This is a genomic window from Gordonia alkaliphila, from assembly GCF_039542465.1.
GTDB classification, from domain to species: Bacteria; Actinomycetota; Actinomycetes; order Mycobacteriales; family Mycobacteriaceae; genus Gordonia; species Gordonia alkaliphila.
This window is the reverse complement of record NZ_BAABIE010000008.1, coordinates 1-113,801: the sequence shown is the minus strand read 5'-3', so window position 1 is coordinate 113,801 and position 113,801 is coordinate 1. Positions and strand designations below refer to the sequence as shown.

Here is a 113,801-nt window from a genome sequence, read left to right as displayed (position 1 = left end):
GGTCCTGGAACGGGCGACGACCCCCGAAGCGTGCGAACGCTTCGGGGGTCGTCGTCGTTGTTCCGCCGGTGCGTGGCACCCTGGCAGACATGAGTAACCGTGAGAACGAACGCGATCTGGCCGCCGACCTGGCCGGCATGGTGCAGGGCCTGGACCGGGTCCTGGGCACTCGGCTGATCGAAGCCTCCGGCGAGGGCGTGCGCGCCACCCTGGAGATCACCGCCGATCACCATCAGCCGTTCGGCATCGTGCACGGCGGCGTTTACTGCGCGATCGCCGAGAGCGCCGCCAGCATCAGCGCCTTCTGCTGGCTGCAGGAGTCCGAGATCGGCGGCACCGCGGTCGGCGTGAACAACAACACCGACTTCCTGCGCTCGGTCTCCTCGGGGACCATCACCGTCACTACGGTGCCGGTGCATCGCGGTCGTCGTCAGCAGCTGTGGCAGATCGACATGGTCGACGCCGACGGCCGCATGCTCGCGCAGTCGCGCGTGCGTCTGCAGAACGTGGAACTGCCCGCCGGCTGACGCCGACGGGCAGTGCGCGGAGGCCGGGTCCGCGGGCTAGGCCGAATCGGCCGGCTTGGCCGGGGCGTCGGTGCCGGTGACGCGCTCGGTCTCCTTCGCGGCGGCGACGGCGGCGGGATCACCGTCGGCCTCCGCCTGCGCGAGCCGATGCTGTTCCAGCTTGGACAGCTCATGCAGGGCCGAACGCGCGTAGACCTGCTGCTCGGTGACCGCGAGCTGCGTGCGACCGCGCGTGCTGAAGGCGAAGAACCAGTTCACCAACGTGTTGAGGCGGCTGCGGTAGCCCACCAGGTAGACCAGGTGCAGCGCCAGCCAGCCCAGCCAGGCGAAGTAGCCCTCGGTCTCGAACTTGCGCTTGGTGCCCGGGATCGGTACCTGCATCACCGCGCTGAAGCGCGACACCGTCGCCATCGACCCCTTGTCGAAGTAGCTGAACGGCTTGCGGTCCTCGGGACGCTGCTGGTGCTTGAGCTCGGCGAGGATCGCGTCCGCGGCGTAGCGACCGCCCTGAATGGCACCCTGCGCCACACCGGGCACACCGTCGACGGCCATCATGTCGCCGACCACGAAGATGTTCGGGTGGCCGGGGACGGTCAGGTCCGGGCCCACCTTGACGCGGCCGGCGCGGTCGAGTTCCACCCCGGTCTTCTCGCGCAGGACCGCGCCGAGGCTGCTGGCCTGGACGCCGGCCGACCACACCTTGCACTGGCTCTCGATACGGCGCTCGGTGCCGTCCTTCTCGCGGACCACCAGGCCGTCGTAGTCGAGGTCGGTGACCATGGCGTTGAGCTGGATCTCCACACCGAGCTTCTCCAACCGCTTGGTGGCCTTCGCGCCCAGCTTGGGGCCGAACGGGGCCAGGACGGCGGGTGCGGCGTCGAGCAGGATCACCCGGGCCTGCGTGGGGTCGATGTTGCGGAAGGCGCCCTTGAGGGTCTTGTCGCTCATCTCGGCGATCTGCCCCGCCATCTCCACGCCGGTCGGACCGGCGCCGATCACCACGAAGGTCAGCAGCTTGTCCTGCTCGGCCTTGTCGTGCGACAGCTCGGCCTGCTCGAAGGCGCCGAGGATGCGTCCGCGCAGCTCTAGGGCGTGGTCGATGGTCTTCATACCGGGCGCGTACTCGGCGAAGTGGTCGTTGCCGAAGTACGACTGATCGGCGCCCGCCGCAATGATCAGGTCGTCGTAGTCGGTGGTGGTGATCCGCTCCAGCAGCTGCGAGCTGACCGTCTTGTTCTCGACGTCGATGTCGAAGACCTCGCCGAGCAGGACGCGGGTGTTGCGCTGCTTCTGCAGCACGACGCGGGTGGCCGGCGCGATCTCGCCCTCGGCGACGATGCCGGTCGCCAACTGATACAGCATCGGCTGGAACAGGTGCGAGGTGGTCTTGGCGATCAACGTGACGTCGACGTCGGCCTTCTTCAGACGCTGCGCCGCGAACAATCCACCGAATCCCGAACCGACGATGACGACCTGGCGTCGTCGACTCTGCGCGGGCGTGGAGGCGTTGGTCATCGGGGAGCTCCTGTCGGATACGGGATCGCGGGCGGTGGTCGACGGCGGTGCGCCGCAGTGCAGTATCCCACGGTAGCCTGCTCGACTCAGGCTGACTGCGGCCGCGCCGAACCCGGGTCGGAGTGTCGGCGCGCCGGGCGGACCCGCACCGTTCCGCGCCCGCGCGCGGCCGCCCACTGGTCGCGCAGAATCTCGTACTCGACCATCGCATCCGGATGTCCCAGCGCAGTGACATCGCTGTCGGCGGCCAGGCGCATCCCGAGGCGTTCCATCACGCGGCGCGAGGCGCCGTGCACCACGTGCGTGCCCGCGAAGATGCGCTGGGTGTCGGTGGTGGTGAACATCACCGACACCAGGGCGGCGGCGCCCTCGGACGCATAGCCGTGACCCCACATGGTGCGGGGCAGCCGGTAGCTCAGTTCGAGTTCGGCGGCGCTGCTGTGGCGCGGCGTGCGCAGCTGCACCCAGCCGGCGAATGCGCCGGTACCGGTGAACTGCAACCACATGCCGGTGCCGTGCGCGCGTTGCTGTTCCTGCGTGCGGGGAATGATCCACTCGGCGACGGTCTCCGGGCTGGTGGCCGGGCCGCCGCTGACGAACCGCATCACCTCCGGATCGGCGTCCAGGGCGACCAGCAGATCCCGGTCGGTCGGCTGCACGGGTCGGAGCCGGAGTCGGTCGGTGTTGAGCAGCACCCGATCGATGGTACCGCCCGCACCGCGACCCGGGCGCGTGCGTGGGCTAGCGTCGCTGAGGTGACGCAGACACAGCAGGACCCCGGGCCGTTCGTCGTCGAACTCGGCCTGCGATGGGGCGACATGGATTCCCTCGGGCACCTGAACAATGTGCAGTTCGCCCGACTCTTCGAGGAAGCGCGCGTGCGGGCGATGGACGCCTGGTCGGCCGACGTGCCGCCGTCGCCCGAGCGTACGGCCACCGGCATGGTGGTGGCGCACCAGGAGATCGAGTTCGCGGCGCCGCTCTACTACAGCGTCGAACCCGCGCGCTGCGAGGTGTGGGTGTCCCGGATCGGCGGGAAGTCGTTCGACTTCGCCTGTCGGCTCCTGGCCGCCGACGGGACGCTGGGTGCGATCAGCGAGACGACGCTCGCGGTGGTGGACCCCACCGCCGGTACGGCCCGGCCGATCCCCGAGCAGTTCCGGGCCGTGCTCGACGCGCACCTCGGCGAGCCCGCACCGTTCCGACGGCGTCGGGTGACGGCCGACGGTCCTGTCGGCGGCAGAGGCTAGTCTCACGACGAACGGCGCGAGCAGGCGAAGGAGAACGGGGGTGGGGCGATGCTGACGGTGCACCGCGCCGAGCGCGCCGACGTGCTGGCCGACGTCCTGGCCGACCGGCTGAGCACGCCGCTGACCGATCCGATGCGGGCCGAAGTGATCACCGTGCCCGCCCGCGGCGTGGAACGGTGGCTGCAGCAGCGGCTGGCGAGGCGGCTGGGCAGCGGCGGCCACGGCGACGGCATCGCCGCCAACATCGACTTCCCCTCGCCCGACGAGTTGCTGCGCCAGGTGGTGGCGGCGACCGCCGACGACGCGGACGCCGCCGAGGCCTGGTACACCCACCGGCTCACCTGGCCGGTCCTGCAGGTGCTCGACGAGAACCTGGCCGATCCGCGACTCTTCGTGCTGCGCAACCACCTCGGACAGGCGCCGGGCGAGGGTCGACGCCTCGCCGCGGCGGCCACCATCGCCCGGCTGTTCGCCGGGTACGGCTGGCAGCGTCCGGGCATGCTCGCGGCGTGGGCGGCCGGCGGCCCCTCGGACGGCACCGGGGGCGAGCTGCCCGAGCCGCTGCGGTGGCAGCCGTGGTTCTGGCGCGAGGTGCGCGCCCGGATCGGGCAGCCGCATCTGGCCGAACAGCTCGACGACGTGGTGCAGCGCCTGCGCGTCGACCCGGATCTGGTGGAGTTGCCGTCCCGGCTGGCGTTCTTCGGACCCACGCGCATTCCGGAGGCGTTGCGCGCGGTGTTAGCAGCGCTGGCCACCGAACGGGAGGTGTCCCTGTTCCTCCCGCATCCGTCGCCCGCGCTGTGGGATCGGATCGCCGCCGCTCCGGCGCCGGTACCCCGACCCCGCGGCGCCGGAACTCCGGTGACGCCCGCGCATCCGCTGCTCGCGGCGCTGTCCCGGGATGTCCGGGAACTGCAGGAGGTGGTCACCACGCTCGCCGCAGCGTCGAGCTACCACGCCGACCCCCGCCGGCCCGAGCTCGCCGACGCGCCGGCGACGCTGCTGGCCGCGGTCCAAGACGGGCTGCGGCGGGACGCGTTGGCGCCGCGACCGGGTCTGTCGGCCGACGACTCCCTCGAAGTGCACGCCTGCCACGGGCCCGAGCGCCAGGTGGAGGTGCTGCGCGATCGTCTGTTGGCGTTGCTGGACGCGCACCCCGGACTGCAGCCGCGGGACGTCCTCATCATGTGCCCCGACGTGGAGGCCTTCGCCCCGCTGATCCAGGGCGCCTTCGGGCAGTCCGGGCGCGAGCACCCGGGCTTCTCGCTGCGGGTGCGACTGGCCGACCGCGGTCTGGCCGAGACCAACGAGGTGCTGGAGGTGCTCAGCGCGATCCTCGACCTGGCCGCCGGACGGGTGCGCTCGGGCGACCTGCTCGATCTGCTCGGACAGCCGGCCCTGGCCCGTCGTTTCGCGTTCACCGACGACGACCTCGAACTGCTCGCCGGATGGGTGGAACGGGCAGGCATCCGCTGGGGCATCGACAATACGCAGCGGAGCCGCTTCGACATGCGGGGCTTTCCGCAGGGCACCGCGTCGACGGGTCGGGACCGCGTGCTGCTCGGCGTGCTGGCCGAGGAGTCGGAGAACGAATGGCTCGGCGTCGGGCTGCCGCTGGAGGGCATCGAGTCCACCAAGGTGGATCTGGCCGGCCGGTTCGCCGAGTTCCTCGACCGACTCAGCCGACTGCTCACCGAGATGGATGCGCGGCATCCCGCTGAGGTCTGGGCGCATCTGCTGATCGGGGCGATCGACGACCTCGCCGAAGCCGACCGCGAGGCCCAGTGGCAGCGGGCCCAGGCGATCGGCATCCTCACCGAGTCGCTCGGCGCCGCGCAGGCGCAGCAGATCGACCTGAGCTTGGCCGACCTGCGCGACCTGATGGGCGACCTGCTGTCGGCGCGGCCCACTCGGTCCAACTTCTGCACCGGCGAGCTGACGGTGTGCACGCTCACGCCGATGCGGTCGGTGCCGCACCGCGCGGTGATCCTGCTGGGCATGGACACCGGATCGTTCCCGCGGAACACCGCGGTGGACGGCGACGACATCCTGGGGCTGGTCCCGCTGGTGGGCGAGCGCAGCGCGCGCGACGAGGACCGCCAGGTCTTCCTCGACGCGGTGACCGCGGCACAGGAGCACCTGCTGGTCTTCTACACCGGGTGCGATCCGGTCACCGGTGCGTCGGTGCCGCCGCCGGTGGTGGTCAGCGAACTGATCGAGACCGCCGAGGCGGTCCTGGATCGCGACAGCGGTGGGTCGGGCATCGAACGACGTCACACCCTGCACGCCTTCGACGCGCGCAATTTCGTGTCCGCGCCGCAGCGGGCACCGTTCAGCTACGACCGCAAACTGCTGGCCGGGGCGCGGGCGCTCAGCGCACTCACCGCGTCGGGGGAGCCCGGCCACCCCCCGGTGCGCCTGCGCGAGGCGGTGCTGGCGCCGGTGGACGCCGCCGCCGACATCGACCTGGCCGACCTGCTGGCCTTCTTCAAGGCGCCCACCACGCGGTTTGTCCGTGAACGCATGGGCGCCTTCCTGCCCGAGCACGACGAGAGCCATCCGGACCAACTCGACGTGGCGCTCGACGGCCTTGCGGCCTGGAAGATCGGCGACCGCTTCCTCCGCGGCGTGCTGGCCGGCGACTCGCTGCCCGCGCTCAGCGGCGCCGAACTGCGCCGCGGCTCCCTGCCGCCGTTCGAACTGGGGCGGCTGGCATTGAACCCGATCGAGGCGAAGGCCCAGGCCATCGGGCAGCTCGCGCTCAGTCACCGCGTCGACGAGCACGGCGACACCGTCGACGTGCTGTACCCGCTGCCCGACGGTCGTCGTCTCTACGGCACGGTCGGCGACGTCTTCGGCGACCAGCTGGTCGAAGTGAACTACTCGAGCCTCAAGGCCGATCACCGGCTGGCGGCGTGGATCCGACTGCTGGCGATCGCGGTCGGCAGCGGCCGCCGCGTCCGCGAAGCAGTGGTGGTCGGCGCCGGGCGCGGCACGCACGCCGAGATGCGCCGGCTGTCGTTGCCGGAGGATCCGGCGGCGCTGCTGACGGCGCTCATCGCGATCCGCGACGCCGGACTGCGCGCCCCGCTCTGGCTGCCGCCGACGGCGGCCGAAGCGGCCGCCCGCGGGTACGGGTCGGGCCGCCCGACCAATGCGCTCCGTAGCCTCCACGGTCTGCGGCCCTGGGAGTTCGAGAACGACTACAACGGCTACGTCCTGTACGACGATCCGACCCGGACCCCGACGGCCGACGAGCTGATCGCGTTGGCGGCGGCGGCGCCGTTCCGGGACCTGGCGACGGTGCTGCCCGAGGTGGCCCCCGCCGACGACGACGAGTCCGGTGCCAAGACCAATCTGGTGCGGATGGCCGTCGCGGTCTTCGGCCCGGTGCTGGGCAAGGAGGCGCGGCGATGACCCCCGACTGCGACACCCCCGACTGCGACACCCCCGACTGCGACACCCCCGACTGCGACACCACCGACTTCGACGCGTGCGCTCCGTTGCCAGCCGGCACCATGATCCTGGAGGCCAGCGCCGGAACAGGGAAGACGCACGCCATCGTCTCGCTCGCGGTGCGGTACCTGGCCGAGGGCGTGGCCGTCGACCAGCTGCTGATGGCGACGTTCTCCAACGCCGCCTCCAACGAGCTGCGCGACCGCACCCGCACCCGCATCGGGCAGGCGTTGGCGGCGCTGGCCGACCCGGTCGCGTACCTCGCCGCCGACCGGCCCGACGAAGTGCTGGCGCTGCTGTGCACCGGGCCCGACGAGCAGGTCCGGCTGCGGCGGCAGCGGCTGCGCGCGGCGATGAGCGACTTCGACGCGGCCACCGTGGCCACCACCCACACCTTCTGCAACCGCATGCTGGCCACCCTCGGCTTCCTCGGCGAACGGGCGCAGCAGTTCCCGATCGTGGAGAACGTGCAGGACCTCGTCGACGAGCTGGCCCGCGACCTGTATCTGGCGCAGTTCGCCGGGAAGCCGAGCGCGGCGCCGGCCTGGGCGGCGGTCGCCGACATCGCCCGGAGCGCCGTGGAACAGTCGGCCACCGCGCTGTCCCCGGACCCGGACAGCGACGAGACCACCGCGCTGCGCGTGGACCTGGCGCGCACCACCCGCACCGAGATCGAAGCCCGCAAACGCCTCGCCCGGATCCGGACCTACGACGACCTGCAGGACGTTCTGTTCCGGATCCTGCAGCACCCCGAGGTCGGGGCGCTGGCCGTCGCCCGCATCCGGCAGCAGTTCTCCGTGGTGCTCATCGACGAGTTCCAGGACACCGACCCGCAGCAGTGGGCGATCGTGCGGCAGTGCTTCCACGACGCCCCGGACATCCCGCTGATCCTGGTCGGCGACCCCAAGCAGTCGATCTACGCGTTCCGGGGCGCGGAGGTGCGCAGCTACCTGGACGCCGTCGGTCAGGCCGGGCTACGGCGCCGCCTGAGCGTCAACTGGCGCTCGGATCAGCCGCTGGTGCAGGCGCTGGAACGTGTCTTCGAGGGGACGGCGTTCGGGCACCCGCAGATCACCTTCGCGCCGGTGCGGGCGCGCCGCGAACGGTCCCGGCTCGGGCGCGCGGCCGACCCCACGGCCGGAGGCACGGTCGACCCGGTCGCCGAGTTCGAAGGGCGGGACTACACCGCGCCGTTGCGCATGCGGATGCTGCTCACCCAGCAGTTCGGCGGTGAGGGACTGCCCACCGTCGGCAAGGTCCGCGACGCGGTCACCGAGGACGTCGCCGACGACATCGTGGCCCTGCTCGAGTCCGGGACCACCATCGCGGTGGGCGACCCCGCGGTGCCGCGGCCGGTGGAGCCCGGCGACATCGCGATCCTGGTGAACTTCAACAAGCGCGTGGAGCCGCTGCAGGAGGCGCTGCACAAACGCGGCATCTCGTCGGTGGTGCGGTCGGGGACGTCGATCTTCAAGACGCCCGCGGCGCGGCACTGGTGGTATGTGCTCGCCGCGATCGAGCAACCCTCGCGGACGGCGCGCGTGCGGCTGGCGGCGCTGACCCCGTTGATCGGGCAGACCGCCGCCGACGTGGACACCGGCGGCGACGACGGTATCGGCGCACTGGCGTCGAGCCTGGCCGAGCTGGGGCGGATCTTCGCCGAGAGCGGCTTCGCGTCGATGTCGGCACGCCTGTTCGACACCTTCGGCACCGAGGGACGGCTGCTGGCCGGGGAGGGCGGCGAGCGGACGCTGACCGATCTGCGGCAGCTCGCGGACCTCTGCAATCGGCAGGTGGCCGGCAGCAGCGGCGGCCTGGCGTCCCTGGTCGCCTGGTTGGCTGAGCAGATCGCCGACCCGTCGAACCTGCGGCACGGCGGCGCGCAGACGCGCCGGTTGGACCGAGACACCCGGGCGGTGCAGATCATGACGGTGCACGCCAGCAAGGGGCTCGAGTTCCCGATCGTCTACGTGCCGTTCGGCTGGGACGGGGCCCGCGTGCCCGACCTGGAGACCTTCATTTACCACGACGCGCAGGGCCGGCGGCGGCTCGACGTCGGCGGGACCGCCGCGGCGGGCTATCGCGAGCGCGAGCACGGCGCGATCGTCGAGGCGGCCGGGGAGGCGCTGCGCCTGCTGTACGTCGCCATGACCCGGGCGTCCTCGCAGGTGGTGGCCTGGTGGGGGCCGTCGATGCCGACCAAGCAGGGGGCGCTGCACCGGCTGCTGTTCACCGCCCAGGCGCGCCGCAGCGCATTGCAGTCGGGCCAGGCGAGCACGTTGATCCCGGTGTCGGTGGAGATTCCGCCGACCGACCGCGAGATGTACACCGATCTGTTGGCGGTGCGGGAAGGCACCCCGGAACTGATCGCCGTGGAACCGGCCGGGCGCCTGCCGCGCGGCAGACGCTGGCATCCGGCGATCGACGGCGGCGCCCGCCCCGAACTGACCGTCGCGTCGTTCACCGCCCCCGTCGATCTGCGGTGGCGGCGGACGTCGTATTCGGGCATCGTCCGAGACGCCCACGCCGCCGCCCACGCGGCGCTGCCACCGGCGCCGGTGAACGAACCCGAACAGGCGCTGCTCGACGACGAACCCGACCTCGGCGAGCAGCAGCCCGCCGCCGCGGCGACCGCGGGGATGCCGTCGCTGATGAACGGCCTGCCGTTCGGCGCGGGCTTCGGCACGCTGGTGCACGAAGTGCTCGAGCACGTCGACACCTCGGCCGCCGACCTGGCGGCACACGTGCGGCTGCGCACCGCCGAGGGCGCGCTGCTGCGCGGCGTGGACCTGGACGTCGACCAGTTGGCGCGGGCCCTCTACGCCGTGCTGACCACGCCGCTGGGTTTCGGCGCCGGGGGTTTCGGCGACGGGGGCGCGGGGGACCTGGCGAGCATCGCACCGCGCGACCGGCTGGCCGAGCTCGACTTCGAATTGCCCTTGGCCGCACCGGGTTTCACCCTCGCCCAGATCGGGGAGCTGTTGGCGCAGCACCTGCCCGACGACGATCCGCTGCGCCCCTACGCCGAGATCGTCCCGACGGTGTCCGGCGAGCGCTTCCGCGGTTTCCTCACCGGCAGCATCGACTCGGTGCTGCGTCTGCGTGACGGGCGCTTCGTGGTGGTCGACTACAAGACCAACCGACTGCGGCGGGGTGAGTTGATGGTGGAGGACTTCGACACCGCGGCGATGGCCGCGGAGATGATGGCCGCCCACTATCCGCTGCAGGCGCTCCTGTATTCGGTGGCGCTGCACCGCTATCTGCGATGGCGGCTCCCGGACTATGCGCCGGGCACGCACCTCGGTCCGATCCAGTACCAGTTCGTGCGCGGCATGGCCGGTCCGGATACGCCGCGCGGCTGCGGCGTCTTCGAGTGGCGGCTGCCGCCGGCCCTGGTGGCGGACCTGTCGGACCTGCTGGCCGGCGTCGCCGGAAGGAACGAGGGGGAGCGGCGATGAACGCGCAGCTGGTCAGCGGCGAGCACGGCGTGCTCGCGGTGTTCAACGAGACCGGGGTGTTCGCCGCGGCCGATGTGCACGTGGCGCGCCGGGTGGCCGCGCTCAGCGGCGCCGACATCGGCGATCACGAACTGCTGGCGGTGGCGCTGGCGGTGCGCGCCGTCCGGACCGGGTCGACGTGCGTGAAGCTCGACGAGATCGGCCAGATCGCGCCGGAGACGCCCGAGTCCGACGACGACGCCACTCCGGTGGAGCTGCCGTGGCCCGACCCGGCCGAGCTGGTCGCGGCCCTCACGACGTCGCCGCTGGTGACCGGCTGCCCGTCCGGGCCGCTGCGGCCGCTGGCGCTGGTGACCTCCGATGACGGACCGCTGCTGTACCTGCGCAAATACTTCCGCCAGGAGCAGACCATCCGCGAGATCCTGGCGCAGCGCCGCGCGCAGCGACCGACGGTCGATGCCGCGGCGCTCGCCGCCGCCCTGGCCGCCGTCTTCGGGGACGAGCAGCCCGGTGGCTACGACCGGCAGCGCGCGGCGGCCGCGCTGGCGGCCACGTCGTGGACCACGGTCCTGGCCGGCGGCCCCGGCACCGGCAAGACGTACACGGTGGCCCGCATTCTGGCGGTGATGGAGGAACTGCTCGGGCAGGACGTGCGGATCGGTCTGTGCGCGCCCACCGGTCGGGCCGCGGCGCAGATGCAGGCGTCGATCAACGACCACCGCACCAGCCTGCGGGCGCTGCACACCGAACCGGCGGCCACCACCGTGCACAAGTTGCTGGGTTGGCGCCCGGACGGTTCGTATCGGCGCGGCGCCGACGATCGCCTGCCCTACGACGTGGTGGTCGTCGACGAGACGTCGATGCTGCCGGTGTCGATGATGAGCAGCCTGCTGGAGTCGTTGCGTCCGCACGCCCGGCTGATCCTGGTGGGGGATCCGCACCAGTTGTCGTCGGTCGACGCCGGGGCGGTGCTCGCCGACCTCGTCGAGCGCCGCGACCGCGCGGACACGCCGCTGCCGGAGGCCTTCGCGGCCGTCGCCGCGCCGCCGCCGGGGGAGTTCGACGAGGCCGAGCGGCTGGCGCTCGCCGACGGCGTGATCACGCTGACCCGCGGTCACCGCTACGGCGGGCAGATCTCCGAGGTGGCCGCGGCGATCAAGGCGGCCGCCGGTACCGAGGTGGACGCCGTGGTGGACCTCATCTGCGGGGAGGGTGCGGACCGGTTCGCCGACGATGACCAGGGGCGCGTGATCCTCGTCGACCCCGACGACCTCGAACCGGTGCGACGCACGGTGATCGACTGGGCACGACGACTACGGGACACCGCGACCGCAGGCGATGCGCGCGGCGCCTTGGCCGCGCTGATGGCGCACCGGGTGCTGTGCGCCCACCGCGACGGGCGGCACGGCGTCAGCGGGTGGTCGCGCACCATCCTCGGCTGGATCAACGATGACGCCGACGCGCGCACGGGCGCGGCGCAGTGGTATCCGGGCGAGCCGATCCTGGTGAACCGCAACGATCCGACGCACCGCATCTTCAACGGCGACTCCGGGGTGGTGATCGCCGACGGCGACGAAACCAGTGTGGTCTTCGCGCGGGGCAAGGACATTCAGCCGCTGCGTCCCAGCCAGATCGCCGACTCGTCACCGGTCTACGCGATGACCATCCACCGCAGCCAGGGCAGTCAGTTCGAGGCGGTCACCGTGGTGCTGCCGGACGCCGACGCGCACTTGCTCACCAAGGAACTGCTCTACACCGCGGTCACCCGAGCGCAACAGCACGTGTTCATCGTCGGCACCGAAGCGGAACTGCGGGCCGCGTTGAGTCGGTCGGTGCAACGCGCCAGCGGACTCGGTTCGGCGGTCCGCGAGATCAGCTGATGTCGCACCCGCCGGGGACCAGGTCCCGCCGGCGGTACGACTCGCAGGTCAGGAACAGGCGCTGCGGTTCTCGGGGCAGCGCCGCGAACTCCTTCATGGAGGCGCTGCGCGACATCTCGCTGACGTGCGAGTAGATCGCCCGGAGTTTGGCGCCGAGCCGGTCGCAGACGTCGAGATCCAGGTCGACGCGATCGTCGGGGGTGCCGGTCATCGGAATGTGCGACGAGGTGGTCAGATGGCCGCGCATGATCGTCACCTTCGACTGCGGGATGGTGGCGAAGTACAGCGACGACGTCTGCCACGGCAGCCCCAGCTCGGGCTCGTACAGCGGCAGCGCGGCGGCATCGGCGGCCAGCACCGCGAGGCGATGCGCGTGGATGTGATCGGGGTGCCCGTAGATGCCGTACGCGTTGTACGTGATGATCACCTCCGGCCGGAGCCGACGGATGTGGCCCACCATCAGTCGGACCTGTTCCTCGAGGTTGACGTCGATCAACCGCGGAGCGCCTGGTGCCGACTCGGGCACGAAGCTGTCCGCGTAACCGAGCATGATCGGCGGCCGCGCCATGCCGAGCGCGGCGGTGGCGTCGAGCAGTTCGCGGTGGCGGTGGGTGCCCTCGGCCCAGGTGCACACGATGAGGTCCACCTCGGCGCCGCGAGCGGTCAGTTCGGCGATGGTGCCGCCGGTCCACAGCGACTCGTCGTCGGGATGCGCGTGGACGAACAGGGCGTTCGGAGAGGCAGACACAGCCTCGACACTACGTGCACGGCCGCCGGTAAGCTGTTCTCGCGCGAGATGCGTGTGCTCGCCCACCACCTTCTTCCCCGATTGGAGACATTTGCCCATGAGTTCGCAGGTTCATGAGTTTCAGGCCGAGGCGCGACAGCTGCTGGACCTCGTCGTCCATTCGATCTACTCGAACAAAGACAGCTTCCTGCGTGAGCTGATCTCGAACTCCTCCGATGCGCTCGACAAGCTGCGACTGGAGAGTCTGCGCGACTCCGAGCTCGAGGCCGACGTCGCCGATCTGCACATCCGGCTGACCGCGGACGCGGACGCGCGCACGCTCACCGTCGCCGACAACGGCATCGGGATGAGCCGCGAGGACGTGATCGACCTGATCGGCACCGTCGCCAAGTCGGGCACCGCCAAGATGCGGCAGGCCCTGGCCGAGGCCGGCGAGGGCGGCGCGTCGGAGGAACTGATCGGCCAGTTCGGCATCGGCTTCTACTCGGCGTTCATGGTGGCCGACCGCGTCACCATGGTGACCCGCAAGGCGGGCGAGACCGTCGGCACCCGCTGGGAGTCGACCGGCGACGGCACCTACACCGTCGACGACGTCGCCGACGCGCCGCAGGGCACGGCGATCACGCTGTCACTCAAGCCCACCGACACCGACAACGCCGTGCACGACTACACCGACCCGCAGGTGCTGCGCGGCCTGGTGAAGCGCTACTCGGACTTCATCGCGTGGCCGATCCGGATGGCCGAGACGGTGACGGTGCCGGCCGATGAGGAGGGCGGCGAGCCCACCGTCGAGCAGACCGACGCGACCCTGAACTCGCAGAAGGCCCTGTGGGCCAAGTCCAAGGATGAGGTCTCGGCCGCCGAGTACGCCGACTTCTACCGGCACCTCAGCCACAACTGGGACGAGCCGCTGGAGACCATCTCGCTGCACGCCGAGGGCACCTTCGAATACCAGGCCCTCATGTTCCTGCCGTCGCAGGCGCCGCTGGACATGTTCGCCCGCGAACGCAGCGGTGGCCTGCACCTGTACGTGCGCCGCGTCTTCATCACCGACGACGGCGCCGACCTGCTGCCCGAGTACCTGCGGTTCGTGCAGGGCGTGGTGGACGCGAACGACCTGTCGCTCAACGTCTCTCGCGAACTGCTGCAGCAGGACCGGCAGATCCGGGCGATCCGTCGCCGACTGGTCAAGAAGGTGATCAGCACCGTCCAGGAACTGCAGGATCGTCGGCCCGAGGACTACGCGACGTTCTGGACCCATTTCGGCCCGGTCTTCAAGGAAGGTCTGGTGAACGACCCGGACAACTTCCAAGCGGTGCTCAAGGCGTCGGTCTTCGGCACCACGCACGGCGAGGAGCCCACCTCGCTCGCCGACTACGTCGAACGCTGCCCGGCCGATCAGCAGGTCATCTACTACATGACCGGCGAATCGCGGCAGCAGATCGAACGTTCGCCGCACCTGGAGGGCTTCCGCGCCAAGGGAATCGAGGTGCTGCTGCTGTCGGACCCGGTCGACGAGCTGTGGACCTCGGCGATGCCCGAGTTCGACGGCCGACGGTTCGTCTCGGTGGCCAAGGGCGAGGCGGCGTTGGACGACGACGCCGCCGAGACCGACACCGCCGAGCGCGACGCCGAGTTCACCGAGCTGTTGGCGTGGCTCACCGAGGTGCTCGCCGCCGACGTCATGCAAACGCGTCTCACCAAGCGGCTCACCGATTCGGCGGCCTGCCTGGTGGGCGACACCTTCTCGATGTCGCCGCAGCTGGAGAAGCTGTACCGGGCGTCCGGACAGCAGGTGCCGCACATGAAGCGTGTGTTGGAATTGAACCCGGAGCACCCGCTGGTGACCGGCCTCGCGAAAGCCTACGCCGACGCCGGCGAGGAGCGGTCCGGGTTGGTGCCGACCGCGCAGCTGGTCTACGCGATGGCGGTGCTCGCCGAGGGCGGTGAGCTCGCCGACCCGGCCGAGTTCGCCAAGCTGCTGTCGGACACGCTCGTCGCGGGTCTGCAGTAGAGCCGACAGGGAGAAGGGGAGAGCACCATGGGACTGCTCACACCGATCGCCGTGCGGATCGGCGCCATCGAATGGTTGCCGGAGTACCTGCCGTACATCGTCAAGATCGACGACGGGCTGCAGAAGGTCACCGGGGGTCGGATCGATCTGCTGACCGTCGCCGGACTGCCGAGTGTCACCATGGTGATCCGCGGTCGCAAGTCGGGGCTGGACCGCACCACCACGGTGCTGGCCGCCCCGGTCGGCGACGGCGAATGGCTGGTCGCCGGGTCGTACTTCGGGTCGCCGAAGTCGCCCGCCTGGGTGTACAACCTGCGGTCCGCCCCCGTGCTGCAGGTGGAGGAGCACGGCGAGCTGGCGCCGATGACCCATCGTGAACTCGAGGGCGACGAACGCGCCGAGGCCTGGCAGTCGCTGTTGAAGGTGTGGCCGAACTTCACCATCTACGAGCGGCGCACCACCCGCACCATTCCGATATTCCGGCTGACCCCGGCCCTCTGACACCAGCGGGCCGGGCCCGGCCGGGGCCGACTACTCGCCGGTGAACACCGGCGGGCGCTTGGCGAACATCGCGGTCACGGCCTCGGTGAGGTCCAGGCTCGGCAGGAACGCGGCGTTCCAGGCGGCCACGTAGCGGAGGCTGTCGTTCACCTGCGCCGAGCGGCTGTGGTCGAGGACGTCCTTGATGCCCTGCACCACGAGCGGGGGATTGGCGGCGATCTCGGCGGCGGTGGCGCGCGCAGCGGCCAGTGCGGCGTCGCGATCGTCGTAGACGTCGTTCACCAGACCGATCTTCTCGGCGCGTGCGGCGTCGACGTCCTTACCGGTCAGAGCGAGTTCGCGGGTGTGGCCGTCGCCGATGATCTGGGGGAGTCGGGCCAGGGTGCCCACGTCGGCCACCATCGCCACGCGCACCTCGCGCACGCTGAACTTGGCGTCCGTGGAGGCGACGCGGATGTCCGCGGCGGTGATCAGGTCGACGCCGCCGCCGATGCACCACCCGGAGATGGCGGCGACGACCGGCTTGCGGCAGTCGGCGACGGTGGTGATGGCGCTCTGCATGCGGCGCACCATGCCGTGGAAGTCGGTGCGCGCCTTGGCCTTCGCGCCGTCGGCGAGGACCGCGGAGAGGTCGCCGGCCATGGCGGCCAGATCGAGTCCGTAGGAGAAGTGCTTGCCTGCGCCGGTCAGCACCACCGCGCGCACGTCCGGGTCGGCGTCGAGCTCGGTGAAGATCACGGCGAGCTCACTCCAGAAGTCCGGTCCCATGGCGTTGCCCGGGCCGGGGCCGATCAGCGTCACTTCGGCGACGTGGTCGGCGACGGCGAGCTCGAAAGCCTGGTAGTCGGTGCTGCGGTACGTCATGGTTACTCCCGGGTAGTAATTGGGTTCTCACCGGAGAGAGTAGGGCATCAGCACTGCTGATCGGGTGTCGACCCGGCAGCCCGGTGGGCCACGACACGTGCCAGGATGGCCGCATGGCACCAGACTCCCTGCAACTCGGTGACGTCGCCGTCACAGTTCCCGTCGACGATCGCGCGGCGGCCGCGGCCGCCTACGACGTTCTGGTGGGGACGGCGGATCCGGTCACCGGCGCATGGGCGGCGAGCAACGGCTCGGTCCGCGCGGCAGCGGGCGAGTCGGCTCCGTGGGCGGCCTTCGCCGCGGCCGACGTGGCCGGTGCGACGACGCTCCTGGGCCGCCGCGGTCTGCTGCTCGACGCGGACGGGCGCGCGGACGCGGTGGCAGCGGTGGGCATCGCCGCCGACGCGGGAGCGCGGGCCGGCGCGCCCACGCTCGACCACGTGGTCTACACGGCGCCCTCGGTGGATGCGGCGATCGCCCTGTTCGCCGGACGGCTCGGTCTGGACCTGCGGCTGGTGCGCCAGTTCGGGGACGTCGCCCAGGTCTTCTTCCGCAGTTCCTCCGTGGTGGTCGAGGTGCTGGCCGGCGGGGACCAGGCGGCGGACTTCGGGGTGTGGGGCCTGGCCTGGCGGGTCGCGGACCTGGACGTCGAACATGCACGGCTGACGCGAGAAGGGTTGGCGCTCAGCGAGATCCGGGTCGGCCGCAAGCCCGGGACGCGGGTGGCGACGGTGCGTGAGCGGGCGCTGGGCACGCCCACGATCCTGCTGGAGCAGGCCGCTCGCTAATCCTTCGCGAGCCGGCGGGCTTGCTCCTGGGCCAGCATCTGTTCGCGCAGCGTGTCGTAGACGGGTGCCGAGCGGAGGGCGGCCGCGACGATCACGGCGCCGAGCGCGGTGGTCAGCATGGAGATCGACACCGACGTCAGGGCGCACATCTCCATCACCAACACGATGCCGGTGAACGGGGCCCGGACCACGGCGGCGAACAGTCCGGCCATCCCGGCCATCATCAGGGCGATCCGGGTGTCGGTGTCCACCGAGACACCGGCGAACTCGACGACGCGGGTGAAGAACACGCCGCTGAGGGTGCCGAGGGCGAGCATCGGCGCGAACAGGCCGCCCGGGGTGCCTGCGGCGTAGGAGAGCGGGCCGGAGCAGAATCGCAGCGCCAGGTAGAGGGTGAGCGTCCAGAAGGCGATCTGCTGCCCGTCGAGCATGCGCTGGGTCACCGCGTCGCCGCCGCCGACCGCGTCGGGCAGGTAGACCAGGCACACGCCGATCAGGGCGCCGATCAGGGCGCCCTTCGCCACCGCGGGTAGGCGATGGAATCCCCGGACGGTGCCCATCAGCCGCACCACCAGGGCGTTGTATCCGACCCCGATGAGGCCGATCACGATGCCGAAGAGCACGAAGAGCGGGAGGGTGGCGATGGACGGTTCGGCGACCTTCTGCACGATGAAGTCGGGGTGGTTGCCGAGGATCACGCGGCTGCAGCTGATCGCCGCCGCGACCGCGGCGATGGTCCAGATCAGATAGCGGAGCCGAACCTTGTGGGCGATCTCCTCGAAGACGAAGACGGCGCCCCCGATGGGTGCGTTGAACGCCACCGCGAGGCCGGCGCCGGCCAGGCAACTCTGCAGCACGCGGATCTCGTCGAGGGTGGCCCGGCCGATCCGGCCGACCAGCGTGCCGAACGCGGTACCGATATGGACCGTCGGGCCTTCGCGACCCAGGACCAGGCCGCCCGCGCCGATGGCGAGGACGCCGCCGACGAAGCGCGCCGGGATCGTGGTGCCCGGGGCGGCGCGGTCCTCGGCGCGTTCGGCCGCTTCCACCTGCTGGATGCCGCTGCCCGCCGACATCGGCCAGCGCGATGCGATCCCGGTGGCCAGCGCGGCCGCGCCGGCACTGACGACGACCGGGACGAGCCATGCCCACGGGCCGTGGGCATGGGCCCAGTCGGCCAGATCGGTGCGCAGCGCGTCGGCCTTGATCAGGACCCAGCGGAAGGCGCCGCCGGTGAAACCGGCAAAGATACCGGCGACGATGGCGAGGAAGGTCAGATAGTAGAGCGCGCGACCGCCGGGCAGGCCCGCGTCCTCGGCGGGTTCGGCGGCGGGGCTGGTCGGCGAGGGCTGGTGCTCCTCACCGTGCCCTCCGTCGTGGGGCCCTCCGTCTTGGGGCCCTCCGTCTTGGGCCCCACCTTGCGCCCCAGTGCTCATCTGCCGCCCCACGAGTGTCGATGTAGATCTTGACCGTAGCAACCCGGTGGTCGTCGGCGGACCCCCTGGATCGGCGGTTCACGGACGGCGTCGTATTCGCCGACGACGAAGGCCCCGGTACGTGATGTACCGGGGCCTTCGGGTGGTGTCCGAGGGGGGACTTGAACCCCCACGTCCGTTAATAGGACACTAGCACCTCAAGCTAGCGCGTCTGCCATTCCGCCACTCGGACTTGCTCGCTCACCGCGTTTCCGTGGTGCGCCGTGTAACTCTAACCATGTCGGCCCGACTATCCCAAATCCGTCGGAAATGGGCTTGAATATGGGGTGTGACTACTCCCCGCGCGACCGACGAAGTGGTGGACCTGGTGAGCCGGTTGATCCGGTTCGACACCTCGAACACCGGAGACCCGACGACGACCCGCGGGGAGGAGGGGTGCGCCAAATGGGTCGCCAAACTTCTCGAGGAAGTGGGCTACACCACCGAGTACGTCGAGTCCGGTCAGCCGGGCCGCGGCAACGTGTTCGCGCGACTCGCGGGCCCGCCGGACAGCGACCGCGGCGCGCTGCTCATGCACGCCCACCTGGACGTGGTGCCGGCCGCCGCCGAGGACTGGAGCGTCGACCCGTTCTCCGGGGCGGTGCGCGACGGCTACATCTGGGGCCGCGGCGCCGTCGACATGAAGGACATGGCGGGCATGATGCTGGCGCTGGCGCGGCAGCTCAAGCGCGACGGCGTGGTGCCGCCACGGGAGATCGTGTTCGCGTTCCTCGCCGACGAGGAGGCCGGCGGCACGTGGGGTTCGCAGTGGCTCGTCGAGCATCGGCCGGATCTGTTCGACGGGATCACCGAAGCGGTCGGCGAGGTGGGCGGCTTCTCGCTGACCGTCGACCGCCCCGACGGCGAGGTGCGGCGCCTGTACCTGGTGGAGACCGCCGAGAAGAGCCTGTCGTGGATGCGGCTGACCGCCGAGGGGCGGGCCGGCCACGGCTCCTTCCTGCACGAGAACAACGCCGTCACCGAAGTCGCCGCGGCCGTCGCCCGCATCGGTGCGCACACCTTCCCGCTGGTGATGACGGATACGGTCGCCGAGTTCCTGGCCGCGCTGTCGGAGGAGACCGGACTGGAGTTCTCCCCGGACACCCCGGATCTGGAGTCGGCGCTGTTCAAAATCGGCAACCTGGCCAGCATCATCGGTGCCACGCTGCGCGACACGGCCAACCCGACCATGCTCTCGGCCGGCTACAAGGCCAACGTGATCCCGCAGCGTGCCGAAGCGGTGATCGACTGCCGCGTCCTGCCCGGCCGTCGCGCCGAATTCGAGGCCACCATCGACGAGCTGATCGGGCCCAACGTCCGTCGCGAATGGATCACCGACCTCGGCGCGGTGGAGACCACGTTCGACGGCGACCTGGTCGACGCGATGAACGACGCGATCCTCGCGCACGACCCGCAGGGCCGCACCGTGCCGTACATGCTGTCCGGCGGCACCGACGCGAAGGCCTTCGTGAAGCTCGGCATCCGCTGCTTCGGTTTCGCGCCGCTGCAACTGCCGCCGGAACTGGACTTCGCCGCGCTGTTCCACGGCATCGACGAGCGCGTCCCGGTCGAATCGGTGCTGTTCGGCACCCGCGTCATGGAGCACTTCCTGCACAACTGCTGACCGGTAGGTTGGAGGGCGGGAATCAGACGAACTGAGCAAAAGGGGTTGTGCACCACGATGTCGAGACTCAATGCACCGATCGTGACGGCGGTCGACGGATCCGCGCTGGCGCTGGACGGCGTCCGGTGGGCCGCCCTGGCCGCGCAGCGGGAGAATCGCCCGCTGCGCGTGGTCAGCGTCGTCGAACCGCCGATCCTGCAGTACGGCTCGGCGATCGCGATGGCGCAGGCGTATGCCGACGCCTCCCGCGCCTTTGCCGAGGGCGCGCTCGACATCGCCCGCGACGTGATCGGGGAAGCGGCGCCCGGCGTGGACGCCACCGTCGAGATCCTCGACGGCCGACCCGCACTGGTGCTGCGGGAGCTGTCCTCGCGCGCCCACCTGATGGTGCTCGGCCGCCGCGGCCTGGGCGGGGTCACCGGGCTCCTGTTGGGCTCGGTCAGCACCGACGTCGTGGCGCACGCCGATTGCCCCGTGGTGGTGGTGCCGGAGTCGCCGCGCACCAGCGGACCGGTCGTCGTCGCGGTCGACGGTTCACCGGTGTCGAGTGCGGCGATCGGCGCCGCCTTCGAGCAGGCCTCGTTCCTGCAGGCACCGCTGATCGCGGTGCACACCTACGGCGGGAATGCGGGCGCGGCCTACTTCGATCGCCTGCACGACGAGCGGCAGCAGCTCACCGACGAAGCGCACGAGGCGCTCGGATCCCAGCTCGCGGGAGCCCTCGGCGACTACCCGGACGTGTCGGTCACGACGGCCGTCACCACCGAGGCGCCGGCCACGCAGATCCTCGAATCGGCCGCCGACGCGCAGCTGATCGTGATGGGCAGCCGCGGCCGCGGCGGCTTCCGCGGTCTGCTGCTCGGTTCGACGAGCCAGTCGGTCCTGCAGGTGGCCACCTGTCCGGTGATGGTGGTACCCGCCTGACCCCGTCCCGCCGCGTGTTCTCTCCGCACGCGGCGGCGCGGTAAGGAAGGATGAGAGACATGCCTGCGTTCAATCCTTCTGCGTTCAATCCTTCTGCGTTCAATCCCTATGAGGCGCTTCCGCCCCTGCCCGAGATCACCGTCACGTCCGAGACCTTCGCCGACGGCCAGAGCCTGCCGCTGCCGCAGGCCTCGGCCATCTTCGGCGCAGGCGGTGAGGACGTCTCGCCGCAGTTGAGCTGGTCCGGTTTTCCGGCCGACACCAAGAGTTTCGTGGTCACCTGCTTCGACCCGGACGCACCAACGGCGTCCGGATTCTGGCACTGGGCCGTCGCCGACATCCCGGCGTCGGTCACCTCGCTGCCGGTCGGTGCGGGCGCGCCGGGGGCCGACAGCCTGCCCGATCAGGCCGTGACCCTGCGCAACGACGCCGGTCTGGCCCAGTTCGTCGGTGCCGGCCCGCCCCCCGGTCACGGCCCCCATCGCTACTTCTTCGTGGTGCACGCGGTGGGCGTCGAGTCGCTGGAGCTGCCCGATGGCGCCTCGCCGGCGTTCCTCGGCTTCAACCTGTTCTCGCAGGCGATCGCCCGCGGCGGCCTGGTCGGCATCTTCGAGCAGGCCGGCGACGAGTAACGCCTCCCGGCGGCGGCCGCCCGCAGACTCAGCGGGCGGCTGCGCCGATCGCGTCCTGTAGGCCCGCGTAGCCCGCGGCCTGCAGGCGCGCGGCGATCCCGTCGTTGAGCTCCTGCAGCCACACCGGACCGCCGTAGATGAAACCGGTGTACACCTGCAGCAGGCTCGCACCGGCCAGAATGCGTTCCCAGGCGTCGTCGACCGTCTCGATACCGCCGACACTCACCAGCGTCACCTGGTCGCCGACCCGGGCGTGCAGGCGACGCAGCACCTCCAGGGACCGCTGCTTCACCGGCGGACCGGACAGACCGCCGGCACCGATGGCCTCGACGGCCGACGCGGGGGTGTCCAGCCCGGCCCGACTGATCGTGGTGTTGGTGGCGACGATGCCGGCCAGACCCAACTCCACGGCCAGGTCGGCGACGGCGTCGACGTCCTCGTCGGAGAGGTCGGGGGCGATCTTCACCAGCACCGGCACCGCGGCCACCTCGAGCACGGCGGCCAGGATGGGGCGCAGCGAGGCGACGGCCTGCAGGTCGCGCAGCCCCGGCGTGTTCGGCGACGACACGTTCACCACGACGAAGTCGGCCAGCGGACCGAGGAGCCGGGCGCTGAACCGGTAGTCGTCGATGGCGTCCTCGACGGGGACCACCTTGGTCTTGCCGATGTTCGCGCCGATCGGCACGCGACGCGGACCCGGACGCGGCTCGGCGAGCTTCAGGGCGGCCGCCTCCGCGCCCGGATTGTTGAAGCCCATCCGGTTGATCAGCGCCTTGTCTGCGGGCAGGCGGAACAGGCGCGGCTGTTCGTTGCCGGGCTGGGGGCGCCCGGTGATGGTGCCGATCTCGGCGTAGCCGAAACCGATCTGTCCCCACGCGTTGACGGCCTCGGCCGACTTGTCGAAGCCGGCGGCCAGCCCGATGGGCGACGGGAAGTCGACGCCGAAAGCGGTTGACGCCAACACCTCGTGCCGGGGGGCCAGCGACGCCGAGACCAGCGAACGGACCACCGGCGTGCGCCCGGCCCAGCGCAGCAGCCGGGAGATCAGGTGGTGGATCCGTTCCGGCGGCACCCGGAACATCACCGCCAGGAGGGGCGGATACAGCACCCGGTTGACCAGGCTCAGGACCTTCGAACGCAGGGGAACGGGGGAGTCGGACACGACTGTCACTTCCTATCGGGCGGCGTCGACGGCGGTACGCGGGACGGCCTGCAGACCGTCGCCGCGGGCCGACAGCAGGTACAGCATGCCGTTGGACGGATCGACGCTGATCGCCGAGACCTGGCCGACGGTGGCGATGCGGGCGCGCTCGCGCGGTTCGCCGGTCGACAGATCGAACGCGATCGCCGCGTTGTTGCCGGTGGTGGAGACCCACAGCAGCTGCTGCTGCTCGTCCCAGGCCAGCGCGTACGGGCCGTCGGCGACCGGGGCGCGGAAGCGCATCACGATCGGCTGACCGAAGAAGCCGATGATCTCGCTGTCGCGGGTGTTGCTCACCAGGACGCGACCGTACGAGTCGACGATGCCCTCGGTGGCGCCGTTGCCCGACCGCAGGGCGGCCTTGCGCGATCCGGTGGCGATGTCGACCGGGGCGACCATCGACTGGGCGCGGTCGAGTACCACCACCAGATCACCCCAATCGGCGGAGGCGGGGGCGACGAGGATCTCGTCGACCCGCACGAAGTCGTGGATGTCGCGCTTGAGCTCGCCGGAGCGGGTGAGCACCCGCAGGTGGCCGTCGGCGGTGCCCACCAGGATCCGGTCGTCGGTCCGGCCGAGGCTCAGCACCTCGCCCTGCGCGTCGGCGACCTTGGTCACGGTGCCGTCGGCCGCCACCCGGGACAACTGTTCCGGGGTGGCGATCAGGAAGCCGTCGCCGTCCGCGATCAGGGCGCTGACCTGCTGGGCCGCGACCTCGCGCGGGGCCGGGGTGTCGGCGGCACCGGGCGCGGTGTGCAGTCGGATCACGCCGTCGTCGCCGAGGACGGCCACCGTGGATCCGGACTGGGCCAGGGCGGTGCCCGCGGTCGCCGGGACCACCAGGCCGGTCGGCTGTCCGGTCTCCGGCGGGGAGGCGACCGCCGTCGCCGGCTCCACCTTGGCCACATCGCCGGCACCGTCGCCGACGTTCACCTCGTCGGAGCCGCAGGCGGCCAGCGTGCCGGCCAGGACGAGAACGGTCGCCGCCGCGGCGAATCGGGTCGAAAGACGCATGGCCTCTATCTTGCGCGAGAAGCCGGGCCGGTGGCGAGCTGGGGCGGTGTGATCCGCGGTCCAATCCTCCTCGGGGGCGCGTCGGTGTGAGCACACGGTGCACACGAGAACGGCGGGTACAGTGTGCCCTCGTGACCGACATGAGCTGGGCGCAGTCCATCGTTCTGGGGACCGTGCAGGGACTCACCGAGTTCCTCCCGATCTCCTCCTCCGCCCACCTGCGGATCGTCTCCGAGCTGTGGGCCGGGGAAGACGCCGGAGCGTCCTTCACCGCGGTGACCCAGCTGGGCACCGAACTGGCCGTCCTGGTCTTCTTCGCCAAAGACATCGCCCGCATCCTGGCGGCGTGGTTCGCCGGGCTGCGGAACCCGGATCGGCGCGGCATCGACTACCGCGTCGGCTGGTATGTGATCTTGGCGACGATCCCCATCGTCGTCCTCGGCTTCCTGTTCACCGACCAGATCCGCACCGTGGGCCGCAACCTGTGGCTGATCGCGATCATGCTGATCCTGTTCTCCTTCGTCTTCGTGGCGGCCGAGCGGTACGCGACGCAGCGACGCGATCTGGAGCAGTTGACCCGCACCGACGCGATCGTGATGGGTCTGGCGCAGTGTCTGGCGCTGATCCCGGGCGTCTCCCGGTCGGGCGCCACCGCCAGCGCCGGACTGTTCCTCGGGCTCAACCGCGAAGCCGCGTTCCGGTTTTCCTTCCTGATCGCCATCCCCGCGGTGCTCGGCTCGGGTCTGTACAGCCTCAAGGACGCGTTCGAACCGTCGAACGACGGACTGCAGGCGGGCGCCGGGCAGATCGTGGTGGCCACCGTCATCGCGTTCGTCGTCGGCTACGCGGCGATCGCCTGGCTGCTCAAGTTCGTCAGCAACCACTCGATGAACTGGTTCGCCGCCTACCGGGTGATCCTGGGCAGCGTCATTCTGATCCTGCTGGCCACCGGCGTCGTCTCCGCCTACTGATCGCCCCCTACTCATCGGCCCCCGCGCGGGCTTTAGGCTGGCAGTCATGACGGTGATCCTGGTCCGCCACGGACGTTCGACGGCCAACACCTCCGGGCTGCTCGCCGGCCGCACGCCCGGCGTCGCGCTCGACGAGAAGGGGCTGGCCCAAGCGGCCGACCTGACCGCACGCCTCGGCGGAGTCTTCGACCAGATCGGTGCGGTGGTGCGATCGCCGCTGCAGCGGTGCGCCGAGACCGTCGCGCCCCTGGTGGCCGCGCTCGGGCAGCGTTCGGTCGGGCCCGCGCCGGAGGTGGTCGACGACCGCCTCGTGGAAGTGGACTACGGCGACTGGAGCAACCGGCCGCTCAAGGACCTGGTCGACGAGCCGCTGTGGAAGGTGGTGCAGCGCAATCCGTCCGCCGCGGTCTTCCCCGGCGGGGAGGGGCTGGCCGACGTCTTCGGCCGGGCCAGCGGCGCGGTGCGCGCGCTCGACCGCGTCTACGGCGGCGACGATGGACACGGCCTGTGGGTGGTGTGCTCGCACGGCGACGTCCTCAAGTCGATCCTCGCCGACGCGCTGGGCATGCACCTGGACTCCTTTCAGCGCATCATCGTCGACCCGGCGTCGATCAGCGTGGTGCACTACGCGGCGTCGCGGCCGTACGTGCACACCGTCAACAACAACGGGGTGCTTTCCCTGCCCGCGCGGCCGTCCGCGGCCGCTGCCGTCGGCGGTTCCACCGGAACCGACTCGAGTCCCTCCGCGCGTGGCTAGCGCAGGTACGGTTGAGTTCTGCCGAACAAGTTTCGTCGCGAACGAGGTGAGTTGACCGATGCCCCGCACCATCCACGAATTCCGTGAACCCGAGCGCTTCGTCGCAGGCACCGTCGGACAGCCGGGGGACCGGACCTTCTTCCTGCAGGTCTCGGCCGGCGCCCAGATCGTGAGCGTGCAGATCGAGAAGCAGCAGGTACTGATCCTGGCCGACCGCTTGGGCTACCTGCTCGACGAGGTGAACCGCCGGTTCGGCACCGCCGTGCCGCCGGAGACCAGCGTGGTGGCCGACAATTCGCCGCTGACGATGCCGATCGACGCCGAATTCCACGTGGGGTCGATGGGGCTGGGCTGGGACGCCGAGGCCGCCGCCGTCGTGGTGGAACTGCTCGCGGTGACCGAAGAACCGATCGACGAGGCGATGATCCTCGACGACAGCGCCGAGGGCCCGGACACCGTCCGCGTCTTCCTGACCGCACCGGCCGCCCGCGAGTTCTCCGCGCGGTCGATGCGCGTGGTCGCGGCCGGCCGCCCGCAGTGCCCGCTGTGCCAGCAGCCGCTGGACCCGGCCGGACACATCTGTGCCCGCAGTAACGGCTACAAACGCGACGGCGAGTTCAGCCGCTCCCTGGAGTTCGTGGACCCGGAAGTCCTGGCCATCCTGGGCCGGCTGGTGCCGGGCTTCGACGCCTCCTTCGAGGTCGACAACGCCGACCCGGACGAGCCGCGCTCGGACGACCCAGCCCGGGATGATGAGGACGAGCCGGGCCCCGAACCCGGCGACCGGCGGTGACCGCGCAGCTGCGCCGCCTGCTGTCCGAGGGCGAATTGTCGTTGTACGGCCAGATCCGGGGGGCCAGCAATCTCGCCCTCGTCTGCCTGGTGAGCAGCGGTGACGACACGGTCCAGTGCGTGTACAAGCCGGTGCGCGGCGAGACCCCGCTGTGGGACTTCCCGGACGGCACCCTCGCCGGGCGCGAGGTGGCCGCCCGCGTGATCGATGCGGCCCTGGGCTGGGACCTCATCCCGGAGACCGTGCTGCGCACCGAGGGGCCGCCGGAGGCCGAACTCGGCCCCGGGATGCTGCAGGTGTGGATCGACCAGCCGGAGGAGCCGGTGGGCCCCGAGCCGGTGGAGATCGTCCCCGCCGACGCCATCCCGGACGGCTACGTCCCGATCCTGCGCGCCCACGACGACGACGGTTCGGTGGTCGCCGTGGCGCACGCCACCGACGACCGGTTGCGGCGGCTGGCGGTGCTCGACGCGATCCTGAACAACGCCGACCGCAAGGGCGGACACATCCTGGTCGACGTCGACGGCCGCCTGTACGGCATCGACCACGGACTGACCCTGCACCGCGAACCGAAACTGCGCACCGTCCTGTGGGGCTGGGCCGGGCGCGCGGTGGACGAACCGACCCGCACCGACCTGCAGGCGTTCGCCGAGCGGCTGCGCACCGACGACGACCTGGCCGCCCAGCTGCGGGACCTGATCTCCGACGGGGAAGTCGACGCCCTGCGTGCGCGTGTGGAGGCGCTCGCCACGGGCGATCCGCTGCCGCGGCCGCCGCACGAGCGCGCCATCCCCTGGCCACCCTTCTGAAGGGCCGCGCCGCGCCCCGTTAGAGTGGACAGTCATGCACTCCTGGCCGTCGCCCTCCGTCCCCGAGCTGCCCGGCACCGGGCCCGCGCTGCGTCTCTACGACACCGCTGATCAGCAGGTCAAGCCGGTGGCGCCGGGCCGCGTCGCCTCCATGTACGTGTGCGGTATCACCCCGTACGACGCCACCCACCTCGGCCACGCCGCCACCTATCTGGCGTTCGACCTCGTCAACCGCGTCCTGCGGGACCAGGGGCACGACGTCCACTACGTGCAGAACATCACCGACGTCGACGACCCGCTGTTCGAGCGCGCCGCCCGCGACGGCGTCGACTGGCGGGCGCTCGGCGACAGCCAGATCGACCTGTTCCGGTCGGACATGACGGCGCTGCGCGTGCTGCCGCCGCGCGACTACATCGGCGCGATCGAATCGGTCGACGAGGTGATCACCGCCGTGGGCGCGCTGCTCGAGTCCGGCGCCGCGTACGTCGTCGACGAGGACGAATACCCCGACGTGTACTTCCGGGCCGACGCCACCGGCGTCTTCGGCTACGAGTCCAACTACGACCGGGCCACCATGGAGCGACTGTTCGCCGAACGCGGCGGCGATCCGGACCGCCCGGGCAAGCGGGACCCGATCGACGCGCTGCTGTGGCGCGCCGCCCGCCCGGGCGAACCGTCCTGGGCGGCGCCGTTCGGCGCGGGTCGCCCCGGCTGGCACATCGAGTGCTCGGTGATCGCGCTGAACCGGCTCGGCGAGACCTTCGACATCCAGGGCGGCGGCAGCGACCTGATCTTCCCGCACCACGAGTACTCGGCCGCGCACGGTGAGGCGCTGGCCGGGCAGCGACGCTTCGCCCGCCACTACGCGCACACCGGCATGATCGGCCTCGACGGCGAGAAGATGTCCAAGAGCCTGGGCAATCTGGTGCTCGTCTCCAAACTGCTGGCGGCGGGCGTCGACGCCGGCGCGATCCGCCTGGGTCTGCTCGACGGCCACTACCGGCAGGACCGGATGTGGACCGACGCCCAGCTGGCGACCGCGCAGGAGCGGTTCACCCGCTGGCGCGCGGCAGTCGCGGCGCCGGCCGGACCGGCCGCCGACGGCATCGTCGAACGGGTGCGCACCCACCTGGCCAACGACCTCGACACCCCGAAGGCGCTCGCCGCGATCGACGGTTGGGCCGCCGACACCGCATCGGGTCTCGGATCCACCGCGGAGGCGCCCGGTCAGGTCGCCGACCTGGTAGACGCGCTGCTCGGCGTGGATCTGCGGTCGGCATGAGCCTCACCGAGATTCCCGACAACGCGCGGGACGGCGTGTTCACCGTGGTGACGCACACGTCCACCTACGTGATCGACCTGACCGAGAACACGCTGCTGCGCGCGCCCGGCGTGGGCCGGCAGGACGACATCGAGTGGGAGGTGGCCGAGCTCCGCCGCGACTCGCAGGACATTCCGCTGCTGCGCGTGCGCAGCTGCCGGGTGGGCGAACCGGCACAGTTCTGGGTGAGCGCGGCCGACGATCCGGACGTGCGCACCTGGCGCATCACCACCCCGGTGCTGGCCATCGAGCGGATCGGTTAGCCGCGACTCCCGCTGCCCGGTGGCGCGGGCTTCAGTCGTTGCTTCCGCGCTGCCGCAGGTACCGCTCGAACTCGGCCGCCAGCAGGTCGCCGTCCACCTCGGTCAGCGTGCCGTCGGCGAGATCGTCGTCGTGCCGTTGCTCCAGCTCGTGCACGTAGGCGGCCATGTCGTCGTCGGCGAAGACCATCTCGCTGACCGTCTCCTCCCACTCCCGGGCCTGCTCGGGCAGCATCCCGACGGGCAGGGGTAGGCCGACCAGCAGTTCCAGCCGGTGCAGCAGCGCCAGGGTGGCCTTGGGGCTCGGCGGATTCCCGACGTAGTGGGGCACCGACGCCCACAGCGCCATCGCCGGGATGCCGATCTGGATGAAGGCGTCCTGCAGCACGCCGGTGATCCCGGTGGGACCGTCGTACGACGAGGCGGCGAGGCCGTACCGCGCGGCGATCTCGGCGGTGTGCGCGCTGCCGCTGACCGGGATCGGCCGCGTGTGCGGGCTGTCGGCGAACGCGGCGCCGAGCACCACCGCGGTCTCGACGTCGAGGTCGACGGCCAGGTCGACGATCTCCTGGCAGAACGCGCGCCAGCGCAGATTGGGCTCCATGCCGAGCACCAGGACCAGGTCGCGGTCGGCGGTGGGCACCCGGCAGTAGGAGATCGACGTCGACGGCCAGCTCAGCCGTCGGGTCACGCCGTCGGACAGGTGAATGGTGGGCCGCGTCGCCTGGTAGTCGTAGTAGTCGTCGGGGTCGATCTCGCGCAGGTCGACGGCGGTCCAGGTCAGCGAGAGATGCTCGACCACCGCCGATGCGGCGTCGCCGGCATCGGTCCAGCCGCCGAAGGCCGCCAACAGGACGGGTCGGCGCAATTGCGGCAGGGCGTCCCCGCCGGACGCACTCGGATCTGGGGTCACCGCACCAGCCTACGGTCGAAGGCGAATCGCGGGCGAACTACTGTGGGGTTCATGTCTATCTCTCCTCCGGACTCCAGCCAGTACGACACGACCTTCCTGCAGGCCATGTCGCGGCGAGTTCTGATCGGTGACGGCGCGATGGGGACCATGCTCCAGGCGGCCGACCTGGACGTCGATCGGGACTTCCTCGGCCTCGAGGGCTGCAACGAGATCCTCAACGAGACGCGGCCCGACGTGCTCGCCGACATCCACCGCGCCTACTTCGCGGCCGGCGCCGACGCCGTCGAGACCAACACGTTCGGCTGCAACCTGTCGAACCTGGGCGACTACGACATCGCCGACCGCATCCGCGACCTCGCCTACCGCGGCACCGCCATCGCGCGCGGCGTCGCCGACGAGTTCGGCCCGTCCGCCGACGGCACGCCGCGGTTCGTTCTCGGTTCGATCGGGCCGGGCACCAAGCTGCCCAGCCTCGGCCACACCACGTTCGCACTGATCCGCGACGCCTACATCGAGTGCGTCCTCGGCATGCTCGACGGCGGGGCCGACGCCATCCTGATCGAGACCTGCCAGGATCTGCTGCAGCTCAAGGCCGCCGTGGTCGGGGCCCGACGGGCGATGGCCCAGGTCGGCCGCCACCTTCCGATCATCACGCACGTGACCGTCGAGACCACCGGCACCATGCTGGTGGGCTCGGAGATCGGTGCCGCGCTCGCCGCGATCGAGCCGCTCGGCGTCGACGTCGTCGGCCTCAACTGCGCCACCGGCCCGGAGGAGATGAGCGAGCACCTGCGGTACCTGTCCAAGCACGCCCGCATCCCGGTGTCGGTGATGCCCAACGCGGGTCTGCCGGTGCTGGGACGCAACGGTGCCGAGTACCCGCTGACGGCGGAGCAGATGGCGACCGCGCTGGCCGCCTTCGTCGCCGACTACGGCCTGCAGTTCGTCGGCGGCTGTTGCGGCAGCACCCCCGAGCACATCCGTCAGGTGGCCGAGGCGGTCGCCGCGGTCACCCCGGCCCAGCGCACCCCCGAGCACGAGTCGGAGACCTCGTCGCTGTACACGGCCGTCCCGTTCCACCAGGACGCCAGCTTCCTGGTGGTGGCCGAGCGCACCAACTCCAACGGTTCCAAGGCCTTCCGCGAGGCGATGATCTCCGGCGACTACCAGCAGTGCATGGAGATCGCCAAGAGCCAGACCCGCGACGGCGCGCACATGCTCGACCTCAACGTCGACTACGTGGGCCGCGACGGCGCCGCCGACATGACCGAGCTGGCCAGCCGCCTCGCGACCGCGTCGACGCTGCCGATCATGATCGACTCCACCGAGCCGGACGTGATCGCCGCGGGCCTCGAGCACCTCGGCGGCCGGTGCGCGGTGAACTCGGTGAACTACGAGGACGGGGACGGCCCGACCTCCCGGTTCACCCGCATCATGGAGCACGTCGTCGAACACGGCGCGGCCGTCGTCGCCCTCACCATCGACGAGGAGGGGCAGGCCCGCACCGCCGATCACAAGGTCGCCATCGCCGAGCGGCTGATCACCGACCTGATCGACAACTGGGGCCTGGAGCAGGAGGACATCATCATCGATGCCCTCACCTTCCCGATCTCCACCGGCCAGGAGGAGGTGCGCCGGGACGGCATCGAGACCATCGAAGCCATCCGCCGCCTCCACGAGGCCTACCCCGAGGTGCACTTCACGCTCGGCATCTCGAACATCTCCTTCGGCCTCAACCCGGCCGCCCGCCAGGTGCTGAACTCGGTCTTCCTGCACGAATGCGTGCAGGCAGGCCTGGACACCGCCATCGTGCACGCCTCCAAGATCCTGCCGATGGCGCGGATCCCGGACGAGCAGCGCGAGGTGGCGCTGGACCTGGTCTACGACCGCCGCCGCGAGGGCTACGACCCGCTGCAGCGACTGATGGAACTGTTCGAAGGCGTGTCGGCGGCCTCGGCCCGCGAGACGCGTGCCGCCGAGCTGGCCGCCATGCCGCTGCTGGAACGACTGCAGGCCCGCATCGTCGAAGGCGAACGCAATGGCCTCATCGACGATCTCGACGAAGCCCGCGCGCAGATCCCGCCGCTGGAGATCATCAACGAGCACCTGCTGGCCGGCATGAAGACGGTGGGCGAATTGTTCGGCTCCGGGCAGATGCAGCTGCCGTTCGTGCTGCAGTCGGCTGAGGTGATGAAGACCTCGGTGGCCCACCTCGAGCAGTTCATGGAGTCCACCGGCGAAGACGGCAAGGGCAAGATCGTGCTGGCCACGGTCAAGGGTGACGTCCACGACATCGGCAAGAACCTCGTCGACATCATCCTGTCCAACAACGGCTACGACGTGGTCAACATCGGCATCAAGCAGCCGATCGCCACCATCCTGTCGGCCGCGGAGGAGTCCGGCGCCGACGTGATCGGCATGTCCGGTCTGCTCGTGAAGTCGACTGTGGTGATGAAGGAGAACCTCGAGGAGATGAACTCGCGCGGCAAGAGCGACATCCCGGTCCTCCTCGGCGGCGCCGCCCTCACCCGCAGCTACGTGGAGAGCGATCTGGCCGACGTGTACGACGGCGAGGTGCGCTACGCGCGCGACGCCTTCGAGGGTCTGAGCCTGATGGACCAGGTGATGGCGATCAAGCGCGGGGAGGGTCCGGATCCGGACAGCCCCGAGGCCAAGGCCGCCGCGGCCAAGGTGGCCGAGCGCACCGCCCGGCGTGAGCGTTCGCAGCGCATCGCCGCGCAGCGCAAGGCGGCCGAGGCGCCCGTGGAGGTGCCGGACCGCTCGGACGTCGCCACCGACAACGAGACGCCGACGCCGCCGTTCTGGGGCAGCCGGATCGTCAAGGGCATCCCGGTGGCCGACTACGCCTCGATGGTCGACGAGCGCGCCCTGTTCCTGGGGCAGTGGGGCCTGCGCGGCACCCGCGGTACCGAGGGCCCGGACTACGACGAGCTCGTCGAGACCGAGGGCCGTCCGCGCCTGCGGTACTGGCTGGATCGGCTGTCCACCGAGGGGATCCTGGCGCACGCCGCCGTGGTCTACGGGTACTTCCCGGCCGTCAGCGAGGGCGACACCGTGCACGTGCTCACCGAGCCGCGCCCGGACGCCCCGGTCCGGCACAGCTTCACCTTCCCGCGCCAGCAGCGGTCGCGCTTCCTGTGCATCGCCGACTTCCTCAAGTCGCGCGAGCAGGCCCTGGCCGACGGCACCGTCGACGTGCTGCCCTTCCAACTCGTCACCATGGGCAACCCGATCGCCGACTTCGCCAACGAACTGTTCGCGGCCAACAGCTACCGCGACTACCTCGAGGTGCACGGCATCGGCGTGCAGCTCACCGAGGCCCTGGCCGAGTACTGGCACCAGCGGGTGCGCAGCGAACTCAAGTTCGCCGCGGGCAGCGCCGCCGACGACGATCCGGAGGCCACCCAGGGCTTCTTCGACCTCGACTACCGGGGCGCGCGGTACTCGTTCGGCTACGGTGCCTGCCCGGATCTGGAAGATCGTGCCAAGATGATCGATCTGCTGGAGCCGGGCCGCATCGGCGTGGAATTGTCGGAGGAGCTGCAGCTGCATCCGGAGCAGTCCACGGACGCTTTCGTGCTGCATCACCCGGAAGCCAAGTACTTCAACACGTAGCTTGTACTCGAATACGGAAGGGGACCAGTGACTGCACTGGCCATCGTGCTGACGCTGATCGCGTCGGCGTTGTTCGCCGTCGCCGCGGTGCTCCAGCAGAAGGGCACCGAGGGACTCGACGACGCCAACACCGTCGGCATCGGCTTCTTCGGGACACTGATGAAGCGCAAGGTGTGGCTGCTGGGCATCGCCGCGGACATCGGCGGCTTCGCCTTTCAAGCGGGTGCGCTGGCCATCGGCAGCCTGCTGCTGGTGCAGCCGCTGCTGGTCACCACGCTGCTGTTCGCGCTGCCGCTGGCGGCGTGGGGTCAGAAGCGTCGCCTCAAGGCGGCCGAATGGGCGTGGGCGGCGGTGTTGATCATCGCCCTGGTCGTGTTCCTGACCCTCGGCGAACCCAGTGCGGGCGAAGAGTTCCCGTCGTTCGTCGCGTGGATCGGCCCGCTGGTCCTGCTGGTCTTCGTGGTGGCGATCTGCGTGTGGGGCGGCTCGCGGATGCCGCACGGCACCGGCCGTTCGCTGGTGCTGGCCGTCGCCGCGGGCATGCTGCTGGGGTACTCGGCGCCGTTCACCAAGAGCGGCATGGATGCCTTCGGCGAGAGCATTCTGCGCGGTCTGACGAGCTGGGAGTTCTGGGCCATGGCCGTCACGGCCACGCTCGGCACCCTGTGGCAGCAGTCCAGCTATCAGGCCGGCGACGTCCAGACCAGCCTCCCGACGGTGACCGTCCTGAAGCCGGTCGTCGCCATGGCGCTGGGCCTGACGATTTACCACGAACATCTCCGCGTCGACCGGGCCGGCGACGCCGCCGTGCTCATCGCCCTCGCCATGATGTGGGTCGCCACGTTCGCCCTCGGCCGTCTCGGAGCACCGTCGGACTCGATGGACTCCATGGACTCCACGGACTCCACGGGCGACGGGGGCGCGCCCAGCACGTCGACGGCGCCCCGCGCCGCACCGGCGGGGGAGGCGCAGGCCTGATATGACCGCGCAGGATGTACTCCTCCCGAAGGCCGTGCTGTGGGACATGGACGGCACCCTCCTGGACACCGAACCGATCTGGGACGAGGCGATGGAGGCCCTCGCCGTCCGCCACGGCGTGGTGATGACCCGGGAGCTGCGGATGGCGACGCTGGGCAACAACAGCGTCGACGCGCTCACCAAGGTGTACGACGCCGCCCTCCTGCCCGAATCCGGGCGCGACTTCGACGGCGATGAGGCCTGGATGATCGCGCTGGTGGTGGAGCTGTTCGCCCGCGAACTGCCGTGGCGTCCGGGGGCGGTGGCGGTCTTGGACATGGTGGCCGCCGCCGATATCCCGATGCTGCTGGTGACCAACACCATGCGGGAGGTCGCCGACATCGCGATCGGCACCATCGGCGCCGACCGCTTCGTGGCCACCGTTTGCGGCGATGAAGTGGAGTTCGGCAAGCCCGCACCGGACATCTACCTGCGCGCGGCCGAGCTGGTCGGCGCGCATCCGGGCGACTGCCTGGCGATCGAGGACTCGCCGACGGGCGCGGCCGCCGCACACGCGGCCGGGGTGCCGCACCTGGTGGTGCCCTCGCAGATCCCGGTGGTCCCGGCGGGCCGACGGGTCTTCCGCGACACCCTCGCGGGTTTGTCGCTCGTCGAGTTCGCGGACCTGTTTGCGCAGGCCCGCACCCGTCCACCGGCCTGACCGCGCAGCGAGCGCGGCGACATGCGAAAATGGGTAACCGTGAAAACCTTCGACGATCTCTTCGCCGAGCTGACCGAGAAGGCAGCGACCCGCCCGGAAGGCAGCGGCACCGTCGCCGCCCTCGACAAGGGCGTCCATACGCTCGGTAAGAAGATCATCGAGGAAGCCGGTGAGGTGTGGCTCGCGGCCGAGCACGAGTCCGACGACTCCCTCGCCGAGGAGATGAGCCAGCTCATCTACTGGCTGCAGGTGATGATGATCAAGCGCGGCCTGAGCCCCGACGACATCTATCGTTTCCTCTGACCGACCTCGCTTCCTCTGCCCGATCCCGTATCCGCCCCACCACCCCGAACACGACACGAAGAGAGCCTCGCCATGTTGCGCGTCGCCGTCCCCAATAAGGGCGCACTGTCCGAAGCCGCCGTCGGCATCCTGACCGAGGCCGGCTACCGCAAGCGCGCCGATCCCAAGGATCTGACCGTGATCGACGTCGCCAACGACGTCGAGTTCTACTTCCTGCGCCCCCGCGACGTGGCCATCTACGTGGCCGCCGGGCAGCTGGACCTGGGCATCACCGGCCGCGACCTGGCCGCCGACTCGGGCGCCGAGGTGATCGAGGAAGTGGCGCTGGGCTTCGGCGGGTCCACGTTCCGCTACGCCGGTCCGGCCGGACAGGACTGGACCGTCGAGAAGCTGGCGGGCAAGCGGATCGCCACGTCGTACCCGAACCTGGTGCGTGCCGACTTGGCCGCCCGCGGCATCGACGCCGAGATCATCCGCCTCGACGGCGCCGTGGAGATCTCCATCCAACTCGGTGTGGCCGATGCGATCGCCGACGTCGTCGGCTCGGGTCGGACCCTGCGGCTGCACGACCTGACCGCCTTCGGCGAGTCGCTGTGCGACTCCGAGGCCGTCTTGGTGCGCACCGCGGTGACCCCGGAGCCGTCCAAGGCCGCCCAGCGCTTCGTGGCCCGCGTGCAGGGCGTGGTCTTCGGCCAGCAGTACGTGATGATCGACTACGACTGCCCCAAGAGCCTGCTCGACCAGGCGGTGCAGGTCACGCCGGGCCTGGAGTCGCCGACCATCTCGCCGATGGCCGACGACACCTGGCTGGCCGTGCGCGCGATGGTGCCGCGCAAGCAGCACCAGCAGGTGATGGACGACCTGTCGGAGCTGGGCGCCCGCGCCATCCTGGCCTCGGACATCCGCTCCTGCCGCTTCTGACCGGACCCCGCTGACGTGGCGCGCTGAACGGGTCCCTACTGGGGCGCGATCAGCACGGTCTGCGCCGAGCGGCCGATGAACCCGGTGGTGTCGTACAGGTCGGCGAGGCTGGCCCCGTAGCCGCTGCCGCCGGCGGCGAGCGCGGAATCGATGCCGATCCACGGCCCCCGCGGGGCGTTGGTCAGGTGCACGGTGGTGTCGGTGTTCATCCACGACCACTGCGTCGGATCGAGCGGTGAACCCACCCCGTTGGCGATGTCGATCACCGTCATCGCCGAGGCCAGATCGCTCAGTTCCTCGCCGTCCACCAGGGGCAGCAGGGGACGGGTCCACACCGTCGGGGTGGTGCCGGTGCGGCCTGCGCTGATGGCGATCTCCAGGGTGCCGATGAAGCCGATCCGGCCCCAGGCCACCGCGATGCCGTCGGCGCCGGTGAAGCCGACGGTCCGCGGCAGGTCGTCGGGCGTCTGCATCGGGACCGGGTGCGGCGCCGTCTCGACGGCGCGGGTGTCGCGCGTGCTCAGCCGCCACGCGGTGGCGCGGGCCACGGTGCGGAACGAGCCGTCGCCCTGCTGCTCCTGCATCTCGGCGGTCACCTGGCTGATCTGACGACCGGGCCGGGAGACGTGTGCGCGCACGCGGCACACGCCGAGTCCGATGGCGCCGAGGATCTCCATCGTCACCCGGCTGAAGTCCTGGGCCGATGCCTGGTCGGCGACGACGTGCTCCATGGTCCGCACCAGCAGACCGGTGGGCGGGCCGCCGTGCTGCAGGGCCGACGACCACACGCTGACCGTGGCCGCCGTCGGCTGGAAGTACTCGAACTCGCCCTCGGCGATATCCCCGTCTGCAGTGTCCCCGTCGGCGTCGGCGGGACGCTCCAGCGGCTCGTAGTACGCGCGGTACGCGGTGACGTCGATCTCTTCGGCGTGGAGGGTGGTGGCCATAGTCGCACCCTACGACACTGATCGAGCGTTCGCTTAGCGGGCCCGGGTCGATGACGCCCCGCACGCGCTCCGTGGGATATGACAAGCTGAGACGTCTTGTCGAACGAAAAAGGAAACACACCCTGATGGCGACCACTGGGCCCTTCGTAGAAGGCGATCGCGTGCAACTCTCCGACGGCAAGGGGCGCAAGTTCACCGTCGTCTTGGAGACCGGCAAGCAGTTCCACACGCACCGCGGAGCGATCGAGCACGACGACCTGATCGGGGCCGACGAGGGCTCGATCGTGTCGGCCACCAGCGGCACCGAGTATCTGGCGCTGCGCCCGCTGCTCACCGACTACGTGGTGTCCATGCCGCGCGGCGCGCAGGTGATCTACCCCAAGGACTCGGCGCAGATCGTCACCGAGGGCGATATCTTCCCGGGCGCCAAGGTGCTCGAGGCCGGTGCCGGATCCGGTGCGCTGACGCTGTCACTGCTGCGTGCGGTGGGCGCCGAGGGTTCGGTGCTGTCGTACGAGGTGCGCGAAGATCACGCCGAGCACGCGATCCGCAACGTCGAGACCTTCCTCGGCGGCCGCCCGCCGAACTGGGAACTGCGGGTCGGTGACCTCGCCGACCACGACCCGGCCGAGCAGGTGGACCGGCTGATCCTGGACATGCTCGCCCCGTGGGAGTGCTTGGACACGGTGTCCAAGACGCTGCGGCCGGGCGGCGTGGTGATCATCTACGTCCCGACGGTCACCCAGCTGTCGCGGGTGATCGAGGCTTTGCGCGAGCAGCAGTGCTGGACCGAGCCCCACGCGTGGGAGTCGATGATCCGCGACTGGAGCGCGGTGGGTCTGGCGGTGCGGCCCGAGCATCGCATGCAGGGGCACACCGCGTTTCTGATCACGGCGCGTCGACTCGCCGACGGCACGCAAACCCTTCGCGTGCAGCGCCGCCCGACACGCGGATAAGCTGGAGAGCGCAAGGTCCGTCCGCACAGGAATCCGAACGCAGAGGAGCAGTTGCCCATGACTTCGTCTGATCGCCCGAGCAGTCGTCCCGGTGCCGGCAGGGGCAGCGACCCGGCCGAATTGGCCGAGCGCAACGAGAAGCTCACGGCGCGCAACGAGAAGCTGCTCGAGACCCTCAAGGAAGCGCGCCAGCAACTGTTGGCGCTGCGGGAGGAAGTCGATCGCCTGGGTCAGCCGCCCAGCGGTTTCGGCGTCCTGATCGAGGTGTGCGACGCCGAGACCGTCGACGTCTTCACCTCCGGCCGCAAGATGCGTCTGACGCTGTCGCCGAACATCGAGGCGGACACGCTGCAGCGCGGCCAGGGACTGCGACTCAACGAAGCGCTCACGGTGGTCGAGGCCGTCGGTTTCGACGGCGTCGGCGAGATCAGCACGCTGCGCGAGATCTTCGGGGGCGGCGATCGCGCGCTGGTCGTCGGCCACGCCGACGAGGAACGGGTGGTGCGCCTGGCGGCCCCGCTGATCCACGAGGAGGACGGCGGCGCGGCCACTCGCAAGCTCCGTCCGGGCGACTCGTTGCTGGTCGATTCCAAGGCCGGATTCGCTCTCGAACGCATCCCCAAGGCGGAGGTGGAAGACCTCGTCCTGGAGGAGGTGCCGGACGTCGACTACACCGACATCGGCGGTCTGCGCCGACAGATCGAGCAGATCCGGGATGCGGTGGAACTGCCGTTCCTGCACGCCGACCTGTTCCGCGACTACGAGTTGCGTCCGCCCAAGGGTGTGCTGCTGTACGGCCCGCCCGGCTGCGGCAAGACGTTGATCGCCAAGGCCGTCGCCAACTCGCTGGCCCGCAAGATCGCCGAGGCGCGCGGCGAGGACGCACGCGAGGCCAAGAGCTACTTCCTGAACATCAAGGGCCCGGAACTGCTGAACAAGTTCGTCGGCGAGACCGAGCGGCACATCCGCCTGATCTTCCAGCGGGCGCGCGAGAAGGCGTCCGAGGGGACCCCGGTCATCGTGTTCTTCGACGAGATGGACTCGATCTTCCGCACGCGCGGTTCGGGCGTGTCCTCGGACGTGGAGACCACGGTGGTCCCGCAGCTGCTCAGCGAGATCGATGGCGTCGAAGGCCTGGAGAACGTCATCGTGATCGGCGCCTCCAACCGCGAGGACATGATCGACCCCGCCATCCTGCGTCCCGGTCGCCTCGACGTGAAGATCAAGATCGAGCGGCCCGACGCCGAGTCGGCCATCGACATCTTCTCCAAGTACCTGACCACCGCCCTGCCGATCCACGCCGACGACCTCGCCGAGTTCGGCGGCGACGCGCAGGCCTGTATCGACGCGATGATCGAGCGCGTGGTGGAGCGGATGTACGCCGAGAGCGAGGACAACCGGTTCCTGGAGGTGACCTACGCCAACGGCGACAAGGAGGTCATGTACTTCAAGGACTTCAACTCCGGCGCGATGATCCAGAACGTGGTGGACCGGGCCAAGAAGTACGCGATCAAGGAGCAGCTCGACACCGGCCGCGGCGGCCTGCGGATCGGCCACCTGTTGGATTCGATTCTCGACGAGTTCGCCGAGAACGAGGACCTGCCCAACACCACCAACCCGGACGACTGGGCGCGGATCTCCGGCAAGAAGGGTGAGCGGATCGTCTACATCCGTACCCTCGTGACCGGCAAGAGCAGCGGGGCGGCCCGGGCGATCGACACCGAATCGAACACCGGTCAATACCTCTGACCCGATCGTGTGTGGCCGGGTTACAGTGACCGGTGATGAATGCCTCTGAGCCGACGCCGCTGAACCTGCGAATCGACGCGGGGCCCACCCAGGTGCTCACCGCGTCCCCGGCGACGCTCGGGCGCACGCCGGAGAACACGGTGGTCCTCAACCATCCGCTGATCTCGCGGACGCATCTCGCGTTCGAATGGACGCCGGGCGGATGGGTGGTGACCGACCGGGGGAGCACCAACGGCTTCTACGTCGGCGGCGCCAAGACCGACCGCGCGCGGGTGAACGGTCGCACCGAGATCCGGTTGGGCGACGCTCAGCGCGGACCGATCATGGTGCTCACACCGGCGGCCGCCCCGGCGCGCCCGAACCGACCGGCCCCGAACCGACCGGCCCCGAACCGACCGGCCCCGAACCGACCGGAACCGCCGCGGCAGCCCGGGCCGCCGCCGTCCCGGCCGACTCCCTCGCAGGCACCGCCGTCGCGTCCGATGTCGGCGCAGACCCCGCCCTCGCGCCCGGTCCCGGCCCAGCAGCCGCACCGCGCGGGTCCGCCGGCCGCCTTCGGCAAGCTGCCCGATGCGCCGCACCTGGCGGCGCTGCATAACAACGCCTCCGCCGTCTTCCAGGTGCCCGGCAATCTGCGGTCCGGCCGGGAATCCATCGCGGTCAGCGGCGTGCAGACCATCGGCCGCACGCCGGAGAACGACATCGTCGTCAGTGACGTGCTGGCGTCGCGGCGGCACGCCCGGCTGACCGCGGGTGCCCGCGGACTGCTGCTCGAGGACCTCGGCAGCGTCAACGGCACCTTCGTCAACGGTCTGCGGATCCGCAGCCGGCAGCTCACCGAGAACGACGTCGTCACCATCGGTAACAGCGACTTCGTGGTCACCGGCGGCAACCTGGTCCGCGGCCGGGCCAAGTCGGCGGTCAGCGGCGGTCTGCAGGTCGAGGGCATCGGTCTCACCGTGGAGGGCGGCAAGACGCTGCTCAACGACATCTCGTTCCAAGCCGGACCGGGCACCCTCACCGCCATCATCGGTCCGTCCGGCGCCGGTAAGTCGACGGTCTCGAAGATCGCGGCCGGGCTGAACAGTCCCACCGTGGGGCGGGTCTCGTTCGAGGGACGCGACGTCCACGTCGAGTACGAAGCGCTCCGCAACCGTATCGGGATGGTGCCGCAGGACGACGTCCTGCACAGCAAGCTGACCGTCCAGCAGGCGCTGCGGTACGCCGCGGAGCTGCGGCTGCCCGCCGACCTGTCGACCGCCGACCGCGACAAGGTCATCGAGGGCGTCCTCGCCGAGCTGGCGCTCACCGACCACATGCAGACGCGCATCGACAAGCTGTCCGGTGGTCAGCGCAAACGCGCCTCGGTCGCCATGGAACTGCTCACCGGTCCGTCGCTGCTGATCCTGGACGAGCCCACGTCCGGCCTGGACCCGGCGTTGGACCGCCAGGTGATGAAGACGCTGCGCACGCTCGCCGACGCCGGCCGCGTGGTCCTGGTGGTGACCCACTCGGTGGCCCACCTGGAGATCTGCGACCAGGTGCTGCTGCTGGCGCCCGGCGGAAAGACCGCCTACTGCGGCGACCCGAAGACCAAGAAGAGCGAACTCGGCACCGACGACTGGGCGGAGATCTTCGAGAACGTCACCGTCGGCCCCGATCAGGCGTGGGACAACTACCGTCGCCGCCATCCGCATCAGCCGGCCCCCGCGGCGCTGACGCCGGCCGGGCCGCCGCTGACGGTGCCGCAGGCCTCCGGGGTGCGGCAGATGAACACCGTCGCCCGCCGACAATGGCGGCTCATCATCTCCGACCGCGGCTACCTGGCCTTCCTGGCGCTGCTGCCGGTGGTCCTCGGTCTGCTGACCCTGGTGATCCCCGGCTCCACCGGATTCGGCATCACGGCGACCAAACCCGGGCACGCCCCGGGGTCGACGATCCCCACCGATCCGGTGGAGGCCGTCCAGCTGCTGGTGGTGCTGGTGATCGGCGCGGCCTTCATGGGTGCCGCGCTGACCGTGCGCGACCTGGTGTCCGAGCGGCCCATCTTCGAACGCGAACGCGCCGTCGGACTGCGCCCGGGCGCCTACCTCGGGGCCAAGACGCTGGTGTTCTTCCTGCTGGCCGCCGTCCAGAGCGCCATCATGCTCGGCATCACGTTCGGCCTGCGCGACATCCCCGAGTACGGCGGGGTGCTGTTGCCGCCGCCGCTCGCGCTGTTCTGTGCGATCACCGTGCTGGCGTGCGTGAGCGCGCTGGTGGGTCTGGCGATCTCGTCGCTGGTGCGCTCCAACGAGCAGACCATGCCGCCGCTGGTGATCGTGGTGATGGTGCAGCTGGTGTTCTGCGGCGGCTTGTTCCCGCTCACCGGCGCCGGAGTGTCGCAGCTGTCGTGGATCTTCCCGGCCTACTGGGGCTACACCGCCGCAGCCCAGGCCGTCGACCTGCCCAAGATCAATCCGGAGGCCGGGCAGATCAAGGTGATGCAGGACGAACCCGCCAAGTACCCGCTGTGGGAACCGACGATGGCCCACATGCTCCTGACCTACGGCGTCCTGGTCGGTATGGGGCTGCTGCTGTTCGCCCTGATCTACTCGCGGCTGCGCCTGCGCAAGCACTGACCGCCCCGGCATAGGGTGGAGCCATGGAACGCATCATCGGCACCGAGGTGGAGTACGGGATCTCCGCCCCCGGAGACCGCTCTGCCAACCCGATCATGACGTCGACGCAGGCCGTGCTCGCCTACGCGGCGGCCGCCAAGGTGCCGCGCCGCGATCAGCGGACCCGCTGGGACTACGAGGTGGAGTCGCCCATGCGCGATGCGCGCGGGTACGACCTCGGCCGCAGCCGCGGACCGGCGCCGATCATCGACGCCGACGAGATCGGCGCCGCCAACATGATCCTGACCAACGGCGCGCGCCTCTACGTCGACCACGCCCACCCCGAGTACTCGGCCCCCGAGGTGCGCGACCCGCTGGACGCCGTCATCTGGGACAAGGCCGGCGAACGCGTGATGGAGGAGGCGGCCCGCTACGTGGCGAGCGTCCCCGGCGCCCCGAACCTGCAGCTGTACAAGAACAACATCGACGGCAAGGGCGCGTCGTACGGGACGCACGAGAACTACCTGATGCAGCGGTCGACGTCGTTCGACGCGATCATCACCGGACTGATGCCGTTCTTCGCCTCCCGCCAGGTGATCTGCGGTTCCGGCCGCGTCGGTATCGGCCAGCGCGGCGAGGAGGCCGGCTACCAGCTGAGCCAGCGCGCCGACTACATCGAGGTGGAGGTCGGGCTGGAGACCACTCTCAAGCGCGGCATCATCAACACGCGCGACGAGCCGCACGCCGACCCGGACAAGTACCGCCGCCTGCATGTGATCATCGGCGACGCGAACCTCGCCGAGACCGCGACCTACCTCAGGGTCGGCACCACGGCGCTGGTCCTGGACCTCATCGAGGCCGGCGTGAACCTGTCCGACCTGGCGCTGGCCTGGCCGGTGCACGCGGTGCACCAGATCAGCCACGATCCCACGCTGACCGCGACGGTGGCGCTGGCCGACGGCCGGGAACTGACCGGACTGGCGTTGCAGCGCGAATACCTGGCGCGGGTCAGCGACTTCCACGACCGCCACCACAGCGACGACACGCGGGCCGCCCACGTGATCGCCACCTGGGCCGACGTCCTCGACAAGCTCGAACGCGACCCCATGGAGTGTGCGGAGATCCTGGACTGGCCGGCCAAACTGCGGCTGCTCGAGGGCTTCCGGCAGCGCGAAGGCCTCGGCTGGGGCGCTTCCCGCCTGCAGCTGATCGACCTGCAGTACTCGGACGTCCGGCTGGACAAGGGCCTGTACAACCGGCTGGTGGCGCGCGGTTCTATGCAGCGACTGGTCACCGAGGAACAGGTGCTGCGGGCCGTGCACGAGCCGCCGGAGGACACCCGTGCGTGGTTCCGCGGCAAGTGCGTCAGCCGGTTCGGCGCCGACGTGGCCGCGGCCAGTTGGGACTCGGTGATCTTCGACATCGGCGACGACGCGATGGTGCGCATTCCGACGTTGGAGCCGTTGCGAGGCACCAAGGCCCTGGTCGGCGACGTGATGGAGGCGGCACAGTCGGCGGAAGAACTCGTGCGGGCTCTCGGGGCGTGAGGCAGTCGGTAGGGTGAGATCAAGAACTCTTCTTCCAGGAGGCGATGATGGCGCAAGAGCAGACCCACCGCGGTGGCGGCAGCAGCGACGACGACCCGATCGGTGACGGCGCGGCCGGTCAGGAACGCCGGGAGAAGCTCGCCGAGGACACCGACGACCTGCTCGACGAGATCGACGACGTCCTGGAAGAGAACGCCGAGGACTTCGTGCGGGCCTACGTCCAGAAGGGCGGCCAGTGACGGTGCGCCCCGGCGCAGGTGCTTCGAGCGACATCTCGTCGTTCACCGAGTACCTGCGCGTGCATGCGCCAGATCGATTGCCGCACAACCTTTCTCACCTCGGCGCGGGTGTCGGCGGTGCTGACGACCTGGGTGGCAAGGTGTCGCACGGCACCACCATCGTCGCCGTCGCCTATTCCGGCGGGGTGGTGCTGGCCGGGGATCGGCGGTCCACCATGGGGCACACGATCGCGACCCGCGACGTGCAGAAGGTCTTCGTCACCGACGACTTCTCGGCGGCCGGTGTGGCCGGTACCGCCGGGATCGCCTTTGACCTGGTGAAGCTGTTCACCGTCGAACTGGAGCACTACGAGAAGATCGAGGGCGTGCCGCTGACCCTGGACGGCAAGGTCTCGCGCCTGGCCACCATGGTGCGCGGCAACCTCGGCGGTGCGCTGCAGGGCCTGGCGGCGTTGCCGCTGCTGGTCGGTTTCGACGTAGACCGCGGCCGGATCTTCTCGTTCGACGTGGCCGGCGCGGTGCACGAGGAACGGCAGGGTTACGACGCGATCGGCTCCGGCGCGGTCTTCGCCCGGTCGGCGCTCAAGAAGCTGTACCGGCGGGACCTGACCGCCGGCGAGGCGCTCGCGCTGGCCATCGAAGCGCTCTACGACGCCGCCGACGACGACGCGGCCACCGGCGGTCCGGACCTGGTGCGGCGTATCTTCCCCACCGCCGTACGCGTCGATTCCGCCGGGGCGCTGGCGATCACCGAGACCGAGATCGCCACGGCCGCGCAGGCCGTGGTGGAGCGTCGGGCCGCCGCCCACGGTGAGGAGGATCCCCGATGACCTTCCCGTACTACGCCAGCGCCGAACAGGTGATGCGCGATCGCTCCGAGCTGGCGCGCAAGGGCATCGCCCGCGGACGCAGCGTGATCGCATCGACCTTCGCCGACGGGGTGCTCTTCGTGGCGCACAACCGCTCCAACACGCTCCGCAAGGTCAGCGAGATCTACGACCGCATCGGCTTCGCCGCCGTCGGCAAATACAACGAGTTCGAATCGCTGCGCCGGGCCGGCATCCAGCTCGCCGACCTGCGCGGCTACAGCTACGACCGCGCCGATGTCACGGCGCTGTCGTTGGCCACCGCCTACGCCACCACCCTCGGCACGGTGTTCACCGAGCAGCCCAAGCCGTACGAGGTGGAGCTGTGCGTCGCCGAGGTGGCCCGCCCGGGCAGTGCGTCACCGTCGCAGCTGTACCGCATCTCCTACGACGGGTCCATCGTCGACGAGAGCTCCTTCCTGGTGATGGGCGGCGCCACCGAGCCGATCGTCACCGCGATGACCGCGGCCTACGAGCCGGACCTGCCGCTGGCGCAGGCGATCTCGATCGCCGTCGACGCGCTGTCCCAGCCCGCCGAGGGGGACAAGAGCGGCAAGGACGACACGGCGGCCGAGCAGCCGCGCCTGGGGGCCGAGCAGTTGGAGGTGGCGGTCCTGGACCGCGGGCGTCCGCGCCGCGCCTTCGTGCGTCTGACCGATCAGCACATCAGTGAACTTCTGACGGGGGAGTGAACACCGTGAAACGCCGAATCATGGGGATCGAAACCGAGTTCGGGGTCACCTGCACCATGGACGGGCACCGCCGGCTGAGTCCGGACGAGGTGGCCCGCTACCTGTTCCGCCGAGTGGTGGCGTGGGGCCGATCGTCGAACGTCTTCCTGCCCAACGGTTCTCGGCTCTACCTGGACGTCGGTTCGCACCCGGAGTACGCGACCGCCGAGTGCGACTCGGTGGAGCAGTTGGTGACGCACGACCGGGCCGGCGAGCGGATCCTCGAGGATCTGCTGATCGACGCCGAGCAGCGGTTGGCCGACGAGGGCATCGGCGGCGACATCTACCTGTTCAAGAACAACACCGACTCGGCGGGCAACTCCTACGGCTGCCACGAGAACTACCTGGTGTCGCGGACCGGCGAGTTCGGGCGGGTCTCCGACGTGCTGCTGCCGTTCCTGGTGACCCGCCAGTTGATCTGCGGCGCGGGCAAGGTGCTGAGCACGGGCGCGGAGACGCGCTTCTGCCTGTCCCAGCGCGCCGACCACGTCTGGGAGGGCGTCTCCTCGGCGACCACCCGTTCGCGACCGATCATCAACACGCGCGACGAGCCGCACGCCGACGCCGAGAAGTATCGGCGCCTGCACGTGATCGTCGGCGACTCCAACATGTCCGAGACCACCACCATGCTCAAGGTGGGCTCGGCGCTGCTGGTGCTGGAGATGATCGAATCGGGCATCAGCTTCCGTGACTTCGCCCTGGACAACCCGATTCGGGCGATCCGCGACATCAGCCACGATCCGACCGGGCGCCATCCGGTGCGGTTGGCCGGTGGGCGCACGGCGTCGGCCCTGTCGATCCAGCGCGAGTACCACGCGCGGGCGCTGGAACACCTGACCCGCCGCACCCCGGACCCGATGATGGACCGCGTGGTGGACCTGTGGGGCCGCACGCTGGACGCGGTGGAGTCCGACGACTTCAGCTTGGTGGACACCGAGATCGACTGGGTGATCAAGCGCAAGCTGTTGCAGCGCTACCTCGATCGGTACGACATGACGTTGGCCGATCCGAAGATCGCCCAGGTGGATCTCGCGTACCACGACATCCGGCGCGGTCGCGGCGTGTTCGATCTGCTGACCCGCAAGGGGCTGGCCGCGCGGGTCACCACCGACGAGGCGATCGACGCCGCCGTCGATACCCCGCCGCAGACCACCCGGGCCAAGCTGCGCGGCGAGTTCATCACCGCGGCGCAGGCCGCCGAGCGCGACTTCACCGTCGACTGGGTGCACCTCAAGCTCAATGATCAAGCCCAGCGGACGGTCCTGTGCAAAGACCCGTTCCGGAATGTGGATGAGCGCGTCGAACGGCTGATCGCCGCGATGTGAGGCCTAGAGTGGGGCGGTGGCCACTGCTAAGAACGAGCGACTGCTCAACCTCGTCATCTGCCTGATGTCGACCAAGACCTACGTTCCGGCCGAGTTCCTGCGCAAGAACGTCGTCGGGTACAACGATGCGTCGCAGAGCACCGAAGCGTTCAAGCGCATGCTCGAACGCGACAAGAACGAACTGCGGGCGCTGGGCATCCCGGTGGAGACCGGCTCCGGTCCGCTCGGCGGCGAGGAGGGCTACCGGATCCTGCCGGAGAACTACGCCCTCGCCGACATCAGCCTGGAGCGCGACGAGGCCGCCGCCATCGCGGCCGCCGCCGCCGTGTGGCACGACCCGGACGTGGCCGCACTCTCGCAGACCGCGGTGCTCAAACTGCGCGCCGCGGGCCTGGAGGTGACGGCCCCCGGGGAACTGGTCTTCGGACAGACCGGCGGCAGTTCGATGGGCGACGAACGCGTGATCCGTCAGCTGCTCGCCGCGATCGACGACGGCTACGCGGTCACGTTCACCCACCGGGCCGGTACCCGCCTCAACGAGCGCACCCTGCAGCCGTGGGGCGTGGTCAGCAACTCGGGTCGGTGGTACGTGGTGGGGCATGACCTGGATCGCGGCGAGACGCGCACCTTCCGGGTCGCGCGCATCGTCGACGTCGAGCTGATCGGCGACGCCGGCGCCGTCAGCGTGCCCGCCGGGACCGATCTCGCGGCGCTGGTCGCGGCGGCGGTGGCCCGCACCGCGTCCGGGGAGTCGACGCCGGCCACCCTGTGGCTGGCGCAGGACCGGGCGTACGAGCTGCGCCGGGTGGCGGACAGCCTGACCGACAGCAGTCTCGACGGCGAACCGGGCCAGGAGGCCCGCATCACTGTGCATTCGCGCTCCCAGTTGATCCGGCTGATCCTGGCCGCGGGCCCGGACGCGGTGGTGCTGGATCCGCCGGAGCTGCGGGCCGCGGTCATCACCGAACTGGCGGCGCTGGCCGCCTCCACCGCCGCAGGAGGTCAGCACTGATGAGTCCGGCACCCTCGCGCTTCTCGCGCCTGCTCGCCATGGTCCCGTATTTCCTTGCGCGCCAAGGGATCGAGATGTCGGTCGCGGCCGCCGAACTCGGCGTGACGCAGGCGCAGCTGAAAACCGACCTCGAACAGCTCTACGTCTGCGGACTGCCCGGGCACGCGGGCGGCGACCTCATCGACATCCAGTTCTGGGACGGCTACGTCACGGTGCTGTTCACCGCGGGCATCGATCGGCCGCTGCGGTTGACCGGTACCGAGGCCAACGTCCTGCTGGTGGCCCTGCGCATGCTGCTCGACGCGCAGGGCGCCCTGGCCGGGGACGCGATCCGGCGCGCCGTCGCCAAGGTGGAGGAGGCGGCGGGCGCCTCGCGCGCCGTGGTGATCGACGACGGCACCGACCGCGCCGAACATCCGGCCTCCGCCGCGATCCGGGAGGCGGTCGCCGCCAAGCGGGCGCTGGCGCTGCGCTACTACACCCCGAGCCGGGATGCGCTCACCGAGCGCATCGTCGACCCGATCCGCGTGCAGGTGGTGGACGGCACCAGCTACCTCGACGCCTGGTGCCGCGAGTCGCAGGGGCGCCGGATCTTCCGTTTCGACCGGGTGCAGGAGGCCACCGTCCTGCCCGAGGCGTCGAACCCGCCCGCCGACGTCGTCGCCGTCCCGGTGGCGCTGCCGACCCACGATGCGAGCCTGCCGGTGGCCCGGCTGGCGATCGACCCGTCCGCGGTGTGGGTGGTGGAGTACTACCAGGCGCGGCTGCTCGAGGAGGCCGACCCGGCCGATCCGACGGCCCCGGTGCTCGCCGAACTGACGTATGCGTCGCCGGAGTGGCTGGCCCGACTGGTGCAGTCGCTGGGCGGGCGCGTGTCGGTGGTCTCCGACGACGAGCGCAGCCGCCAGGTGCGGGCGCTGATCGACGCCTCCGCCGGGGCTGCGCTGGCTCGGTACGGCGCCGTCGCCGAGGGCGGATCGCCGCGCTGATCGCGTCCGTCGATCCTCGGGTACGATGGGAACCGAGTTTTTTCTAACGGTGCCGGACTGGGTCAACAGTCCAGTACGCAATGCGGAGGTGGACCTGTGGGTGCGGTACAGCCCTGGCACTGGATTGTCGTGATCGTCGTGCTGGTGATCTTGTTCGGTTCGAAGAAGCTGCCCGACGCGGCACGCGGCCTCGGTCGGTCCATGCGGATCTTCAAGTCCGAGATGGGCGAGATGGTCAACGAGGACAAGGACAAGGACAAGAAGGCTGCCGCCGACGCACCGCAGCGCGAACTGCCTGCTGCCGACGAGCAGTCGGGCGTGACCTCGGCGGGCGACGCAACTGCGCGCAAGGCCGACGACCGCGCCGACACCTAGTACCACCGCGTTACGACACGCGTGCGCGTTCCCACAGCGCTGCGCCGGCTGAATCCGCGGAACCGGCGCAGCAAAGTCAATCCGGACGGCTCGATGCCGTTGGCCGAGCATCTCTACGAGCTGCGCTACCGCCTGCTGGTGGCGATCGCCGCGATCCTCGTCACCACCGTCATCGGTTTCTTCTGGTACACCCACGGGCTGGGCCCGATCTCGTCGCTCGGCGAACTGCTGCGCGGCCCGTACTGCGAGCTGCCGCCGGAGTCGCGCGCGGCCATCACCTCCGGTGACGAGTGCCGCCTGCTGGCGACCGGGCCGTTCGATCAGTTCATGCTGCGCCTGCAGGTGGCGTTGACCGCCGGTGTGGTTCTGGCCTGCCCGGTGTGGCTGTATCAGCTGTGGCAGTTCATCACCCCGGCGCTGCGCGGCAACGAACGCAAGCACGCGATGGCCTTCGTCTCGGTGGCCGCCGTCCTGTTCGTCGGCGGCGCGGTGCTCGCCTACCTCGTGGTCGGCAAGGCCTTCGAGTTCCTGCTGACCGTCGGCAACGAGGTGCAGGTGACCGCCCTCGCCGGTGACGCGTACTTCTCCTTCATGATTCAGCTGCTGCTGATCTTCGGTGTCAGCTTCGAACTGCCGCTGCTGATCGTCGCGCTGAATCTGGTCGGCGTCCTCACCTACGAGCGCCTCAAGAACTGGCGCCGCGGCCTCATCTTCGTCATGTTCGTCTTCGCCGCCGTGGTCACCCCGGGCGGCGACCCGTTCACGATGACCGCCCTGGCGATCGCGCTGTCGATCCTGCAGGAGTTCGCGATCCAGTTCGCCCGCCTCAACGACAAGCGCAAGTCCAAGCGTCGGCCGGACTGGATGGACGTCGACGACGATCAGGCCGCCCCGCTCGACGTCGACGGCGACGGCCCCACGGCGTCGACGATCGAGGCACCGACACCGATCCCCGCCGCGCAGCCGCGCACCGGACGCACCGCCGGCTCGTTCGACGAGGTGCTGTAGCCGCCGGTCCGTGGCATCCTGGGAGCCGATGACTACTCTCGAATCCTTCGCCGCCGGACTGAGTTTCCCGCTCGACCCGTTTCAGCGGGAATCCTGCGAAGTTCTGGAAAGCGGCCGCGGCGTGCTCGTGTGCGCGCCCACCGGTGCCGGCAAGACCGTCGTCGGCGAGTTCGCGGTGTTCCTCGCGCTCCGCAGCGGCGGCAAGTGCTTCTACACCACGCCGATCAAGGCGCTGAGCAACCAGAAGTACCACGACCTGGTCGCGGTGCACGGTGCCGACTCCGTGGGTCTGCTGACCGGCGACAACGCCGTCAACTCGTCGGCCCCCGTGGTGGTGATGACCACCGAGGTGCTGCGCAACATGATCTACGCGGACTCGTCGACGCTCGACGGGCTCTCGCACGTGGTGATGGACGAGGTGCACTTCCTGGCCGACCGATTCCGCGGCGCCGTCTGGGAGGAAGTGATCCTCGGGCTGGATCCGTCGGTGTCGGTGGTCTCGCTGTCGGCGACGGTGAGCAACGCCGAGGAGTTCGGCGACTGGATCACCACGGTCCGCGGCGACACCGAGGTGATCGTCTCCGAGGTGCGCCCGACGCCGCTGCACCAGCACATGCTGGTGGGCACGCGGCTGTTCGAACTCTTCGACCGCCGCACCACCGAGGGACGACGCCAGGTCAATCCGGAGCTGACCCGCTACATCAAGCAGCGTGCGCTCGATCCGTCCGAAAGCGGGGAGGGCGGCTACCGGGGCGGCGGCCATCGGGGCGGCCGCGGCGGTGGCGACCGGTACCGCCGTCGATCGGCCACCATGCCGCGGCCGCGGCTGATCCGATTGCTGGCCGACGCGGGTCTGCTGCCGGCGATCATGTTCATCTTCTCCCGCAAGGGCTGCGAGGGTGCGTTCAGCCAATGCCTGCGCAGCGACCTGAACCTGCTGGAACCCGACGAGGTGGCCCGCGTCGACGAGATCGTGCAGCGCCACCTCACCGAGCTGGCCCCCGGTGATGCGGACGTGCTGGGCGTGGACCAGTGGTGGGCGGGTCTGCGCCGCGGCTTCGCCGCGCACCACGCGGGCATGCTGCCGATGTTCCGCCAAGCCGTGGAAGAGCTGTTCGTGCAGGGGCTCACCAAGGTCGTGTTCGCCACCGAGACGCTGGCGCTCGGCATCAACATGCCGGCCCGCTCGGTGGTGCTGGAACGGCTGATCAAGTACAACGGCGAAGCCCACGTGGATCTGACGCCCGGCGAGTACACCCAACTCACCGGTCGCGCGGGCCGGCGCGGCATCGACGTCGAGGGCAACGCCGTGGTGGTGTGGACGCCGGAGCTGATCCCCGAGCGGGTCGCCGGTCTGGCCGGCGCGCGGACCTTCCCGCTGCGTAGCTCCTTCGCTCCGGAGTACAACATGGTGCTCAATCTGATCGACCGGCTCGGCGTGGCGGGCGCCCGCGATCTGTTGCGGCGGTCGTTCGCCCAATTCCAGACCGACCGCACCCTCGTCGGGCAGGCGCGGCAGCTGGACCAGGCGCGCCGCCGCCTGCGCGGTGTGGACCAGGAGCTGGTCGGGGTGGCCGAGAAGGCAGGCCTCGACGCGGGGCTGTCGCTCGACGACACCGAGGCCCGCGGGCCGGAGAACCGCTTCGACGGCTTCCTCGGCTACCTGGATCTGCGGGAGGAGATCCGGCGCTGCGAGCGCGAAGAACGTTTCCTGCGGCGCGTGGCGAGCGAAGACGCGGTGGCCGAGGACTTGGCCGCACTCAAACGCGGACAGGTGATCGCGGTCAGTTCGCGCCGCCACCGCGGCCTGGCGCTGGTCTTGGAAGCCGCCACCATCCCCGCCGATCCGCGTCCGCTGGTGCTGGTGGACGACGGCTGGGCCGGACGAGTCGGCACCGGCGACTTCGTCAATCCACCGGAAGTGTTGGGACACGTGCGGATTCCCCGCGACGCGGACACCCGCAGCGGGCGCGGTCGCCGTCGACTGGCCGACGCCCTGGCGTCGAGCGGGATTTCGCGTCCGGTGGGCCGCGGCGGCAAACGGAAGAAGAACGGCGGCCCCGATCCGGAACTGGCGCGGCTGCGGGCGGCGTTGCGGGCGCACCCGGTGCACGCGGTCGCCGGCTCCGGAAGCCAGCGGTCCAAGCTGGACAAGCTGTTCCGCCTGGGGGAACAGCGCAACCGCCTGGTGCGGGAGACGGCGAGCTTGGAGCGGTCGATCGCCGACCGCAAGTCTCGGCTGGAAGCCGACTTCGACGTCGTCGTCGCCGTGCTCCTCGAATTGGGCTATCTGGAGTCCGACGGGGAGAACAGCGTGCGGGTGACCCCGACCGGCGACGTGCTGCGCCGCATCTACGCCGAAACCGATCTGCTGGTGGCCGAGTGCATTCGGGCCGGGATCTGGGACTCGCTGGGGCCAACCGAGCTCGCGGCGGTGGTCTCGGCGATGGTGTACCAGTCGCGCCGGGACACGTACGCCGACGGCGTCGACTCCATGCCGGGCAGTGCCCGCGTCCGCGATGCGCTGAGTGCGACGTTGCGCGTGTGGCGGGCCACCAACGAGGTGCAGGCGCGGCACTCGGGCGGCTCGGAGTCGCTGGTGACCCCTGAACCGGACACCGGTTTCGTCGCCGCGGTCACGGCGTGGTCGTCGGGTCGGCCGCTGCACGAGGCGCTCACCGCGGCGTCGGCCGGCGGCCAGTTGCTCTCGCCGGGCGACTTCGTGCGCTGGAATCGTCAGGTGATCGATCTGCTCGAACAGATCCGCAACAGCGTGGACCGCGACCAGCCGTTGGCGAGTGCGGCACGGCGCGCGGTGAAGAGTCTGCGGCGCGGCGTTGTTGCTGCCGAGTTGGAGTGACGCGCTGCGGTAACCTGACCGCCGAGTGCTAGTCGACGTCGTGCCCGCAGGTGGGGACGACCTTTGCGAAGGGCAGCGTATGAGCACGCCGAACGACCCGCCACCCTCGGAGTGGGCCGCGCCGCGACCGGGACCCCCGCCCCCGAGGCCCGGACCCCAGGGACCCGGACCCCAGGGACCCGGACCCCAGGGACCCCCACCCGGCTACGGAGCAGGACCCGGTGGACGGCATGCGCGACCACCCCAGGGCATGCCCCCGCAGGGGATGCCGCCACAGGGAATGCCGCCCCAGGGTCGGCGACCGCAGGGGCCGCCCCCGCAGGGGCCGCCCCCGCAGGGGCTGCCCCCACAGGGACCGGTGCCGCAGGGGATGCGTCCGCAGCCGACCGTCGCCCAGCCGCGACCCACGCAGGCGTTGCCCCCGCAGCAGGCCTACGCTCCGCCGCCGGAGCCGCGGGGTGAGCAGTCGGACTACTCGTACTCCTCGGAGTCTCCGGATTCCTCGGGTTCCGGCGGGCGCCGGGGCCTCTGGCTCACGCTGGCCGCAGCCCTGGTGGTGCTCGCCGGTGCGGTGGCGCTGTCGGCGTTCGTGTGGCCGGGTTGGGTCGACAAGACGCTGTCGCAGACCGCGGTGCAGGACGGCGTGCAGAACGTCCTCACCAACAAGGACGCGGCGCAGGGCTACGGCCTCGACAAGGTGTCCGACGTGAGCTGCCCGTCGGGCATGAAGGCCACGACCGGCGAGACGTTCACCTGCCAGGTGAAGGTCGGCGACAAGAACATGCGCGTGACGGTCACGGTGACCGACGACGACGGCACCTACGAGGTTTCCGAGCCGTCGGAATAGTCAGACGGCCGGGGTAGTCACCAGCCGAGATTCACCAACCGAGGGCGGTGCGCAGACGTCCGACGGTGGCGTCGATACCCAGTTCGGCGACGAGGGCGTCCAGGCCGGCCGCGTCGTCGGGAGTCGTGGGCAGCACATCGCTGCCGCGGCTGAACTCGATCGGTGCGTCGGTGCGCACGGCCACCACGGTCCGGGCGGCCTGCAGGTAGTCGGCGGCCTGCTCCAGCGCGGCGCCGATGCGCGGCGCGATCGGCGACTTCTCTTGCCGCGCAACGGCTTCCACTTCGTCGAGGGTGCCGTAGGTGGTGATCAGCTTGGCCGCGGTCTTGTCGCCGATGCCCTTGACACCGGGCAGCCCGTCGGACGGGTCGCCGCGCATCATGGACATCTCGGCGTAGGCGAGCCCCGCCCGTTCGACGGGCAGCGCGTACTTCTCGGCCACCTCGGCCGGGCCCATCAGCTCGGCCTTCGCCAGCCCGCGGCCCACGTACAGGACGCGCACGTCGACGGGCGCGTCGTCGACCAGCTGCAGCAGGTCGCGGTCCCCGGTCACCACCAGGACGTCGTCGACGGCCTCATCGAAGGCGAGGGTGCCGATCACGTCGTCGGCTTCGCAGTCGTCGGCGGCCGCGGTCTCCAGACCGAGGCAGCGCAGGAGCTCGAGAATCATGTCGACCTGCGGGGTCAGGGTCTCCGGAACCTCTTCGGCCAGCCCGTCGCCGCCCTCGGCGACACGGTGCTGCTTGTAGGAGGGGATCAGCGCCGTCCGGAAGGCGGGGCGCCAGTTGCGGTCCAGACACACCACCAGGCGGGTGGGTTCGTGCGTGGTGACCAGCGCGGCGATGGTGTCGCCGAAGCCGCGGACGGCGTTCACCGGGCGCCCGTCCGGCGCGGTCATCTTCTCCGGCAGCGCGAAGAAGGAGCGGAACCAGAGACTGGCGCCGTCGAGCAGCATCACCTTTCCCATGCGCTCACTGTTCCACATCGGGGGTGTCGTCGGTCGCTAGGCTGGCGGGCATGGCTGCCCATTCCTCGTCCTCGGCCCGCTTCGATTCCTCCGTCTACGCCGCCCGGCTGGCGCGCGCGGCGGAGCTCACCCGCGAGGCGGGGCTCGACGCGCTCGTCGTCGGCACCGGTCCGGACCTGCGCTACCTGACGGGCGTGCAGGCGGACACCTTCGAGCGGCTCACCGCGCTGGTGGTTCCGGCGAGCGGTGCGCCCTCGCTGGTGACGGCGCGGCTGGAGTTGGCCTCCCTGCGGGATTCCGCGGTGTCCGAGCTCGGGCTGGCCGTCCGGGACTGGGTGGACGGGGAAGACCCGTACGCGCTGGCGTTGGACGGGCTGGGGCCGGAGGCGCGCCTGGCGGTGTCGGATGCGCTGCCCGCCCTGCACCTGATCCCGTTGGCCGAGCGCGTCGGCCCGCCGGTGCGGTTGGCCACGGCCGTGCTGCGTGAGCTGCGGATGATCAAGGACGACGCCGAGCTGGCGGAGCTGCGGACCGCGGGCGCCGCGATCGACCGCGTGCACGCCCGGATGGGCGAGTGGCTGCGGCCCGGCCGCACCGAGGCCGCGGTGGCCGCCGACATCACCGCCGCGATCCTCGCCGAGGGGCACACCGAGGCGGCGTTCGTCATCGTCGGGTCCGGGCCCAACGGCGCCGACCCGCACCACGAGCAGTCCAATCGCCTGATCCTGGCCGAGGACATCGTGGTGATCGACATCGGCGGACCGGTCGGCGTCGGCTACAACTCCGACTGCACGCGCACCTACTGCTTCGGTGAACCGGCGCCGGACATCGCCGAGGCCTACGCCGCGTTGGAACGGGCGCAGGCCGCGTCGGTGGCGGCGGCCGTTCCGGGGGCCACGGCCGAGAGCGTCGACGCCGCCGGACGGTCGGTGTTGGCCCAGGCCGGTCTGGCCGACTACTTCATCCATCGCACCGGGCACGGGATCGGCCTGTCGGTGCACGAGGAGCCGTACATCGTGGCCGGCAACACCGAGGTGTTGCGGCCGGGCATGGTGTTCTCGGTGGAGCCGGGCGTCTACCTGCCCGGACGCTGGGGTGCGCGCATCGAGGACATCGTGATCCTCACCGAGAACGGTCCCGAACCGGTCAACAAGCAGCCGCACGGGCTGACCGTCCTCTGACCGGTGCGGCCCGGGTTCAGCCGAACATGTCGGCCGAGCCCATCGCGCGGGCGATGTCCACTTCGATCACCACGCGCTGCGGGTTGGGCGACGGTTCGCGGTAGCGGGCGCCGTAGCGGCGTTCGGCATCGCGGACCTGCTCCGGTTCGCGGCGGATCCGGGCCGGGCCCTCCAGGGTGAGCCAGCGCGGTCCGACCACGTGGGTCAGGGCGGCGTGGCCGCCGCGTTCGACGTTGCGGACCTTCTGGCTGCCGTCGAACGTGATGACCCGGGCCTTGCCCGCCTCCTCGTCGAAAGTGAAACCGACCGCGACCACGTGCGGGGTGCCGTCCGGGCGGAGGGTCGCGAGGGATGCCAGGTGGTATTCGGTGAGCAGTTCGCGGGCCTGTGGGCTGAGATCATCGACGGAGCGCGCCATACGCCGACTGTAGAGGCCTGCGGGGGCGAGTCCGGCATCGGTGGGATACTGCACCGATGGGAACGATCGTGGTCTTCGGCGGACGCAGTGAGATCGGAGTGGCCACCGCGGTGCGGCTGGCCGCGGGCAATCGGGTGGTGCTGGCCGCGCGTCGGCCCGACGACTTGGCCGCCGAAACGGCCGCGCTGACCGCGGCCGGCGCCGTCGACGTGGTGACCGTCGGGTTTGACGCCGACGACGTCGCCGCACACGGCGCCCTGGTATCGTCGCTGTTCGACGACTACGGGCCGATCGAGACGGCGGTGGTGGCGTTCGGCATCCTCGGCGATGCCGCCCGCGCGGAAAGCGATGTGGCGCACGCCCTGCAGATCGCGCACACCGACTACTACGCGCAGATCAGTGTGATCACCTTGCTGGCCAACGCTTTTCGGGCGCAGGGCAGCGGCACCATCCTCGTCTTCTCCTCGGTCGCCGGGGTGCGGGTGCGGCGGGCCAATTACGTGTACGGCTCCACCAAGGCAGGTTTGGACGGCTTCGCGAGCGGCCTGGCCGACGCCCTGCACGGCTCCGGCGTGCACCTGCTGCTGGCGCGCCCAGGGTTCGTGATCGGCAACATGACCCGCGAACTGATGGCCGCCGGTACCACGCCCGCACCGATGTCGGTGACGGCCGACCAGGTGGCCGACGCCGTGGTCAAGGCCTACCGCAAGGGGCGCGGGGAAGTGTGGATCCCAGGTCGGCTGCGGCCGGTCTTCTTCGGCATGCGGCTGCTGCCCCGCGCGATCTGGCGGCGGCTCCCGCGCTGAGCTAGTCCCGGTGCCGGGCCCACGGTGAGTTCGCGTCGAAGCTGAAGCCCTGCGGCGCGAGGACGCGCACCACGGTCTCGGCGACGCCTTCGGTGAGATCGGCGATGAGCAGTTCGCGGTCGACCGTGACGATGAGCGGCGCGCCGATCGCGGCCGCGAACTCGGCCTGCCGCGCGGTGAGCCGGCCGTCCGCGGTGACCGCACCGAGCAGCACCCGGCCGTCGTCCTGGTCGAACCAGCCCACCCGCGGTGCCGGGGGCGTCTGCGACGGCGGTCCGGCCCGGTCCATGGCGGCAGCGCCCTCGCGGGCCGCGTCGAGCAGGGCCGCGGCCAACGCCGCCAGATCGACGACCCGCCCGGTCCGCTGTCCGCCGACCACGAGTTCGGCGGTCGTCTCGTCGGCCCGTATGCCCGCGATGTCGGGGGAGTGGGCCAGCACGTCGCCGCGGCCGTCGTCGAGTCCGAACCAGAACTCCTCGGGCAGTTCCCGCGTCCAGGCCGCTGAGCGCAGGCTCGCGCCGAGCCGGTCGGCGATCGCCCACAGCTCATCGGTGCCGCCGATCCGTCCGGACAGCGGCGAGACGACCACCTGCCGGATGTCGGTGGAAGCAGTGGGGTCGGGCAGTCCGGTCTCGGCGAGCCGGGCCTCGAGCGCAGCGTGGTGCTCGGCCGCGACCCCGCGCAGGTGCAGGCCGGCCCGTCCGGTGTGCACGAGGTGGCCGTCGCCCCACTCGGCGGCCGCGGCGGCGAGCGCGGCGAGTTGATCGGCGCGGATGCGCCCACCCGGCAGACTCACGTGCACGAGATGATCACCCGATCGACTCATGCCTTCAGCCTAGGCGCGCACCGTGCGTGACCGAACTCGCCGCGTTCACCCGCGGCCCTCACTATGGAATTCTCAAACAACACATCGCGCCGGAAGTCGAGCCTCCGACACTGCATTCAGATACGTTCTAGGTCCCGCTGGAGACGAGAGTTGTTGGTGGACAGCCGCTTTGGGGCTGCTGGGACTTCAGATCGTGAAACAGGCGTCGCCGGTTTAGCGTCAGGCTGCGCCGGGTAACAACGTCAGCGTGCGCCGGGCATTCGACGGGATCGGCTCCCGGAACCGCTTCGGGTGGTCGGGGTCGGCCGGCGGTACGAACCACGGATGCCGGTCGTGCCCGATGAACACCTCCCACCCGCTCTGGTGAATCAGCATGTGGTGGCGTCGGCAGAGCAGCACGCCGTTGTCGAGGCAGGTCTCGCCGCCGTGCTCCCAGTGGTCGACGTGGTGGCCGTCGCACCACGACGGCGGCAGGCCGCAGCCGGGGAACGCGCAGCCGCGATCGCGCAACACGAGCGCCTTCCGTATTCCCGGAGTGAACAGGCGCTTCTCGCGCCCCACGTTCAAAGGCACGCCATTGTCATCGAGCAGGGCGATCGCCACCGACGCCTCGCACATGATCAGCTCGGCAGTCCGCGCGGAGATCGGTCCGCCGAATCCCAACCACGGCACGGCGGTGTCGCTGTCGGCGAACGGAATCGAAATCGTCTGGCCCGCAACCGAATCGAGCACTTGCCCGTTCATCACCACTGCCGCCGGCACCGACAGCGTGACGTGCGGCAGCACTCCGCCCGATTCCGGGCGTTCGGAGTGCGCGAGGTAAGTGCGGACCACTTGGGTCATCGCGTCGGCGCGGCGGCGTTTGGCCGAGCGCTTGTCGTGCGAGCCGTCCGGTTCCGGCACCGGACGCGTCAGCGGGTCGAGCGCCGAGAACAGTTCTTCCGCGGCCAGAGTGTCCAGGTCGATGGTCACGGACACCCGACCGTCGTCGGTCCGATCCATCGTCATCTCGTTGAGGTCGTCGCGCTCGGCAACAGGAACCTGACCGTCCGCGGTCTCGACCGGGGCGAGTTTGATCGCCCACGCGCGGGCCTTCTCCTTCACGCGCGCCGGTGTGGTCTGCACCATCAGCGAATGCACCACCCGTGCACGGGCCTCGTCGGAGAGATCCACGACGCGGCCTTCCACGTGCCCCACGCCGGTCACGACAGCGTCGCCCTTCTCCGCCGACACCGCGCCGTCGCGGATGCCGCGGGTCACCGCGCTCAGGCCTTCATCGGCGATGGCCCATCCGATCCGAACCGCGCGATGCGCGACCGCCGGAGCCGCACCGAGTTCGGTGACGATCGCCGCGGCGGACCGCACGTGCTTCCGAGCCGGCAGTCCGCTCCGCTCGATGGCCGCACAGGCGGCCGCGAGGGAGTAGTCGACCACGTTGCGCAGTCGCAGCAGGGCGGCGGTTACCGCGAGGAGTTCCCGGTCGTCGTCCACCGCGCGAACGCGCGCCAGGAAGCGCGCGAGATTGTCGACGGAGTCGTCGTTGTCGGTGACATCGTCAACCATGAAGTCGGCGAGTTCGGTCAGGCCTGCTGCGTCCACAGGGGACACCTCCGGTGGGAGAAGCGAAACAGCGGTTGAACCGGTCGAACTGCCCGACGGTCGGTCACACAGTCACTCGATTCGGCAGACGGGCAGAGGTATCCGCATCGTCTAACTCCACGTTACGCCTCATATCTAGATAGCACAACAGTTCGAGCAAAGTATTTTCAAGAAACTTCTGCAGGTCGTCTACCAGCAAAAAGGGCCCCACCCGGACTCCTCGACGGAGTGGGTGGGACCCTTCGGCAAGCTCGGGGAGCAGGGATCAGCGCGGCGATGCCGGGGGGAGCGGGGGGACGTCGACGTAGATGGTGCCATCGGGGTTGCGGATGGTCGTGTCGACCACGACGCCTTCCGCGCGGCCTTCGTCGACCACCACGCCGTCCACATAGCCGCCTCCGCCGAAACCGCGGGCGCCCGGCGCGGCGCCCTGTGGCGTCATGCCGATGAGCGTCACGCGCTCGGCGAACAGGTTGGCGCGTCGCGTGGCGGCGGCGGTGACCACCGGACGCAGGCGGCGTCGTACCGGTCCGGCGAGCAGGATCAGCCCGAGCAGCGTGGAGACCACGCCGGGAATGATCGTCAGGACGGCGGCGCCGGCGAACAGCGCCGAATCGGTGAGTGCACCGCCGGGGGTGGTCTGTTCGGCGCGCGAGGTGCGCGCGGCGGTGAAGATCTCGCGGAAGCGTCGTCCGAGGACGGCGACGCCGATCGCCGAGGCGGCGACCGTGATGATGATGGCCCAGCCCCAGCCGAGGAAGTGCACCATCGCCCAGAAGGCGGCGATCTCGACCGCCAGGTACCCGAGGAAAATCCAGGGCTTCATATTCCGACCTTCCCGCGCCGAAGAGCGCGTGTCGTGGCTTCTTACTGCCTCAACGTACGAGAGCGCGATTTTGCTCCCGATCGGTCGAGAAATGTTTCTCACCGACGGGTGAGGCGGCCCACCTCGCCGGTTCTGCGACAATGGCCGGGTGACTACGCAGCTCCTGCTCGGCGGCATCGTCTATTCCTCTCCCGCGGTTCCCGACGCGACCGCGCTGGCCATCACCGACGGCATCGTCGTGTGGGTGGGCAGCGACGACGTCGGCCGCGCCCTGCACCCGGATGCGGAGGTGGTGGATCTGCAGGGTCGGTTCGTGAGCCCCGGCTTCGTCGACTCGCATGTGCACCTCACCGACACCGGACTGGCGCTCGGCGGACTCGACCTCTCGGGGGTGCGCAGTCGCACCGAATGCCTGCGTGAACTGGCCACCTACCTGGCCGCGCACGCCGACGACGAGTCGGTCGACGGCGTGATCTGGGGGATGGGCTGGGACGCCTCGGCTTGGGTCGACGCCGGGCCGGGCGAGGATGAAGCGCCCAGTACCGACGACCTCGACGCCGTGGTGGGACCGCGCGCGGTGTACCTGGCGCGCATCGACGAACACTCCGCCGCCGCCTCCTCCGCTCTGCGCGAGCTGGTGCCCGGGCTGGCCGACGAGAACGGCTACGACCCGCAGGCTCCTCTGGTCGCCGAGGCGCACCACCGGGTGCGCGGTGTGGCGCGCAGCCTCATCACCCCGGCGGCGCGGCGCGCGGCGCAGCTGCGGGCCCTCGATCATGCGGCCGCGCACGGCATCGTCGCGGTGCACGAGAACGGCGGCCCGGACATCAGCGGGATCGACGACTTCCGTTCGCTCGCCGACCTGGATCATCCCGTGCTGGTGCGTCGCTACTGGGGTCAGGCGGTGACCACGGCCGACGAGGCGCGCGCGGTGATCGCCGAGACCGGCGCGCACGCCATCGGCGGCGACCTGTTCATCGACGGTGCGCTCGGGTCGCACACCGCACTGCTGGCCGAGCCGTACACCGACGACCCGGACACCAGCGGGGTGTCGTACTTGGAGCTCGACGAGGTCCGCGCCCATCTGCGCGCCACCACCGAGGCGGGCATTCAGGCCGGTTTCCACGTGATCGGCGACCGGGCCGCCCAGATGGTGGCGACGGCCATGGCCGAGATCGCCGACGAACTCGGCACCCCGGCACTGGCCGACTGCGTCCACCGGCTGGAGCACGCCGAGATGGTGACCGCGGAGCAGGCCGAACTGTTCGGCTGTTGCGGCGCCGTGGCCAGCATGCAGCCGCTCTTCGATGCCGCCTGGGGCGGTCCCGGCCAGCTGTACGACCAGCGACTGGGGGATCGCGCCCCCGCGCTGAACAACTTCGCCGCGCTCGCGAAAGCCGGTATGACGCTGGCCTTCTCCAGCGACGCGCCGGTCTGCCCGATCGATCCGTGGTCCACCGTGCGCGCCGCCGCGCACCCGCACAACCCGGCCAACGCCATTTCTCCGCGCGCGGCCTTCGCGGCCGCCACCCGCGGCGGTTGGCGGGCCGGCGGTGTGAACGACGGGGTCACCGGAACCCTGGTGCCGGGTGCGCCCGCGCACTATGCGGTGTGGGAGATCGACGAGCTGGTGGTGGCCGCCTCGAACGCGGGTGTGCAGCGCTGGTCCACCGATCCGCGCTCGCGGGTGCCCGCGCTGCCCGATGTGGCCCCCGGCACCCGTCTGCCGCAGTGCGTGATGACCGCCGTCGCCGGCGAAGTGATCTACTCCCGAGACGAGCGTTGACCCGGGAAACCCTGCTGCGGCTGGTCGCCGCGGCGGTCGGCGGCGGACTGCTCTATCTGGCGTTTCCGCCGTCGGGGCTGTGGCTGCTGACGCCGGTGGCGCTGGGACTGCTGTACGCGTGCCTGGCGGTCCGTCGCCCGCGCGCGGCGATCGGCGCCCTCGTCGGCGGGGTGTTCGGGCTGGCCTTCTTCGTTCCGCTGCTGCCGTGGGTCGGCGAGTTCGTCGGCGCACTGCCGTGGTTGGCGCTGTCGGTGGTGATGGCGCTGTACCTCGCCCTGTTCGGCGCGATGGCGACCGTGACCATGCGGCTGCCCGCCGCGCCGCTCTGGTTCGCCGCCTGCTGGGTGGCCGTCGAATGGTTGCGGTCGTCCTTCCCGTTCGGTGGATTCCCGTGGGGTGCAGCGGCATTCAGCCAGACCGACGGATTCTTCCTGCCGGTGGCCCGCTGGTTCGGTGTGCCCGGACTCTCCTTCGTCCTCGCCCTGGTCGGTGCCGGGGTGGCAGCGCTGGTCATCGCGTTCGCCGACCGCGGCCGGCACACGGTGACCGCGGGACTGGCCGCGGCCTGCCTGCTGGCCCCGCTGGCGGTCGCCGGTCTCGCGGTGGCGACGGCGCCGTCGCCCGAAGGCGGCGAGACCGTGCGCGTGGTGGCCGTCCAGGGCAATGTGCCGCGCCTGGGGCTGGACTTCAACGCGCAGCGTCGCGCGGTGCTCGACAACCACTACCGGGAGACCCTGCGTCTGGCCGAGGACGTGGCGGCCGGGCGGCGCGCGAAGCCCGACCTGATCCTGTGGCCGGAGAACGCCTCGGACATCTCCCCGCTGGACAACCCGGACGCGGCGCGCCTGATTCAGAGCGCCGTCAGCGTGACCGGCGTGCCGATCGTGTTCGGCACCCTGCTGTTCGGTCCGGACGGTCGGCCCACCAACACGGTGCTGGTCTGGGAGACCGAGGACGGGCTGGCCGAGCCGGAGCCGTCGGCCCGCTACGACAAACACATCATCCAGCCGTTCGGCGAGTACCTGCCGTGGCGGGACTTCTTCGCGATGTTCTCGTCGTATGCCGACCGAGCGGGCGATTTCCGTCCCGGCACCGGCAGTGCGGCGGTACCGGTGCACACCGGCGGTAGCACCGTGATGCTCGGCGTCTCCACCTGCTGGGAGGTGGCCTTCGACCGCTCTCCGCGGCAGGCCGTGAACGACGGCGCCCAGCTGCTGTTCGTACCCACCAACAACGCGACCTTCGGCGACACCGACATGACCTACCAGCAGCTGGCCATGTCGCAGGTGCGTGCCGTGGAGACCGGTCGGTCGGTGGCCGTGGCGGCCACCAGCGGTGTCAGCGCTCTGATCGCACCGAACGGCGACGTGCTGACGCACAGCGAGATCTTCACCCCGGCGTTGCTCGAAGCGGACCTGCCGCTACGCTCCGGACAGACCCTGGCCGTGTGGCTGGGGCCCTGGCTGCAATGGCTGGTGGTGCTGTGCGCGGTGTGCGGTTTTTTGTACGCGCTGGTCCGAGCGACTAGGTTCGATGCGTTCGGCCGGAGGTCGGCCGCGCACGCGAACGATGCAGTAGTAGAAGACGAGGGGACACCATGACGGGCAGTCAGCACGGACGCGACGAGGTCGTCGGGCCGCAGGGCGCCGGCGGTCTGGTGGTGATCCCCACCTTCAACGAGCGGGACAATCTGCCGCGCATCGTCGAGCGACTCCTGAACGCCCTCAGCGACATCCACGTCCTGGTGGTCGACGACTCCAGCCCGGACGGCACCGGCCAGATCGCCGAGGGCTTGGCCGCGGCCGACGAGGCAGGCCGCATCCACGTGATGCACCGCACCGTGAAGGACGGCCTGGGCAAGGCGTACCTGGCCGGTTTCGCGTGGGGCCTGGAGCGGGACTACCCGGTCATCATCGAGATGGATGCCGACGGCAGCCACGCACCCGAGCAGCTGCACCGCCTGCTGGCCGGCATCAACGAGGGCGCCGACCTGGTGATCGGCTCGCGCTATGTGCCCGGCGGCGAACTGGTGAACTGGCCCAAGCGTCGCGAGGTGCTCTCCAAGGGCGCCAACACCTACGCCCGCATGGCGCTGGGATCGTCGATCAAGGACATCACGGCCGGCTACCGCGCCTACCGCGCGCCCGTGCTGCGGGCCATCGGACTCGACGAGGTCGATTCGGCGGGTTACTGCTTCCAGATCGACCTGGCCTGGCGCACCCTCCAGCACGGCTTCACCGTGCGCGAGGTGCCGATCACCTTTACCGAACGCGAGATCGGCGAGTCCAAGATGGACGGCGGCGTGATCCTCGAGTCGTTCCTGAACGTGGCCCGCTGGGGCTGGCAGGGCCGCACCGCGCGCTTCCGCTCCTGAACCGACACAACTGAACTGCTGCAAGGCGAATGCCCCCACTGCGAACAGTGGGGGCATTCGTGGTCTGCGGGGGAGTGCTAGACGACGCCTCCGCCGCGGCGGCGGCTGCGCAGCAGGTCCAGACGCTCGGTGAGCAGAACGTCGAGTTCCTCTTCGGAGCGACGCTCCAGCAGCATGTCCCAGTGGGTGCGCGGCGGCTTGCCCTTCTTCTCCTCCGGCTCGGCGCCTTCGAGGATGGTGCCCTCCATACCGTTCTTGCACGGCCACTTCGACGGCACCTCGGCGTCGTCGGCGAACGGAATGTCGAAGATCTCGCCGTTGTCGGTCCGGTACTGCACGATCCGGCGGGGTGCGAGGTCGTGGTCGCGGTCGGTCTCGTAGCTCACCGCGCCGAGACGGCTCCCGCGGAGTACTCGATCAGCCATGTAGCTCTGCTCCTCACAAATAAACGGTCAACGGAACCATCTTACGCGTCGCGCACGCATCCGGCACCCGGGTGGCGTCCCGCATCGACCGAGCACGCACGGTAGCCTGTTCGACGTGTCCGAATCCGCTAGCCATCCCGTGCGCAACGCGTGCACCTGGTGTGGCCGCGAGATCGTGGAGTCCGAACGCGGCCGGCGGCGCAAGTACTGCAAGCGGTCGTGTCGACAGCGCGCCTACGAGCAGCGCTCGTTGACCGAGGGTACGTCGATCTCCTCCGACTCGCTGATCCTGTCCCCGGACGAATTGACGTCGCTGGGCGACCGGCTCTTCGCGCTGCGGTGCGCGGTGGAGGACCTCGACACGGCGATCGCCGAGGGCGAGGACCGGAACGAACTGCTCGTGCTGTCGCGGAACCTGGTGGTGCAGGCGAAGGAAGCCGAGCGTCTGCGATGATCCTGCGGGTCTTCGGCCTCTCGTTCGCAATCACCCTCGCCGCGCTCGTGACCGCTTTCCTCTACGGCGGGTGGAACGGGCTGTTCATCTGCGTGATCCTCGGCATCCTTGAGATCTCGCTGTCCTTCGACAACGCGGTGATGAACGCGACCATCCTGGAACGGATGAGCGCCTTCTGGCAGAAGATGTTCCTCACCGTCGGCATCCTCATCGCCGTCTTCGGCATGCGGATCCTGTTCCCGCTGGTCATCGTGTGGGCCACCGCCGGTCTCAATCCGGGGCAGGCGCTGGACCTCGCGTTGAATCCGCCGAATCCGGAGACCCCGGACAATCCGAGCTACGAGACCATCATGCTGGAGGCGCACCCGCAGATCGCGGCGCTCGGCGGCATGTTCCTGCTCCTGATCTTCCTGGACTATGCGTTCGACTCGGACCGGCGGTTCTGGGGACGCATGGTCGAGCCCGGCCTGGCTCGGCTGGGACGCATCAACAACGCCTCGGTGATCGTGGCGCTCGCCGTGCTGCTTGCGGGATCGATGGCGGTCGACGGCGACGAACGCGCGACAGTACTGACCGCCGGGCTGGTCGGCATGATCGGCTATCTGGCCATCTCCGGGCTGACGTCGCTGTTCGATACCAGCGAGGTGGGCCGCGAGGCGGCCGCCGCTGCCGAACTCGCCGGCGACGGTCGGGGTCGTCCGGAACCGGTGGTGCTGGTCGGCAAGGCGGCGTTCATGCTGTTCCTGTACCTCGAGATGCTGGATGCCTCGTTCTCGTTCGACGGCGTGGTCGGTGCCTTCGCCATCACCTCCGATCCGATCCTGATCGCGCTCGGCCTCGGCTTCATCGGCGCGATGTTCGTCCGCTCCATGACCGTGTACCTCGTGCGGGCGGGCACACTGGCGCAGTACCGCTACCTGGAGAACGGGGCGCACTGGGCGATCGGCGCGCTGGCAACGATCCTGCTGGTGAGCCTCGCCGTCGAGGTCAGCGAGGTGGTGTCCGGTCTGGTCGGCGTCGGTTTCATCGGTGCGTCGCTCATCTCGAGCGTGCGCGCCAATCGGACTGAGCGGCAGGTCGCCCACTAGACTCGGCGAGGTGAACGCGATGCCGGAGCCCTACGACGAGGACGCGCAGCAACTGTCGCCGCTGCAGCGGGCCGGCGGGCTGTTGGCCTGGACCGATGCGAGTGCACCGCTGGTGCGCGCGGCACAGTTCGCGCGGCGGCTGGCGCCGCCGGAGCGGGTCGCCGCGGGAGCGTCGACCACGTTGGACCGGCTCGCACGCGCCATCGGAGACGTGAACGCCGAGCGGCCGAGCGCGGTGCGCGAACTCGGTCTGGGCGCGGTGCAGGTGTGGCAGGCCATGAGTCGTCGGCACCGGCCGGACTCCACCGCGCCGATTCCGGTGACGATCCTGTTCACCGACCTCGTCGACTTCTCCCGGTGGGCGCTGCGCGTGGGCGACGACCAGGTTCTGGAACTCCTGCGCGCCGTGAACGAGGTGTCCGAACGGGTGATCCTCGACCGCGGCGGTCAGGTGGTGAAGACGCTGGGTGACGGCATGATGGCGGTCTTCGCGGACGGACGGGAGGCGATCGAAGCCGCGCACGAGGCCACCGTCGCGGTCAGCGCCCTGGTGGTCGACGACTATCGGCCCGCCCTGCGTGCCGGGGTGCACACCGGTGCTCCGCGCGCGGTGGGCGACGACTTCCTGGGCGTGGACGTGAACATCGCCGCCCGCGTCTGCGCGGCGGCCGGGCCGGGCGAGGTGTTCGCCAGCGAGCCGACCCTGGAACTGGCCGGCACCGACGGCTATTCGATCCGCCGCCGCCGTTTCCGTGCCAAAGGCGTGCCGAAGGAACTGAAGGTCTTCCGGGTGGTGCCCCGCTACAACGCCGACGAGTTCGCGGGCCGATGACGTCGGGCTTCGACGACGACGACCTCGAGGCCTACTACGCGATGATCGAGGGGCGCACCGCCGCCCGCAATCGGCCGCGGCGCCGCCGGGAGAAACCGGTGGTCTACGTGGAGCCGACCTGCCCGACTCCGGAGAAGATCGCCTATCCGACCCTGGCCGCGGTGACCGGAGCGATGCTCGCGATCTCGTCCGCACCGCGCGCCTCGCCGTCCCTGCGCTGCTACGAATGCTCCTGCGGCGCCTGGCATCTCACGCGATCGCAACGCTGGTAAGACGACGACGACCCCCGACCGAACGCGGTCGGGGGTCGTCGTGGTTCAGGGCGGTTCAGCTGCGGCGCGCGCTGCCGCCGAGTACGGCGACCGGCGTGTGAGCGACCTGCAGGTGCAATCGTTGGGCCGAACTCAGATTCCAGCGTGCGTTCAGGCGACGCATCTGGCCGCGGACTCGTGAAGTCAGATCGGGACTGGTGCGGTACGGCATGGGTCCTCCTCCTTGGATCGGTTAACGTACATCCATTTGTAACCGACCGTACAACTCAAGTCAAGTTGCGTTGCCCGCGTGTTCACTTTCAGTTCACCTTAGGAAGCGGCCTGACCAGGCGGAAGGTGGTTCAGCTCACCAGTTTGGCGAGTTGCTGGATCTCCTCGACGGATCCGGGTGTCACCAGCATGGTGGACACGCCGGCGGCTTCCCAGACCTTGATCTGCTCGCGCACGTGGGCCTCGTCACCGATGATCGCGGAGTCGTCGACCACGGCATCCGGGATGATCTGCGCGGCCTCGTCCTTGCGGCCGGCGCGGAACAGCGCGGTCACCTCGTCGACCACCTCGGCGTGGCCCATGCGGCGGTACACCTCGGCGTGGAAGTTGGTGTCCTCGCTGCCCATGCCGCCCATGTACAGGGCCAGGAAGGGCTTGATCGCGGCGTACGCGGAGGCGGGATCGTCGGTGAGGACGATCTGCGCGGTGGCGCAGATCTCGAAGGTCTCGCGGGTTCGTCGTGCGCCGGGTCGCGCGAAGCCCTCGTCGAGCCACTCGTTGTAGGTGTCGGCCAGGCGCGGGGTATAGAACAGTGGCAGCCAGCCGTCGGCGATCTCGGCGGCCAGGGCGATGTTCTTGGGGCCCTCGGCGCCGAGGAAGATCGGCAGGTCGGCGCGCAGCGGGTGCACGATCGGCTTGAGCGGCTTGCCCAGGCCGGTGGCGTTCGCGCCGGTGTAGGGCAGCGGGTAGTGCGGGCCGTCGTTGGTGACCGGTTCCTGACGAGCCCACACCTTGCGCATGATGTCGACGTACTCGCGGGTCCGCGCCAGCGGCTTGGCGAACGGCTGGCCGTACCAACCCTCCACCACCTGGGGCCCGGACACGCCGAGTCCGACGATGTGCCGACCGCCGGACAGATGATCGAGGGTGAGGGCGGCCATCGCGCACGCGGTGGGGGTGCGCGCGGACATCTGGATCACCGAGGTGCCCAAGCGCACTCGGTCGGTGCGGCTGCCCCACCACGACAGCGGCACGTAGGCGTCCGAGCCCCAGGCTTCGGCGGTGAACACCGTGTCGAAGCCGAACGTCTCCGCGGCGTCGACGAGTTCGGCGTGATGGTGGGCGGGCTGTGCGCCCCAATATCCAAGCTGCAGACCGAGTTTCATGAATTCAATCTACAAGTGCGTCGATGCGAACGGGCCCGGCTTCCAGAGCGGAAGCCGGGCCCGTGTCGCGGACGCCTCAGGCGCGGATCAGCGACGCAGCTCGAAACGGTCGTTGTCCATCACCTGTGCCCAGGCGGCAGCGAAGTCCTCGACGAACTTGCCCGCCGAATCGTCCTGCGCGTAGACCTCGGCGTAGGCGCGCAGCTGCGAGTTCGACGCGAACACCAGGTCCACGCGGCTCGCGGTCCACTTCTGCTCACCCGAGTCCCGGTCGACCCCGACATAGCTGCCGTCGGCGGCCGGCGACCACTTGGTGTCCATGTCCAGGATGTTCACGAAGAAGTCCTGGGACAGGGTGTCGGCGCGCTCGGTGAGGACGCCGTGGCTGCTGCCGCCGTGGTTGGCACCCAGCACGCGCAGGCCGCCGATGAGGACGGTCATCTGCGGGGCGGTCAGGCCCAGCAGCTGCGCGCGATCCACCAGCAGGTACTCGCCGGGCACCGTGGCGTCGTCGGCGAGGTAGTTGCGGAAACCGTCCCAGCGAGGCTCCATGGCCTCGAACGACTGCACGTCCGTCTGCTCCTGGGTGGCGTCGGTGCGACCCGGGGTGAACGGCACGGTGATCTCGTGGCCCGCGTTGGCCGCGGCCTGCTCGATGGCGACGCCGCCAGCGAGCACCACGATGTCGGCGAACGAGACGTGCTTGTCGCCGCGACGCAGGTGGCCCACGACGCCCTCGGTGGAGGCGTTGTAGTCGTCGGCGATGCCGGCCAGGACCTCCAGCGTGTGTGCCAGCTCATCGGGCTCGTTGACGGCCCACCCGCGCTGCGGCTCCAGGCGCACGCGGCCGCCGTTGGCGCCGCCGCGCTTGTCGCTGTTGCGGTACGACGCCGCCGAGGCCCACGCGGCCTTGACCAGCTGCGAGAGGCTGAGGCCGGAGGCCAGGATCTTCTTCTTGAGACCCTTGATGTCGCCCTCGTCGATCAGGGTGAAGTCCACCTCGGGCACCGGGTCCTGCCAGATGAGGGTCTCCGACGGCACCAGGGAGCCGCGGTAGCGGGACACCGGTCCCATGTCGCGGTGGGTCAGCTTGAACCACGCGCGAGCGTAGGCGTCCTCGAACTCCTTCGGGTTCTCCAGGAAGCGCCGCGAGATCTTCTCGTAGATCGGATCGAAGCGCAGCGACAGGTCGGTGGTGAGCATCATCGGCTGGTGACGCTTCTCCGGGTCGCCCGCGTCCGGGACACTGGTGGCGCCGGCGTTGTCCTTCGGGTGCCACTGCTGAGCGCCGGCCGGGCTCTTGCCGAGCTCCCACTCGTACCCGAACAGGGTCCAGAAGAAGTTGTTGTCCCAGGTGGTCGGCGTGCTGTTCCACGCGCCTTCCAGGCCGGAGCTGACGGCGTCGACGCCGACACCGGTGCGGGTCGGGTTCTGCCAACCCAGGCCGACCTGCTCGAGGGGAGCGGCCTCGGGCTCGGGCCCGAGGATGTCGGCCGGGCCGTTGCCGTGGGTCTTGCCGAAGGTGTGGCCGCCGGCGATCAGCGCGACGGTCTCCTCGTCGTTCATGGCCATGCGAGCGAAGGTCTCGCGGATGTCGATGGCGGCCTTGAGCGGATCCGGATCGCCGTTGGGGCCTTCCGGGTTCACGTAGATCAGACCCATCTGGACTGCGGCCAGGGGATTGTCGAGGTCGCGTTCACCGGTGTAGCGGTTGTCGCCGAGCCACTCGGTCTCCGGGCCCCAGTAGATCTCCTCGGGCTCCCACTTCTCGGTGCGGCCGCCGGCGAAGCCGAAGACCTTCATACCCATCTCTTCCATGGCGTAGGTGCCGGCGAAGATGATCAGGTCGCCCCACGAGAGCTTGGCGCCGTACTTCTGCTTGAGCGGCCACAGCAGACGACGGGCCTTGTCCAGGCCGGCGTTGTCCGGCCAGCTGTTCAGCGGAGCGAAGCGCTGCATGCCGTGGCCGCTGCCGCCGCGGCCGTCGCGGATGCGATAGGTGCCGGCCGCATGCCAGGCCATCCGGATGAAGAACGGGCCGTAGTTGCCGTAGTCGGCGGGCCACCACGACTTGGAGTCGTGCATCACGGTCTTCAGGTCGGCCTTGAGCTCGTCGAGGTCGATGGTGTCGAACGCGCGGCCGTAATCGAAGTCGCTGGGGTACGGGTCGCCCTCGGCGGGGTTTTCGGCGAGCAGCTTCAGGTTCAGCTGGTTGGGCCACCAGTCGCGGTTGCCGCCGCCCTCGGCGGGCTCCTTCATGGAGGCGTGCATCGGGCAGCCTGATGCCGTGCTGTCGTCGACTTCCTTCAATGGCTGTTCGTCGGACACTGCGGTTCCTTTCGGTAGGCCGAGATCTTCGGTCTGAATCAAGGGTCTCTGGGGGTAGGTGGCGGACTGGGGGGCGGGCGGTCAGGTTGTGTGGGCGGCGCAGTCGGGGCAGCGGCCCCAATAGACCACCTCGGCCTCGTCGATCGCGAAGCCGTGGGTTTGCGCAGCCTCGAGGCAGGGGGCGGCGCCGACGGCGCAGTCGACGTCGCGCACGTCCCCGCACTCGCGGCACACCACGTGGTGGTGGTTGTCGCCGATGCGGGTCTCGTAGCGGGCGGCGTGCCCGGCCGGCTGGATCCGGCGGACCAATCCGACGTCGGTCAGTGCGCGCAGGACGTCGTAGACCGCCTGCCGGGAGACGTCGCTCAGCTCGTCGCGCACCGAGGCCAGCACGGTCTCGGTCACGGCGTGCGGGTGGGCGTCGACGGCGGACAGGACGGCTAGGCGCGGACGGGTCAGTCGCAGACCGGCGCCGCGAATCGCTGCGGTGAGCGCCTCGGGGGTATTGCGGGTTGTCGACATGCCTCCATCCTGCCCTAGTTATTTGGACTTAGTCCAGTATTCACCGAATTGGGGTCGGAAGTCCCTGTTCGTTTGCGCCGAGAAGGAAGCGGCGGGGCACGTCGACGAGCATGGTGGTCAGGGTCTCCTCCGGTACGCCGTGCGCCCGGAGTTCGGGCAGCACCCGCTCGTGGATCTGACGGTAGTTCCAGTTCGGCGCGAGTTCGGCCATCTTCGCCGGATCGAACCAGTCGCTGTAGCAGAAGGCGCTCTGCGACAGGATCAGCTGATCGGCGAAGCCTGCGTCGATCAGGGCGAGCAGGGTGGCCATGCGGGTGGCATGCGGGAGCAGCAGGTCGACGCCGAACCGGTCCAGGCCGACCAGCGACCCCGCCTCGGCCAGGTGTCGCAGGTGTTCGACGTCCCCGGTGTCGCCGGAATGGGCGAGCATCACCCGGCGCAGGTCGACGCCCTCCTCGCTGAGGATGCGCTGGGCGATCAGCCCGGATCGGGTGTGCGGATTGGTGTGCACGATGACCGGCGCCCCGGTGGCCACGCTGGCCTGGCCGACGGCGCGGACGATCCGCTCGACACCGTGCGTGAGACCTTCGGCTTCGATGACGCACGCCAGTGCGGCGGCCTTGATCCCGGTGCGCCCGATCCCGTCGGTGAGGTCGCGGACGAAGGCCTCCACGAGCGGTTCGGGCGCATCGAAACCGAGCCCGGGACCCGTGTAGTGGAACTGCAGTGGCAGGTCGCTGTAGGTGAACAGACCGGTGGCCGCGAGCACGTTGAGCTCGGCCTGTTCGGCGACACGGCGCACGCGTTCGACGTGCCGCCCCATGCCGGGCACCGAGACGTCGAGCAGGGTGTCGACGCCGAGCGCCTTCACCTCGGAGAGTCGTTGCACCGCGTGCGCGACCTGCGCCTCTTCGTCCCAGTCGGGCAGGAAGTTGAGGCGGTAGTCCTCGTTGAGGACGAAGACGTGTTCGTGCGCCAGAACCGTGCCGAGTGCCGAGGCATCGATCGGGCCGGTCACGGTGTTGATCGTCTGCATCGCGCCCTTTGCTGGTTTCCGGTGAGGAAATCGCCCCGCCCCCGTGGAGAGCAACTGTAGGGCGCGGCTGGGCCCGGCGGACCCGAATGGCAACGCCGGTTCCCGGGTGCCGCGCGGCACCCGGTGTGGCGAATGCCGGTGTCGTACAGTTTCCGCATGCTACGAACTGGTCAGACTTTCGCTGGACTCCGCGTCGTCGGCACGCTCGGTGTCGGGGAGGCGGGGGAGAGCTACCTGGTAAAGGCACCGAACGCGACGGCGGAGGACATTCTTCTGCTACTGCCCGAGTCGCGCACCTCCGACTCGGCCTATCGCCAGGAGTTTCTCGCCGCGGCGGCGCAGGCCGCGACACTCGATCACCCGGCGGTGGTCGCGGTGCGCGGCTACGGCGAGGAGCAGGGGCGGTTGTGGATCGCGCGGGAGTATCTGCCCTCGCCGACCGCGGAGACGCTGGTCCGGCAGTCCGGGCCGTTCTCGCCCGCCGAGACCGTCGCCGCGATCGCCGCGCTGGGCGGCGCGCTCGACCAGGCCCGCCAGCGCGGGCAGGCGCGTGCCGAGATCGCGCCGGCCGACCTGATCGTGGTCGAGGCGCACGAGGGACGCCGGTACAAACTGAGCGGTTTCGGGATGCCTGCCGCCAAGGAATCCGAGGATCGGGCCGATCAGGTCGCCCTCGGTGATCTGGCGACGTTCCTGCTGACCGGCGGCGCGTCGATCGGGCAGCGGGTCACCACCATGCGGCCGGAGCTTCCGGAAGCGGTCAACGAGGTGCTCGGCCGCGTTCGGGAACCCGCCGCCGATCGGTACGGTTCCACCGGCGAGTTCGCCGCGGCGCTGGCGACCGCACTGCTCGGTGACGAAGGCACCGCGATCGTGGATGCCGTCAACGCGCCGACGACCGTCGTGCCGAGTCCGCCCGCCGAGCCCACCGCGACCATTCCGACCGGTCCGGCCGCTCCCACCCAGCCCTATCACTCGGGCCCGCAGTACGGGGTACCCCCGCAGCAGGTCAACCAGTGGGGACAGCAGCCGCCCGTCGCCCCACCGCCCGGCGGACAGTACGGTGCACCCGGCTATCCGTTCGCCGGTGGGCAGCCGCCGGCCTACCCCGGCGGTCCCGGCGGCCCCGGTGGACCGGACTACCCGGGCGGCTATCAGGTCGGGCCGCAGCAGCCGGACGACGGCGCCCGCAAGCGCAAGCTGGCGATGGTCATCGGCATCGGCGTCGTCGCGTTCCTACTGGTGATCGGCCTGGTGCTGGCGCTGACCCTCAGCGGCGGGGATGAGGACGAACAGAAGACCGCGTCGAGCAGCAGCGCGACCACCACCTCCACGTCGAGGACGACGACCACCCCTACGCAGACCAACCCGATGGTGGTCAACGGGGTGCCGACCAAGTGCGTGGCGGGTGCACCGACGATGCGCGGCACGACGGCGTACCTGGACGGCGGTCCGATCCGGATCGACGCCGTCGACCTGCCCCCGGGCTGGAATCCGGACCCCGGCAGTCAGATGCCGTTCCTGGTCGACTCCGACGGCCTCGTCGTCTCCCGCCCGGCCGGCGAGAACTGGCAGGCACAGCTGCTGGTGGGTTCGCTGCCCGCCAGCTTCACCGGCGACCTGGACGCCATCGCTCGCAAGTTCATGGAGTGCCTGTCCGAGATGCCCGGCTACGCCAACACCAATGCGAAGCCGGCGGTGATCGAGAATCAGCGGGAGAGCACCCCGAACAACAGCGACATGAAGCTGCTGTACTTCACCGGCAAGGTGCCGGTGAACCGCGGTTCCATCACTTCGGACGACTTCGTGCTGCTGGTGGCCGACACCCAGCCGCGGAGTATCGCACTCGGCTACTCGGCCAACAACGACCCGCTGAGCCAGGGGGAAGTGACGAAGGCAGTCCAGGAGGCGCTGGTTAAGACCCGTTAGCGGGTGGGCGGTCGGTGCCAGGTGAGCAGCACGTGCATCACCGTCGCCGCGGTCACCACGATCCCGGAGTAGACGAACAGCCAGCCGATCACCGAGAACACCACCCCCAGGGTGCCGAATCGGTTCTCGGCGGTGTCCAGGATGTCGCCGAATCCGATCGTGGTGACCAAGAAGAAGAGCGCCACCGCGGCGCCGGTCGCGAGGCCGGTGGCCACGACCGCCCGGCCGTCGATGCGGCCGGCGGTCAGCAGCCGGATGATCGTCGCCCAGACGAGCGTCCACAGGACGAAGCTGAAGACGGTCTGCACCACGAGCTCGCCCCCGAACGGCCAGTTGCGGATGCCGAACACCTCGGCGGTGATCCCGGCGACCAGGGTGCCGATGATCAGCGGCCAGCGCCACCAGCCGGCGAGGCCGAGCTTGGGCAGGGCCCAGACCTCGGCGTACATCCGGTCGAGGGCTCGGGTGAACGACGTGGCGCCGATCAGGACCATCAGCACACCGAGGATGCCGAAGGTGGCGCTGGTCGACTCGTCGGTGGACGGCGTGGTCATCTCGAGTTCGAGCCACTGGGTACTGATCCGCCGCATGGCGCGGCCCACCGGGCCGTCGGACGACAGCGTCGTGATGAGGATCAGCACCGGCAGCAGGGAAGTGAAGGCCTGCCCAGCCAGCGTCATCGCTCGGTCGGACACGCCGACCCGACCCAGCGCGACCAAGATTTCGACGACGACGGTGCCGCGGAGGCGGTCGCCGACGGCGGACACGCGCTGGCGCAATGGGGATTGGGTCACGCGCCTAAAGTATCCGGCCGCGATACGGAACAATGGCGGGCATGCCCGAACAGATGGTGCCCGCCGACAGCCACGATGTGATCCGAGTGCGCGGCGCTCGGGTCAACAACCTGAAAGACGTCGACGTCGACCTCCCGAAGCGGCGTCTCACCGTGTTCACCGGACTCTCCGGATCCGGCAAGAGTTCGCTGGTCTTCGGCACCGTGGCGGCGGAGAGCCAGCGCCTGATCAACGAGACCTACAGCTCGTTCGTCCAGGGCTTCATGCCGACGCTCGCGCGGCCCGAGGTGGACGTGCTCGACGGCATCACCACCGCCATCCTGGTGGACCAGGAGCGGATCGGGGGCAACCCGCGCTCGACGGTCGGCACCATCACCGACGCGCACGCGATGCTGCGAATCCTGTTCAGCCGCTTGGCGACTCCGCACATCGGCGGTCCCAACGCCTACTCCTTCAACGTGCCCTCGGTGACCGGCAGCGGCGCCATCAAGGTGGGCAACAAGAAGGCGGAGAAGGCCACCTTCACCCGGACCGGCGGCATGTGCCCGCGCTGCGAGGGCATGGGCACGGTGGCCGACATGGATCTGACGGCGCTGTACGACGAGACCAAGTCGTTGAACGAGGGTGCGCTGACCATTCCCGGGTACAGCACCGACGGCTGGTACGGTCGGATCTTCGCCGGCGCGGGCTTCTTCGACCCGGACACGCCGATCAAGGACTTCACCCCCGCGGAGCTCGACGACCTGCTCCGCAAGGAGCCCACCAAGATCAAGGTCGACGGCATCAACCTCACCTACGAGGGCCTCATCCCGCGCATCCAGAAGTCGATGCTCAGCAAGGACATCGATTCGGTGCAGCCGCACATCCGGGCGTTCGTCGAACGCGCGGTGACGCAGAGCGTCTGCCCGGAGTGCGACGGCACCAGGCTGGCCGAACCGGCGCGCACGTCCACGATCGACGGCGTCAGCATCGCCGACCTTGCGCGCATGCCGATCGTCGATCTGGCGCAGTGGGTCCGCGGCCTCGATGAGCCGAGCGTGGCGCCGCTGCTGGAGACGTTGCGCGGCACCCTCGACTCGTTCGTCGAGATCGGCCTGGGCTACCTGGCGCTGGAACGCCCCACCGGCACGCTCTCCGGCGGAGAAGGCCAGCGCGTCAAGATGATTCGGCATCTGGGGTCGGCGCTGACCGACGTGACCTACGTGTTCGACGAGCCCACGGTGGGTCTGCACCCGCACGACATCTCGCGGATGAACGATCTGCTGCTGCGTCTGCGGGACAAGGGCAACACGGTCCTGGTGGTGGAGCACAAGCCCGAGGTGATCGCGATCGCCGACCACGTGGTGGACTTGGGGCCGGGCGCAGGCTCCGGCGGCGGCGAGGTCTGCTACGAGGGCGATGTGGCCGGTTTGGAGAAGGCCGACACCATCACCGGCCGCCACCTGCACGACCGGGCCGCCGTCAAGGACACGGTGCGCACGCCCACCGGGCACCTGGAGGTGCGTGGGGCGTCGACCAACAATCTGCGTGAGGTGAACGTCGACATCCCGCTCGGCGTGCTGGTCGCGGTGACCGGTGTGGCCGGATCCGGTAAGAGTTCGCTGATCCACGGTTCGGTGTCCGGCGGCGAGGGCGTGATCGCCATCGATCAGACCGCGATCCGCGGTTCGCGGCGCAGCAATCCGGCCACCTACACCGGTCTCCTCGACCCGATCCGCAAGGTCTTCGCCAAGGCTAACGGTGTGAAGCCGGCCCTGTTCAGCGCGAACTCGGAGGGGGCCTGTCCGGTGTGCAAGGGCGCCGGGGTGATCTACACGGATCTGGTGACGATGGCGGGCGTGGCCTCACCGTGCGACGAGTGCGACGGCAAGCGCTTCCGCCCGGACGTGTTGGAGTACCGCCTCGGCGACCTGAACATCGCCGAGGTGCTCGCGCTGCCGGTGGCGCAGGCCCGCGACTACTTCTCGGAAGGACCGGCGCGCACGCCCGCGGCGGCGAAGATCCTCGACCGCATGGCCGACGTGGGCCTGGGCTATCTGACCCTGGGTCAGCCGCTGACCACGCTGTCCGGCGGCGAACGGCAGCGCTTGAAGCTGGCCACCGCGATGGCCGACAAGGCCGGCGTCTACGTGCTCGACGAGCCCACCACCGGACTGCACCTGGCCGACGTCGATCAGCTGCTGGGCATGCTCGACCGGCTCGTCGACGCGGGTAAGTCGGTGATCGTGATCGAGCATCACCAGGCGCTGATGGCGCACGCCGACTGGCTCATCGACCTCGGCCCCGGGGCCGGCGTCGAGGGCGGCGAGGTGGTGTTCACCGGCACCCCGGCCGAGCTGGTGGCCGAGCCGACCACGGTCACCGGCGAGCACCTCGCGGCGTACGTCGGCTGAGCCGACTCGCCGCTACGTTCGCTAGACCGGCTGCGGCTCCGGCGTCGGTGCGGGGGCCTTGTTCTTGCGGCCGCGGGCCTGCGAGACGAAGTGCCCGAAGACGATGAGGCTGAGGAAGGCCGCCAGCGTGCACCAGATCGACGAGTAGTCGGCGGCCTTGATGATGGCGGCGATGGACATGGCGATGAGGTTGCCGACACCGAGCGCGATGACCCAGCGGGCCGAGCTCATCATCGGCGCGAAGCACGTCGCGAAGACGTACGGCACGGCGAGCAGGGCCGCACTGAACGGGACTCCGAGCAGGTAGTCGAGGTTGCTGTCGATCACCTTGACCTCGATGGTCGGCTGCACCGCGAGATAGGCCATGTAGACCGCGAGGATGCCGCCGACCACCATCGGCGCCCACAGCCAGCGGCGTCGTCGCGGATCGGTCTCCATCAACCACACCGACCACGGTATGAAGATCGGCAGAATCGCCCAGGCGAACATCACCCACATGTGCACGCCCGGTCCGGACAGGGCGGCGTCGGTGGACCCGTCGAGTTCCAGCCAGGTCCAGCCTTCCAGCGCCTGGTGGATCGCGAAGAGCAACGGCAGGGTGGCGAACGGGAGTTGCCGCAGATCACGAACGAGGGGCAGGGTGGCCACTCCGGCCGCACCGATCACGCCGGCGCCGACGAAGCTGGCAGTCGCACTGAAGCACATGGGCCTATCGTGACACGGAGCCTTCGCCGCCGAGGACAGCCGGTCCGATTTGCACCGTTAGCCCGGCGCCGCTGAGCGTCCCGGTGGCCTCGAAGGTGCGCTCGTAGCCGGTGGCGGCGATGCGCCAGCCGTCGGCGGTGCGCCGATAGGTGTCGGTGTAGAACGCGGCCCCGATGATCAGGACGTCGTACTCGGGGATCATCACCTTGTCCTGCAGGTACCAGGAGCCGGTGGCCTCGTCGCCGTCGATCTCGATGATCGGATGGTCCACGCGGTGCTCGGTGGCCATGGTCGACACCATGGCGCCGCTCAGATACTCGATCAGTGCGTCGCGTCCGGTGAAGTTCAGGGCCTTGCCGCCGACCTTGGAGCCGTAGCCGGCCTCGACGTCGTCGGTGACGGTGTCGGCGAAGGCCGCCCAGTCGCGGGTGTCGACGGCGCGCAGGTAGCGGTACTTGAGTTCTTCGATGGCGCGGAGGTCGTCGTGATGGGTCATCGGGGCGCTCATTCCTGGGTCAGGTCGGGGATGGGGAGGCGGAAGTTGGGCGCGGCGAGGCCGCCGTCGACGTCCACGATGGTGCCGGTGACGTAGGCGGCGGCCGGGCTGGCGAGGTAGACGGCGGCGGCCGCGATGTCTTCGGGCCGGCCCAGGCGGCGCAGCGGGGTGGCGGCCTCGATGGGCACGCGCAGGTCATCGTTGGCGGCGACGATCTCCAGCGCCGAGGTCGCGATCGCGCCGGGCGCGATGCCGTTGACGCGGATCCGCGGGCTCAGGTCCTGCGCGGCCAGCTCCGTGTAGTGCGTCAGCGCGGCCTTGACGGTGCCGTAGGTGAGGTAACCGCGGTCGGCGAGGCGGCCGATCGACGACGTGATGTTGATGATCGACGCGCTGTCGCTGCGGAGAAGATGGGGGACGGCGGCCAACAGCAGGCCGTGCGCGGTGCCGACGTTGAACGAGAACGAGCCGATCAGTTCGCGGACGCTGGTGTTCAGGAACGGTTTCGGCATGGCGCCGCCGACGTTGTTCACCACGATGTCGAGGCGACCGAACTCGGTGATGGCGGCCTCGACGAGCTGCCCGGGGTCGTCGGTGGCGAGGTTCAACGGAACCGCGACGGCGCGGCGGCCCACGGCCTCGACGGCGGCGCGCACGGTCTCCAGGTCCTCGGCGGTGCGGGCGGAGATCACCACGTCGGCACCGGCCTCCGCGAGACCCTGGGCGATGGCGGCACCGAGGCCGCGACCGGCGCCCGTCACGATGGCGACTCGGTCGTCGAGCCGGAAGAGTTCAGTCATTCTCGCAGCCTAACCCGCGCCTCTCGATCGCCGCAGCGGCCCGCCGCCGAGAGGGGCGACGGGCCGCTGCGCGCGGTGTCTGATCACCGTCCGGTCAGCTTCTCCTTGACGGTGTCGACACCCTCCTTGAGCTTGTCGGCGGCCTCGGAGACCTTCTCCTTGGCGGTGGCTTCGCCCTGGTCGGCGCGCCCCTCATGGCGCAACTGGTCGTCGTCGGTGGCGGCGCCGGCGGCCTCCTTGGCCCGGCCCTTCAGTTCCTCGGCCTTGTTCTGTGCGTGGTCGGAGTGGTTCATCGGTCCTCCTTCGTCGTCGTGTGCTTCGTTCGACATGGGGTTACCCGGAAGCCGCGGACTCAAACACCCGGTATGTCCGCGGCTAGACTGCGGGGCGTGGCTGCGCTCGAACGGCACCAGGTGGCGTGCTATCTCGGGGCCCTCGCGACGGCGATGCTGGTGGGCGTCGTGCTGCCCGGACAGTCGGTGCACCTGGGCGGCGCCATCACCCCGCTGTTGGCGGCACTGTTGTTCGTCACGTTTCTGCAGGTCCCGGTGGCACAGCTGGTGCGGCGGCCACCCGCGGGACGGTTCCTCCCGACGATTCTGCTGCTCAACTTCGTCGTCGTACCGGTGCTGGTGGCCGCGCTGTTCCCGCTGCTGCCGGACGAGCGCGCCGTCGAGCTCGGTGTGCTCCTGGTGCTGCTCTGCCCCTGCGTGGACTACGTGATCGTCTTCGCCGGACTGGCCGGCGGCGACGCCGCCCGTCTGTTGGCCGCCACCCCGGTGCTGCTCGTGCTGCAGATGCTCGCCCTGCCGCTGTACCTATGGCTGTTCCTCGGCGCGGACCTGGCGTCGGTGGTGGACCCGTGGCCGTTCCTGCAAGCTTTCGGCGCGTTGATCGTGGCACCGCTGGCGTTGGCGTGGGCTGCCCAGTGGTGGTCCGGGAGAGCCGCGGCGGGCCGCCGGGTGGTCGGCGCGGCGACGGCCGCGATGGTGCCGCTGATGGCGGCGGTGCTGTTCGTGGTCGTCGCCTCGCAGGTCCCGCACCTCGACGGTCGCGCGGGCCGGTGGTGGTCGGTGGCGGCGGTCTACGTCTTGTTCATCGCGGTGATGGCCGTGGTCGGCGGACTGGCGAGCCGCCGGGCGGGACTGGACACGGGGGAGCGGCGCGCGGCGATCTTCGCCGGCGTCACCCGTAACTCGCTGGTGGTGCTGCCGCTGGCGTTGGCCCTGCCGGACGCGTTCGCGGCGACCGCGGCGGCGGTGGTGCTGCTGCAGACGCTGGTGGAGTTGGTCGCGATGGTGACGATGGTGCGTCTGGTCCCGCGCTGGGTGCGGTAGCCCTCAGGTGACGTGCTCGGCGACGGTGGTGGTCGCGCCGATCGTGGCCGGTGTCTCGGTCATGGTGCGCATCAGCGCGCGCGCCTGTCGGTCCCCGCGGCCGGCGGTCCACGCCCGGCCGCCGGGTAAGAGCGCGATGCCCGATCGAGCGAGATTGCCGGGCAGGGCCAGCGCCGGATACCAGGGCGGCGTGCGGGTGGGCAGGCCCAGGGTGGCCATCGCCTTCGGCCCGAGGAAGGCCGTGCTGACGGACAGGTGCTGCGAACGCGCCACCCGGCGACGCAGCGGAGCGAAATGGCGATACTGCCACTGCAGCGGGTCGTCGGCCATCGGGCGAGCCAGCCGCATGCTGGTCTCGTCGGGCGTGGCCAGGGCCGACGAGGTGTGCTGGAGGATGGCGACGGCGCTGCGGAAGCTCGTGGGCAGCAGATCGTCCCGAACTCCCATGAGGTGGCCGACGTACCTCGTCAGGGCGGCGATCGCCTGATACTCGCTCGGCCGGTGCACGATGCCGATGCCGAAGCCGCCGAGGTTGGGCGCCACCAGTGACCCGACGAGCGTCGCCGCCATGTCGGTCTGATTGATCGGCAGGCCCCATTCCTGCTCGTCCCAGTCGGGAAGTGCGGACACGTGCCTGCGGACCATCGAGTGAATGAACCGGACGCGGATAGTCGACCGGTAACCGGCGCCGAACTTCGCGAGACCGCCGGGGCTGATCACGTCCATGGCCCATTGCGAGGTCTCAGCGAAGCGAGCATTCGAGCCCTTCTCCAGCGCGCCGGTGCGCAGCAGGGTCTGGTTGAATCCGGCGAACTGATAGCCGCCGAGGAGTGCGACGTCGCGGGCGATGGTCAGACCGTCCGCGCCCGCGGCGCGCATGGCGGCCGCGGCGACCTCGAGCTGGCGGGCGTCAACCCAGTCCGGAACGGTTTCGAGTTCGTCGAACAGCGTCTTCAGGGGCGCCGGTGGGGCGTCGACGCTGTCGATGCCGTGGCGCAACGCCTGGTCGAACTGCCGACGAATCGGTGTCGATTCCCGGGTGCGCATCCAGGCGACGAAGTCGTCCATTAGTGGGTCGCCGACCATCAGCAGTTCACCCAGCTCGGCGAACCGGGCGCGGTCCGGTCCGCGGACCCCGAGGAGTGCGCCGAACGCGGCGATCCCGGCCGGAACCGGTCGCGGGGACTGCGGGTGGCGGCGGGGAACGGGCGGGGGCGGAACGGGCTGGGACATGTGTCAATGCTCCTGATCGGCCTTCTGGAAACACCTGTGCGCTAAATGTAGCGCGCCAGTGGGTCGCACCGCGACCCTTGACTTTCCGATCGGGACAGAGGCGCGTCGAGTTTCCACTCAGGAAAGTAGGGAGTTGTCATGAACGCCACCGATATCCATCACGCGCATCCGTCCCTCGAGGCCGTCGGTCGGGCGCTGCCGTGGCTGATCATCGCGATCCTGGTCGCGATGGTGTCGCTGACCGTCGGTGCGGCACTGTGGCTCGCGGCGCCGCGCACCCCGCGATCATCGCCGGGGTCCTCGTCGCGGCGATCGTCGGCTTCGGGGCGGACGGAGTTCGAGCAGCACGTCCTCGCACTGCAGGAGATCGTTGCCGGGGCCGCGGCGCGTCAGTGAGTCGCAACCACCGGAAGGGCCAGTTCCGCGTCGTCCACTCCGGTCAGGCGCACGCGCACCTCTGAGTATTCGATGCCCACGTCCGACTGCCAGTCGACCGGCACCGACGTCGCGCCGGGGTCGGGGACGGTGTCCTGGTCCGCGGTCACATTCAAGAACAGCAGGTGTTCGTCGAAACCCTCGCGATCCGGGGCCACCGTCACGCCGACGGGCGCGCCGTCGAACGCCAGGGTGCCGGTCACCGCCAGCCGAAGGACGCCGTCGGGGCCGGGGAGTCGCATCAACCGTGCTTGCCAATCGTCGCCGAACCTCATCGGATCTCCCTTCCTCAGTCCAAGGGTAGATCCCCGTGGGGTGGAGAATCCGGCGATCGGGCGGCCCGGGCTGTCCGCCACTGACGCGGTGTGCAGTCGAAGCGTCCGCGGAACCAGCGGGAGAAATTGGACGGACTGGAGAAGCCGAGCATCATGGCGACGTCGGTGAACGAATAGCGTTGTGCCGCAACGAGATGCTCGGCCAACGCTGCCCGGGTGTCATCGACGACGGACGAATAGCTGGCGCCCTCGGCGGCCAGCCTGCGGTGCACCGTGCGCCGGTCGACGCCCAGGCTCGAGGCCACCTGGTCCACCGTGCAGCGACCGGTCGGCAGCAGCATCTCCACCAACTCGCGGGTCCGCACCGTCGTCGACGGTGCCGCGCCCGGGTCCAACTCGCTCAGAATGCGGCGGCTGTACTCGCGCAACTGCGGATCGGACTGGCTCACCGGGCGATCGAGGTCCGCTTCGGCGACGGTGAGGCCGTTGAAGTCGCGGTGGTAGCGGGCCAGGCCGCCGAAGATTCGACGCGCGGTGGTGTCGTCCTCCGGCGGCGGGTGGGCGAAGGACACCGACAGCGGTCGCCACGAGTCGCCGGCCAGCTCCCTGATCAGCGAGAACAGCACGCCGACGGCCAGGTCGGTGGACTGCCGATCGGCGATCGGGTGGCCCACATCGAGTTCGACGCGGATGTCGGCGACCCCGTCGTGCACGGTCACCAGGGTGCGCAGGGACTCGTTGTACATCCGTTCGTGACGCGCCAGGAGCGTCAAGGCGCTGCGGACGTCGGGCTCTTCGCGCAGGACCAGGCTGAGCGGGCCGAGATGGGACAGTCGACGCAGCTCGGCGAGCCGCAGCCCCAGGTCGGGTTTGTGTGCCTGGTCGGCGGTGAGTTCGAGCAGTTCGATGATCGCCTCGGCGGGCACCCAGCGGTCCTGCACGGCCACACCGCCCGGGTCGAGCCCCACCGAGCGCATCAGGAGGTTCGGATCCAGGCGCAACGAGCGCGTCAACTGCACGAAATTGGCGAGTGATCCGTACCTGGCCAGTGGTTTCATCGCCATGACTGTGATCCCAGTCGGCAGGCAATGGCAATGAGCCGTAGGTCACTGCCTGTCCCGACCTGAATAGTTGACGTCCCACAGGGAATAGTTTATCCTTGTTTCGGCCCGTACTGTCGTTCACATCGGCCGAGGGCTCCCCGGTCGCCGACTCCGGTCAGAAGCTGGACCGTGCGCCGTTCTCCAGCCTGTTCACCAACCCGGCGGTGCTGTGCGCCTACTTCGGTAGCGGCATGCAGATGTTCATGGCCGCGGTGATGTTGACCTGGTTGCCGACCTTCTTCAAGGAGTCCTACGACCTGCCGGTCGACAAGGCCGGCGGCATGGCGGCGATCTTCTTCATGCTGGTGGGTTCGGGCATGGTGGGCTGCGGCTTCTTCGCCGACCGCATCAGCCTCTCCGATCCGACGCGCAAGTGGACGGCCGGCGTGGCGTTCTGTTCCATTGCCTTCGTCGCCCTGATGTTCGCGTTCCGGATGCCCACCGGCACCACGCAGCTGGTGCTGCTCGGAATCGGCGCGTTCTTCTCCGCCGGCTGCTCGGGCACCTCGGCAGCGATGGTCGCGTCGCTGACGCACCGCTCGATTCAGGCCTCCGCGATGGGCACGCTGACCCTGGCCAACAACCTGCTGGGTCTGGCGGCAGCGCCGCTGCTGATCGGCATTCTGGCCGACAGCATGGGCCTGATGGGTGCGCTGAAGATCGCGCCTCTGGTCTACATTCCGGCGGCGGCGGCGATGATCGTCGGACGTCGACTGCACCCGGCCGGACTGGCCCGACTGCGCGCGATCTCCAGCGGGGTGGCCCGATGAGCGCAGTGAACCCCACCGTGGTCGTGGTCCCTGGACTGCGCGGCGCGGCACCTGACCACTGGCAGGAGCTCTACCTCGCCGAGCACCCGGAGGCGGTCCGCGTACCGTTCCCGGCCGAAGCCGACTGGCACGATCTGAACGAGCGAATCCGTTTGCTGCAGAACACGATCGACGACGTCGACGGCCCGGTAGTCCTGCTGGCGCATAGCGCCGGAGTGCTGGTGACCGTGGCCTGGGCCGGACAGGCGCTGGCGTCCTCGCTCGACCGGGTGGCCGGCGCCGTGCTGGCGACGCCGCCGGACTTCGACGTCGACTGGCCGGAGCCACACCCGCGGCCCGCGGAGTTGGCGGCCGCAGGGTGGGCGCCGATCTCGCGACGCACGCTGCCCTTCGGGTCGGTGGTGGCGGCCAGCCGCAACGATCCGCTCGCCGGCTTCCGCACTACCGCCGGCTTGGCCGAGGTGTGGGGGAGCAGGCTGGTGGATCTCGGCGACGCGGAGCACCTGAACCCGGCGGCCGGGTTCGGCCCCTGGGCTCTGGCCGAGGAATTGGTCGCCGAGATGGCCGCCCGACTGGTGGCCGGCTCGGTCTAGACCCGAACGAGCAACCGGACTGGCCGGCGAGGTGATGGACACAAGTCCACTGCCCGCCGGCCAGTCCTTTGTACGGGGGTCGGTCTGCTTGCCGAACGAGATCTGAAACCATTCCGGATATGAAGGTCTATCAGGTTGTCGTCGCAGTTGCCGGACTCTCGCTCCTCCTCGCCGGATGCTCTACGGAGGAAGGCGGGTGTGCTGATCCACGATCGACGACACCGGCGGGCCTAGGCTGAGAGCCATGGGTGACTTCAACGCGCTCGTGGCGCGCAGCAACGACGACGGCGGCATCGACCTGGCGAGCGAGGCAGTGGACATCGGCTTTCTGCCCGAGGGTGAGGTGACGATCGCGGTCGACTATTCGAGCGTCAACTTCAAGGACGCGTTGGCGGTGACACCGAAGGGCGGTGTGGCGCGGGAGTACCCGTTGATTCCGGGCATCGATCTGACCGGAACGGTGCGTGCGAGTTCGTCGCCCGAGTTCGCGGTGGGCGATCAGGTCGTCGCGCACGGTCGCGATATCGGGACCGGTCGACACGGCGGCTATGCCGAGCTCGCCGTGGTGCCCGCAGACCTCGTGGTGAAGCTCGCCGGGCTCACCACCGCCGAGGCCGGCACCATCGGTACGGCCGGCTACACCGCGGCGATGAGCGTGGAACGCATTGTGGCGCACGGCATCACGCCCGCCGACGGGCCGATCTTGGTGACCGGCGCCAGCGGCGGCGTGGGCAGCGTCAGCGTCGATCTGCTGGCGGCGGCGGGGTACGAAGTGGTCGCGTCCACCGGCAAGGAGTCGGCACACGATCTGCTGCGCGAACTGGGTGCCGCCCAGGTGATCGGCCGCGTGCCGGAGGCGGGGGAGAAGGTGCGGGCCCTCGGAAAGACACAGTGGGCTGCCGCCGTCGACTGCGTCGGCGGCACCACTCTGGCATATGTCGCCGGCACTCTTCGCTACGAGGGCATCGTCGCCGCGTCCGGGCTGGCCGGCAGCGCCGACCTGCCCACTACCGTCCACCCGTTCATCCTGCGCGGGGTGACGCTGGCGGGCATCGATTCGGTGCAGCAGCCGAGCGCACGGCGTCGTGCCTTGTGGGCGCGACTCGGCACCGACATGAAGCCGCGACACCTCGACGCGATCACCACCCAGGTTGACGTCGCGAGCCTCCCCGGCACCCTCCGCGACATTCTGTCGGGATCGGTGACCGGGCGGACTCGCGTACGGGTGGCCGGAGGCTTCTGACGCCGATCGGCCCGAGTCGAACGGGTATACCGAGGCGCCTCACCCGGCCCAGGACTCGCGCGGCACACTCCTGCCGGTAAAACAACGGCGTCCTGACCGCCACCGATGGCATATATCCATCGGCGACCGCTATAACGCCGTTGTTTTACCGACAGCCCGCGTCCGCCTTCCGATTGTTCGACGACCTCATCGCCGGATATCCCCGCGGCCCGTGCGGCTTCTGACGCCGATGGTCAGCCGGCGCGCACGGCGGCTTCCACGCGGGCGCCGAGGTCGGCGTCGACGTTGCGCCAGTACTCGAAGGCGCGCGCGAGCACCGGTTCGCTGACACCGGCGAGCAGGTGCCCGGCGATATTGGATACCAAACGCTCACGTTCGTCGTCGCCGAGCACGTCACGGACCAGCGTGCCCGCTTGACCCCAGTCATCGTCGTCCGCTCGCAGCGAGTACGCCTCGCGGATCAGCGGGCCGTCGGTCTCCCACTGCGGTTCGGGCTGACCGGCGTAGTCCGCGGCGGGACCACCCTTGGAGTTCGGCGCGTAGACCGGATCAGAGGTCAGGTCGATGCGCATCGCACCGTCCTTGGAATAGCTGTGCACCGGATTCCGGGGGCGGTTCACCGGGATCTGCTGGTAATTCGCGCCGATCCGAGCACGATGCGCGTCGGGATAGGAGAAGACGCGGCCGAGCAGCATCTTGTCGGGGCTGAATCCGATGCCGGGCACCACGTTGCTCGGCGCGAACGCAGCCTGCTCGATCTGCGAATGATGGTCGGTGGGATTGGTGTGCAGGGTCATTCTGCCCACCTCCACCAGCGGGTAGTCCGCGTGCGGCCACACCTTGGTCAGGTCGAACGGGTTGAACAGGTACGTCTTGGCGTCCTCGTAGGGCATCAGCTGCACGTGCAGGGTCCAACTCGGGTGATGCCCAGCTGCGATCGACTCGAACAGGTCGCGCGTGTAGTGGTCGCCGTCGGTCATGGCGTATCGGTCGGCTTCCTCGGCGGTCAGATTCTCGACGCCCTGATCGGTCTTGAAGTGGTACTTGACCCAGTGTTTGACACCCTCGGCGTTGACCCACAGGTAGGTGTGCGAGCTGTAGCCGTTCATGTGCCGCCAGGTCGACGGCGTACCGCGATCGCCCATGAGCCAGGTGACCTGGTGTGCGCTTTCCGGTGTCAGCGTCCAGAAGTCCCATTGCATGTCGTGATCGCGCAGATTGTTGTCGGCGCGACGCTTCTGGGAGCGGATGAAGTGTTGGAATTTCAGCGGGTCGCGGAGAAAGAAGACCGGCGTGTTGTTGCCGACCATGTCGTACACGCCCTCGTCGGTGTAGAACTTCAACGCGAATCCGCGCGGATCTCGCCACGTGTCCGGGCTGCCGCGCTCGCCGGCGACCGAGGAGAAACGGGCCACCATCTCGGTCTTCACGCCCGGTTGGAAGAGCGCCGCACAGGTGTAGGCAGAAACGTCCCGGAGAGTTTCGAAGGTGCCGAATGCGCCGCTGCCCTTGGCGTGCGGCTGACGCTCGGGAATTCGTTCACGATTGAATTGCGCCATCTGCTCGATCAAATAGTGATCGTGCAGAACGATGGGCCCATCGGGCCCCACGGTGAGCGAATTCTGATCGCTACCGGCGGGTGCACCCGAATCGGTGGTGGTGATTGGACGATCGGTCATCAATATCGCCTCCCAGCCTCGACTCCAGTTGACTCGACTTCTGTGCGAGCTATTGGGATCTAGAGCCGAACAAGGCCTGATGCCATTGTGCGTTGCCTTAGTGGATTGTCAACCGGATGACTATGAATAGTCGTCGGGGGCGCACCGGTGCGGCGGCTGCGGTCGGTGGTGTCGGTGCGTCCGCGTCGATCCGAGAGCAGGGCACTCAGGGAATCAGTCGAAGGTTAAGCGGACCTTGGTGGCGGTTCGCTCATCCATCGCGCGATAGCCCTCTGCCGCTCGCTCAATGGGCAGGGTGAGATCGAAGACGACCCCGGGATCGATCTGATCGCTCATGATCGATTCGATCAACCGGGGGAGGAAGCGACGGACCGGGGCGGGGCCGCCGTGCAGGTGCACGGTCGCTCCGAAGAGTTTGCCGCCGTCGAGGGTGACGCCGTGCGAGACGCCGACGAAGCCGACGTGGCCGCCCGGGCGTGTGGAGTCGATCGCCTGCTGCATGGCCTCGTCGGTGCCGACCGCTTCGATCACCGCATGGGCGCCGTAGCCGCCGGTCATCTCCTTGATCCGGGCCACGCCGTCCGCGCCGCGTTCTTCGACGATGTCGGAGGCGCCGAAACGGCGGGCCAGCGCCTGCCGATCGGCGTGCCGGGACATGGCGATGATGCGGTCCGCACCGAGCTCCTTGGCAGCGAGTACGCCCAGCACGCCGACCGCGCCGTCGCCGACCACGGCCACCGTCTTGCCGGGTCCGGCCTCGGCGGCGACGGCCGCGAACCAGCCGGTACCCAGGACGTCGGAGGCCGCGAGCAGACTCGCGTTCTGTGCAGCGGTGCGTTCGGCGGGAATCTTCACCAGGGTGCCGTCCGCCCACGGGATCAGCGCCTTCTCGGCCTGCGTCCCGATGCCGCCCATCATCACCTGGTGGCGACAGCGCGACTGGTAACCGGCCTGGCAGATCTCGCAGGTGTTGTCCGAGGCGACGAAGGAGCCGACCACGTGGTCGCCCACCGCCAGGTCGGTCACGGCGTCGCCGATCTGCTCGACGATGCCGAGGTACTCGTGTCCCATGCGTGCGGGTTCGGTGATCTTGTTGAAGCCGCGATACGGCCACAGATCCGACCCGCAGATGCACGTATCGGTGACCCGGATGATCGCGTCGGTGGGGCGGGTGAGCGTGGGTTCGTCGACGTCGTCGATCCGCACGTCGCCGGGTCCGTACATCATCACTGCGCGCATGGTTTCGACCCTACTGACTGCGGAGGAGTCCCGCCGGGGGAGATGGCAGGTTGGTGCTAGACGCGTACTCGCGGCGACTTGGCCCCCGGACGACACGCCTTGCAGGTCCGGGTACGACGGGTCGCCGACCAGGAATCGCCACACTCCTCACAGACACAGGCGATTCCGGCCGATCGCATGCTCCGCACGGGAAGGTCGCCACCATCGTGAAGTGCGGCAATGAACTCCGCGGCGTCGGCCATGTGCGTGCCGTAACGGTGGGCGGACTTCGCCTTACCCGATAGGGACGACAGATCGGCCGTGACGAGAAGGTCGCAGTTCTTCTTCGTCACCGAATCCACCGGCGCCAACCCTGCCGCAGTCGCCAGTGCACGGAGGGCGTCACGGTCGTACGGGACGCCGCGCGCGTCGACGGCGTCGCCGGTGAAACACACGCGGAGGCCGGAGGACAGTGGCAGTGCAGCCTCGTCGAAACGGTACGGGTTGGTGCGGGTGGTGACGAGTTCCGGAGGTAGGTCCAGGAGGGCGGCGACCCTGGCCAACCGGTCGAGCTCGTCATCGGTGACTACGCCGTCATCAAGGGCGGCCTCGATGAGGTCGGTGAGGAATCCGCGGTGGGCTCGTTCCCGGTCGGCCGGCGACAGTCCGAATTGCTCGGCGAGGTCGGCGAGATCGGCCCGCTCCTCCGCGGTCAGCATCAGATCGGCGAGTGCTTGTGCCAGCAGGAGTGCATACGGGGCGACATCCGGCTCGGGGTGCACGTTGTCGGCCAATTCGACGAGAAACGGCGGGCTCGCATGCACTCGGGGGCCTTGTTCGCGGGTACGGAGTCGGACCGATGTCGGGGCACGTATCCCCGTGCGGGTCGGATGTCCGACGGTCGTGAACTCAGCGGATACCCGCACGAGCAACTCCGCTGTCGCTCGGGCATCGGAGAGCGCGCAGTGAGCGTCGTCGAGCACGATGCCGTGGATTTCGCACGCCACACCGAGTTTGTGTCGGGTGACGGCGAGTGTGTCGAGGTGCCGTCCCCACTGCACCTGAATGCCGCTGCGGTTCAGCTCGGCATCCAGCATTCGGGTGTCGAACGGCGCATTGTGGGCGGCCACGATTGCGCCGTCTATTCGACTGGCCACCGCTTCCGCGATATCCGCGAAGGTGGGGGCGTCGGCCAACATCGAGGCGGTGATTCCATGAATCCATGAGGCACCCACATCTCGATGCGGGTTGACCATGGTCGCGAATTCATCGACCACGACACCGTGCTCATTCAAGGTGACCATCGCGATTTCCACGATGCGGTCCGATCTCCCCAGTCCGGTGGTTTCGACATCGATGACCACCACGGCGGGGGCCGACCCGAGCAGGGACGTCAGACGCCCCGACTTCTCGATCTGCGCCGGTGGTGACGCGTGTGACTCACGCGCAGGTTCTGTTGGGCGGCGAGGTTCAGCCGCATGAGACGACTCGGGTTCGGGTTCAGGTGCGGGTGCAGTGGCCGACGACGGCGCGGGAGCGTGGGGTTCCTGCGTACTCGTGGTCCACTGCCGACCGTCGAACCATCGCTTGTCGGCCTCCTGCCACGGATCGGGATACCACCCCGGTTGATAGCTCACTGAGGACGTCCAGCCGGAGCCGTCATACCAGCGCAGGGGTGCCTGCTTCCAGGGGTCGTCATACCAACCGGGCACTGCGGACAATTCATCCTCCGGATCTGAGATCGAGTCGGGGATCAACCTAGCCGTCCGACGGGCGATATCGGTGAGATGTCGGTTTCTTCACGTGTTCGGATGGCTCGGGCGACCAGAACCCGGACTACCGTCGAGAGTTGTGCAGACAGGTCGATGGGTACTGCGAGGGAGGCGGCGATGAGTTCGGTGCTCGGGGCGCTCTGGAATCTGCCCGACCCCGTGGACGACGGTGAGCAGAGTTGGGACCGGGAGGCTCGCGACGGTGAGACCGTGGCACAGCGTCTCGACCGCAATTGGTCGATCCTGATACAGGAACTGCGTGTGCTCCAGACCGGTGTTCAGGTGTTGGCCGGCTTCCTCCTGATCGTGCCGTTCCAGTCGCGATTCGACGTGCTCGACGGCCCCGAGGTGGTGATCTACCTCGTGACGGTCGGGTTCGCGGTGGCGGCCGTCGCCTTTCTGCTCGCGCCGATCGCCATGCACCGGGTGCTGTTCCGGCAGCACGAGATGCGCACCATCATCGCCACCACCCATCGCGAGGCGGTGGTCGGCCTGATGTGCCTGGCCGTCGCCCTCGCCGGTGCCGCGGCGATCGTCGTGCTCGCCACGACGAACTCGGGATGGGGTGCCGGGCTCGCAGCAGGCGGCCTCGGCCTGCTCCTGGTGTGGTTGTGGATCTGGCTGCCGCTGCGGACGCTGGCGCGGGTCCGTCCGAGCGGTCCGGCCGACTAACGTGACTGGCGACTAGCGCGACTGGCCGGCGTACTCGGGATTCGGCCGCATGTCGATGGCGCTGGCCACCCGGTTGGTCATGTTGTAGAACGCTGCGGTGGACGAGATGTCCCAGATGTCGCGGTCGCTGAAGCCGACCTCGCGCAGGCGCTGCCGGTCGGTCTCCTCCATCTTCGCCGGGGTCTCGGTGAGCTTCTCGGCGAACTCCAACATGACCCGCTGACGGTCGTCGAGGTCGGCGGCGCGGAAGTTCATCACCAGCTGCTCGCCCAGTGCGGGGTCCCCGGACAGTGCGCGCACCGCGGCACCGTGCGCGGTGAGGCAGTAGTAGCACTTGTTGATCGACGACACGACCACGGCGATCATCTCGCGCTCGAGCTTGGAGAGGCCGGAGTCGCCGAGCATCAGATCGTTGTACATGCCGGTGAACGCGGCGAGCTTGGTCTCGTCGAAGGTGTACGCCTGCAACACATTCGGCACCATGCCGAGCTTCTCCTGGCAGACGTCGAAATAGCGCTGGGTAGCTTCGCTCAGTTCCTGGGCGGGCAGGTCCAGGGCGGTGATCTTTTCCGACACGGCGTTCCTCTCCTCGTGGCCGTCGGGGGAAAGGGAGGGGGCGACGGCCCTCTCGCAGCGTAGACGTCCGAGCGCTTGCTCGGTGCTGGTTCAGGTGAGCGCGCCGAGAACCAGGTGCAGCGCGAAGGTGGTGGCCAGGGTGCGCACCATGGTGCGGTCGCCGGGGAAGGTCCGCGTGACGGTGCGGGTCGGCTCACCGTCGATCGCCAAGCCGAAACAGACCGTCCCGACCGGCTTGCCCGGGACCGCGCCGCCGGGTCCGGCGATACCGGTGGTGGAGACGGCCACCGTCGCCCCGGTGCGTGCGCGAGCGCCCTCGGCCATTGCCGACGCGACCGGCTCGCTGACCGCGCCGAGTTCGCCGATCAGCGCGGCCGGCACTCCGAGCACACCGGACTTGACCTCGTTGGCGTAGGAGACGATGCCGCCGAGGACGTACGACGACGATCCCGGCCGGTCGGTGAGGCGTGCGGCAACCAGCCCGCCGGTGCAACTCTCCGCGGTCGCGATGGTGTGCCCGGCGAGCGCGACGGCGAGCAGTTCGTCTAGGGGCGCGCCGTCCGCGGAGAAGATCTGTGCCGAATGCTCTTGGTGGAGAAGGGTTTTCAGCGCGTCGTAGATCGGCTCCTCGGCGGTCGCGAAGCGGGTGTCGATCTCCACCTCGCCCAGCCGCATGCACGTGGTGACTTCTAGGTCGCGGAAGCCGGGCAGGTCGGATTCGGCGCGACGCAGAGTCTGCGCGAGGTCGGCCTCGGACAGGCCGTAGGCGCGGATCTTGCGGTGCACCACGTCGTCGCCGCGTGCGAGGACGGCGGCGATCGCCGGAACGTCGACGGCGGCCGGCCACATCGCCTGCAACTCCCGGGGCGGGCCGGGCAGGATCAGGATCGTCGGCCGGTACTGATCGGCGGGGATCGCGACCCCCGGCGCGGTGCCGGTCGGCGGAATCGGGCTGGCACCGGTCGGGACCAGGGCCTGCTTGGCGATGGCCGCGGTGAGGGCCGGGGCGAGCTCGTGGTCGTCGGCGAATCGCCGCCACTTCCGGATGATCGTGGTGATATCGGCTTCCAGGGCGCGGTCGAGGACCAGGTCGCGGCCGCAGAACTCGGCGACGGTCGGTACCGTCAGGTCGTCGGCGGTGGGGCCGAGGCCACCGGTGGTCACGATCAGGTCGACGCCGTCCTCGGTGAGGAAGCGCAACTGCGCGGCCATGTCCTCCGGGCGGTCGCCGCAGATCGTCACGTGCGCCACGTCGAGGCCGTACTCGAGTAGGCGCTCGGCCACCCACGGACCGTTCTGATCGGAGATCTGACCGTGCAGGACTTCGGTTCCGGTGACGATGATGCCGGCGCGAACACTCACGTCGCCCACCCTAGTGCCCCAGTGGGCTCGGAAGTGGCGTGCGGTCGGGGACTGTTCAACCGACCTTGGGGGTTGCCCGTTCGACGATGGTGCGGATGTCCAATCCCGAAGGGAGAGTGCCGAAGACGTCGCCGTGGTCGCCGGCCAGGCGGCTCACCGCGAAGGCGTCGGCGACGGCCGGGTGACCGTAGCGCACCAGCAGCGAACCCTGCAGGACGCGGGCCATCGTGCCGATGAGTCGTCGAGCACCGTACTGCAGGCCGGCGCCGTCGGACAGGTCGATGGCGCCGAACTGCTTCTCCAGATCGGCGACGGCCGCGTCGAGGCGAGCGTCGGCGCCGGCGGCCTGCTTCACCTCGTCGAGGAACACGCCCAGCGTCTCCGGCTGGCGGCCGATGGCGCGCAGGGTGTCGAGGGCGGCGACGTTGCCCGAACCCTCCCAGATCGACATGAGCGGGGCCTCACGGTACAGCCGCGGCATGCGGGAGTCCTCGATGTAGCCGTTGCCGCCGAGACATTCGAGGGCCTCGGCCGCGTGGACCGGCCCGCGTTTGCACACGTGGTACTTGGTCACGGCCAGGCTGATCCGGCGCAACAGTGCGGCGCGCTCGTCACCGGCGGTGGCGGCGTCGGTCAGGTCGGCCAGCCACAGGCCGGCCATGGTGGCGGCCTCGGCCTCCACCGCGAGGTCGGCGAGCACGTTGCCCATCAACGGCTGCTCGTTGAGGGTGGCGCCGAAGGCACGACGGTGCGCGGCGTGGTGGGCGGCCTGGGCGACGCCGGTGCGCATGCCGGTCGCGCTGCCGAGGACGCAGTCCAGCCGGGTGAGGTTCACCATCTCCACGATGGTCTTGACGCCCTGGCCCTCCTCGCCGACGGCCCAGCCGACGGTGTCGTCGTACTCCACCTCGCTGCTGGCGTTGGAGTGATTGCCGAGCTTGTTCTTCAGTCGCTGCAAGGCGAAGCTGTTGCGCGTGCCGTCGGGCAGGACACGCGGCACGAAGAAGCAGGTCACGCCCGCCGACGTCTGCGCGAGGGTGAGGAACAGGTCCGACATCGGGGCCGAGGTGAACCACTTGTGCCCGGTGATCGCGTAGGTGCCGTCGGGTTGGGCCACGGCGGTGGTGGTGTTCGCGCGGACGTCGGAGCCGCCCTGTTTCTCGGTCATCGACATGCCCGCGATGAGGCCGCGCTTGGTGAGCGGAGAACGCAGGCCCGGGTCGTAGACCGAGGTGGTCAGCAGCGGCTCGTAGGCGGCGGCCAGCTCCGGATTCGCGCGCAGCGCGGGGACGGCGGCGTAGGTCATCGAGATGGGGCAGCCGTGGCCGGCGTCGACCTGCGACCACACGCTGAACTTCGCGGCGCGCAGCAGGTGGGCGTTGGGGCGGGGATCGGACCAGGGTGCGGCGTGCATGCCGTGCCGCACCGCGGTGTCCATCAGCTGGTGATAGGCCGGGGTGTAGCGCACCTCGTCGATCCGATGGCCGTACCGGTCGTGGGTGGTGAGCACCGGCGGGTGCTCTTTGGCGAGGTCGCCGAGCTCGATCATCGCGGCGCTGCCGGCCAGCGTGCCGATGGCGTGCACCTCGGCGATGTCGTCGGCGGTCATCGTCGAGCGCGCGAGGGCCTCGGTGATGACCGGTGCGTCGGCGAGGTCGACGTCGACCAGTTCGGGAACCTGGTTGGTGACTTCGTGGGTGCTCATGCCACCGACTATTACATAACAACATCGTGCGAACAAGGACTGTAATGCTTCGGGTGTGTAGTGTTCGACGACGATGGAAACTCCGCTCGTACCTCCGGTGCCGGCCCGCTCTGCGGTGCTGAGCATGCTGCTCGGTGCGGATCCGCCGAGCCTGAGCGGGCGCGAGATCGTCGGTGCGATGGGCCTGTTCGGCGTCTCCGAATCGACGACGAGGGTGGCGCTGACCAGGATGGTCGCCGGCGGGGACCTCACGCGCAGCGACGCGGTCTACACGCTGTCCGAGCGGCTCCGGGAACGACAGCGCGCCGTCGAGCCGCCCGAGCAGCGACCCTGGAACGGCGACTGGGAGATGGCGGTGGTGACCGCCGGGAGTCGTACACCGTCCGAACGGGTCGCGCTGCGGGCCGAGATGCGCCGTCAACGGATGGGCGAACTCCGCGAGGGCGTGTGGCTGCGGCCGGCCAACGTGCAGCGCGCATGGTCGGCCTCGGTGCGCCAGGACGTCACGTTCTTCTCGTCGCAGCCCACCGAGGATCCCGGCGCGTTGGCCGGCGAGCTCTGGGATCTGCCCGCATGGTCCGATCGCGCACGCCAGTACCTCGACGCGCTCGCTGCCGTCGAGGATGAGCCGACGCGCTACCGGACGATGGTCGCGGCGGTGCACCATCTGCAGACCGATCCGCTGCTACCGGCGGAACTCCTGCCGCCGCAGTGGCCAGGGGCGGCGTTGGCCGCGGTCTATGCGGACTATCGTGCCTGGTTGAGGGCGTTGCCGGAGGGGTTCTTCACACCGACGGGTCGGTGATTCCTGCCTGTGGAAAACGTCCTGGTCCAGGTGCGAGTGCGGCGTTACCGTCACCGCATGAGAAATCACGGGGGACCCGGACACCACTGGAATCAAGCGGAGGCCGCGAGCATTCGCGACGAACTCGCCGACAGCTATCGGCGACTGCGCTCGACAACGGACGGCCGCACCGACGCCGGATCCGCGCGGATTCGCGGGGTACTCGACTCGACGTTGCGGTCCGTCGAGGCAGTCGCGCCGATGTGGCTCACGGAGAACTGCACGGACCTGCTGCGTGGCGAAGTGCCCGTGCCGACTGACGGCGATGACCTGCCGGCGCTCGGTCACCGCGGCCTGGTGCTGCTGGAGAAGTCGCTCTCGCTGACCATCCTCGGCACCGCCGGCCCGCAGGGGCTTGCGCCCATCGACGGCCTGCTGTGGTGGCCCGCCTCGGTCGTCGGCGAGGAACTGATCGACGACGACGAAGCACCGCAGATGCTGATGGTCCACGTGCTGTCCGAGGAGACGACGGCGCTGACGTCACCGTGGCCGCCGTCGATCTGGGCTGACGCCCGGCTCACCGACCTGGGCATGTTCGCGTTGCCGCTGGGCGTCGAGTTCGCGCCGCCGACGGAGGCGGCCGACGATCTGGCCCCGGCCATCGAACTGCTCCTCGGCCTCGGTGCAGCACTGCGCGACGGGCGGCTGATCTTCGAGGCGATCGGCGGCGAGACCCGGTCGGGTCCGGCGCCGCGCACCGTCGCCGTGGTGGTGCCGACCTGACGGCCGACCGATGACTCAGTCGGTCACCCAGTCGACCACTTCGGTCAACGGCGCGCGATCGGTGCGGTAGCCGTTGATCGGATGGTCGACGTCGGGGTAGCCGAAGGCGATGCCGCACACGATGGTGCGGTCCTCGCCGAGGCCGAGCTCCCGGCGGAGCACGGTGGGATAGAGGGCGAGTGCGGCCTGCGCGACCGTGCCGACGCCGTGCGCGGCGGCCGCGGTGAGGAAGTTGGCGACGTAGCCGCCGCAGTCCACCGCGCCGTACGCCCCGAGTGCTTCGTCGGAGTGGATGATCGCCACGTGCGGCGCCCCGAAGAACCGGAAGTTCTCCAGCATCTGCGCCTGGCGGCGTCCGTGGTCGTCGCGGGCGATGTCCATCGCGTCGTACAGCTGAAAGCCGCTGGCCCGACGGCGGTCGCGGTGTTCGTTGCGGTACTCGCGCGGGAACGCGATGTCGGCGGCGTCGGCCACCCCGGTCGAGGCCGCGGTGTACACCGCGTTCCGCAGCCGCTCGGTGCCGGCGCCGCTGGTCACGGACACCTTCCACGACTGGCTGTTGCACCACGACGCGGTCCGCTGCGCGGTGGTCAGAATCTCGGTGATGGTCTCGGCGGGCACTTGGTCGTCGCGGTAGGCGCGGCAGCTGTAGCGAGTGGCGAGCAGGTCGTCGAAGGCCGGCGCGGCGGGCGAGGTGTCGATGGTGGTCACGTCGTCGATCATCTCAGGCGTCGAGTCCCTGGTTGGCGACGGCGATCAGGGCCCGAACCTGATCGGCCTCGATGCCGACGCCGGGAAAGGACGTGAGGCGGCCGATCGGGAAGGAACCGAGCAGCTGGGTCACCATCGGGTCATCGAGGAAGCCGCCGGCCGCGTCGTCCGACGAATCGGACTGCATCGCCGCCAACTGCTCGGCGACGATCGGACCGGCCACCGGGTGCGCCATCACCTCGCCGAGCGAGGACTCCATGGTCAGCGGCAGGCGAAGCTCATCGCCGGTCACCTCGACGGTGGTCGACTGCGCGATGTTGCGGCTCGAGGAACCGACGTCGATCCGGTAGGTGCCGCCCTCGACGGCGAACCGGTCGGCACGCACATCCCAGTAGGCGAGGTCGTCGCGATGGATCATGAGTGGGATCTCGCACGTCATCCCCGCCGGAATCTCCACGGACACAAAGGCTTTCAGCTCTCGGGGCGCGCGGTCGACGATCGACTCGTCGAGCCCGACGTAGGCCTGCACCACCTCGCGCCCGGTCCGGTCGCCGACGTTGGTCACCCGCACCGTGACGATCACCTGGCCGGTCTCGTCGGTCTCGGCAGTCACCGGTTCGTAGGAGAACTCGGTGTACGAGAGGCCGTGGCCGAACGGGTAGGCGACATCGAGTTCGCGCTGGTCGTACCAGCGGTAGCCGACGTAGATGCCTTCGCCGTACCGGACGTGGCCGAGGGCGCCCGGGAAGTTTCCGAACGCCGGGGTGTCCTCCAGTCGCAGCGGGATGGTCTCGGTGAGGCGACCGGACGGGTTCACCGCGCCGGTCAGCACGTCGACGGTGGCGCTGCCGCCGGCCTGACCGAGCAGCCAGGCCTCGACGATGGCCGGCACACTCTCGGCGAAGGGGAGCGTCACCACGGCGCCGTTGGACAGCACCACCACCGTATTCGGGTTCACCGCGAGCACGGCGTCGACCAGATCCAGCTGTGCCGCAGGAAGATTCAGGTGTTCGCGGTCGAATCCTTCGGACTCCTCGGCAGCCGGCAGGCCGACGAACAGAACCGCCACGTCCTGCTGACCGGCGAGTGCCACGGCTTCCTCGAACAGGGCCGCGTCGGCGCCGTCGAAGGTGAAGCCGGGAGCGAACCGAACGCGGTCGCCGAGCTGCGCCACGAACTCGTCGAGCGCGCTGTCGACCTTGGTCGGATTGATGTGCGACGACCCGCCGCCCTGGAATCGCGGGGTGCGGGCGAACTCGCCGATCAGCGCCACCGAGGAGTCCGGGGCGAGGGGGAGCAGCGCGTCGTCGTTCTTCAACAGCACGATGCTGCGCCCCGCAACTTCGCGGGCGAGTGCGTGATGGGCGTCGACGTCGAGCGGCCCGGCGACCGGGGGCCGTTGCTGAGCCTTCGCGACGAGCTCGAGATTGCGCTCGGCCGCGGTGTCGAGCACGGCCGGATCCAGGGTGCCGTCGCAGATGGCGGCCACGATCTCCGCGTCGGTGACGCCGCCGCTGGACGGCATCTCCAGATCGAGGCCGGCGACCAGCGCGGCGACGCGCTCGTTGACCGCGCCCCAGTCGGAGACAACCAGGCCTTGAAATCCCCAGGCGGTGCGCAAGGTGTCGGTCAGCAGCCACGGATTCTCCGAGGCGTAGACGCCGTTGATCTTGTTGTAGGAGCACATCACCGTCCACGGCTGCGACTGCCGGACGACGTGGGCGAAGCCGCGCAGATAGATCTCGTGAAGCGGCCGCGGATCGACGTCGGCGGACACCCGCATCCGGTCGGACTCCTGATTGTTCACCGCGAAGTGCTTGAGCGACGACCCGACGCCGCGCGACTGGATGCCGTCGACGAGGGCGCCTCCCATCCAGCCGGCGACGAGCGGATCCTCGGAGAAGTACTCGAAGTTTCGGCCGCACAGCGGGGATCGCTTGATGTTGATGCCCGGCCCCAGGACCACGGCGACGTCTTCGATCGCGGCTTCGGTCCCGATGGCCCGCCCCATGCGCTGCGCGAGTTCGGGATCGAAACTGGACCCGAGGCCGACGGCGGGCGGGAAGCAGGTAGCGGGGACGCTGTCGTTGATGCCGAGGTGATCTCCCGCCCCGGCCTGCTTCCGCAGACCGTGCGGGCCGTCGGTCAGCATCATCGACGGAACGCCTACGCGCTCAACGGCTTTGGTGTTCCAGAAGTCGGCGCCGCTGGTGAGTGACGCCTTCTCCTCGACGGTGAGTTGGGCGAGCAGATCTCGAGTGGAGTCGGCCATGGTGGATTCCTTCGCGGCAGGGGAGAAGTCAGGGGAGAAGTGGCAGCACGGAGGCGTAGGCCTCGGGTTCGTCGCGGACCGGGAGGTCGTAGACCCGCGAGATATGCGTCGGTGCTTCGTTTTTCGGCCATCCCGGATCTCCGTCGACGATGAACTCGGCGGCGGCGGCGTGCACTCGGTCGGCGAGTTCCTGTGGGGGATGCGGGCCGGTGAGGGGGTCCAGTGACGGGCCGTCGAGCACGTCGAAGAAGAAGGGCACGTCGATGCAGTGCCCGGCGAAGCCGAATCTATTTGAGGGCCAAGCGAATCGGAACGTCCACGTGGGCGCGGCCCCGCGCGCGCTGACGATCGTGGGGATCGAGGTGCGGAAGATCTTGTCGGAGAACAGCCGTCCGGCGAGGCGTCCCTTGCCTTTGGCGACGACGTCCCGGTTCGCCTCGAGGTACGGGCTTCGTGACGCGGTCGGGACGCCGAGGAGTCGCAGGATCAGCCCGGTGGGGACCAAGCGAAGAACGTTCGCGGCTGCCGGGCTCGTGGTCAGCATGGCGAACTCGTCGTCGGCCGTCCCCAGCACGAGCGGTTTGTCGGCGCCGATGCCGAGCCGAAACGACTCCGCGCTCGGACGCTGGATCAGTTCGCCGTCGATCACCGGACCCATGGCCATGCCTCCGGCGAGCGTCTTGCGGATCATGGCGAGATTCATCGCCGTCGACTTCTTCTGCAGGTCGAGGACCTGCTGCTCGGTCAGCGACCGCCAGCCCGTGAGCGTCGGAGCGACCTTGCCGCGCTCGGCCATGGATCGACCGAATTCCTGGGCGTCGGCCATCGGGCCCTCGGCGACGAAGCCGGACATCGAATACACGCCGTGGAACAGGTGCTGGGCCGATTCCATCCCGAGGAGCGTCATCACCGCGCCGCCGCCGGCGGACTGGCCTGCGATGGTCACCCGATTCGGGTCTCCGCCGAACGCGGCGACATTGCGTTGCACCCATTCGAGGGCCAGCAGCCAGTCCCGGACACCGCGGTTCGACGGCGCGCCGTCGATCCAGCCGAAGCCGTCGAACCCGAGGCGGTAGGAGATCGTCACGGTCACGATGCCGTCGCGGTTGAAGTTGCGGCCGTCGTACCAGGGGCTGGCGGGGGAGCCGGCGAAGAAGCCGCCGCCGTGGATCCACACCATCAACGGCAGTCCCGCACCGTCCGCGGGGGTCGGGTCGGGTGTGAAGACGTTGACGTTCAGCGTCGAGTCGCCGGGGATCGACGGTTCTGGAATCAGCACCACGCCGTCCACCGCACGTTGCGCGGTGGCGCCGTACTCGGTGGCTTCCAGCACGCCGTCCCACGGTGCCTTCGGCACCGGTGCGGCGAACCGCAGGTCACCGACCGGCGGTTCAGCGAACGGGATGCCGACGAAGGCAGCGGACTTCGCGTTGCCACGACCGCCGGTCGTCGGCCGCCAACTGCCGCGAACGACGCCGGTGTCGATCCGTACCTCCGGGTGCTCTGCGAGCGAATCGTTGTGTGGCTCAGCGGATCCCATAGCCCGGACTTTACTCAGGTCGGACCGTCCGTATTGCCCGGGTTCGATAGCTCGGTCCGACATTTCGTAGCCTCGCAGACTCAGTGACGGGGGTAACAATTGCACGTGCACGGGCGTACTCTGGATTGCCCGAAGCGAGAGGTGCCAGTCATGTCAAAGCACGTCAATCGGACTATCGCGAGGACCGTCGCAGTCGCTGTGACAGTCAGTTCCGCCGCACTGCTCGGCGTGGCCGGTGAGGCCAATGCCGAAGTGAAATCGGGAAACTATGTCTCCACGACGTGGTCGTCCGGAATCATTCTCCTGCAGCGCAACGCACAGGTCCGCGGGGGCGATCTGGTGCTGATCGGCAGGTACAAGATTCATCCCACGCGCACCGGCGGCTACGTCGACGTGATGCCCGGCCACCGCATCATCCTGAACCGCGACGGCCACGGCGGCTACAGGGGCCCGGCGTACTTCAACGGCGCGGTGATCGGCTCGATCACGTTGACGCCTCGTCGGTGAGCACCCCGGGAACCACCTGAGAACCATTGCGGCGGTGGCGATATGGCCGTACGGATGGATCCAATAGCAAATTGTCTACTCGTAGGTAGGGTGTTCGCTGAAATTCACCCGAGCGCCACCGCCTATTATTGACCCCCATGAGCATCACTTCAGGCGCCGCAGGTGTCGCCGATCGCATCCGGAACGCGACGTTGGCACAGCGGGTCACATCCGCTGCCGAGGCCGTGAAGCACATCGGACCCGGCGACACCGTGGCCATCAGTGGCTTTGCCAGCGGCGGCACGCCCAAGGTGACGATTCCGGCGCTGGCCGAGCGGATCCGCGAGGTGCGAGCGGGTGGCACGGACTTCACCATCAACCTCCTCACCGGGGCGTCGGTGTCGAGCGATACCGAGCGTCTGCTGTCGGAGGTGGAGGGCATCGCCCTGCGCATGCCATACCAGTCCGAGCCCACCGCGCGGCGCCGGATCAACAACGGACAGATGGACTACGTCGACATCCATCTGTCGCACGTTGCGCAGCAGGTGTGGCAGGGGTACTACGGCCACGTCGATATCGCCGTCGTCGAGGTCGCCGGGATCACCGAGGACGGGGAACTGATTCCGTCCGCCTCGATCGGCAACAACAAGACGTGGCTCGACGTGGCCGACAAGATCATCCTCGAGGTGAACTCGTGGGTGCCTGCGGAGCTGGAGGGTATCCACGACGTCTACTACGGCACCGCGCTGCCGCCGCACCGCAAGCCGATCCAGATCACTCGCGCCGACGACCGGATCGGTCAGCCCACCTTCCGGGTGGATCCGGAGAAGGTCGTCGCCGTCGTCGAGACCCATGCGCGGGATGAGGCCAGTGCGCTGACCGAGCCGGATGCGGTCAGCAAGGCCATCGCCGGGCACGTCCTGGACTTCTTCGACTACGAGGTGCGTGCCGGCCGCATGCCGGCCGACACGCTGCTGCCGATGCAGGCCGGTATCGGCAACGTCGCCAACGCGGTGCTCGGCGGTCTCGACCGCGGCGGATACAAGAACCTGACCTGCTACTCCGAGGTCCTGCAGGACAGCATGCTGGCGCTGATCAAGGACGGCACCGTCGCGCACGCATCGTCGACGTCGTTGGCGCTGAGTGAGGCCGGTCTCGAGGAGTTCGTCGCGAACATCGACGTCTATCGCAACCACATCACGCTGCGGCCGCAGGAGATCAGCAACCACCCGGAGGTGGTGCGTCGCCTCGGCGTGATCGCGATGAACGGCATGCTCGAAGCCGACATCTACGGCAACGTGAACTCCACGCACGTGATGGGCACCAAGATCATGAACGGCATCGGCGGGTCCGGCGACTTCACTCGCAACGGATACGTGTCGATGTTCCTGAGCCCGTCCACCGCGCGCAACGGTGCCATCTCCGCGATCGTGCCGATGGTGCCGCACATCGATCACACCGAGCACGACACCCAGGTGATCGTCACCGAGTTCGGCCTGGCCGATCTGCGCGGCCTGTCGCCGCGGCGACGCGCCCGGGTGATCATCGACAAGTGCGCGCACCCGGACTACCGTCCGATGCTCAACGACTACCTCGAGCGCGCTGACGCGATGCCCGACGCCGGGCAGACCCCGCACCTCCTCGGCGAGGCATTCAGCTTCCACCAGCGCTTCCAAGAGACCGGCTCGATGCGCGGCTGACGCACTGTCACACCGGATCTGTCGCCTGGGCGAGAAGTCCCAGGAGGACAGCGCGGATCGCGTTCTCCAGCGACCGTTCGAAGCCGTCCGGCAGGAACGTGAGGCCGGGGTCGGCCGCATACGCCTCCTGCACGGCCGCGGGCGGATGCGCGTTGATCCAGATGGTGCCGACCAGCATCACGATGAGCTTGACGGCGTCGACCGTCGCCGGTTCGTCGAGTTCCGGCAGCGCCCGTCGTAGAGCGGCGGCGAACTCACCGGAGGTTTCGTACCCGGCGCGCTTGTAGTCGGCAGCAGTGGCCGCGCTGATATTGCGTTCGAGGGCACCGGCCTGGGCGTCGAGCAGTTCGTACATCGTCGGCTGCTTCGCGAACTCGGCGCTCAGTGCTGCGGCGACGGCGGCGGCCCTGTCGGTTGCGGAGTGCTGCGGGACGACGTCGGACGACAAGCGCGCGCTCGCCAGTGGGAAGAAGTCCTTCACCTGGGAGACGAGCAACTCCAGCAGCACGGCTTCCCGCGACTCGAAATAGCGCATCACGTTCGACTTCGCCAGGCCGACGCGACGGCGACGCCGACCGGACGCAGCCTCAACATCGGCTGGTTCCTCGTCGAACTGGCCAGTGTCCTTGCCAAGTTCGAGGACACCCACGATATCGTCCTGGCGACCCCGGACGGCGCCGTGCCGTCGCTGGAAATCAACGGTCTGGCGCTCGGCATGCACGGTGGCGAGAGCCTGGGCGCCGACACCGCGAGCACCATGATGCAGTGGGCCCTCCCCGGTGCGACCCCCGCCGCTGTGCGGGCGAAGAATCCGGAACTCGTTGCACGACGCGACGCCGAAAAGCACCGTGACGCCGCCGACGACCTCTCGCTGGCCGAATTCGACTTCATGTTCGCACCCGGCGGCCACGCCCCGATGGTCGACTTCCACGACAATCCCGTGCTGGGCGAACTGCTGAACAGCCTGCGCGAGAACGCGATTCCCATCAGCCTGATCTGCCACGCACCGGTGGCGATGACGTCGGCCCGCTATCGTCTCGACGCCGACGGCGTGCCCATCGTGAACGACGATCACGCGTTCAAGGGTGCGCGGGTCACGACCGTTCCGAAGTACGGCGAGGTCCCGATGTTCAAGGTCGGATACCCGAAGATTCCGGGGGAGAAGACGCGCCCGCTGTACTACGTGGACGAGGCGCTCAAGGACGCCGGCTACGACGTGTCGTTGACGCTGAATCCCTCCGCGATCCGGGTGATCTGGGACGAGGAGCATCTGCTCTTGACCGGCAACGGGCCCCAGTCGGTCGACGCTCAGGCCGACAAGCTCTTCCAGATCGTGGCGGCGCGATCCGGCGCCCCGGCGTAGTAGTGCTTGCGACGAGGGAGCGCGCGGCGCCGCTACCTCACGCGGGACAGGCTCGCCGTACCGATCCCTCGGCCCGAACCGAATCGGTAGGCCAGCTTGTCGCCGTCCATTCTGAGCTCCAGGTCCACTTCCTCGACGCACTGACCGTTGACGGTGATGGTTTCGTGGATCTTCAGAACATCGCCGGCCATCTGCGCGCCGTGTAGCGTCCCGCTGCACCGGAGTTCGGGGTATTCGACGGTGCCGACCACGGTGCGACCATCGTGACGCAGGGTGAGGACCGTGGAATAGTCGCGGCTGCTACTTGGCTGGTCGACGGGACCCGTCCACGTGCCGAGCATGGGCTCGACCAGCGCGCGATCGATCTCGGCGCCGACCCTGTCCGTCGAATCGGTGGGGGTGACCTGAAAGGTGACGTCGTCCGTCATCGAAGCGGTCCGAACGATGCCTTCGAGTTGGGTCCACAGCGCGCCTCCGCCGTCGACGACGATCCCGATCACCTCGGCTGCGGATCCGCCGACCACCGAGCCGACACAACTGGCTGCTGACTGCATCACTGCGGCGGCGATGGTTCCTGTGGAACTCTGCAGGAGGTCGGTCGCGCAGCTCGCCTTGGTCATGTTCTTGGCGATCTGGTCGGGAACGAAGATGTCGACGGCCAGAGCTCCTGTGCGAATCTGCGATAGCACGGGATTCACGACGGCTTTCACTTCGGTGGCCACGAAGCTGTCGGTGGTGAGGATTGTCGTCGCCTCGGGGAGGAGCAGCGCCGCACCCCGAGTCAGGGCGGGGTCCGCGTTGCCCCAGGCGCTGGCGGTGACTGCGCTCGACAACTTGAATGTTGTCGGCAGCATGGGCCTCCATTGTGGATCGGTGGCGACGGTCCACGTCAGACCGGAATTGGATTGAAGGGAGAGCTCAGCGTCGGACCCGTTCGTCTCGATGCAGGGATACAGCACGTTCCCGGCGACTTTTGAGACCCGCGCACTTCCCGCGGCGTTCACGCCATCGCCGCGATAACAGCTGGGTGGTTCAGAGGAGATGTTGAGGGCCGTGCCGATGGCGTCGCCCGCATACGCGCCGTACCGGTTGACGTCGAAGACGACTGGCCAGAATGTGCTCAAGTGCGTGGTCTCCGTCGCCAGCCGCTGTCCGGGAATGCGGGGCAGTAATTCGACCTCGCCGTCGGTCTCGGTCAGGACGAAGTTGGCCTTCTCGTTCGCCACCTTCGTGAACTCGATGGAGATCGGTGTGGCCGGTTGTCGTCCGTCTTCGAGAGTGATGTCCGCGGCCGGGCCTGCTGCGGTGGCGAATTGAGCCCAGTCGCCGGGCAGCGCCGCCTCACTCGGAGTGACGGTGACCTCGGTGCCGACCGGCGCGACACCGCCGTCGGCGCGTACCACGAAGTCCTCCGAGGAGAAGTCGATCCCGGTGTCGGTCACCACCGAAGCGCTGGAAGCCGCCGTGGACGGCATGGCGCGGCCGTCTGTCGAACAGCCGACGATGCCCAGTAGTAGGACAGCGGTGCTGACGGCGCCGAAGCGGCGGCTCAAGGTGGTCACGAGGCTCCCAGCGGTCTCCGAAACTGTTGTAGCTGAAACTATCCCTTGGCCGAATGGAACGGTGACTCATCCGGGCCGTGTCGAACCTGGTCGGTTCGTGTTGGCCGCCCGTGTCAGGTGCCGCAGAAGGTACGAAATCCGGCGCTGAACGATTCCGGTGCCGGGTCAGCCAGATCCGACCACTCGTCGCGGGGCTCGTAGGGGTGGGTGACCGCGTCGAGCAGTCGGTGGAACGGGACGAGGTCGCCCGCGGTGGCCGCGCGCAGCGCGTCGTCGAGCCGGTGATTGCGCGGAATGTAGACGGGGTTCACCGCATCCATCTCGGCTGCGATCTGCGCCGGGTCCACACCGCGGTCGGCCAACGCCGTCCGCCATCGAGCCAGCCACGGAGCGCTCGCCTCTCGGGGCAGCGCGTCGTCGAGCGGTGCGGGATCGCCCCGCAGTTCGTCGGCCAAGGCACGGAAGGTGCCGGTCCAGTCGAGGCGGTGGTGATGCATCAACGTCAGCAGGTCGTCGAGCAGCGAGCGGTCGATCGCGAGGCCGACGAGGCCGACTTTGGCGCTCAAGCCGGTGGCGAAGTGGCGCTCGTAGTGGTCATCGAAGGCTTCGAGTGCGGCGGTGGCCGCGGCGATTCCGTCGTCGGGAACGGGGGAGATGAGCGTCAGCAGTGCCTCGGCGAACCGGGCCAGGTTCCACTTCAGGGCCGCGGGCTGGTTGCCCAGCCGGTAGCGGCCGCCGTGGTCGATGGAGCTGAACACCGCGTCCGGGTCGTAGGCGTCGATGAAGGCGCAGGGGCCGTAGTCGATCGTCTCCCCGGAGATGGTGGTGTTGTCGGTGTTCATCACGCCGTGGACGAAGCCGACGAGGATCCACTGGGCGACCAGTGCGGCCTGCCGCTCGATGACGGTTTCCAGGAACACGAGGTAGCGATTGCGGTCGCCGCTCTCCGGCAGTTCGGCGAGGTCGGGGTAGTGACGGTTGATCGCGTAGTCGGCGAGCGGCCGGAGAAGGTCCGGGTGCCGGACGGCCAACTCGAAGGTGCCCACGCGCAGATGGCTGGCCGCCACGCGTGCGAGCACCGCCCCCGGCTCGGCGCCGTCACGGTGGACGTCGCGCCCGGTGGCCACGACCGCCAACGATCGGGTGGTGGGGATGTCGAGCGCGTGCATCGCCTCGCTGACGAGGTACTCGCGCAGCATCGGTCCGATCACGGCGAAGCCGTCGCCGCCGCGGGAGAACGGGGTGGGCCCGGACCCCTTCAGTTGCAGATCGAACCGGCGTCCCGCGGTGTCGACCAATTCGCCGAGCAGTAGCGCGCGCCCGTCGCCGAGCATCGGTGCGTAGCCGCCGAACTGGTGACCGGAGTACGCGGTCGCGACCGGGGTGGCGTCGGCCGGGCGTGCTGCACCGGACAGGATCGCGACACCGTCGTCGCTGCGAAGAGCCGCAACGCTCAGTCCCAGCGACTCTGCGAGTTCGTCGTTCAGGATCAGAAGCGTCGGCTCCGGGACTTCGGCACCCTGCCACGCGACGGTCAGCGGGGCCAGCGCCTCGGCGAAGGTGTTCTCGAAACCCGCGATCGCGGTGCTGGTGGGTGCGGGGGACTCTGGTGCGGCGGACACGACTGCCAGGGTAGCCGGGTCGACGACTGCGCCGGTTTCATCGCGCTACGGGTAGACGATGCCGGTGTGGGTCTGGGCGAACTCCCAGAGCTGCGCGCCGACCGCGGAGTCGTGGACGACGGGACTGTCCTGGACCACTGCGGGAGCACCGGTCAGCTGGAAGGGGCCGGACGGCCCGAAGTACTGCCCGCCGTCGGCTGTCGGATCGGTGGCGGCGCGGAGCGTGGGAAGCGCTCCGGTGTACGCGTCGTTGATGAACAGGCGCAGGACCGGCCAGGTGAATCGGCTGTGGTAGGCGCGCTGGATCCACCTGCTGCGTTCGCGCATCACGCCGGTCCGGGCGGCACCGGGGTGAGCGGCGAGCGAGATGGCGCGCGCTCGGGTCGCGGTGAAGCGGCGATCGAGTTCAGCCGCAAAGATCAACTGGGCGAGTTTGGCTTCGGCATAGGCGCCCATCGGTGTGGTCGTGCTGCCGACGCCCAGTCTCGTCGGATCGAGGCCCTTCGCGCGATGTGCGAGGCTGCCGACCGTCACCACGCGCGCGGCGGGAGCGCGAAGCAGGCCCGGGCTGAGGAGTCCGATGAGCGCGAAGTGGCCGAGGAAGGTCGACGCGAAGCCCAGTTCGATTCTGTCGGCGTTCCGGACGACCTCGGTCGGGATGTACCCGGCATTGGCGACCACGATGTCGATGGTGCGGTACTGCGCGTTGATGAGCTCGGCGCACCGGCGAATGGAGTCGGCATCCGCGAGATCCAGCGACACCACGACGACGTCCGCACCTGGATTCTCAGCGACGATCTGGGCACGGGCCGTCGCGGCGGTGCTCTGCGTACGACAGGCCATCACGACAGTCGCGCCGAGTCGCGCCAGCCCGCGCGCGGTTTCGTACCCGATACCGGAGTTGGCGCCGGTCACCACCGCGACCCGCCCCGTGAGATCGGCGGCGTTCTCGAGCGTCCAGCGTGCACCTGCGTCCTTGCGAGACACCCACGAACTCCCGTCGTCATGATTGGCCGGAACCCGTGTTCGGCACGATCAGGTTACAAGGGGGCCGTTCGATGGCCGTCAGCGATGGAGCCGATCGGCTACGACTCATCGCGCGAGTTCGCGTGAGGGCGGCTGCGGCCACATTGTCACCCGGGCTAGCTTGGCATTGAGGTCGCGTGTTCCGTTCAGTACAAGCTGTGACGACGTTCGTACTACCGCTCGCCCAGTCGGCGGCCGAGATCGATCTCGGGCAATGCCTCGGAGGACTCCACGTTGTCTATGTCAAAGAATCTTGACGTTAAGCCGATGTCATCGATTGTGATTCGATGGCGGAGTTCCGTCGGCCAGGCTTCCAAGTCAGGGTCGCGAGTTGACGGCTGTCGTTGCCGCTCGCTGGCAGTTCGGCGAGGTCGGGGAAGTCGCGGTTGATCGCGTAGTCGGCGAGCGGTCGCAGGGTATCCGCGCAAAGATCAAATGAGCGCGTTTGATTTCGGCGTAGGCGCGCATCGGTGCGGTGGTCTCGCCCCCCCGGTCCCCAGCACCATTACGTCACTGTGATGTAATGGTGGTCGAGGCTGCCACAGCGGGGCGGTTGGTTCCGGGACTGTTCTGGAAGTCGATCTCAGTGGGTCGAGATGCTGCGTTTGCGCTATCGGAAATCTGGCGACGAAGGTGCTGGCGAGAGTTGGCGGTCTTGTTCGGTGGCCAGGCCGGCGGAATCGGTCGCTGGCTTCAGCTTGCGTAGCGGTCGTTGCTCGAGTTCGGGTGAGGGCGGCCATCCATTGCCGGATCCAGCTACGCTATCAATCGTGCCGATAAGATACATTATGTCAGGTAGTACCCTGCGTATTGCATCGGATGAATCATCTCGAATCCCCCACGCCGGGTGGATCGTGTTTCATCTTATCGCGTCGTGACCTGCGTATACATGCCCGTTCAGCCATGCCGAGTGTCGACAGTCGGACGAGCTGCAGTCACGCCGGCCGCTGGCTTGCTTGATTGCGGCGCTCGATTGACCTGCGGCTATTGACCTACCGTCTCATTGGATGCATCATTGAATCATCAGATGAAACCGATTCTGGTGGAGGTTCCGATGCAGATCGATGAGGTCGGCCGAGTGCATCTGGTCGAATCTGTGCCGCTCCTGCGGGCCCGAGGAACGTGTCGTCGAACTGATGCTCGACGGATGGCGGAACCAGCAGTTGTCCAGGAATCTGCAGTTCTCCACAATCGATCGGCGTGTGCGCTGTGTGCAGAGGTTCATTGAGCACTCGAACGAGGAGCCGTGGAACTGGACGCCGGTGATGGTTGAGGAGTTCTCTGCGGACCTTCGGTCGGTTCGTCACGTGACGCACTCGACGTTGCGTGGCTACCACAGTTCACTGCGGGCATTCTGTTCGTACATCTGCGACCCCGACTACGGGTGGGACCGCGTCTGTGAGCAACTGTTCGACGCGTACCCGGCGCAGGTCTTTTCTGCTTGGAACACCGCGAGCCACGTCCAGGAGTACGACGGGCGGGCGAGCAAACGCCCGTACACCAAGGAGGAGCTTCAGGCCTTGTTCGAGTACGCGGACGACGAGGTCGCTCGGATCGGTGCGACTAGGAAGAAGGGCTGGCAGGCGGCCTATCGGGACGCCACGATGATGAAGGTCGCGTATGCCTACGGTTTGCGGTTCAACGAGCTTACTCACCTGCAGCTGGTGGACTTCGCCCGCAATCCTCATGCTCGCGAGTTCGGCAAGTTCGGGGTGTGCAAGGTCCGCTACGGCAAGGCGTTCCGCGGATCACCGCCGAAACCCCGGTCGGTGTTGACTGTGTGGCGGTGGACACCGCCGATCATCGAGGATTGGATCGCAAACGGGCGAGGCGATCCCGACAGCCTTGATCTGTTCTGCAGCGAACGAGGCGGTCTGGTGGTGGGGTCGACGCTCCTTCGTCGTGTACGCCGTTACTGCGTTGATCTCGGTATCCCGGACGGAGTGGATCTGCATTCGTTTCGGCGGTCGTACGCCACACATCTACTCGAGGATGGATGGGATCCCCGGTTTGTGCAGGACCAGATGGGACACGAGTACGCCTCGACGACGGGGATCTATCAGTTCACCTCGGACGAGTTTCGGCGGTCGACGTTGAGGTCGGTGTTGGACCGGACGGTGAGACAGGCATTGGACAGCACGACGAAGGGCACTCCCGAATGAAACGCAAGGTCGATTACACGTGGCGCCTGGCAGAGTTGATGGCTGCGCGCGGAATGAACACGACCACGGACTTGATCCCCTTGCTCGCCGAACGCGACATCACGTTGTCCCGCCCCCAGGTCTATCGGCTGGTCAACCAGCGACCTGAGCGGGTGTCGTTGCAGTTGATGTCGGCGTTGTGCGACATCTTCGGGTGCGGCCCCGACGCCCTTCTCACAGTCACCGCCGTCAATGCTCGCGAGCACCACCGAGCCGCCAATGCCGGCCCGAACGTTGTGCGGTTGGACCGCGCGGTGCGTCCACGGCGGGCCAACATTCTCGACGAGTAGCAGCTACGCAATGAGGTGAGTACCGGATGGAACCTGACGGCCTAGTCCCCTATCGGCCGGTACGCGGTCGGCCACGACTGACGTATGGAGCGTGGATGTGCGATCGTTGCGGTAGGTCGACCACGCGGACGCAGGCGCACTGGCCCGAAGGCAGAATCTGCTTCACCTGCTGGTTCACCGCAATCCACACTCACGGGACGTGCCCAGTATGCGGCGCCGAACGGCTCCTTCCGGGCCCGCCTCTCCCCGACGGCACGCCAGTGTGTGGGCCGTGTGCGGGTATCGTCGACGACTTTCGGTGTAGCCGCTGTGGCGAGGAGTCCGGTCACCACCGTGGGACGATCTGTGCTCGCTGCGCGGTGCGTGACGACCTGCACGAGATCATGGGCGGGCCGCCCTCGGACCCAGTTCTCGTTGGTCTAGTCGCCGCCCTCTGCGCCGCGAAACGACCCGAGTCGACGCTGATCTGGAAACGGTCACCGAAAGTCCAGGAACTGCTGCACGGGCTAGGGACCGGCACAATCGCCGCCACCCACGAGGGCTTGGACACCCGGCCCAGTCGAGCAGCTGAGCATCTGCGGAATGTCATGGAGCACCACGGCCTCCTACCACCTCGAGATCGGTGGCTACCACGCTTCGAACAGTGGATCGACAACAAGCTCATCGATCTACCTGCCGAGGTCGCCAGGCCCGCTCGCCACTTCGCGACGTGGCACCACCTGCGACGGATTCGCGCGATCGCCGACGCCGGCGGCGACACCCAACCGTCCGTGCGATCGGCCAAACAAGAGATCACCGAGACCGTCAAGTTCCTGAGCTGGCTATGGTCCACCTACGGACGCACGGGGTGAGTCCCCTGGAGTGGTGGGGTTTGGTGGCTCGCTGAGGGCGGTGGACACGCCGGAGAGCTTGGTGTCGCCGTTGGGGTGGGCCATCGCGTGATGATCAGTGAGTTACCTCACAAGTGACTC

The 113,801-nt window shown here is 69.3% G+C and carries 101 protein-coding genes, 1 tRNA gene and 2 pseudogenes; 61 read left to right on the top strand and 43 right to left on the bottom strand.

Features of this window, described 5'->3' with window-relative positions; all coding sequences use genetic code 11:
* The first annotated feature begins 89 nt into the window (after positions 1-89).
* Positions 90-527 (top strand): PaaI family thioesterase, encoded by a 438-nt coding sequence (locus ABD989_RS10165; RefSeq protein ID WP_345313404.1) that lies wholly within the window; start codon positions 90-92, stop codon positions 525-527.
* A 36-nt stretch (positions 528-563) separates the two neighbouring features.
* On the opposite strand, the gene ABD989_RS10160 is transcribed toward ABD989_RS10165, so the two are convergent.
* Positions 564-2,042, bottom strand: coding sequence for an NAD(P)/FAD-dependent oxidoreductase (locus tag ABD989_RS10160; protein WP_345313403.1), 1,479 nt, complete (start codon positions 2,040-2,042; stop codon positions 564-566).
* Between the two features lie 86 nt (positions 2,043-2,128).
* The gene (locus ABD989_RS10155) at positions 2,129-2,737 is read right to left on the bottom strand and encodes a GNAT family N-acetyltransferase (RefSeq protein WP_345313402.1); all 609 of its coding nucleotides are present in this window, start codon (positions 2,735-2,737) and stop codon (positions 2,129-2,131) included.
* Positions 2,738-2,797: 60 nt separating this feature from the next.
* On the opposite strand from ABD989_RS10155, the gene ABD989_RS10150 reads away from it, so the two are divergent.
* The 4 genes from ABD989_RS10150 to recD are packed head-to-tail and all read left to right on the top strand — an operon-like array spanning position 2,798 to position 12,086.
* Positions 2,798-3,292: an acyl-CoA thioesterase gene (locus ABD989_RS10150; protein WP_345313401.1), complete on the top strand. Its 495-nt coding sequence runs from the start codon at positions 2,798-2,800 to the stop codon at positions 3,290-3,292.
* Positions 3,293-3,340: 48 nt separating this feature from the next.
* Complete coding sequence (recC, locus tag ABD989_RS10145) at positions 3,341-6,709, top strand: exodeoxyribonuclease V subunit gamma (RefSeq protein ID WP_345313400.1); 3,369 nt, start codon at positions 3,341-3,343, stop codon at positions 6,707-6,709.
* Positions 6,706-10,206 carry a UvrD-helicase domain-containing protein gene (locus ABD989_RS10140; protein ID WP_345313399.1) on the top strand — a complete coding sequence of 1,167 codons (3,501 nt, stop codon included), beginning with the start codon at positions 6,706-6,708 and terminating at the stop codon, positions 10,204-10,206. The genes recC and ABD989_RS10140 overlap by 4 nt, the downstream gene beginning before the upstream one ends.
* Positions 10,203-12,086, top strand: a complete 1,884-nt coding sequence (recD, locus tag ABD989_RS10135; protein WP_345313398.1) for an exodeoxyribonuclease V subunit alpha — start codon at positions 10,203-10,205, stop codon at positions 12,084-12,086. Before ABD989_RS10140 ends, recD begins: the two co-directional genes overlap by 4 nt.
* On the opposite strand, the gene ABD989_RS10130 is transcribed toward recD, so the two are convergent.
* On the bottom strand, positions 12,079-12,834 hold the full coding sequence (locus tag ABD989_RS10130) for a PIG-L family deacetylase (RefSeq protein ID WP_345313397.1): 756 nt from the start codon (positions 12,832-12,834) through the stop codon (positions 12,079-12,081). The two genes, recD and ABD989_RS10130, sit on opposite strands and share 8 nt — an antisense overlap.
* Positions 12,835-12,931: 97 nt before the next feature.
* Between ABD989_RS10130 and htpG the strand changes: the two genes are divergently transcribed.
* Positions 12,932-14,848, top strand: coding sequence for a molecular chaperone HtpG (htpG, locus tag ABD989_RS10125; RefSeq protein WP_345313396.1), 1,917 nt, complete (start codon positions 12,932-12,934; stop codon positions 14,846-14,848).
* Positions 14,849-14,875: 27 nt separating this feature from the next.
* Positions 14,876-15,349 carry a nitroreductase family deazaflavin-dependent oxidoreductase gene (locus ABD989_RS10120; protein ID WP_345313395.1) on the top strand — a complete coding sequence of 158 codons (474 nt, stop codon included), beginning with the start codon at positions 14,876-14,878 and terminating at the stop codon, positions 15,347-15,349.
* A gap of 30 nt (positions 15,350-15,379) precedes the next feature.
* On the opposite strand, the gene ABD989_RS10115 is transcribed toward ABD989_RS10120, so the two are convergent.
* Positions 15,380-16,213, bottom strand: coding sequence for a crotonase/enoyl-CoA hydratase family protein (locus ABD989_RS10115; RefSeq protein WP_345313394.1), 834 nt, complete (start codon positions 16,211-16,213; stop codon positions 15,380-15,382).
* Positions 16,214-16,326: 113 nt separating this feature from the next.
* On the opposite strand from ABD989_RS10115, the gene ABD989_RS10110 reads away from it, so the two are divergent.
* Entirely contained in the window at positions 16,327-17,001 is a 675-nt protein-coding gene (locus ABD989_RS10110) for a VOC family protein (protein ID WP_345313393.1), read from the top strand.
* Here ABD989_RS10110 and ABD989_RS10105 read toward each other — a convergent pair.
* Both ABD989_RS10105 and ABD989_RS10100 read right to left on the bottom strand, forming a co-directional pair.
* The gene (locus ABD989_RS10105; protein ID WP_345313392.1) at positions 16,998-18,437 is read right to left on the bottom strand and encodes a ClC family H(+)/Cl(-) exchange transporter; all 1,440 of its coding nucleotides are present in this window, start codon (positions 18,435-18,437) and stop codon (positions 16,998-17,000) included. The two genes, ABD989_RS10110 and ABD989_RS10105, sit on opposite strands and share 4 nt — an antisense overlap.
* 143 nt (positions 18,438-18,580) lie before the next feature.
* Positions 18,581-18,669: transfer RNA gene (locus ABD989_RS10100), tRNA-Leu, on the bottom strand.
* A 96-nt stretch (positions 18,670-18,765) separates the two neighbouring features.
* On the opposite strand from ABD989_RS10100, the gene ABD989_RS10095 reads away from it, so the two are divergent.
* From ABD989_RS10095 to ABD989_RS10085, 3 genes are read left to right on the top strand one after another with little or no spacing between them, the layout of a single operon-like run.
* Positions 18,766-20,100, top strand: coding sequence for a M20/M25/M40 family metallo-hydrolase (locus tag ABD989_RS10095; protein ID WP_345313391.1), 1,335 nt, complete (start codon positions 18,766-18,768; stop codon positions 20,098-20,100).
* 57 nt (positions 20,101-20,157) lie between these two features.
* Entirely contained in the window at positions 20,158-21,024 is an 867-nt protein-coding gene (locus ABD989_RS10090; RefSeq protein WP_345313390.1) for a universal stress protein, read from the top strand.
* A 59-nt stretch (positions 21,025-21,083) separates the two neighbouring features.
* A complete protein-coding gene (locus tag ABD989_RS10085; RefSeq protein ID WP_345313389.1) occupies positions 21,084-21,656 on the top strand; it encodes a YbhB/YbcL family Raf kinase inhibitor-like protein in 573 nt (190 codons plus the stop codon).
* Positions 21,657-21,684: 28 nt separating this feature from the next.
* Here ABD989_RS10085 and ABD989_RS10080 read toward each other — a convergent pair whose 3' ends face one another.
* Together ABD989_RS10080 and ABD989_RS10075 are read right to left on the bottom strand one after the other, a co-directional pair.
* A complete protein-coding gene (locus ABD989_RS10080; RefSeq protein ID WP_425556520.1) occupies positions 21,685-22,737 on the bottom strand; it encodes a quinone-dependent dihydroorotate dehydrogenase in 1,053 nt (350 codons plus the stop codon).
* A gap of 93 nt (positions 22,738-22,830) precedes the next feature.
* Positions 22,831-23,871 carry a YncE family protein gene (locus ABD989_RS10075; protein WP_345313387.1) on the bottom strand — a complete coding sequence of 347 codons (1,041 nt, stop codon included), beginning with the start codon at positions 23,869-23,871 and terminating at the stop codon, positions 22,831-22,833.
* A 131-nt stretch (positions 23,872-24,002) separates the two neighbouring features.
* Between ABD989_RS10075 and ABD989_RS10070 the strand changes: the two genes are divergently transcribed.
* From ABD989_RS10070 to ABD989_RS10045, 6 genes are read left to right on the top strand one after another with little or no spacing between them, the layout of a single operon-like run.
* Positions 24,003-24,842: an undecaprenyl-diphosphate phosphatase gene (locus tag ABD989_RS10070; RefSeq protein WP_345313386.1), complete on the top strand. Its 840-nt coding sequence runs from the start codon at positions 24,003-24,005 to the stop codon at positions 24,840-24,842.
* Between the two features lie 46 nt (positions 24,843-24,888).
* Entirely contained in the window at positions 24,889-25,599 is a 711-nt protein-coding gene (locus tag ABD989_RS10065) for an MSMEG_4193 family putative phosphomutase (RefSeq protein ID WP_345313385.1), read from the top strand.
* A gap of 58 nt (positions 25,600-25,657) precedes the next feature.
* Positions 25,658-26,392: a DUF3090 domain-containing protein gene (locus ABD989_RS10060; protein ID WP_345313384.1), complete on the top strand. Its 735-nt coding sequence runs from the start codon at positions 25,658-25,660 to the stop codon at positions 26,390-26,392.
* The gene (locus tag ABD989_RS10055; protein WP_345313383.1) at positions 26,389-27,201 is read left to right on the top strand and encodes an SCO1664 family protein; all 813 of its coding nucleotides are present in this window, start codon (positions 26,389-26,391) and stop codon (positions 27,199-27,201) included. The genes ABD989_RS10060 and ABD989_RS10055 overlap by 4 nt, the downstream gene beginning before the upstream one ends.
* Before the next feature lie 34 nt (positions 27,202-27,235).
* Complete coding sequence (mshC, locus tag ABD989_RS10050; RefSeq protein WP_345313382.1) at positions 27,236-28,483, top strand: cysteine--1-D-myo-inosityl 2-amino-2-deoxy-alpha-D-glucopyranoside ligase; 1,248 nt, start codon at positions 27,236-27,238, stop codon at positions 28,481-28,483.
* Positions 28,480-28,785 (top strand): hypothetical protein, encoded by a 306-nt coding sequence (locus ABD989_RS10045; RefSeq protein WP_345313381.1) that lies wholly within the window; start codon positions 28,480-28,482, stop codon positions 28,783-28,785. Before mshC ends, ABD989_RS10045 begins: the two co-directional genes overlap by 4 nt.
* A 31-nt stretch (positions 28,786-28,816) precedes the next feature.
* Here ABD989_RS10045 and ABD989_RS10040 read toward each other — a convergent pair whose 3' ends face one another.
* Entirely contained in the window at positions 28,817-29,695 is an 879-nt protein-coding gene (locus ABD989_RS10040; RefSeq protein WP_345313380.1) for a PAC2 family protein, read from the bottom strand.
* Positions 29,696-29,746: 51 nt separating this feature from the next.
* Between ABD989_RS10040 and metH the strand changes: the two genes are divergently transcribed.
* The 5 genes from metH to hisG all read left to right on the top strand — a co-directional run bounded on the left by metH (position 29,747) and on the right by hisG (position 36,233).
* A complete protein-coding gene (gene metH / locus ABD989_RS10035) occupies positions 29,747-33,331 on the top strand; it encodes a methionine synthase (protein WP_345313379.1) in 3,585 nt (1,194 codons plus the stop codon).
* 27 nt (positions 33,332-33,358) lie between these two features.
* Entirely contained in the window at positions 33,359-34,309 is a 951-nt protein-coding gene (locus ABD989_RS10030; protein ID WP_345313378.1) for a DMT family transporter, read from the top strand.
* Position 34,310: 1 nt separating this feature from the next.
* Positions 34,311-35,009, top strand: a complete 699-nt coding sequence (locus tag ABD989_RS10025) for an HAD family hydrolase (RefSeq protein ID WP_345313377.1) — start codon at positions 34,311-34,313, stop codon at positions 35,007-35,009.
* Between the two features lie 21 nt (positions 35,010-35,030).
* On the top strand, positions 35,031-35,312 hold the full coding sequence (locus ABD989_RS10020; RefSeq protein ID WP_345313376.1) for a phosphoribosyl-ATP diphosphatase: 282 nt from the start codon (positions 35,031-35,033) through the stop codon (positions 35,310-35,312).
* A gap of 72 nt (positions 35,313-35,384) precedes the next feature.
* A complete protein-coding gene (hisG, locus tag ABD989_RS10015; RefSeq protein WP_345313375.1) occupies positions 35,385-36,233 on the top strand; it encodes an ATP phosphoribosyltransferase in 849 nt (282 codons plus the stop codon).
* A gap of 35 nt (positions 36,234-36,268) precedes the next feature.
* On the opposite strand, the gene ABD989_RS10010 is transcribed toward hisG, so the two are convergent.
* Positions 36,269-37,180 carry a thioesterase family protein gene (locus ABD989_RS10010; RefSeq protein ID WP_345313374.1) on the bottom strand — a complete coding sequence of 304 codons (912 nt, stop codon included), beginning with the start codon at positions 37,178-37,180 and terminating at the stop codon, positions 36,269-36,271.
* Positions 37,181-37,305: 125 nt separating this feature from the next.
* On the opposite strand from ABD989_RS10010, the gene ABD989_RS10005 reads away from it, so the two are divergent.
* From ABD989_RS10005 to ABD989_RS09940, 14 genes are all read left to right on the top strand, one after another.
* Positions 37,306-38,136 (top strand): tRNA (adenine-N1)-methyltransferase, encoded by an 831-nt coding sequence (locus ABD989_RS10005; RefSeq protein ID WP_345313373.1) that lies wholly within the window; start codon positions 37,306-37,308, stop codon positions 38,134-38,136.
* 57 nt (positions 38,137-38,193) lie between these two features.
* The gene (arc, locus tag ABD989_RS10000; RefSeq protein WP_345313372.1) at positions 38,194-39,885 is read left to right on the top strand and encodes a proteasome ATPase; all 1,692 of its coding nucleotides are present in this window, start codon (positions 38,194-38,196) and stop codon (positions 39,883-39,885) included.
* Between the two features lie 35 nt (positions 39,886-39,920).
* Positions 39,921-42,506, top strand: coding sequence for an ATP-binding cassette domain-containing protein (locus ABD989_RS09995; protein ID WP_345313371.1), 2,586 nt, complete (start codon positions 39,921-39,923; stop codon positions 42,504-42,506).
* A 23-nt stretch (positions 42,507-42,529) separates the two neighbouring features.
* Positions 42,530-44,032: a depupylase/deamidase Dop gene (gene dop, locus ABD989_RS09990; protein WP_345313370.1), complete on the top strand. Its 1,503-nt coding sequence runs from the start codon at positions 42,530-42,532 to the stop codon at positions 44,030-44,032.
* Between the two features lie 47 nt (positions 44,033-44,079).
* Positions 44,080-44,271: a ubiquitin-like protein Pup gene (locus ABD989_RS09985; protein ID WP_345313369.1), complete on the top strand. Its 192-nt coding sequence runs from the start codon at positions 44,080-44,082 to the stop codon at positions 44,269-44,271.
* On the top strand, positions 44,268-45,101 hold the full coding sequence (prcB, locus tag ABD989_RS09980; RefSeq protein ID WP_345313368.1) for a proteasome subunit beta: 834 nt from the start codon (positions 44,268-44,270) through the stop codon (positions 45,099-45,101). Before ABD989_RS09985 ends, prcB begins: the two co-directional genes overlap by 4 nt.
* The gene (prcA, locus tag ABD989_RS09975; protein ID WP_345313367.1) at positions 45,098-45,829 is read left to right on the top strand and encodes a proteasome subunit alpha; all 732 of its coding nucleotides are present in this window, start codon (positions 45,098-45,100) and stop codon (positions 45,827-45,829) included. Before prcB ends, prcA begins: the two co-directional genes overlap by 4 nt.
* Positions 45,830-45,834: 5 nt before the next feature.
* Positions 45,835-47,193, top strand: coding sequence for a Pup--protein ligase (pafA, locus tag ABD989_RS09970; RefSeq protein ID WP_345313366.1), 1,359 nt, complete (start codon positions 45,835-45,837; stop codon positions 47,191-47,193).
* Positions 47,194-47,209: 16 nt separating this feature from the next.
* Positions 47,210-48,205 (top strand): helix-turn-helix transcriptional regulator, encoded by a 996-nt coding sequence (locus ABD989_RS09965; protein WP_345313365.1) that lies wholly within the window; start codon positions 47,210-47,212, stop codon positions 48,203-48,205.
* Positions 48,205-49,194 carry a helix-turn-helix transcriptional regulator gene (locus ABD989_RS09960; RefSeq protein ID WP_345313364.1) on the top strand — a complete coding sequence of 330 codons (990 nt, stop codon included), beginning with the start codon at positions 48,205-48,207 and terminating at the stop codon, positions 49,192-49,194. Before ABD989_RS09965 ends, ABD989_RS09960 begins: the two co-directional genes overlap by 1 nt.
* 96 nt (positions 49,195-49,290) lie before the next feature.
* On the top strand, positions 49,291-49,569 hold the full coding sequence (tatA, locus tag ABD989_RS09955) for a Sec-independent protein translocase subunit TatA (RefSeq protein WP_345313363.1): 279 nt from the start codon (positions 49,291-49,293) through the stop codon (positions 49,567-49,569).
* A 21-nt stretch (positions 49,570-49,590) separates the two neighbouring features.
* On the top strand, positions 49,591-50,577 hold the full coding sequence (tatC, locus tag ABD989_RS09950) for a twin-arginine translocase subunit TatC (RefSeq protein ID WP_345313362.1): 987 nt from the start codon (positions 49,591-49,593) through the stop codon (positions 50,575-50,577).
* Positions 50,578-50,605: 28 nt separating this feature from the next.
* Complete coding sequence (locus ABD989_RS09945) at positions 50,606-53,437, top strand: DEAD/DEAH box helicase (protein WP_345313361.1); 2,832 nt, start codon at positions 50,606-50,608, stop codon at positions 53,435-53,437.
* Positions 53,438-53,807: 370 nt separating this feature from the next.
* Positions 53,808-54,284, top strand: coding sequence for a DUF4333 domain-containing protein (locus tag ABD989_RS09940; RefSeq protein WP_345313360.1), 477 nt, complete (start codon positions 53,808-53,810; stop codon positions 54,282-54,284).
* Positions 54,285-54,315: 31 nt separating this feature from the next.
* On the opposite strand, the gene ABD989_RS09935 is transcribed toward ABD989_RS09940, so the two are convergent.
* The gene (locus ABD989_RS09935) at positions 54,316-55,251 is read right to left on the bottom strand and encodes a 5'-3' exonuclease (RefSeq protein WP_345313359.1); all 936 of its coding nucleotides are present in this window, start codon (positions 55,249-55,251) and stop codon (positions 54,316-54,318) included.
* Positions 55,252-55,301: 50 nt separating this feature from the next.
* On the opposite strand from ABD989_RS09935, the gene ABD989_RS09930 reads away from it, so the two are divergent.
* Positions 55,302-56,432 (top strand): M24 family metallopeptidase, encoded by a 1,131-nt coding sequence (locus tag ABD989_RS09930; protein WP_345313358.1) that lies wholly within the window; start codon positions 55,302-55,304, stop codon positions 56,430-56,432.
* A 16-nt stretch (positions 56,433-56,448) separates the two neighbouring features.
* Here the strand turns inward: ABD989_RS09930 and ABD989_RS09925 are convergent, their stop codons facing one another.
* A complete protein-coding gene (locus ABD989_RS09925) occupies positions 56,449-56,850 on the bottom strand; it encodes a pyridoxamine 5'-phosphate oxidase family protein (protein WP_345313357.1) in 402 nt (133 codons plus the stop codon).
* A 56-nt stretch (positions 56,851-56,906) separates the two neighbouring features.
* Here ABD989_RS09925 and dprE2 point away from each other — a divergent pair, with 56 nt between their 5' ends.
* A complete protein-coding gene (gene dprE2 / locus ABD989_RS09920) occupies positions 56,907-57,656 on the top strand; it encodes a decaprenylphospho-beta-D-erythro-pentofuranosid-2-ulose 2-reductase (RefSeq protein ID WP_345313356.1) in 750 nt (249 codons plus the stop codon).
* A 1-nt stretch (position 57,657) separates the two neighbouring features.
* Here dprE2 and ABD989_RS09915 read toward each other — a convergent pair whose 3' ends face one another.
* From ABD989_RS09915 to ABD989_RS09905, 3 genes are all read right to left on the bottom strand, one after another.
* Positions 57,658-58,482: a hypothetical protein gene (locus tag ABD989_RS09915; protein WP_345313355.1), complete on the bottom strand. Its 825-nt coding sequence runs from the start codon at positions 58,480-58,482 to the stop codon at positions 57,658-57,660.
* A 219-nt stretch (positions 58,483-58,701) separates the two neighbouring features.
* Positions 58,702-60,081, bottom strand: a complete 1,380-nt coding sequence (locus ABD989_RS09910) for an HNH endonuclease signature motif containing protein (RefSeq protein ID WP_345313354.1) — start codon at positions 60,079-60,081, stop codon at positions 58,702-58,704.
* 265 nt (positions 60,082-60,346) lie between these two features.
* On the bottom strand, positions 60,347-60,907 hold the full coding sequence (locus ABD989_RS09905) for an FxsA family protein (RefSeq protein WP_345313353.1): 561 nt from the start codon (positions 60,905-60,907) through the stop codon (positions 60,347-60,349).
* Between the two features lie 148 nt (positions 60,908-61,055).
* Here ABD989_RS09905 and ABD989_RS09900 point away from each other — a divergent pair, with 148 nt between their 5' ends.
* Genes ABD989_RS09900 through ABD989_RS09890 form a run of 3 tightly spaced genes read left to right on the top strand, consistent with a single transcriptional unit; the run spans position 61,056 to position 65,067 of the window.
* Positions 61,056-62,693: an amidohydrolase gene (locus ABD989_RS09900; RefSeq protein ID WP_345313352.1), complete on the top strand. Its 1,638-nt coding sequence runs from the start codon at positions 61,056-61,058 to the stop codon at positions 62,691-62,693.
* Positions 62,690-64,294 (top strand): apolipoprotein N-acyltransferase, encoded by a 1,605-nt coding sequence (gene lnt, locus ABD989_RS09895; RefSeq protein WP_345313351.1) that lies wholly within the window; start codon positions 62,690-62,692, stop codon positions 64,292-64,294. Before ABD989_RS09900 ends, lnt begins: the two co-directional genes overlap by 4 nt.
* On the top strand, positions 64,291-65,067 hold the full coding sequence (locus ABD989_RS09890) for a polyprenol monophosphomannose synthase (protein ID WP_345313350.1): 777 nt from the start codon (positions 64,291-64,293) through the stop codon (positions 65,065-65,067). Before lnt ends, ABD989_RS09890 begins: the two co-directional genes overlap by 4 nt.
* 77 nt (positions 65,068-65,144) lie before the next feature.
* Here the strand turns inward: ABD989_RS09890 and ABD989_RS09885 are convergent, their stop codons facing one another.
* The gene (locus ABD989_RS09885) at positions 65,145-65,492 is read right to left on the bottom strand and encodes an RNA polymerase-binding protein RbpA (protein ID WP_246996082.1); all 348 of its coding nucleotides are present in this window, start codon (positions 65,490-65,492) and stop codon (positions 65,145-65,147) included.
* Between the two features lie 115 nt (positions 65,493-65,607).
* Between ABD989_RS09885 and ABD989_RS09880 the strand changes: the two genes are divergently transcribed.
* Genes ABD989_RS09880 through ABD989_RS09865 form a run of 4 tightly spaced genes read left to right on the top strand, consistent with a single transcriptional unit; the run spans position 65,608 to position 68,138 of the window.
* Positions 65,608-65,946 (top strand): hypothetical protein, encoded by a 339-nt coding sequence (locus tag ABD989_RS09880; protein ID WP_345313349.1) that lies wholly within the window; start codon positions 65,608-65,610, stop codon positions 65,944-65,946.
* Positions 65,943-67,034: a DUF475 domain-containing protein gene (locus ABD989_RS09875; protein WP_345313348.1), complete on the top strand. Its 1,092-nt coding sequence runs from the start codon at positions 65,943-65,945 to the stop codon at positions 67,032-67,034. Before ABD989_RS09880 ends, ABD989_RS09875 begins: the two co-directional genes overlap by 4 nt.
* 19 nt (positions 67,035-67,053) lie before the next feature.
* A complete protein-coding gene (locus ABD989_RS09870; protein ID WP_345313466.1) occupies positions 67,054-67,866 on the top strand; it encodes an adenylate/guanylate cyclase domain-containing protein in 813 nt (270 codons plus the stop codon).
* Complete coding sequence (locus ABD989_RS09865) at positions 67,863-68,138, top strand: hypothetical protein (protein WP_345313347.1); 276 nt, start codon at positions 67,863-67,865, stop codon at positions 68,136-68,138. The genes ABD989_RS09870 and ABD989_RS09865 overlap by 4 nt, the downstream gene beginning before the upstream one ends.
* A 55-nt stretch (positions 68,139-68,193) precedes the next feature.
* On the opposite strand, the gene ABD989_RS09860 is transcribed toward ABD989_RS09865, so the two are convergent.
* The 5 genes from ABD989_RS09860 to ABD989_RS09840 form a co-directional block, all read right to left on the bottom strand.
* Positions 68,194-68,349 carry a hypothetical protein gene (locus tag ABD989_RS09860; RefSeq protein ID WP_345313346.1) on the bottom strand — a complete coding sequence of 52 codons (156 nt, stop codon included), beginning with the start codon at positions 68,347-68,349 and terminating at the stop codon, positions 68,194-68,196.
* 130 nt (positions 68,350-68,479) lie between these two features.
* Positions 68,480-69,514, bottom strand: coding sequence for an LLM class F420-dependent oxidoreductase (locus ABD989_RS09855; protein WP_246996069.1), 1,035 nt, complete (start codon positions 69,512-69,514; stop codon positions 68,480-68,482).
* Between the two features lie 87 nt (positions 69,515-69,601).
* The gene (gene katG / locus ABD989_RS09850; RefSeq protein ID WP_345313345.1) at positions 69,602-71,842 is read right to left on the bottom strand and encodes a catalase/peroxidase HPI; all 2,241 of its coding nucleotides are present in this window, start codon (positions 71,840-71,842) and stop codon (positions 69,602-69,604) included.
* An 81-nt stretch (positions 71,843-71,923) separates the two neighbouring features.
* Entirely contained in the window at positions 71,924-72,364 is a 441-nt protein-coding gene (locus tag ABD989_RS09845) for a Fur family transcriptional regulator (protein WP_345313344.1), read from the bottom strand.
* Positions 72,365-72,404: 40 nt separating this feature from the next.
* Complete coding sequence (locus ABD989_RS09840) at positions 72,405-73,400, bottom strand: phosphotriesterase family protein (protein WP_345313343.1); 996 nt, start codon at positions 73,398-73,400, stop codon at positions 72,405-72,407.
* A 156-nt stretch (positions 73,401-73,556) separates the two neighbouring features.
* On the opposite strand from ABD989_RS09840, the gene ABD989_RS09835 reads away from it, so the two are divergent.
* Positions 73,557-75,329 (top strand): serine/threonine-protein kinase, encoded by a 1,773-nt coding sequence (locus tag ABD989_RS09835; RefSeq protein WP_345313342.1) that lies wholly within the window; start codon positions 73,557-73,559, stop codon positions 75,327-75,329.
* Here ABD989_RS09835 and ABD989_RS09830 read toward each other — a convergent pair.
* Positions 75,326-76,123, bottom strand: a complete 798-nt coding sequence (locus ABD989_RS09830; RefSeq protein WP_345313341.1) for a hypothetical protein — start codon at positions 76,121-76,123, stop codon at positions 75,326-75,328. The genes ABD989_RS09835 and ABD989_RS09830 overlap by 4 nt on opposite strands.
* Positions 76,124-76,164: 41 nt before the next feature.
* On the opposite strand from ABD989_RS09830, the gene ABD989_RS09825 reads away from it, so the two are divergent.
* Complete coding sequence (locus tag ABD989_RS09825; protein WP_345313340.1) at positions 76,165-78,516, top strand: ATP-binding cassette domain-containing protein; 2,352 nt, start codon at positions 76,165-76,167, stop codon at positions 78,514-78,516.
* 21 nt (positions 78,517-78,537) lie between these two features.
* Here the strand turns inward: ABD989_RS09825 and ABD989_RS09820 are convergent, their stop codons facing one another.
* From ABD989_RS09820 to ABD989_RS09805, 4 genes are all read right to left on the bottom strand, one after another.
* The gene (locus ABD989_RS09820) at positions 78,538-79,221 is read right to left on the bottom strand and encodes a DUF6629 family protein (protein WP_345313339.1); all 684 of its coding nucleotides are present in this window, start codon (positions 79,219-79,221) and stop codon (positions 78,538-78,540) included.
* A gap of 4 nt (positions 79,222-79,225) precedes the next feature.
* The gene (locus tag ABD989_RS09815; protein WP_246996055.1) at positions 79,226-79,717 is read right to left on the bottom strand and encodes a nuclear transport factor 2 family protein; all 492 of its coding nucleotides are present in this window, start codon (positions 79,715-79,717) and stop codon (positions 79,226-79,228) included.
* A gap of 8 nt (positions 79,718-79,725) precedes the next feature.
* Complete coding sequence (locus ABD989_RS09810; protein WP_246996053.1) at positions 79,726-80,517, bottom strand: SDR family oxidoreductase; 792 nt, start codon at positions 80,515-80,517, stop codon at positions 79,726-79,728.
* A gap of 83 nt (positions 80,518-80,600) precedes the next feature.
* The gene (locus tag ABD989_RS09805) at positions 80,601-80,810 is read right to left on the bottom strand and encodes a CsbD family protein (RefSeq protein WP_246996051.1); all 210 of its coding nucleotides are present in this window, start codon (positions 80,808-80,810) and stop codon (positions 80,601-80,603) included.
* A gap of 96 nt (positions 80,811-80,906) precedes the next feature.
* Between ABD989_RS09805 and ABD989_RS09800 the strand changes: the two genes are divergently transcribed.
* The gene (locus ABD989_RS09800) at positions 80,907-81,854 is read left to right on the top strand and encodes an arsenic resistance protein (RefSeq protein WP_345313338.1); all 948 of its coding nucleotides are present in this window, start codon (positions 80,907-80,909) and stop codon (positions 81,852-81,854) included.
* 3 nt (positions 81,855-81,857) lie between these two features.
* Here the strand turns inward: ABD989_RS09800 and ABD989_RS09795 are convergent, their stop codons facing one another.
* Positions 81,858-83,087 (bottom strand): oxygenase MpaB family protein, encoded by a 1,230-nt coding sequence (locus tag ABD989_RS09795; protein WP_345313337.1) that lies wholly within the window; start codon positions 83,085-83,087, stop codon positions 81,858-81,860.
* A gap of 138 nt (positions 83,088-83,225) precedes the next feature.
* Here ABD989_RS09795 and ABD989_RS09790 point away from each other — a divergent pair, with 138 nt between their 5' ends.
* Positions 83,226-83,483: a hypothetical protein gene (locus ABD989_RS09790; protein WP_345313336.1), complete on the top strand. Its 258-nt coding sequence runs from the start codon at positions 83,226-83,228 to the stop codon at positions 83,481-83,483.
* Here ABD989_RS09790 and ABD989_RS09785 read toward each other — a convergent pair.
* Together ABD989_RS09785 and ABD989_RS09780 are read right to left on the bottom strand one after the other, a co-directional pair.
* The gene (locus ABD989_RS09785) at positions 83,477-83,797 is read right to left on the bottom strand and encodes a hypothetical protein (RefSeq protein WP_345313335.1); all 321 of its coding nucleotides are present in this window, start codon (positions 83,795-83,797) and stop codon (positions 83,477-83,479) included. The two genes, ABD989_RS09790 and ABD989_RS09785, sit on opposite strands and share 7 nt — an antisense overlap.
* A 14-nt stretch (positions 83,798-83,811) precedes the next feature.
* Positions 83,812-84,855: an AraC family transcriptional regulator gene (locus tag ABD989_RS09780; protein WP_345313465.1), complete on the bottom strand. Its 1,044-nt coding sequence runs from the start codon at positions 84,853-84,855 to the stop codon at positions 83,812-83,814.
* A 101-nt stretch (positions 84,856-84,956) separates the two neighbouring features.
* On the opposite strand from ABD989_RS09780, the gene ABD989_RS09775 reads away from it, so the two are divergent.
* The 3 genes from ABD989_RS09775 (at position 84,957) to ABD989_RS09765 (ending at position 87,506) form a co-directional block, all read left to right on the top strand.
* Positions 84,957-85,670: an MFS transporter gene (locus tag ABD989_RS09775; RefSeq protein WP_425556516.1), complete on the top strand. Its 714-nt coding sequence runs from the start codon at positions 84,957-84,959 to the stop codon at positions 85,668-85,670.
* Positions 85,667-86,263, top strand: a complete 597-nt coding sequence (locus ABD989_RS09770; protein WP_345313334.1) for an RBBP9/YdeN family alpha/beta hydrolase — start codon at positions 85,667-85,669, stop codon at positions 86,261-86,263. Before ABD989_RS09775 ends, ABD989_RS09770 begins: the two co-directional genes overlap by 4 nt.
* 244 nt (positions 86,264-86,507) lie before the next feature.
* The gene (locus tag ABD989_RS09765; protein ID WP_345313333.1) at positions 86,508-87,506 is read left to right on the top strand and encodes an acrylyl-CoA reductase family protein; all 999 of its coding nucleotides are present in this window, start codon (positions 86,508-86,510) and stop codon (positions 87,504-87,506) included.
* A gap of 233 nt (positions 87,507-87,739) precedes the next feature.
* On the opposite strand, the gene ABD989_RS09760 is transcribed toward ABD989_RS09765, so the two are convergent.
* From ABD989_RS09760 to ABD989_RS17740, 4 genes and pseudogenes are all read right to left on the bottom strand, one after another.
* Positions 87,740-89,185, bottom strand: coding sequence for a catalase (locus ABD989_RS09760; RefSeq protein WP_345313332.1), 1,446 nt, complete (start codon positions 89,183-89,185; stop codon positions 87,740-87,742).
* Positions 89,186-89,398: 213 nt separating this feature from the next.
* Positions 89,399-90,424, bottom strand: coding sequence for a zinc-dependent alcohol dehydrogenase family protein (locus ABD989_RS09755; protein ID WP_345313331.1), 1,026 nt, complete (start codon positions 90,422-90,424; stop codon positions 89,399-89,401).
* A 56-nt stretch (positions 90,425-90,480) separates the two neighbouring features.
* Positions 90,481-91,227, bottom strand: coding sequence for a hypothetical protein (locus tag ABD989_RS09750; protein WP_345313330.1), 747 nt, complete (start codon positions 91,225-91,227; stop codon positions 90,481-90,483).
* Positions 91,228-91,386: 159 nt separating this feature from the next.
* A pseudogene (locus ABD989_RS17740) lies at positions 91,387-92,115 on the bottom strand (exonuclease domain-containing protein); the annotation flags it as partial.
* A gap of 177 nt (positions 92,116-92,292) precedes the next feature.
* On the opposite strand from ABD989_RS17740, the gene ABD989_RS09740 reads away from it, so the two are divergent.
* On the top strand, positions 92,293-92,847 hold the full coding sequence (locus ABD989_RS09740; RefSeq protein WP_345313328.1) for a DUF6328 family protein: 555 nt from the start codon (positions 92,293-92,295) through the stop codon (positions 92,845-92,847).
* 12 nt (positions 92,848-92,859) lie between these two features.
* Here the strand turns inward: ABD989_RS09740 and ABD989_RS09735 are convergent, their stop codons facing one another.
* The 3 genes from ABD989_RS09735 to ABD989_RS09725 all read right to left on the bottom strand — a co-directional run bounded on the left by ABD989_RS09735 (position 92,860) and on the right by ABD989_RS09725 (position 96,490).
* Positions 92,860-93,423: a peroxidase-related enzyme gene (locus ABD989_RS09735; protein ID WP_345313327.1), complete on the bottom strand. Its 564-nt coding sequence runs from the start codon at positions 93,421-93,423 to the stop codon at positions 92,860-92,862.
* Between the two features lie 90 nt (positions 93,424-93,513).
* Positions 93,514-94,785 (bottom strand): competence/damage-inducible protein A, encoded by a 1,272-nt coding sequence (locus ABD989_RS09730; RefSeq protein ID WP_345313326.1) that lies wholly within the window; start codon positions 94,783-94,785, stop codon positions 93,514-93,516.
* 55 nt (positions 94,786-94,840) lie between these two features.
* Entirely contained in the window at positions 94,841-96,490 is a 1,650-nt protein-coding gene (locus ABD989_RS09725) for an acyl-CoA dehydrogenase family protein (protein ID WP_345313325.1), read from the bottom strand.
* Between the two features lie 73 nt (positions 96,491-96,563).
* Between ABD989_RS09725 and ABD989_RS09720 the strand changes: the two genes are divergently transcribed.
* Positions 96,564-97,295 (top strand): PaaX family transcriptional regulator C-terminal domain-containing protein, encoded by a 732-nt coding sequence (locus ABD989_RS09720; protein ID WP_345313324.1) that lies wholly within the window; start codon positions 96,564-96,566, stop codon positions 97,293-97,295.
* Between the two features lie 57 nt (positions 97,296-97,352).
* Positions 97,353-98,057: a hypothetical protein gene (locus tag ABD989_RS09715; protein WP_246996022.1), complete on the top strand. Its 705-nt coding sequence runs from the start codon at positions 97,353-97,355 to the stop codon at positions 98,055-98,057.
* A gap of 15 nt (positions 98,058-98,072) precedes the next feature.
* On the opposite strand, the gene ABD989_RS09710 is transcribed toward ABD989_RS09715, so the two are convergent.
* The 3 genes from ABD989_RS09710 to ABD989_RS09700 are packed head-to-tail and all read right to left on the bottom strand — an operon-like array spanning position 98,073 to position 102,580.
* Complete coding sequence (locus tag ABD989_RS09710; RefSeq protein WP_425556515.1) at positions 98,073-98,780, bottom strand: nitroreductase; 708 nt, start codon at positions 98,778-98,780, stop codon at positions 98,073-98,075.
* Between the two features lies 1 nt (position 98,781).
* A complete protein-coding gene (locus ABD989_RS09705) occupies positions 98,782-101,040 on the bottom strand; it encodes a glycoside hydrolase family 3 C-terminal domain-containing protein (protein WP_345313322.1) in 2,259 nt (752 codons plus the stop codon).
* A gap of 28 nt (positions 101,041-101,068) precedes the next feature.
* The gene (locus ABD989_RS09700) at positions 101,069-102,580 is read right to left on the bottom strand and encodes a carboxylesterase/lipase family protein (protein WP_345313321.1); all 1,512 of its coding nucleotides are present in this window, start codon (positions 102,578-102,580) and stop codon (positions 101,069-101,071) included.
* Between the two features lie 198 nt (positions 102,581-102,778).
* On the opposite strand from ABD989_RS09700, the gene ABD989_RS09695 reads away from it, so the two are divergent.
* Positions 102,779-103,087, top strand: a complete 309-nt coding sequence (locus ABD989_RS09695; protein WP_308221367.1) for a hypothetical protein — start codon at positions 102,779-102,781, stop codon at positions 103,085-103,087.
* Positions 103,088-103,224: 137 nt separating this feature from the next.
* Positions 103,225-104,766 carry a succinyl-CoA:acetate CoA-transferase ScpC gene (scpC, locus tag ABD989_RS09690; RefSeq protein ID WP_345313320.1) on the top strand — a complete coding sequence of 514 codons (1,542 nt, stop codon included), beginning with the start codon at positions 103,225-103,227 and terminating at the stop codon, positions 104,764-104,766.
* Between the two features lie 7 nt (positions 104,767-104,773).
* On the opposite strand, the gene ABD989_RS09685 is transcribed toward scpC, so the two are convergent.
* Positions 104,774-105,415: a TetR/AcrR family transcriptional regulator gene (locus ABD989_RS09685; protein ID WP_345313319.1), complete on the bottom strand. Its 642-nt coding sequence runs from the start codon at positions 105,413-105,415 to the stop codon at positions 104,774-104,776.
* 30 nt (positions 105,416-105,445) lie between these two features.
* On the opposite strand from ABD989_RS09685, the gene ABD989_RS09680 reads away from it, so the two are divergent.
* On the top strand, positions 105,446-106,129 hold the full coding sequence (locus ABD989_RS09680) for a DJ-1/PfpI family protein (RefSeq protein WP_345313318.1): 684 nt from the start codon (positions 105,446-105,448) through the stop codon (positions 106,127-106,129).
* Between the two features lie 32 nt (positions 106,130-106,161).
* Here ABD989_RS09680 and ABD989_RS09675 read toward each other — a convergent pair whose 3' ends face one another.
* From ABD989_RS09675 to ABD989_RS09665, 3 genes are all read right to left on the bottom strand, one after another.
* Entirely contained in the window at positions 106,162-107,532 is a 1,371-nt protein-coding gene (locus tag ABD989_RS09675) for a hypothetical protein (protein ID WP_345313317.1), read from the bottom strand.
* A gap of 272 nt (positions 107,533-107,804) precedes the next feature.
* Positions 107,805-109,313 carry a protein adenylyltransferase SelO gene (locus ABD989_RS09670; protein ID WP_345313316.1) on the bottom strand — a complete coding sequence of 503 codons (1,509 nt, stop codon included), beginning with the start codon at positions 109,311-109,313 and terminating at the stop codon, positions 107,805-107,807.
* 45 nt (positions 109,314-109,358) lie between these two features.
* Positions 109,359-110,300, bottom strand: a complete 942-nt coding sequence (locus ABD989_RS09665) for an oxidoreductase (RefSeq protein ID WP_246996003.1) — start codon at positions 110,298-110,300, stop codon at positions 109,359-109,361.
* Positions 110,301-111,393: 1,093 nt separating this feature from the next.
* Here ABD989_RS09665 and ABD989_RS09660 point away from each other — a divergent pair.
* The 3 genes and pseudogenes from ABD989_RS09660 (at position 111,394) to ABD989_RS09650 (ending at position 113,681) form a co-directional block, all read left to right on the top strand.
* A pseudogene (locus ABD989_RS09660) lies at positions 111,394-112,501 on the top strand (tyrosine-type recombinase/integrase).
* Positions 112,498-112,830 carry a helix-turn-helix domain-containing protein gene (locus ABD989_RS09655; RefSeq protein ID WP_336791273.1) on the top strand — a complete coding sequence of 111 codons (333 nt, stop codon included), beginning with the start codon at positions 112,498-112,500 and terminating at the stop codon, positions 112,828-112,830. The pseudogene ABD989_RS09660 and the gene ABD989_RS09655 overlap by 4 nt, the downstream one beginning before the upstream one ends.
* Before the next feature lie 359 nt (positions 112,831-113,189).
* Positions 113,190-113,681 carry a hypothetical protein gene (locus tag ABD989_RS09650; RefSeq protein ID WP_345313315.1) on the top strand — a complete coding sequence of 164 codons (492 nt, stop codon included), beginning with the start codon at positions 113,190-113,192 and terminating at the stop codon, positions 113,679-113,681.
* The last annotated feature ends 120 nt before the right edge of the window (positions 113,682-113,801 follow it).

Bases quoted from the DNA above. Each gene is read 5' to 3' on its own strand.
- ABD989_RS10165 (WP_345313404.1), top strand. From the start codon at position 90: ATGAGTAACCGTGAGAACGAACGCGATCTGGCCGCCGACCTGGCCGGC.
- ABD989_RS10160 (WP_345313403.1), bottom strand. From the start codon at position 2,042: ATGACCAACGCCTCCACGCCCGCGCAGAGTCGACGACGCCAGGTCGTC.
- recC (WP_345313400.1), top strand. From the start codon at position 3,341: ATGCTGACGGTGCACCGCGCCGAGCGCGCCGACGTGCTGGCCGACGTC.
- ABD989_RS10140 (WP_345313399.1), top strand. From the start codon at position 6,706: ATGACCCCCGACTGCGACACCCCCGACTGCGACACCCCCGACTGCGAC.
- recD (WP_345313398.1), top strand. From the start codon at position 10,203: ATGAACGCGCAGCTGGTCAGCGGCGAGCACGGCGTGCTCGCGGTGTTC.
- htpG (WP_345313396.1), top strand. From the start codon at position 12,932: ATGAGTTCGCAGGTTCATGAGTTTCAGGCCGAGGCGCGACAGCTGCTG.
- ABD989_RS10120 (WP_345313395.1), top strand. From the start codon at position 14,876: ATGGGACTGCTCACACCGATCGCCGTGCGGATCGGCGCCATCGAATGG.
- ABD989_RS10115 (WP_345313394.1), bottom strand. From the start codon at position 16,213: ATGACGTACCGCAGCACCGACTACCAGGCTTTCGAGCTCGCCGTCGCC.
- ABD989_RS10110 (WP_345313393.1), top strand. From the start codon at position 16,327: ATGGCACCAGACTCCCTGCAACTCGGTGACGTCGCCGTCACAGTTCCC.
- ABD989_RS10105 (WP_345313392.1), bottom strand. From the start codon at position 18,437: ATGAGCACTGGGGCGCAAGGTGGGGCCCAAGACGGAGGGCCCCAAGAC.
- ABD989_RS10090 (WP_345313390.1), top strand. From the start codon at position 20,158: ATGTCGAGACTCAATGCACCGATCGTGACGGCGGTCGACGGATCCGCG.
- ABD989_RS10085 (WP_345313389.1), top strand. From the start codon at position 21,084: ATGCCTGCGTTCAATCCTTCTGCGTTCAATCCTTCTGCGTTCAATCCC.
- ABD989_RS10080 (WP_425556520.1), bottom strand. From the start codon at position 22,737: ATGTTCCGGGTGCCGCCGGAACGGATCCACCACCTGATCTCCCGGCTG.
- ABD989_RS10075 (WP_345313387.1), bottom strand. From the start codon at position 23,871: ATGCGTCTTTCGACCCGATTCGCCGCGGCGGCGACCGTTCTCGTCCTG.
- ABD989_RS10065 (WP_345313385.1), top strand. From the start codon at position 24,889: ATGACGGTGATCCTGGTCCGCCACGGACGTTCGACGGCCAACACCTCC.
- ABD989_RS10060 (WP_345313384.1), top strand. From the start codon at position 25,658: ATGCCCCGCACCATCCACGAATTCCGTGAACCCGAGCGCTTCGTCGCA.
- mshC (WP_345313382.1), top strand. From the start codon at position 27,236: ATGCACTCCTGGCCGTCGCCCTCCGTCCCCGAGCTGCCCGGCACCGGG.
- ABD989_RS10045 (WP_345313381.1), top strand. From the start codon at position 28,480: ATGAGCCTCACCGAGATTCCCGACAACGCGCGGGACGGCGTGTTCACC.
- metH (WP_345313379.1), top strand. From the start codon at position 29,747: ATGTCTATCTCTCCTCCGGACTCCAGCCAGTACGACACGACCTTCCTG.
- ABD989_RS10025 (WP_345313377.1), top strand. From the start codon at position 34,311: ATGACCGCGCAGGATGTACTCCTCCCGAAGGCCGTGCTGTGGGACATG.
- ABD989_RS10020 (WP_345313376.1), top strand. From the start codon at position 35,031: ATGCGAAAATGGGTAACCGTGAAAACCTTCGACGATCTCTTCGCCGAG.
- hisG (WP_345313375.1), top strand. From the start codon at position 35,385: ATGTTGCGCGTCGCCGTCCCCAATAAGGGCGCACTGTCCGAAGCCGCC.
- ABD989_RS10010 (WP_345313374.1), bottom strand. From the start codon at position 37,180: ATGGCCACCACCCTCCACGCCGAAGAGATCGACGTCACCGCGTACCGC.
- ABD989_RS10005 (WP_345313373.1), top strand. From the start codon at position 37,306: ATGGCGACCACTGGGCCCTTCGTAGAAGGCGATCGCGTGCAACTCTCC.
- arc (WP_345313372.1), top strand. From the start codon at position 38,194: ATGACTTCGTCTGATCGCCCGAGCAGTCGTCCCGGTGCCGGCAGGGGC.
- ABD989_RS09995 (WP_345313371.1), top strand. From the start codon at position 39,921: ATGAATGCCTCTGAGCCGACGCCGCTGAACCTGCGAATCGACGCGGGG.
- dop (WP_345313370.1), top strand. From the start codon at position 42,530: ATGGAACGCATCATCGGCACCGAGGTGGAGTACGGGATCTCCGCCCCC.
- ABD989_RS09985 (WP_345313369.1), top strand. From the start codon at position 44,080: ATGGCGCAAGAGCAGACCCACCGCGGTGGCGGCAGCAGCGACGACGAC.
- prcA (WP_345313367.1), top strand. From the start codon at position 45,098: ATGACCTTCCCGTACTACGCCAGCGCCGAACAGGTGATGCGCGATCGC.
- ABD989_RS09960 (WP_345313364.1), top strand. From the start codon at position 48,205: ATGAGTCCGGCACCCTCGCGCTTCTCGCGCCTGCTCGCCATGGTCCCG.
- ABD989_RS09945 (WP_345313361.1), top strand. From the start codon at position 50,606: ATGACTACTCTCGAATCCTTCGCCGCCGGACTGAGTTTCCCGCTCGAC.
- ABD989_RS09940 (WP_345313360.1), top strand. From the start codon at position 53,808: ATGCGTCCGCAGCCGACCGTCGCCCAGCCGCGACCCACGCAGGCGTTG.
- ABD989_RS09935 (WP_345313359.1), bottom strand. From the start codon at position 55,251: ATGGGAAAGGTGATGCTGCTCGACGGCGCCAGTCTCTGGTTCCGCTCC.
- ABD989_RS09930 (WP_345313358.1), top strand. From the start codon at position 55,302: ATGGCTGCCCATTCCTCGTCCTCGGCCCGCTTCGATTCCTCCGTCTAC.
- ABD989_RS09925 (WP_345313357.1), bottom strand. From the start codon at position 56,850: ATGGCGCGCTCCGTCGATGATCTCAGCCCACAGGCCCGCGAACTGCTC.
- dprE2 (WP_345313356.1), top strand. From the start codon at position 56,907: ATGGGAACGATCGTGGTCTTCGGCGGACGCAGTGAGATCGGAGTGGCC.
- ABD989_RS09915 (WP_345313355.1), bottom strand. From the start codon at position 58,482: ATGAGTCGATCGGGTGATCATCTCGTGCACGTGAGTCTGCCGGGTGGG.
- ABD989_RS09905 (WP_345313353.1), bottom strand. From the start codon at position 60,907: ATGAAGCCCTGGATTTTCCTCGGGTACCTGGCGGTCGAGATCGCCGCC.
- ABD989_RS09890 (WP_345313350.1), top strand. From the start codon at position 64,291: ATGACGGGCAGTCAGCACGGACGCGACGAGGTCGTCGGGCCGCAGGGC.
- ABD989_RS09885 (WP_246996082.1), bottom strand. From the start codon at position 65,492: ATGGCTGATCGAGTACTCCGCGGGAGCCGTCTCGGCGCGGTGAGCTAC.
- ABD989_RS09875 (WP_345313348.1), top strand. From the start codon at position 65,943: ATGATCCTGCGGGTCTTCGGCCTCTCGTTCGCAATCACCCTCGCCGCG.
- ABD989_RS09870 (WP_345313466.1), top strand. From the start codon at position 67,054: ATGCCGGAGCCCTACGACGAGGACGCGCAGCAACTGTCGCCGCTGCAG.
- ABD989_RS09865 (WP_345313347.1), top strand. From the start codon at position 67,863: ATGACGTCGGGCTTCGACGACGACGACCTCGAGGCCTACTACGCGATG.
- ABD989_RS09860 (WP_345313346.1), bottom strand. From the start codon at position 68,349: ATGCCGTACCGCACCAGTCCCGATCTGACTTCACGAGTCCGCGGCCAG.
- ABD989_RS09855 (WP_246996069.1), bottom strand. From the start codon at position 69,514: ATGAAACTCGGTCTGCAGCTTGGATATTGGGGCGCACAGCCCGCCCAC.
- ABD989_RS09845 (WP_345313344.1), bottom strand. From the start codon at position 72,364: ATGTCGACAACCCGCAATACCCCCGAGGCGCTCACCGCAGCGATTCGC.
- ABD989_RS09840 (WP_345313343.1), bottom strand. From the start codon at position 73,400: ATGCAGACGATCAACACCGTGACCGGCCCGATCGATGCCTCGGCACTC.
- ABD989_RS09835 (WP_345313342.1), top strand. From the start codon at position 73,557: ATGCTACGAACTGGTCAGACTTTCGCTGGACTCCGCGTCGTCGGCACG.
- ABD989_RS09825 (WP_345313340.1), top strand. From the start codon at position 76,165: ATGCCCGAACAGATGGTGCCCGCCGACAGCCACGATGTGATCCGAGTG.
- ABD989_RS09820 (WP_345313339.1), bottom strand. From the start codon at position 79,221: ATGTGCTTCAGTGCGACTGCCAGCTTCGTCGGCGCCGGCGTGATCGGT.
- ABD989_RS09815 (WP_246996055.1), bottom strand. From the start codon at position 79,717: ATGACCCATCACGACGACCTCCGCGCCATCGAAGAACTCAAGTACCGC.
- ABD989_RS09810 (WP_246996053.1), bottom strand. From the start codon at position 80,517: ATGACTGAACTCTTCCGGCTCGACGACCGAGTCGCCATCGTGACGGGC.
- ABD989_RS09805 (WP_246996051.1), bottom strand. From the start codon at position 80,810: ATGAACCACTCCGACCACGCACAGAACAAGGCCGAGGAACTGAAGGGC.
- ABD989_RS09795 (WP_345313337.1), bottom strand. From the start codon at position 83,087: ATGTCCCAGCCCGTTCCGCCCCCGCCCGTTCCCCGCCGCCACCCGCAG.
- ABD989_RS09790 (WP_345313336.1), top strand. From the start codon at position 83,226: ATGAACGCCACCGATATCCATCACGCGCATCCGTCCCTCGAGGCCGTC.
- ABD989_RS09785 (WP_345313335.1), bottom strand. From the start codon at position 83,797: ATGAGGTTCGGCGACGATTGGCAAGCACGGTTGATGCGACTCCCCGGC.
- ABD989_RS09780 (WP_345313465.1), bottom strand. From the start codon at position 84,855: ATGAAACCACTGGCCAGGTACGGATCACTCGCCAATTTCGTGCAGTTG.
- ABD989_RS09770 (WP_345313334.1), top strand. From the start codon at position 85,667: ATGAGCGCAGTGAACCCCACCGTGGTCGTGGTCCCTGGACTGCGCGGC.
- ABD989_RS09765 (WP_345313333.1), top strand. From the start codon at position 86,508: ATGGGTGACTTCAACGCGCTCGTGGCGCGCAGCAACGACGACGGCGGC.
- ABD989_RS09760 (WP_345313332.1), bottom strand. From the start codon at position 89,185: ATGACCGATCGTCCAATCACCACCACCGATTCGGGTGCACCCGCCGGT.
- ABD989_RS09755 (WP_345313331.1), bottom strand. From the start codon at position 90,424: ATGCGCGCAGTGATGATGTACGGACCCGGCGACGTGCGGATCGACGAC.
- ABD989_RS09740 (WP_345313328.1), top strand. From the start codon at position 92,293: ATGAGTTCGGTGCTCGGGGCGCTCTGGAATCTGCCCGACCCCGTGGAC.
- ABD989_RS09725 (WP_345313325.1), bottom strand. From the start codon at position 96,490: ATGAGCACCCACGAAGTCACCAACCAGGTTCCCGAACTGGTCGACGTC.
- ABD989_RS09720 (WP_345313324.1), top strand. From the start codon at position 96,564: ATGGAAACTCCGCTCGTACCTCCGGTGCCGGCCCGCTCTGCGGTGCTG.
- ABD989_RS09715 (WP_246996022.1), top strand. From the start codon at position 97,353: ATGAGAAATCACGGGGGACCCGGACACCACTGGAATCAAGCGGAGGCC.
- ABD989_RS09710 (WP_425556515.1), bottom strand. From the start codon at position 98,780: ATGATCGACGACGTGACCACCATCGACACCTCGCCCGCCGCGCCGGCC.
- ABD989_RS09705 (WP_345313322.1), bottom strand. From the start codon at position 101,040: ATGGCCGACTCCACTCGAGATCTGCTCGCCCAACTCACCGTCGAGGAG.
- ABD989_RS09700 (WP_345313321.1), bottom strand. From the start codon at position 102,580: ATGGGATCCGCTGAGCCACACAACGATTCGCTCGCAGAGCACCCGGAG.
- scpC (WP_345313320.1), top strand. From the start codon at position 103,225: ATGAGCATCACTTCAGGCGCCGCAGGTGTCGCCGATCGCATCCGGAAC.
- ABD989_RS09655 (WP_336791273.1), top strand. From the start codon at position 112,498: ATGAAACGCAAGGTCGATTACACGTGGCGCCTGGCAGAGTTGATGGCT.